This is a genomic window from Paenibacillus sp. ALE3, from assembly GCF_054113405.1.
The window spans coordinates 2025621-2140963 of record NZ_CM134214.1; the positions used below are offsets into that span (position 1 = coordinate 2025621).

116 protein-coding genes, 3 pseudogenes and 2 riboswitches (2 of these 121 cut by a window edge) are annotated in these 115343 nt (G+C 43.2%); of the genes and pseudogenes, 91 read left to right on the forward strand and 28 right to left on the reverse strand.

What is annotated here, in order from left to right; genetic code table 11:
* Positions 1-93, forward strand: partial view of an STM4012 family radical SAM protein gene (locus ACXHJ2_RS09075; RefSeq protein ID WP_165082436.1) — the final stretch only. It extends 1335 nt beyond the left edge of the window; the window shows 93 of its 1428 coding nt (coding positions 1336-1428); its start codon lies beyond the left edge, outside the window; its stop codon occupies positions 91-93.
* Positions 90-959: an STM4011 family radical SAM protein gene (locus ACXHJ2_RS09080; protein WP_165082438.1), complete on the forward strand. Its 870-nt coding sequence runs from the start codon at positions 90-92 to the stop codon at positions 957-959. The genes ACXHJ2_RS09075 and ACXHJ2_RS09080 overlap by 4 nt, the downstream gene beginning before the upstream one ends.
* Positions 960-1055: 96 nt before the next feature.
* Here the strand turns inward: ACXHJ2_RS09080 and ACXHJ2_RS09085 are convergent, their stop codons facing one another.
* From ACXHJ2_RS09085 to ACXHJ2_RS09100, 4 genes are all read right to left on the reverse strand, one after another.
* Positions 1056-1334: a YxcD family protein gene (locus tag ACXHJ2_RS09085; RefSeq protein WP_013371563.1), complete on the reverse strand. Its 279-nt coding sequence runs from the start codon at positions 1332-1334 to the stop codon at positions 1056-1058.
* A 3-nt stretch (positions 1335-1337) separates the two neighbouring features.
* Entirely contained in the window at positions 1338-1793 is a 456-nt protein-coding gene (locus ACXHJ2_RS09090) for a hypothetical protein (RefSeq protein WP_013371562.1), read from the reverse strand.
* A gap of 159 nt (positions 1794-1952) precedes the next feature.
* Positions 1953-2519 carry a PadR family transcriptional regulator gene (locus ACXHJ2_RS09095; protein ID WP_013371561.1) on the reverse strand — a complete coding sequence of 189 codons (567 nt, stop codon included), beginning with the start codon at positions 2517-2519 and terminating at the stop codon, positions 1953-1955.
* 251 nt (positions 2520-2770) lie between these two features.
* Positions 2771-3334, reverse strand: a complete 564-nt coding sequence (locus ACXHJ2_RS09100) for a beta-class carbonic anhydrase (protein WP_013371560.1) — start codon at positions 3332-3334, stop codon at positions 2771-2773.
* A 173-nt stretch (positions 3335-3507) separates the two neighbouring features.
* Here ACXHJ2_RS09100 and ACXHJ2_RS09105 point away from each other — a divergent pair, with 173 nt between their 5' ends.
* From ACXHJ2_RS09105 to ACXHJ2_RS09125, 5 genes are all read left to right on the forward strand, one after another.
* Positions 3508-5025: a carboxypeptidase M32 gene (locus tag ACXHJ2_RS09105; protein ID WP_165082440.1), complete on the forward strand. Its 1518-nt coding sequence runs from the start codon at positions 3508-3510 to the stop codon at positions 5023-5025.
* 140 nt (positions 5026-5165) lie between these two features.
* Positions 5166-6254 carry an ABC transporter substrate-binding protein gene (locus ACXHJ2_RS09110; RefSeq protein ID WP_165082442.1) on the forward strand — a complete coding sequence of 363 codons (1089 nt, stop codon included), beginning with the start codon at positions 5166-5168 and terminating at the stop codon, positions 6252-6254.
* On the forward strand, positions 6251-7063 hold the full coding sequence (locus tag ACXHJ2_RS09115) for an ABC transporter ATP-binding protein (protein ID WP_165082444.1): 813 nt from the start codon (positions 6251-6253) through the stop codon (positions 7061-7063). Before ACXHJ2_RS09110 ends, ACXHJ2_RS09115 begins: the two co-directional genes overlap by 4 nt.
* Positions 7064-7071: 8 nt before the next feature.
* Positions 7072-7905, forward strand: coding sequence for an ABC transporter permease (locus ACXHJ2_RS09120; protein WP_137078719.1), 834 nt, complete (start codon positions 7072-7074; stop codon positions 7903-7905).
* 117 nt (positions 7906-8022) lie between these two features.
* Complete coding sequence (locus ACXHJ2_RS09125; RefSeq protein WP_013371555.1) at positions 8023-8979, forward strand: aromatic acid exporter family protein; 957 nt, start codon at positions 8023-8025, stop codon at positions 8977-8979.
* Between the two features lie 21 nt (positions 8980-9000).
* Here the strand turns inward: ACXHJ2_RS09125 and ACXHJ2_RS09130 are convergent, their stop codons facing one another.
* Complete coding sequence (locus tag ACXHJ2_RS09130; RefSeq protein ID WP_165082446.1) at positions 9001-10317, reverse strand: amino acid permease; 1317 nt, start codon at positions 10315-10317, stop codon at positions 9001-9003.
* 115 nt (positions 10318-10432) lie between these two features.
* Here ACXHJ2_RS09130 and ACXHJ2_RS09135 point away from each other — a divergent pair, with 115 nt between their 5' ends.
* The 16 genes from ACXHJ2_RS09135 (at position 10433) to glnA (ending at position 30676) form a co-directional block, all read left to right on the forward strand.
* The gene (locus ACXHJ2_RS09135) at positions 10433-11329 is read left to right on the forward strand and encodes a LysR family transcriptional regulator (RefSeq protein WP_025675099.1); all 897 of its coding nucleotides are present in this window, start codon (positions 10433-10435) and stop codon (positions 11327-11329) included.
* 126 nt (positions 11330-11455) lie between these two features.
* Positions 11456-12013 carry an outer spore coat protein CotE gene (locus ACXHJ2_RS09140; RefSeq protein ID WP_013371552.1) on the forward strand — a complete coding sequence of 186 codons (558 nt, stop codon included), beginning with the start codon at positions 11456-11458 and terminating at the stop codon, positions 12011-12013.
* A gap of 125 nt (positions 12014-12138) precedes the next feature.
* Complete coding sequence (locus ACXHJ2_RS09145) at positions 12139-13374, forward strand: putative amidoligase domain-containing protein (protein ID WP_165082448.1); 1236 nt, start codon at positions 12139-12141, stop codon at positions 13372-13374.
* Between the two features lie 110 nt (positions 13375-13484).
* Entirely contained in the window at positions 13485-16304 is a 2820-nt protein-coding gene (gene mutS, locus ACXHJ2_RS09150) for a DNA mismatch repair protein MutS (protein ID WP_025675104.1), read from the forward strand.
* A gap of 70 nt (positions 16305-16374) precedes the next feature.
* Positions 16375-18516 (forward strand): DNA mismatch repair endonuclease MutL, encoded by a 2142-nt coding sequence (gene mutL / locus ACXHJ2_RS09155; RefSeq protein WP_165082450.1) that lies wholly within the window; start codon positions 16375-16377, stop codon positions 18514-18516.
* A 12-nt stretch (positions 18517-18528) separates the two neighbouring features.
* Positions 18529-19380 carry a class I SAM-dependent methyltransferase gene (locus ACXHJ2_RS09160; RefSeq protein WP_058829675.1) on the forward strand — a complete coding sequence of 284 codons (852 nt, stop codon included), beginning with the start codon at positions 18529-18531 and terminating at the stop codon, positions 19378-19380.
* Positions 19364-20344, forward strand: coding sequence for a tRNA (adenosine(37)-N6)-dimethylallyltransferase MiaA (miaA, locus tag ACXHJ2_RS09165; RefSeq protein ID WP_165082451.1), 981 nt, complete (start codon positions 19364-19366; stop codon positions 20342-20344). Before ACXHJ2_RS09160 ends, miaA begins: the two co-directional genes overlap by 17 nt.
* 20 nt (positions 20345-20364) lie before the next feature.
* The gene (gene hfq / locus ACXHJ2_RS09170) at positions 20365-20607 is read left to right on the forward strand and encodes an RNA chaperone Hfq (RefSeq protein ID WP_013371546.1); all 243 of its coding nucleotides are present in this window, start codon (positions 20365-20367) and stop codon (positions 20605-20607) included.
* Positions 20608-20797: 190 nt separating this feature from the next.
* Positions 20798-23458, forward strand: a complete 2661-nt coding sequence (locus tag ACXHJ2_RS09175; RefSeq protein ID WP_165082452.1) for a PBP1A family penicillin-binding protein — start codon at positions 20798-20800, stop codon at positions 23456-23458.
* 165 nt (positions 23459-23623) lie between these two features.
* Positions 23624-24181, forward strand: a complete 558-nt coding sequence (locus tag ACXHJ2_RS09180) for a DUF402 domain-containing protein (protein ID WP_013371544.1) — start codon at positions 23624-23626, stop codon at positions 24179-24181.
* Complete coding sequence (locus ACXHJ2_RS09185; protein ID WP_165082453.1) at positions 24178-24873, forward strand: YdcF family protein; 696 nt, start codon at positions 24178-24180, stop codon at positions 24871-24873. The genes ACXHJ2_RS09180 and ACXHJ2_RS09185 overlap by 4 nt, the downstream gene beginning before the upstream one ends.
* A 114-nt stretch (positions 24874-24987) precedes the next feature.
* Positions 24988-25971: an AAA family ATPase gene (locus ACXHJ2_RS09190; protein WP_040103543.1), complete on the forward strand. Its 984-nt coding sequence runs from the start codon at positions 24988-24990 to the stop codon at positions 25969-25971.
* A 112-nt stretch (positions 25972-26083) separates the two neighbouring features.
* Positions 26084-27370 carry a GTPase HflX gene (gene hflX, locus ACXHJ2_RS09195; RefSeq protein WP_058829670.1) on the forward strand — a complete coding sequence of 429 codons (1287 nt, stop codon included), beginning with the start codon at positions 26084-26086 and terminating at the stop codon, positions 27368-27370.
* Between the two features lie 111 nt (positions 27371-27481).
* Complete coding sequence (locus ACXHJ2_RS09200) at positions 27482-28735, forward strand: methionine gamma-lyase family protein (protein ID WP_165080760.1); 1254 nt, start codon at positions 27482-27484, stop codon at positions 28733-28735.
* 83 nt (positions 28736-28818) lie between these two features.
* Positions 28819-29232: a MerR family transcriptional regulator gene (locus tag ACXHJ2_RS09205; RefSeq protein WP_007430683.1), complete on the forward strand. Its 414-nt coding sequence runs from the start codon at positions 28819-28821 to the stop codon at positions 29230-29232.
* Between the two features lie 115 nt (positions 29233-29347).
* Positions 29348-30676 carry a type I glutamate--ammonia ligase gene (gene glnA, locus ACXHJ2_RS09210; RefSeq protein ID WP_013371539.1) on the forward strand — a complete coding sequence of 443 codons (1329 nt, stop codon included), beginning with the start codon at positions 29348-29350 and terminating at the stop codon, positions 30674-30676.
* Between the two features lie 419 nt (positions 30677-31095).
* Here the strand turns inward: glnA and ACXHJ2_RS09215 are convergent, their stop codons facing one another.
* Both ACXHJ2_RS09215 and ACXHJ2_RS09220 read right to left on the reverse strand, forming a co-directional pair.
* Positions 31096-31317 (reverse strand): DUF6199 family natural product biosynthesis protein, encoded by a 222-nt coding sequence (locus ACXHJ2_RS09215; RefSeq protein ID WP_064964227.1) that lies wholly within the window; start codon positions 31315-31317, stop codon positions 31096-31098.
* A gap of 235 nt (positions 31318-31552) precedes the next feature.
* Positions 31553-31744, reverse strand: a complete 192-nt coding sequence (locus ACXHJ2_RS09220; RefSeq protein WP_238791024.1) for a hypothetical protein — start codon at positions 31742-31744, stop codon at positions 31553-31555.
* A gap of 1244 nt (positions 31745-32988) precedes the next feature.
* Here ACXHJ2_RS09220 and ACXHJ2_RS09225 point away from each other — a divergent pair.
* From ACXHJ2_RS09225 to ACXHJ2_RS09235, 3 genes are all read left to right on the forward strand, one after another.
* On the forward strand, positions 32989-33906 hold the full coding sequence (locus tag ACXHJ2_RS09225; RefSeq protein ID WP_165080759.1) for a prenyltransferase/squalene oxidase repeat-containing protein: 918 nt from the start codon (positions 32989-32991) through the stop codon (positions 33904-33906).
* A 273-nt stretch (positions 33907-34179) separates the two neighbouring features.
* Positions 34180-34443: a hypothetical protein gene (locus tag ACXHJ2_RS09230; RefSeq protein WP_013371533.1), complete on the forward strand. Its 264-nt coding sequence runs from the start codon at positions 34180-34182 to the stop codon at positions 34441-34443.
* Positions 34444-34712: 269 nt separating this feature from the next.
* Entirely contained in the window at positions 34713-35531 is an 819-nt protein-coding gene (locus tag ACXHJ2_RS09235) for an alpha/beta fold hydrolase (protein ID WP_165080757.1), read from the forward strand.
* 1185 nt (positions 35532-36716) lie between these two features.
* Here ACXHJ2_RS09235 and abc-f read toward each other — a convergent pair.
* Positions 36717-38204: a ribosomal protection-like ABC-F family protein gene (gene abc-f / locus ACXHJ2_RS09240; protein ID WP_165080755.1), complete on the reverse strand. Its 1488-nt coding sequence runs from the start codon at positions 38202-38204 to the stop codon at positions 36717-36719.
* Positions 38205-38670: 466 nt separating this feature from the next.
* On the opposite strand from abc-f, the gene ACXHJ2_RS09245 reads away from it, so the two are divergent.
* Complete coding sequence (locus ACXHJ2_RS09245; RefSeq protein ID WP_165080753.1) at positions 38671-39075, forward strand: hypothetical protein; 405 nt, start codon at positions 38671-38673, stop codon at positions 39073-39075.
* Positions 39047-39601, forward strand: a complete 555-nt coding sequence (locus tag ACXHJ2_RS09250) for a hypothetical protein (RefSeq protein ID WP_165080751.1) — start codon at positions 39047-39049, stop codon at positions 39599-39601. The genes ACXHJ2_RS09245 and ACXHJ2_RS09250 overlap by 29 nt, the downstream gene beginning before the upstream one ends.
* On the opposite strand, the gene ACXHJ2_RS09255 is transcribed toward ACXHJ2_RS09250, so the two are convergent.
* Both ACXHJ2_RS09255 and ACXHJ2_RS09260 read right to left on the reverse strand, forming a co-directional pair.
* Positions 39515-39970: an AraC family transcriptional regulator gene (locus ACXHJ2_RS09255; protein WP_081317847.1), complete on the reverse strand. Its 456-nt coding sequence runs from the start codon at positions 39968-39970 to the stop codon at positions 39515-39517. The two genes, ACXHJ2_RS09250 and ACXHJ2_RS09255, sit on opposite strands and share 87 nt — an antisense overlap.
* A 187-nt stretch (positions 39971-40157) precedes the next feature.
* The gene (locus tag ACXHJ2_RS09260; protein WP_165080749.1) at positions 40158-40796 is read right to left on the reverse strand and encodes a hypothetical protein; all 639 of its coding nucleotides are present in this window, start codon (positions 40794-40796) and stop codon (positions 40158-40160) included.
* Positions 40797-41247: 451 nt separating this feature from the next.
* Between ACXHJ2_RS09260 and ACXHJ2_RS09265 the strand changes: the two genes are divergently transcribed.
* From ACXHJ2_RS09265 to ACXHJ2_RS09285, 5 genes are all read left to right on the forward strand, one after another.
* The gene (locus ACXHJ2_RS09265; protein ID WP_013371526.1) at positions 41248-41469 is read left to right on the forward strand and encodes a hypothetical protein; all 222 of its coding nucleotides are present in this window, start codon (positions 41248-41250) and stop codon (positions 41467-41469) included.
* A complete protein-coding gene (locus ACXHJ2_RS09270) occupies positions 41444-41947 on the forward strand; it encodes a phage holin family protein (RefSeq protein ID WP_058829661.1) in 504 nt (167 codons plus the stop codon). The genes ACXHJ2_RS09265 and ACXHJ2_RS09270 overlap by 26 nt, the downstream gene beginning before the upstream one ends.
* Before the next feature lie 67 nt (positions 41948-42014).
* Positions 42015-42206, forward strand: a complete 192-nt coding sequence (locus ACXHJ2_RS09275; protein WP_231124654.1) for a GH25 family lysozyme — start codon at positions 42015-42017, stop codon at positions 42204-42206.
* Positions 42133-42339: a stalk domain-containing protein gene (locus tag ACXHJ2_RS09280; RefSeq protein ID WP_058829660.1), complete on the forward strand. Its 207-nt coding sequence runs from the start codon at positions 42133-42135 to the stop codon at positions 42337-42339. Before ACXHJ2_RS09275 ends, ACXHJ2_RS09280 begins: the two co-directional genes overlap by 74 nt.
* Positions 42340-42375: 36 nt before the next feature.
* Complete coding sequence (locus tag ACXHJ2_RS09285) at positions 42376-42930, forward strand: phage holin, LLH family (protein ID WP_058829659.1); 555 nt, start codon at positions 42376-42378, stop codon at positions 42928-42930.
* 104 nt (positions 42931-43034) lie between these two features.
* Here the strand turns inward: ACXHJ2_RS09285 and ACXHJ2_RS09290 are convergent, their stop codons facing one another.
* Positions 43035-44114 carry a hypothetical protein gene (locus tag ACXHJ2_RS09290; RefSeq protein WP_165080590.1) on the reverse strand — a complete coding sequence of 360 codons (1080 nt, stop codon included), beginning with the start codon at positions 44112-44114 and terminating at the stop codon, positions 43035-43037.
* A gap of 106 nt (positions 44115-44220) precedes the next feature.
* Positions 44221-45036, reverse strand: a complete 816-nt coding sequence (locus ACXHJ2_RS09295) for a hypothetical protein (protein WP_231124646.1) — start codon at positions 45034-45036, stop codon at positions 44221-44223.
* A gap of 283 nt (positions 45037-45319) precedes the next feature.
* Here ACXHJ2_RS09295 and ACXHJ2_RS09300 point away from each other — a divergent pair, with 283 nt between their 5' ends.
* From ACXHJ2_RS09300 to ACXHJ2_RS09310, 3 genes are all read left to right on the forward strand, one after another.
* Positions 45320-46735 carry a helix-turn-helix domain-containing protein gene (locus ACXHJ2_RS09300; RefSeq protein ID WP_165080747.1) on the forward strand — a complete coding sequence of 472 codons (1416 nt, stop codon included), beginning with the start codon at positions 45320-45322 and terminating at the stop codon, positions 46733-46735.
* Between the two features lie 151 nt (positions 46736-46886).
* Positions 46887-47075, forward strand: a complete 189-nt coding sequence (locus ACXHJ2_RS09305) for a hypothetical protein (RefSeq protein WP_058829656.1) — start codon at positions 46887-46889, stop codon at positions 47073-47075.
* A gap of 87 nt (positions 47076-47162) precedes the next feature.
* The gene (locus ACXHJ2_RS09310; protein WP_043885989.1) at positions 47163-47585 is read left to right on the forward strand and encodes a hypothetical protein; all 423 of its coding nucleotides are present in this window, start codon (positions 47163-47165) and stop codon (positions 47583-47585) included.
* Positions 47586-47762: 177 nt separating this feature from the next.
* On the opposite strand, the pseudogene ACXHJ2_RS09315 reads toward ACXHJ2_RS09310, so the two are convergent.
* Positions 47763-48017: pseudogene (locus ACXHJ2_RS09315) on the reverse strand (hypothetical protein); the annotation flags it as partial.
* A 741-nt stretch (positions 48018-48758) separates the two neighbouring features.
* On the opposite strand from ACXHJ2_RS09315, the pseudogene ACXHJ2_RS09320 reads away from it, so the two are divergent.
* Together ACXHJ2_RS09320 and ACXHJ2_RS09325 are read left to right on the forward strand one after the other, a co-directional pair.
* Positions 48759-49013, forward strand: a pseudogene (locus ACXHJ2_RS09320) (NucA/NucB deoxyribonuclease domain-containing protein); the annotation flags it as partial.
* A 170-nt stretch (positions 49014-49183) separates the two neighbouring features.
* Positions 49184-49993 (forward strand): discoidin domain-containing protein, encoded by an 810-nt coding sequence (locus ACXHJ2_RS09325; RefSeq protein ID WP_165080745.1) that lies wholly within the window; start codon positions 49184-49186, stop codon positions 49991-49993.
* A 57-nt stretch (positions 49994-50050) separates the two neighbouring features.
* On the opposite strand, the gene ACXHJ2_RS09330 is transcribed toward ACXHJ2_RS09325, so the two are convergent.
* Positions 50051-50371 (reverse strand): hypothetical protein, encoded by a 321-nt coding sequence (locus tag ACXHJ2_RS09330; protein ID WP_058829655.1) that lies wholly within the window; start codon positions 50369-50371, stop codon positions 50051-50053.
* A gap of 778 nt (positions 50372-51149) precedes the next feature.
* On the opposite strand from ACXHJ2_RS09330, the pseudogene ACXHJ2_RS09335 reads away from it, so the two are divergent.
* From ACXHJ2_RS09335 to ACXHJ2_RS09345, 3 genes and pseudogenes are all read left to right on the forward strand, one after another.
* Positions 51150-51402, forward strand: a pseudogene (locus tag ACXHJ2_RS09335) (YolD-like family protein).
* 146 nt (positions 51403-51548) lie between these two features.
* Entirely contained in the window at positions 51549-52694 is a 1146-nt protein-coding gene (locus ACXHJ2_RS09340; protein ID WP_058829654.1) for a hypothetical protein, read from the forward strand.
* A 14-nt stretch (positions 52695-52708) separates the two neighbouring features.
* Entirely contained in the window at positions 52709-53095 is a 387-nt protein-coding gene (locus tag ACXHJ2_RS09345; protein WP_058829653.1) for a hypothetical protein, read from the forward strand.
* 349 nt (positions 53096-53444) lie between these two features.
* Here the strand turns inward: ACXHJ2_RS09345 and ACXHJ2_RS09350 are convergent, their stop codons facing one another.
* Together ACXHJ2_RS09350 and ACXHJ2_RS09355 are read right to left on the reverse strand one after the other, a co-directional pair.
* Positions 53445-53759 (reverse strand): DMT family transporter, encoded by a 315-nt coding sequence (locus ACXHJ2_RS09350; RefSeq protein WP_040103566.1) that lies wholly within the window; start codon positions 53757-53759, stop codon positions 53445-53447.
* On the reverse strand, positions 53756-54094 hold the full coding sequence (locus ACXHJ2_RS09355; RefSeq protein ID WP_040103567.1) for a DMT family transporter: 339 nt from the start codon (positions 54092-54094) through the stop codon (positions 53756-53758). Before ACXHJ2_RS09355 ends, ACXHJ2_RS09350 begins: the two co-directional genes overlap by 4 nt.
* A gap of 86 nt (positions 54095-54180) precedes the next feature.
* Positions 54181-54281, reverse strand: a riboswitch (guanidine-I (ykkC/yxkD leader).
* A 223-nt stretch (positions 54282-54504) separates the two neighbouring features.
* On the opposite strand from ACXHJ2_RS09355, the gene ACXHJ2_RS09360 reads away from it, so the two are divergent.
* On the forward strand, positions 54505-54597 hold the full coding sequence (locus ACXHJ2_RS09360) for a YjcZ family sporulation protein (RefSeq protein ID WP_225683653.1): 93 nt from the start codon (positions 54505-54507) through the stop codon (positions 54595-54597).
* A 385-nt stretch (positions 54598-54982) separates the two neighbouring features.
* Positions 54983-55090, forward strand: coding sequence for a hypothetical protein (locus ACXHJ2_RS09365; protein WP_016821960.1), 108 nt, complete (start codon positions 54983-54985; stop codon positions 55088-55090).
* A gap of 204 nt (positions 55091-55294) precedes the next feature.
* Here ACXHJ2_RS09365 and ACXHJ2_RS09370 read toward each other — a convergent pair whose 3' ends face one another.
* Positions 55295-56758 carry an FAD-binding protein gene (locus tag ACXHJ2_RS09370; protein ID WP_155617172.1) on the reverse strand — a complete coding sequence of 488 codons (1464 nt, stop codon included), beginning with the start codon at positions 56756-56758 and terminating at the stop codon, positions 55295-55297.
* 604 nt (positions 56759-57362) lie between these two features.
* On the opposite strand from ACXHJ2_RS09370, the gene ACXHJ2_RS09375 reads away from it, so the two are divergent.
* From ACXHJ2_RS09375 to ACXHJ2_RS09395, 5 genes are all read left to right on the forward strand, one after another.
* Positions 57363-58244, forward strand: a complete 882-nt coding sequence (locus ACXHJ2_RS09375) for a glycosyltransferase family 2 protein (protein WP_165080743.1) — start codon at positions 57363-57365, stop codon at positions 58242-58244.
* 193 nt (positions 58245-58437) lie between these two features.
* Entirely contained in the window at positions 58438-58539 is a 102-nt protein-coding gene (locus ACXHJ2_RS09380) for a sporulation protein YjcZ (RefSeq protein WP_165080741.1), read from the forward strand.
* 351 nt (positions 58540-58890) lie between these two features.
* The gene (locus tag ACXHJ2_RS09385; RefSeq protein WP_165080739.1) at positions 58891-60309 is read left to right on the forward strand and encodes a helix-turn-helix transcriptional regulator; all 1419 of its coding nucleotides are present in this window, start codon (positions 58891-58893) and stop codon (positions 60307-60309) included.
* Positions 60310-60571: 262 nt separating this feature from the next.
* Positions 60572-60787, forward strand: coding sequence for a hypothetical protein (locus tag ACXHJ2_RS09390; protein WP_225683649.1), 216 nt, complete (start codon positions 60572-60574; stop codon positions 60785-60787).
* Positions 60788-61133: 346 nt separating this feature from the next.
* The gene (locus tag ACXHJ2_RS09395) at positions 61134-61514 is read left to right on the forward strand and encodes a hypothetical protein (RefSeq protein WP_165080737.1); all 381 of its coding nucleotides are present in this window, start codon (positions 61134-61136) and stop codon (positions 61512-61514) included.
* A 478-nt stretch (positions 61515-61992) separates the two neighbouring features.
* Here the strand turns inward: ACXHJ2_RS09395 and ACXHJ2_RS09400 are convergent, their stop codons facing one another.
* Positions 61993-62877, reverse strand: coding sequence for an SDR family NAD(P)-dependent oxidoreductase (locus tag ACXHJ2_RS09400; RefSeq protein WP_165080735.1), 885 nt, complete (start codon positions 62875-62877; stop codon positions 61993-61995).
* Between the two features lie 156 nt (positions 62878-63033).
* On the opposite strand from ACXHJ2_RS09400, the gene ACXHJ2_RS09405 reads away from it, so the two are divergent.
* Positions 63034-63489 carry a MarR family winged helix-turn-helix transcriptional regulator gene (locus ACXHJ2_RS09405; protein WP_165080733.1) on the forward strand — a complete coding sequence of 152 codons (456 nt, stop codon included), beginning with the start codon at positions 63034-63036 and terminating at the stop codon, positions 63487-63489.
* Between the two features lie 489 nt (positions 63490-63978).
* The gene (locus ACXHJ2_RS09410) at positions 63979-64455 is read left to right on the forward strand and encodes a hypothetical protein (RefSeq protein WP_238791023.1); all 477 of its coding nucleotides are present in this window, start codon (positions 63979-63981) and stop codon (positions 64453-64455) included.
* A gap of 154 nt (positions 64456-64609) precedes the next feature.
* Here the strand turns inward: ACXHJ2_RS09410 and ACXHJ2_RS09415 are convergent, their stop codons facing one another.
* Positions 64610-65098 (reverse strand): PLAT/LH2 domain-containing protein, encoded by a 489-nt coding sequence (locus ACXHJ2_RS09415; protein WP_165080732.1) that lies wholly within the window; start codon positions 65096-65098, stop codon positions 64610-64612.
* Positions 65099-65340: 242 nt separating this feature from the next.
* Here ACXHJ2_RS09415 and ACXHJ2_RS09420 point away from each other — a divergent pair, with 242 nt between their 5' ends.
* Positions 65341-65838 (forward strand): hypothetical protein, encoded by a 498-nt coding sequence (locus ACXHJ2_RS09420; RefSeq protein WP_058829646.1) that lies wholly within the window; start codon positions 65341-65343, stop codon positions 65836-65838.
* A gap of 95 nt (positions 65839-65933) precedes the next feature.
* Here the strand turns inward: ACXHJ2_RS09420 and ACXHJ2_RS09425 are convergent, their stop codons facing one another.
* From ACXHJ2_RS09425 to lexA, 3 genes are all read right to left on the reverse strand, one after another.
* Positions 65934-66074 (reverse strand): hypothetical protein, encoded by a 141-nt coding sequence (locus ACXHJ2_RS09425; RefSeq protein ID WP_013371496.1) that lies wholly within the window; start codon positions 66072-66074, stop codon positions 65934-65936.
* Positions 66075-66115: 41 nt separating this feature from the next.
* Positions 66116-66280, reverse strand: coding sequence for a hypothetical protein (locus ACXHJ2_RS09430; protein WP_016821950.1), 165 nt, complete (start codon positions 66278-66280; stop codon positions 66116-66118).
* 419 nt (positions 66281-66699) lie between these two features.
* Positions 66700-67326, reverse strand: coding sequence for a transcriptional repressor LexA (gene lexA, locus ACXHJ2_RS09435; protein ID WP_013310545.1), 627 nt, complete (start codon positions 67324-67326; stop codon positions 66700-66702).
* A gap of 189 nt (positions 67327-67515) precedes the next feature.
* Here lexA and ACXHJ2_RS09440 point away from each other — a divergent pair, with 189 nt between their 5' ends.
* The 4 genes from ACXHJ2_RS09440 to ACXHJ2_RS09455 all read left to right on the forward strand — a co-directional run bounded on the left by ACXHJ2_RS09440 (position 67516) and on the right by ACXHJ2_RS09455 (position 69776).
* A complete protein-coding gene (locus tag ACXHJ2_RS09440; RefSeq protein ID WP_013371494.1) occupies positions 67516-67884 on the forward strand; it encodes a LysM peptidoglycan-binding domain-containing protein in 369 nt (122 codons plus the stop codon).
* Positions 67885-67992: 108 nt separating this feature from the next.
* Complete coding sequence (locus ACXHJ2_RS09445) at positions 67993-68199, forward strand: DUF896 domain-containing protein (RefSeq protein WP_016821948.1); 207 nt, start codon at positions 67993-67995, stop codon at positions 68197-68199.
* Positions 68200-68314: 115 nt separating this feature from the next.
* Positions 68315-68824, forward strand: coding sequence for a hypothetical protein (locus ACXHJ2_RS09450; protein ID WP_013371492.1), 510 nt, complete (start codon positions 68315-68317; stop codon positions 68822-68824).
* Positions 68825-68981: 157 nt separating this feature from the next.
* Complete coding sequence (locus tag ACXHJ2_RS09455) at positions 68982-69776, forward strand: HAD family hydrolase (protein ID WP_172800014.1); 795 nt, start codon at positions 68982-68984, stop codon at positions 69774-69776.
* A gap of 99 nt (positions 69777-69875) precedes the next feature.
* On the opposite strand, the gene ACXHJ2_RS09460 is transcribed toward ACXHJ2_RS09455, so the two are convergent.
* Positions 69876-70418, reverse strand: coding sequence for a 1,2-dihydroxy-3-keto-5-methylthiopentene dioxygenase (locus ACXHJ2_RS09460; RefSeq protein WP_013371490.1), 543 nt, complete (start codon positions 70416-70418; stop codon positions 69876-69878).
* A gap of 281 nt (positions 70419-70699) precedes the next feature.
* Between ACXHJ2_RS09460 and metH the strand changes: the two genes are divergently transcribed.
* From metH to ACXHJ2_RS09595, 27 genes are all read left to right on the forward strand, one after another.
* On the forward strand, positions 70700-74140 hold the full coding sequence (gene metH / locus ACXHJ2_RS09465) for a methionine synthase (protein WP_040103577.1): 3441 nt from the start codon (positions 70700-70702) through the stop codon (positions 74138-74140).
* A 79-nt stretch (positions 74141-74219) separates the two neighbouring features.
* Positions 74220-75152, forward strand: a complete 933-nt coding sequence (gene rnz / locus ACXHJ2_RS09470; RefSeq protein WP_040103578.1) for a ribonuclease Z — start codon at positions 74220-74222, stop codon at positions 75150-75152.
* 485 nt (positions 75153-75637) lie between these two features.
* Positions 75638-76465, forward strand: coding sequence for a TIGR01457 family HAD-type hydrolase (locus tag ACXHJ2_RS09475; RefSeq protein WP_058712056.1), 828 nt, complete (start codon positions 75638-75640; stop codon positions 76463-76465).
* Between the two features lie 67 nt (positions 76466-76532).
* A complete protein-coding gene (locus ACXHJ2_RS09480) occupies positions 76533-77351 on the forward strand; it encodes an Fpg/Nei family DNA glycosylase (RefSeq protein ID WP_058829644.1) in 819 nt (272 codons plus the stop codon).
* Complete coding sequence (locus ACXHJ2_RS09485; protein WP_172800008.1) at positions 77341-78189, forward strand: deoxyribonuclease IV; 849 nt, start codon at positions 77341-77343, stop codon at positions 78187-78189. The genes ACXHJ2_RS09480 and ACXHJ2_RS09485 overlap by 11 nt, the downstream gene beginning before the upstream one ends.
* A 75-nt stretch (positions 78190-78264) precedes the next feature.
* Positions 78265-78603, forward strand: coding sequence for a cyclic-phosphate processing receiver domain-containing protein (locus ACXHJ2_RS09490; RefSeq protein ID WP_058829642.1), 339 nt, complete (start codon positions 78265-78267; stop codon positions 78601-78603).
* Entirely contained in the window at positions 78600-78914 is a 315-nt protein-coding gene (locus ACXHJ2_RS09495; protein WP_058829641.1) for a thioredoxin family protein, read from the forward strand. Before ACXHJ2_RS09490 ends, ACXHJ2_RS09495 begins: the two co-directional genes overlap by 4 nt.
* Entirely contained in the window at positions 78911-79684 is a 774-nt protein-coding gene (locus ACXHJ2_RS09500) for an ABC transporter ATP-binding protein (RefSeq protein ID WP_025675962.1), read from the forward strand. Before ACXHJ2_RS09495 ends, ACXHJ2_RS09500 begins: the two co-directional genes overlap by 4 nt.
* Positions 79685-79706: 22 nt before the next feature.
* Complete coding sequence (locus ACXHJ2_RS09505; RefSeq protein WP_090739187.1) at positions 79707-80765, forward strand: SAM-dependent methyltransferase; 1059 nt, start codon at positions 79707-79709, stop codon at positions 80763-80765.
* Between the two features lie 180 nt (positions 80766-80945).
* The gene (locus ACXHJ2_RS09510; protein ID WP_165080731.1) at positions 80946-82439 is read left to right on the forward strand and encodes a serine/threonine protein kinase; all 1494 of its coding nucleotides are present in this window, start codon (positions 80946-80948) and stop codon (positions 82437-82439) included.
* A 45-nt stretch (positions 82440-82484) separates the two neighbouring features.
* On the forward strand, positions 82485-83462 hold the full coding sequence (locus ACXHJ2_RS09515) for an SAF domain-containing protein (RefSeq protein WP_025675960.1): 978 nt from the start codon (positions 82485-82487) through the stop codon (positions 83460-83462).
* 22 nt (positions 83463-83484) lie between these two features.
* Positions 83485-84198, forward strand: coding sequence for a hypothetical protein (locus tag ACXHJ2_RS09520; protein ID WP_058829639.1), 714 nt, complete (start codon positions 83485-83487; stop codon positions 84196-84198).
* On the forward strand, positions 84195-85052 hold the full coding sequence (locus ACXHJ2_RS09525; RefSeq protein ID WP_058829638.1) for a hypothetical protein: 858 nt from the start codon (positions 84195-84197) through the stop codon (positions 85050-85052). The genes ACXHJ2_RS09520 and ACXHJ2_RS09525 overlap by 4 nt, the downstream gene beginning before the upstream one ends.
* Positions 85052-86887 carry an ATPase, T2SS/T4P/T4SS family gene (locus ACXHJ2_RS09530; RefSeq protein ID WP_058829637.1) on the forward strand — a complete coding sequence of 612 codons (1836 nt, stop codon included), beginning with the start codon at positions 85052-85054 and terminating at the stop codon, positions 86885-86887. The genes ACXHJ2_RS09525 and ACXHJ2_RS09530 overlap by 1 nt, the downstream gene beginning before the upstream one ends.
* The gene (locus tag ACXHJ2_RS09535; RefSeq protein ID WP_058829636.1) at positions 86877-88961 is read left to right on the forward strand and encodes a hypothetical protein; all 2085 of its coding nucleotides are present in this window, start codon (positions 86877-86879) and stop codon (positions 88959-88961) included. Before ACXHJ2_RS09530 ends, ACXHJ2_RS09535 begins: the two co-directional genes overlap by 11 nt.
* A gap of 49 nt (positions 88962-89010) precedes the next feature.
* Positions 89011-89490, forward strand: a complete 480-nt coding sequence (locus tag ACXHJ2_RS09540) for a hypothetical protein (RefSeq protein WP_007430644.1) — start codon at positions 89011-89013, stop codon at positions 89488-89490.
* A 40-nt stretch (positions 89491-89530) separates the two neighbouring features.
* Entirely contained in the window at positions 89531-89926 is a 396-nt protein-coding gene (locus ACXHJ2_RS09545; protein ID WP_013371472.1) for a hypothetical protein, read from the forward strand.
* A 1-nt stretch (position 89927) separates the two neighbouring features.
* Positions 89928-90482, forward strand: a complete 555-nt coding sequence (locus tag ACXHJ2_RS09550) for a hypothetical protein (RefSeq protein ID WP_090738939.1) — start codon at positions 89928-89930, stop codon at positions 90480-90482.
* Entirely contained in the window at positions 90469-91458 is a 990-nt protein-coding gene (locus tag ACXHJ2_RS09555; RefSeq protein ID WP_165080730.1) for a hypothetical protein, read from the forward strand. Before ACXHJ2_RS09550 ends, ACXHJ2_RS09555 begins: the two co-directional genes overlap by 14 nt.
* Before the next feature lie 354 nt (positions 91459-91812).
* Entirely contained in the window at positions 91813-92352 is a 540-nt protein-coding gene (locus tag ACXHJ2_RS09560) for a cupin domain-containing protein (protein WP_165080729.1), read from the forward strand.
* Positions 92353-92789: 437 nt separating this feature from the next.
* Complete coding sequence (locus ACXHJ2_RS09565) at positions 92790-94343, forward strand: ABC-F family ATP-binding cassette domain-containing protein (protein WP_165080728.1); 1554 nt, start codon at positions 92790-92792, stop codon at positions 94341-94343.
* 85 nt (positions 94344-94428) lie between these two features.
* A riboswitch (TPP riboswitch) is annotated at positions 94429-94537 on the forward strand.
* A 326-nt stretch (positions 94538-94863) separates the two neighbouring features.
* Positions 94864-95457, forward strand: coding sequence for a thiamine phosphate synthase (locus tag ACXHJ2_RS09570; RefSeq protein WP_165080727.1), 594 nt, complete (start codon positions 94864-94866; stop codon positions 95455-95457).
* 57 nt (positions 95458-95514) lie between these two features.
* Complete coding sequence (gene thiO, locus ACXHJ2_RS09575) at positions 95515-96663, forward strand: glycine oxidase ThiO (RefSeq protein WP_165080726.1); 1149 nt, start codon at positions 95515-95517, stop codon at positions 96661-96663.
* Positions 96660-96863, forward strand: a complete 204-nt coding sequence (gene thiS / locus ACXHJ2_RS09580; RefSeq protein ID WP_013371465.1) for a sulfur carrier protein ThiS — start codon at positions 96660-96662, stop codon at positions 96861-96863. The genes thiO and thiS overlap by 4 nt, the downstream gene beginning before the upstream one ends.
* Positions 96864-96865: 2 nt before the next feature.
* The gene (locus tag ACXHJ2_RS09585; protein ID WP_165080725.1) at positions 96866-97633 is read left to right on the forward strand and encodes a thiazole synthase; all 768 of its coding nucleotides are present in this window, start codon (positions 96866-96868) and stop codon (positions 97631-97633) included.
* The gene (locus ACXHJ2_RS09590; RefSeq protein ID WP_165080724.1) at positions 97630-98688 is read left to right on the forward strand and encodes a ThiF family adenylyltransferase; all 1059 of its coding nucleotides are present in this window, start codon (positions 97630-97632) and stop codon (positions 98686-98688) included. Before ACXHJ2_RS09585 ends, ACXHJ2_RS09590 begins: the two co-directional genes overlap by 4 nt.
* 154 nt (positions 98689-98842) lie before the next feature.
* Positions 98843-99535 carry a response regulator transcription factor gene (locus ACXHJ2_RS09595; protein ID WP_165080722.1) on the forward strand — a complete coding sequence of 231 codons (693 nt, stop codon included), beginning with the start codon at positions 98843-98845 and terminating at the stop codon, positions 99533-99535.
* A 68-nt stretch (positions 99536-99603) separates the two neighbouring features.
* Here the strand turns inward: ACXHJ2_RS09595 and ACXHJ2_RS09600 are convergent, their stop codons facing one another.
* Together ACXHJ2_RS09600 and ACXHJ2_RS09605 are read right to left on the reverse strand one after the other, a co-directional pair.
* Complete coding sequence (locus ACXHJ2_RS09600; RefSeq protein WP_013371461.1) at positions 99604-100104, reverse strand: C40 family peptidase; 501 nt, start codon at positions 100102-100104, stop codon at positions 99604-99606.
* Between the two features lie 281 nt (positions 100105-100385).
* Positions 100386-101027, reverse strand: a complete 642-nt coding sequence (locus tag ACXHJ2_RS09605; protein ID WP_165080720.1) for a thiamine diphosphokinase — start codon at positions 101025-101027, stop codon at positions 100386-100388.
* 146 nt (positions 101028-101173) lie between these two features.
* Between ACXHJ2_RS09605 and ACXHJ2_RS09610 the strand changes: the two genes are divergently transcribed.
* The gene (locus tag ACXHJ2_RS09610) at positions 101174-101638 is read left to right on the forward strand and encodes a low molecular weight protein-tyrosine-phosphatase (protein ID WP_165080718.1); all 465 of its coding nucleotides are present in this window, start codon (positions 101174-101176) and stop codon (positions 101636-101638) included.
* Between the two features lie 141 nt (positions 101639-101779).
* On the opposite strand, the gene ACXHJ2_RS09615 is transcribed toward ACXHJ2_RS09610, so the two are convergent.
* On the reverse strand, positions 101780-102514 hold the full coding sequence (locus tag ACXHJ2_RS09615) for an alpha/beta hydrolase (RefSeq protein WP_016821912.1): 735 nt from the start codon (positions 102512-102514) through the stop codon (positions 101780-101782).
* A gap of 255 nt (positions 102515-102769) precedes the next feature.
* Here ACXHJ2_RS09615 and pdhA point away from each other — a divergent pair, with 255 nt between their 5' ends.
* The 8 genes from pdhA to ACXHJ2_RS09655 all read left to right on the forward strand — a co-directional run bounded on the left by pdhA (position 102770) and on the right by ACXHJ2_RS09655 (position 114159).
* Positions 102770-103837, forward strand: coding sequence for a pyruvate dehydrogenase (acetyl-transferring) E1 component subunit alpha (gene pdhA / locus ACXHJ2_RS09620; RefSeq protein WP_013371457.1), 1068 nt, complete (start codon positions 102770-102772; stop codon positions 103835-103837).
* A 100-nt stretch (positions 103838-103937) separates the two neighbouring features.
* Positions 103938-104918 (forward strand): alpha-ketoacid dehydrogenase subunit beta, encoded by a 981-nt coding sequence (locus ACXHJ2_RS09625; RefSeq protein WP_165080716.1) that lies wholly within the window; start codon positions 103938-103940, stop codon positions 104916-104918.
* A 34-nt stretch (positions 104919-104952) separates the two neighbouring features.
* Positions 104953-106566, forward strand: a complete 1614-nt coding sequence (locus tag ACXHJ2_RS09630; RefSeq protein ID WP_165080714.1) for a 2-oxo acid dehydrogenase subunit E2 — start codon at positions 104953-104955, stop codon at positions 106564-106566.
* A gap of 3 nt (positions 106567-106569) precedes the next feature.
* The gene (gene lpdA / locus ACXHJ2_RS09635; RefSeq protein WP_013371454.1) at positions 106570-107991 is read left to right on the forward strand and encodes a dihydrolipoyl dehydrogenase; all 1422 of its coding nucleotides are present in this window, start codon (positions 106570-106572) and stop codon (positions 107989-107991) included.
* 249 nt (positions 107992-108240) lie between these two features.
* Entirely contained in the window at positions 108241-109035 is a 795-nt protein-coding gene (gene thyA / locus ACXHJ2_RS09640) for a thymidylate synthase (RefSeq protein WP_013371453.1), read from the forward strand.
* A gap of 17 nt (positions 109036-109052) precedes the next feature.
* Entirely contained in the window at positions 109053-109541 is a 489-nt protein-coding gene (locus ACXHJ2_RS09645) for a dihydrofolate reductase (RefSeq protein WP_165080712.1), read from the forward strand.
* Positions 109542-109778: 237 nt separating this feature from the next.
* A complete protein-coding gene (locus ACXHJ2_RS09650) occupies positions 109779-111266 on the forward strand; it encodes a glutamate synthase subunit beta (protein WP_165080710.1) in 1488 nt (495 codons plus the stop codon).
* A 541-nt stretch (positions 111267-111807) separates the two neighbouring features.
* Positions 111808-114159, forward strand: coding sequence for a type IA DNA topoisomerase (locus ACXHJ2_RS09655; protein WP_165080708.1), 2352 nt, complete (start codon positions 111808-111810; stop codon positions 114157-114159).
* A gap of 65 nt (positions 114160-114224) precedes the next feature.
* On the opposite strand, the gene ACXHJ2_RS09660 is transcribed toward ACXHJ2_RS09655, so the two are convergent.
* Positions 114225-114989 (reverse strand): HAD family hydrolase, encoded by a 765-nt coding sequence (locus ACXHJ2_RS09660; RefSeq protein WP_013371449.1) that lies wholly within the window; start codon positions 114987-114989, stop codon positions 114225-114227.
* Positions 114990-115055: 66 nt separating this feature from the next.
* Positions 115056-115343: the end of an ArsR family transcriptional regulator gene (locus ACXHJ2_RS09665; protein ID WP_165080706.1), read on the reverse strand. 630 nt of this gene lie beyond the right edge of the window; the window shows 288 of its 918 coding nt (coding positions 631-918); its start codon lies beyond the right edge, outside the window; the stop codon is at positions 115056-115058.

Here is a 115343-nt window from a genome sequence, read left to right on the forward strand (position 1 = left end):
ACGGAGGAAGGAATGGCCTATTCCGATGCGATTGGAGACTGGATGATCTCCACATCAGTACGCGAGCGTATGGAAGGATATGTAGGCGCATGAGATCGACCTTATATTATCGTGGTTCGTTGACCTCGTGCAACTATGCTTGCCCTTACTGCCCATTCAGTAAAAACGTCGATAGTCGGGAAACGTTGAACAAGGATCGGGCGCAGTTGGAGCGTTTTGCTGATTGGGTACGGGAGCAGGGTGCTTTGGGGCACCAGCTCTCCATTTTTTTTAATCCGTACGGAGAAGCCTTGATTCATTCCTGGTATCGTAAGGCTATGATTGAGTTTTCTCATATGGCGCATGTGGAAAAAGTGGCGGTACAGACGAATCTATCGGCTAAGCTGGATTGGACAAAAGAACTAAATCCAAATACGGCTGCGCTGTGGGCTACTTATCATCCTGGAGAAACCAAAGAGCAAGCTTTTATATCGCAGGCGATGAAGCTATATGAACTTGGCATTTCCTGTAGTGTCGGTACAGTTGGATTGAGACAGGCGTTCCCGGCTATTCGTTCCTTGCGGGCGCAACTTCCAAAAGAAGTTTATATGTGGATCAACGCCTACAAGGACCGACCACATTATTATACGGATGCCGAGGTTACCGAATTAACTGAGATAGATCCCTATTTTCAATGGAATTTAAAGGATTATAGCAGCCAGGGGAGAGCATGTCGCGCGGGAGCAGATGTATTCTACGTCCAAGGTGACGGGCGAGTAAAACACTGCTATCAGGATCGACGTGTGATTGGGCACCTGTACAGAGACGGTCTGGAGGGGCTGAGCGCCCAGCGTCCGTGCCGGATGAAAGAATGTGGCTGTTATATCGGTTATATCCATATGGAAGAGCAGCCATTTCGGGAAATGTATGGTAGTGGTTTGCTTGAAAGGGTGCCGCGTACAACCATGACGATCTATTAGAGAGAAAAGAGCAGAAAAAGAACCGCCCTTGCCACCAGGCAAAGAGCGGTTCTTTTGTTTTGAAACAAGTTTGTACGACGGTCCTATGCAATTTAATTAAGTTTGGACAATAGCGGTAATTTCTTCATCCAGATCCAATCTGACCTGCTCGCGATAGGCACGAATATTGTATTCGGAATGAAGATATCTCAGAATGGCTTCAATCATATTGGCTTCCACCAGATATTGACTGCGTCCCTGGACATGAACTTCGGCTGTATAGCCTGTATCCTCTTCCCAGCTTAGCTCCACAACCACATCGGTCGGTCGTACGCCCTTGCGTTCAGCCATATGCAGGCAAATGGCATTGACAATCTCATCCATGCTTAAAATCATAACTTAGTAACGTCCTCCACGAGAATCATCGGGTCTACGGCGATTTTTGATAGCTCGGTAGATCCCTACACCAACCATAATCAGGACATAAATAGCTAGAACGTTAACGGCCAGGCCAAGTAAGCTGCCCAATGCACCCATGTTGCCGAACAATCCGCCGAAAAGCATACCTGCCAAGCCGCCCAGCATCATACCTTTGAGGAACCCGCCACCGCCACCGAGGAACCCACCGGTTCTGCTTGTGTTGCCCGTAGCCGCACTAGATTTAGTTCCGCTATCAGACTTATTGATGCCGCTGCTGTCATTCGCCTTGCTTGGTGTAGATTGGTATGATTTTGGTCCGGATTTAAATCCGCCACCACGCCTTGCATCAGCTGTAGATGGTGCGATCATAGCAATGAGTAGGGTGAAAGCCATCATCAGCATCATCATATTTTTCAAAGTGAATGTCTTTTTCATGTAAATATAATCCCCCTAGTAATTTGTGTTATAGGTCAAACAACCGCTTACCCGTAATACGATATAGTATGGAAAAGGGTTTCAAAGAATTTTAAATTTTAAAAAATTAAACGATAACGTACATAAATCCCATGCATGGATTGATAAAAGCATTTTGCTTTAGGGTTTAAGTAAAAACGGATTAGTGTCCGCTCTGACATCACCGGCAAGCAGCATGCGCAGCACCATTTGGCACCATTCCAGGCCTGCTTTGGCATTCATAAGCCCTTTTTGTACTAGAATATAGTCACCGAAATTCTTACTGCCAAAGTGTAAATTTTCTGCGGGAATGTCGTTCAGTATATCCTCTAGATGACGGATTTTCTGAATAAAATAACGTTTGCGTTCCTCTAGCATACGATTGGCGCTAGTTTTGTCCGTCAACCAGAGACAGAATAGTCGAAGGCTTAATTCATCCCGTGTAACCGGAGCAGCTAACGTTTCCTGAGACCATTGCTGAAGCATATGGATTCCCTTGTCCGTAATGGTATACATCTTTTTATCAGGCTTGTCGGACTGCTGAATCCATCGGGAGGCTAGCAGTTCCTTGCTCTCCATACGGGCCAGTAGCGGATAGATCTGGCTGTGCTTGGCCTGCCAAAAAGGCTGAATACGCAGCATCAGATCATAGCCGGAGGATTCCTCTCTGGCGAGAAGTCCCAACAGACCATACGATAGTAAATTCATATATCTTATCTCCTTCATCCATCAAAGTAACGGTTGTAACAGCTCTGCGGCAGGTAATCTGCGGCTCCATAAAAAGTGTACACTGAAACTGTATGGTTTGACAACTTTCACACCAGTCGTTCACAGGTTAGCCAAAATTGGCTGGGGTCATTCGGTATGTATATGTGCTTTTTTTCATAGAAACAGGGTAGTTTAAGCACGTATATACGCGCCTGAACTACCCTGATAACTTTTGAGGATAAGGATTCTGTTTACTGGTTATTCCCGTCAACAACAAGGGTTAACGCGCCTGTATCCGGATGTATTACCATACCATGAACGGGCGTATTGGGAGGGAGAAGGGGGTGGTTTTTAATAAGCTTCACTGTAGTCTGTACCCCTTCTTCAATGTTGTCAAAACCCTTCAACCATTTATTTAACTTAATACCTGAATTTTCTAATGTACTTAGCACTTCTTGCGAAATTCCACGTTCCAGCATCTCATTAACCATATGATCAGCATTCAATGCAGCCATACCGCATTCATAATGACCTACAACGAGTACTTCGTCTGCTCCCAGCTCATATAGAGCGACTAGCACACTGCGCATTACACTTCCAAAAGGCTGTGAAATAATGGCACCCGCATTTTTAATAATTTTGACATCCCCGTTACGCAGGTTCATGGCTTTGGGGAGCAATTCCGTTAGCCGCGTATCCATACAGGTTATGATGACCATTTTTTTGTTAGGGAACTTGCCCGTTCTATAGGCCTCGTATTCTTTGTTTTCTACGAAAACACGATTGTACTCTAAAATTTCTTGGATGTGATCCACGATAGTTCCCTCCAGATTCTAATAAAGTGCAATATGTACTGCCCAACGTTGATCCAGGTATTAGGAGTTGGTCGTACATGTTGTGTGTTGATTATACTTTTTAATATAAGTATCATCAAGTATAGGTAGTTGTAAAGTTTTAACCATTTTAAGTTAAAGAGGTGACCCTAATTATGGAGCAACAGACGTTGGATCAATGGACGGCTTTAAAGGAAATCTCACACAAAATCAGCAGTTATGGCGAAGCAGTCGGCTTGCTGCACTGGGATTTACGGACAGGAGCTCCACGCAAGGGAGTTGACATTCGGTCCGAGACGTTGGGGATGCTGTCCACGGAAATGTTCAAGCTGATGATCTCAGATGAAATGGGGCAGTTGCTGCAATTTTTTGCCGCAAAAGACAAGCTGGAGCAACTGGAGGACAATGATCGCAGATTGGTAGAGGAATGTCGCAAAAATTATGACTTGAATCGTTCAGTCCCAGCAGACCGCTACCGGGAGTATAGCATTTTAGCGGCTCAGGCAGAAAGCAAGTGGGAGGAAGCAAAGGAACATAGCGACTTTGCCGGATTCGAACCGTACTTGTCTAAAATCGTAGACATGAAGCGTGAGTTTATCGGCTACTGGGGTGTTAAGGATACAGAGTACGACACACTTTTGGATCAATATGAGCCAGGGATGACGGTTGAAAAGCTGGATGCTGTCTTTGATCGACTCAAAAAGCGCCTTGTACCCCTTCTGTCTAAAATTCAGACTTCACCCAACCAGCCGGATAAGAGCTTTTTAGACGGTGTATTTGATGTGAAGCAGCAGGAAAAGTTCAGTCTGTTCATTTTAGGGCAGATGGGTTATGACTTTGATGCAGGTCGTTTGGATGAGAGTGTGCATCCTTTTGCGACAGGATTAAATCCAGGTGATGTGCGTATAACAACACACTATTTGCAAGATGATGTAACCAGTGCTATTTTCAGCTCACTGCATGAAGGAGGCCATGCACTGTACGAACAAAACATTGCTCCTGAGCTGGCAGGATCACTACTGTCCGGAGGAACCTCTATGGGGATTCATGAATCCCAGTCCCGCTTGTGGGAAAATAAAATCGGACGCAGTCGTGCTTTCTGGGATCGGTATTACGATGATCTGCAAAAGCATTTTCCTGATCGTTTGGCGAAGGTCACGGCAGAGCAATTTTACCGGGCAGTCAACCGCGTGGAAAATTCATTGATTCGTATTGAAGCGGATGAGCTGACATATAATTTACATATCATTGTCCGCTATGAAATTGAGAAAATGCTGTTTAATGAAAAGCTGGATGTAAAGCGTCTCCCCGAAGTGTGGAATGCAAAATATAAAGAATACCTGGGGCTTCTACCCCCGAACGACGGGCTGGGCGTACTTCAAGACGTTCACTGGTCCGGTGGTGATTTTGGCTATTTTGCTTCTTACTCACTTGGCAATATGTATGCAGCCCAAATTTTGGCGACTCTGCGTAAGGAGCTGCCGAACCTGGATGAGCTGATTGCTGCTGGTGAGCTGGAGCCGATCAAGCAATGGCTGACTGAACGGATTTACCGTTACGGCAAGAGCCGGACGCCGTCTGAGTTGATTGTAGCCATTACGGGTGAGGATCTGAATCCTGATTATCTCGCCGACTATCTGGAAGATAAATATACATCCATATACAAGCTCTGATTTAGAGTTCTTATACAATCGCACACAAAAACCTCGCATTCATAGGCAAATTCGGGGTTTTTGTATGCAGTTAACCATTATAACGTCAGCCGCATAACAATATATGAAGTCAACCATGTAAAGGTGGGGAGGGAACAAGGATGAAATACGGCGCCCGTTTTAAAGCAGTGGTGGCTGCGGCACTACTCGGATTACTGTTGCTCAGTGGGTGTGCCCCCAAGGGGGGGCAGACGATTGAGATCAGACTTGGCGAGGTAGCCCGTACGGTCTTTTATGCGCCGCAGTATGTAGCCTTGAGCCAGGGGATGTTTGCTCAGGAGGGACTGGATGTCCAACTGGCTACGATCCCTGGCGGAGACAAGGCGATGACGGCGTTGTTGTCCAATCAGGCAGATATCGCGCTGATCGGCGCGGAAACATCTATTTATGTGTATCAGCAAGGAGCAGAGGACCCTATCATTAATTTCGCTCAGCTGACACAGAAGGACGGAACCTTTTTGTTTGCTCGGCAAACGCAGGATAGCTTTGACTGGGAAAAGCTGAAACAACAAAGTTTTTTGGGACAACGCAAGGGCGGAATGCCACAAATGTCACTTGAATTTACGCTTCGCAAACACGGCATTGATCCTCATAAGGATCTGAAGCTGATTCAAAATATTGATTTTGCCAATGTCGCCTCTGCTTTTGGTTCGGGTACAGGGGATTATGTGCAGTTGTTTGAGCCACAGGCATCTATTTTTGAAAAGGAAGGTCGAGGTCGGGTAGTTGCCTCTATCGGCGTAGAGAGTGGCGAGTTGCCGTATACGGTATATATGGCGAAGCAAAGCTATCTAAATACCAATAGCGAAGCCGCTCAGAAATTTACAAATGCCATATATCGGGCACAGCAGTGGATTGCTGCGCATTCACCTGAACAGATCGCCGAAGCTATTACACCTTATTTTAAGGATACAGAATTAGCTGTTTTGACGAGTAGTATCAAGCGCTATAAGGAACAGGGTACCTATGCAATGAACCCGATGATTGAGGAAAATGAATGGAATAATTTACAGGATGTCATGGCTTCGGCAGGTGAGCTGAAAAGCCCGGTTGCACTAGATAAGCTGGTAAACCCAAGTTTTGCAAAACAGGCGATCTCCTCCAACTCTATCGGGAATACTGAAACAGATGTGAAAAAGAGCACAACCGAAGCTACGGATACAGCTGTGGATGCAGGAGGTTCACCATGACGGAGGAACAGAGTGGTCTCACTGCGGATGTGACGATCCCGATGGTGAGAATGGAGCAAGTGACCCATGTATACGTAACAGATCGGGAAGCTTCATTAGCGGTTGAGAATATCGATTTTTCCGTAAATACAGGGGAATTTGTCAGTTTAGTCGGTCCAAGCGGCTGCGGCAAAACGACGATCCTGTCTATGATCGCCGGGCTGCTGCGTCCAGCGGCAGGTCAAGTTATGTTGCAAGGTCAGCCGGTAAGTGGCCCGAGTCCTGAGGTCGGTTACATGTTGCAGCAGGATTATCTTTTCCCGTGGCGGACGATCATGGATAACGCATTGTTAGGTCTGGAACTAAGCAACAGAGTAGATGAAGCTGCGCGTGAGCGGACGCGATTATTGCTGGAAGGTATGGGTTTGGGAGGAAAGGAGCATTTGCATCCATCCCAGTTGTCTGGAGGAATGCGCCAGCGTGTGGCGCTGGTACGGACGCTGGCGACGAATCCGGGATTGCTGCTGCTGGATGAGCCGTTCTCCGCGCTGGATTATCAAACTAAGCTGCAGCTGGAGGACCTCGTTGTGCAAACCTTGCGCGAGCGAGAGAAAACGGCGATTTTAGTCACGCATGATTTGGCCGAGGCGATTGCAGTCAGTGACCGGGTTTTAGTGATGGGGCGAAATCCTGGTCATATCCGACGTACTTTCGAGATTCCGGTTTCCATCCGGGAAGCTCAGCCTTTTTATGCACGCGAGCAGCCGGGCTTTAATGAGCTTTTTCATGAGATATGGGGGGAACTGGAGGCTTCGGGAGCAAAGGAGTGAGTTAATGTATGAAGAACGAAGCTGATCAGCTTGAGCAACGTTGGATTCAAGGACTGCATCAGACGTATTTGCGTAACAGGCGTTTGCAAAAGTGGTTAGTAACAGGTGTGCAGACAGCTATTTTGCTGCTTTTATTTGTATTGTGGGAAATTGCAGGTCGTTTGAAGTGGATTGATGTACTGTTGTTTAGCTACCCTAGCAAAATTTTCACTCAGATTGGCAAGGATGCGGTCAACGGTGAATTATGGGGGCATGTAGGTGTCACTGTTGGAGAAACGATGGCAGGTTTTTTGCTCGGCACACTGCTCGGTACACTGCTGGCGGTACTTATTTGGTGGTCGCCGTTTTTGTCGAGGGTGCTTGACCCGTATATGGTTGTGTTTAACAGTATGCCGAAGGTAGCGCTGGGTCCGATTTTTATCGTCATGTTTGGGGCGGGTTTTACCGCGATTCTGATGACGACCCTCTCCATTACGGTTATCATTACGACCCTTGTGGTGTACAACAGCTTTCAGGAAGTTGATTCGAATTTGATCAAAGTGGTTCGCACGTTTGGAGGTTCGCGCCGGGATACATTTCAAAAGGTAATTTTGCCTGCATCCTTTCCCGCAATTGTCTCTACGCTGAAAGTGAATGTCGGCATGGCATGGGTTGGCGTGATTGTTGGTGAATTTTTGGTGGCTAAAAACGGCTTGGGTTATTTGATTATTTATGGTTTTCAGGTATTCAATTTCACGCTGGTCATGTCCAGTTTGTTGATCATTGCTGTCGTAGCTACATTGATGTATCAGGCAGTCGTGTATGTGGAGCACCGCTTGCTTTCAGGTCGCCCTCATCGGTAATTATTAAATTTCTGAATATTTGTGTAAAACGTGAAAATAAAGTACCATGAAAATGAAATACTTAATATTTATGAAAATGAGAAAACAGATTTCATCTAGAGGGGACAGAATTTTTTCATGGGCTTTCGTACGATTAAAACGGCTATTGCCGCATTAATGGCCGTACTTATTGCGGAGGGAGTAGGCATTCACGGAGCCACCTCGGCAGGGCTTTTAGCAATTTTGGGGGTGGATGTCACACGCAAGAGAAGTCTCCGCACCATTTCGGCGAGATTTTTTGCATCCGTCGTGGGACTTCTTTTTGCTTGTGTTTTGTTTGTGGTATTCGGATTCCATGATTGGGTGCTTGCATTATATATTTTAACGGCGTTTCCGGTCATTGTACGGGTGGGCTTTAAGGAAGGCATTGTCACGGGTTCGGTCGTGGTTTTCCGAGTATTCAGCGGCGGTGTGATTGATATGGAGGTACTGCTGACCCAGCTGGCTCTGCTGGTGATTGGGCTGGGTTCTGCGATGGTTGTCAATCTAGCTTATATGCCGCGTTCTGATAATACAATGCAACAAATCCGGCAGGAGGTGGATCGGACATTTTCTGTTATATTCAGAAATATGGCCAACACGCTGCGTAGTCCGGCATACATATGGGATGGCAAGGAAGTTATTGAAGCGGACAGCGTGATCACCAAAGGGGTCACTGAGGCGGGTCGTTCATTGGAAAATCAAATGCTTCGTCCCCAAGAAGGCTGGAATGTGTATTTTTATATGCGCAAAGAACAGCTGGATTCGATTCAAAACATGATGCAGTTGATCGCACAAATGTATCAACACATGCCGCAGGCCAAGCTTCTGGCCGAGCTGTTCGACCAGCTTAGCAACGACGTTTTGGCTGGACATTATACAGGACAGACCGAGAAGCTGCTGGAGCAGGTTCGTGAAGAATTTAAAGCCATGGAGCTTCCCGCAACTCGGGAGGAATTTGAGATTCGTTCGGCATTATTGCAGCTTACACATGAGCTTCACCAGTATTTGAAAATCGCTAAAAAGGACAAGGCCCCTACTCCGGTGAAAAATTAGAGTAAGGACCTTGAGCGGCTACTATCTATGACGGACAGTAGCCTTTTCTTGTTCAGTAACGGTAGAATTCGGATGAGTGAAAGTCCGTTTATGCCGAATTCGATCTGTGATCCATAAGACAACGGTGATCAGGCAAGGGTAAAGCATGGCCCACCCGACAAAGGGGAAAACAACTGCCGTGGAGATGAAGGAAATCCAACTAATGGAAACTCCCCAACGACTCCCGCATAGGAGCTTGATTCCTGCTGCACAACCCCCTAGATAGGTCAGAATGAAGGTAGCGTTCGGCAATTGGATCAGGTTGGTGAGTGAAACAGCACCGCTACTGTACAACACCATAATGATCACGAAGCAGACGCTAAGAAAAGCAATGCCCCCGATAGGAGTATGGAAGCGTTGGGATAACACGCCCATCCAGCGAAAGGCCTGTCCTTGTCGAGATAAAGCATAAGCGACTCGTGAAGCGGCACCCACGTAAGCAATAATAGTAGCGGTGCAAATAAAGATCCCCGTCAAGCCCGCAATGATCGCACCCCATGGCCCAATAGCCCGACTAATCACCCATATGAGCGAAGCATCCGAACCCCCTGCAAGGTAACTTTGTGTGCCTACCGTAGCAAGCGCAGTAAGAAAATAAAGCAAACCTACAATGACGGCTGCAATGGTCACACCTCTAACGGCAGATCGCTCGGGATTGGTAAATTCCTCTGACATATGGGACACAGCCTCCCAGCCGATAAAGCACCAGAACAGAATCGCAGCTGCTTGGCCGACAGAAAGCCAGCCATGTGGAACAAACGGCGTGAAGTGAACAGTTTTCATCTGAGGGAGTGCTGCGGCAATAGCGAATATCAGGACGGCAACGATGGCTATAACGACGGCAATCTGAATACGTCCGGCAACCTTCATACCAATCCAGTTGATGACCAGGCCCACCGCCAGCATGGCAGCGGCCAACATTATGCGGCTTTCCTCTCCCCAGCCCATAGCTGCGGTCATATAGCCGGCTCCGGTAAGTGCGGCAACAGGGGCCCCAATTGGAACCGACATGAGAAAAAACCACCCGATATAAGCACCAGCACGTGGGGAAAAGGCCAACGTCACAAAATGCGATACCCCTCCCGCATTTGGGAATTTCGCGGATAGAAGTCCCATGGAAAGCGCCATTGGCAGAATGAGCAGGGTCATGAATCCCCATGCCAGCAACGATGCTGGACCCGCCATTTGGGCGGCAAGACCAGGCACAATCAATACCCCCGAACCCAATACAGCTCCGATATAGAGCGCAATGGCCTGTGGAAGACCAATAGTGGATTGAAGCTTATTTTCATTCGTCATGCAGAAAAGCCTTCTTTCTCTTGTTATTTTCTCCAGCTTATCAGATAATCAATCTATCGGAAAAACGGAATATTACGATTGCTTGCATCGGAAAAATCGATTGAAGGAGCGGATTATGGAATCGCGGCATTTGTTTACCTTTATAAATGTGGTGGAGGCAGGCAGTTTTACGCGAGCAGCGCGTATACTGGATTATGCACAGTCAAGTATTACTGCTCAAATTCAAACACTGGAGACGGAATTGGGTACGCCGCTGTTTGATCGCATTGGCAAGAAAATTATGCTGACCGATGCCGGACGACGTCTGCTGCCCTATGCGCAGGAAATTTCCAAGATGCATGCTATGGCCAAGGATGCGCTTCGTTCAGAAACAGAATTAGCAGGAACGCTAAAAATAGGAGCACCAGAGTCTCTGGCTGCTTTTCGTTTGCCGAGTCTGATCCGTGAGTACAGGGAGCGGTACCCAAAGGTTAAAATTGTACTTAAACCCGGCGAATGCTGGGAATTACGTGATTTGATCCGTTCCGGTGAATTGGATTTGGCTTTTTTGCTTCAACCTGAGACGGAGGATAGGGAACTGAATATCACCACGCTTATACATGAGCCGATGGCGCTGGTTGCGCCACTGAAGCATTCACTGGTTGCCTATACACAGGTAGAGCCTGCCGACTTGAAGGACGAAACCATTTTGCATACGGAGGCTGGATGTACGTACCGAATCCTTTTTGAGCAGTATTTGAACAAACACGGTATTTTTGCAGACCCTAGTCTGGAATTTTGGAGCATAGAAGCCATCAAGCAATGCGTCATGGCTGGACTGGGTATTGCGCTGCTTCCGCTGGTTACGGTACAAAATGAGCTGCGAGAAGGGAAAATGGCACGTCTAGCCTGGGATGACAGTGAACAGCAGGTGGCTACTCAGGTCGCTTATCACACGAAAAAGTGGAAATCGCCAGCTCTCAGCGAATTTTTACAGATCGTTGAGCAGCATGTAACACATTGGCGTGCATGAGTTCAAGCCATGGCGGCATATGCTTATACAAATAATATTTTTTCCTTTTCGCCTATTCACTCAACATTCGCCCACAACCTGCATACATATGTATGGAATGATTGATTGTATGGAGGAGGTTCAAGAATGGCATTAAGTCATAAAAATCGTAGAGAGATTATTACCAAAGCGATCTGTGGTAAAGGTCGCAGATTCTCTACCGTAACCCATACCGTAACTCCGCCGAATAATCCGACCAGTATTTTGGGGGCATGGATTATTAACCACCAGTATGAAGCTGTGGCGGCTGGAGACGGCATTGAGGTCATCGGGACGTATGATATCAATATTTGGTACTCATACGATAAAAACTCGCAGACCGATGTGGCTAAGGAAACGGTGTCGTACGTAGAAAATGTGCCGCTCTCGTATCTTGATCCGAAGCACCGGGCGTCTACAGTGGAAGTATCCGCCGAAGCTACACAGGAGCCAAGTTGCGTCGAGGCCAGTGTGTCTTCTGGAGGTGGCAGCGTAATGATCCGGGTCGAGCGGGAATTTGCGGTGGAGCTGGTGGCGGAAACGAAGATTGTTGTAGAAGTATTCCCGTATGGCAGCAGTGACGATTTTGACAAGGACTTTGATTTTGGAGCGGAAGAGGGGGACTATGAGGAGCTCGACCCCGACCTCATTGACGACGAGCTCTGACAGGAGTGACCAAAAAGAGGGCCACTTTACTCTTTGCGCCGGCTGATATTGCGCAGGGGGCAAAGGCCCTCCTTTTTTGTCGTTTGGATTGTTTAAGTCCGTACGTAGATCGGTAAGGGGGAGTTATGATGCGGCAACCGGGACAGGCGCTCAGACGTTTCAGACAGATGACGGACGATGAAAAAATGCGCAGATTGGAGCGCTCAGGTATTTCGGTTCGTTGGCTGGATGAGAGTACAGCAGATTTTGCGATCGGCTACGCGGTGCAAATCCATCAACTACGGGTGCTGGAAATCCGTAGACGTGCCCTCGAAAGTTCTACTAAGGTTAGTGCATATGATCGGTCTGAACTAGATTATCAATCACCGCTCTATGTCCGGATGGAGCGGCTGGCTGTACGTGCGTTGTACACTCTCGGTTTGGACAGTGGTGAGGTTGTGCTGAGGCCGCTTGGAGAACGTAATTGTCAGGTTCGCCATGTCTTGGCACAGCCATGGCTGAACGATAGACGTTTGGCCACGCTATATGAAGCTGCTGCTCGTGAAGAGGATGCTCCGGGAGAGGAACTTTCAGCGGAACGGGGCAGAGCGCGACTATTAATCGGAATGGATCCCGAATTTGTGCTGGTTCGTATGCCAGAGGGGAGGGTTGTTCCGGCCTCTCGATATTTGGGCCGATTAGGCGTAGCCGGCTGCGATGCCGTTACCCGCCGAGGACGAACGCTATACCCAGTCGCTGAGCTTCGTCCTGCACCAAGTGAAGATCCGGCCCGTCTGCTGAGGCACCTGCGCCAAGCTTTTGCGATAGCAGCTCGGCAGATAGATGACCATACGCTCATCTGGCAGGCGGGCGGAATGCCGCAACCGGGTTTTCCCTTGGGCGGACATCTGCATTTCAGCGGGGTTCCGCTAAATGGTGCCCTACTCAGGGCACTAGATAACTATTTGGCGTTGCCTCTGGCGCTGCTGGAAGACAAGCGCTCGGCTCGGCGCAGACCGCATTATGGCAATTTGGGCGATTTTCGCCGTCAGTCTTACGGAGGCTTTGAATATCGAACACTGCCCAGTTTTCTAATCTCGCCACAGCTGGCGAAAGGTGTGATTGGGATGGCGTTTCTGATTGCTTCCCAATACTCACGTTTGCAGCGTAGGCCGCTGGGAGAAGAAGAGGCTCACAGAGCTTTTTATGAAGGGAATCAGGTTGTACTTAGAGAGTATATGGAGCCACTTATTTTAGATATGATTTCATTAGAGATCTTTTCTCAATATGAAGCTTATATAGCGCCACTGCTGGATAGCCTTCGCAAGGGAAAACAATGGGATGAAACACGGGATTTGCGCCCGTACTGGAAGCTTTCGTAAAATCAAGTGTCAACACCCGAGAGGGTTTCATGTTATCGACTGTCATTTTTGATATAATGAAAGGTAAATATGAGTTTAAACGGAACAAAGTGTGGGGGTTAGGAAACGGTATGTCTAAATATACACCGATGATCGAGCAATATTTATCTATAAAAGAGCAGGCTAAAGACGCATTTTTGTTTTTCCGCCTGGGCGATTTTTACGAGATGTTTTTTGATGATGCGATTCTTGCATCCAAGGAGCTGGAAATTACACTGACTGGTCGTGAGGGTGGCGTCGCGGAGAAAATTCCGATGTGCGGCGTGCCTTATCATTCAGCAGAAAATTACATACAACGCCTTATTGAGAAGGGTTATAAGGTGGCCATCTGTGAACAAATGGAGGAAGCCTCAGCTACCAAGGGAATGGTACGGCGGGATATTGTCCGTGTTGTGACCCCGGGTACGGTCATGGAGGGCAAGGTGCTGGGTGATAAATCCAACAATTACATGGTATGTGTCACAGAGACGGACGGGATGCTGGCGCTGGCGGCATGCGACTTGTCGACAGGTGAACTCTATGTGACTTCCGTACCTGATTCGAAAGAATGGCTATTAGATGAAATTAACATTTATGAGCCGTCCGAAATGTTGGGGGATGGTCATTTGCTTGATTTTGTGACCTCCCGTATGTCCCCTGTTGGAAGGCGGGTTGTGTATACGGCGTGGGACAAATCCAAGGATGATCTGGTACGGGATCAATTTGGTGAAGCCACGTGGGCAAGGCTTACGGAGGAACGCAGACGGTGCGTATCGCGCCTGATTTCCTATTTAAATGAAACGCAAAAAAGATCGTTAGGTCAACTGACCCAAATCTCGGTCTATGAGCCTAATCATTTTATGATTCTGGATCCATTTACCCGCCGGAATCTGGAACTGGTGGAGACGGTGCGTGAGCGCTCCAAGAAAGGCTCGTTGCTGTGGTTGCTGGATCGGACAGAGACATCCATGGGCGCACGTTTGTTACGTCGTTGGATCGACAAGCCGCTGTTGAGTAGCAATATAATTGAGGAACGGTTAGAAGCGGTAGACAAGCTATACCACCAGTTTATTTTCCGCGAGGATGTACGTGCTCAGCTTAAAGAGATTTACGACCTGGAGCGTTTGGTAGGACGGATCGCTTTTGGTAGTGCTAATGCACGAGATTTGATCGCCCTCAAGCTGTCTCTGGCCCAAATTCCGTCTTTACGCGAGCTGTGCGCTGAATCTCCGTCGAATACGCTGAGACGGATTGCACAAACATTGGACAGCTGTGCAGACCTGTGTACGCTGATTGAGGAAGCAGTGGCTGATGAACCCCCGATTTCCGTAAGAGATGGAGGGCTTATAAAGGAAGGCTATCATCAGCGTCTAGACGAACTGCGTGAGGCGAGTGTGAACGGTAAGCGTTGGATTGCTGAGCTGGAGGCCAAAGAACGAGTAGCAACCGGCATTCGGTCACTCAAAATCGGATACAACAAAGTGTTTGGTTATTACATCGAGGTGACCAAATCCAATTTGGCATCATTACCGGAAGGTCGATATGAACGCAAACAGACATTGGCGAATGCAGAACGGTATATCACACCGGAATTGAAGGAAAAGGAATCGCTGATTTTGGAAGCTGAGGATAAGATGGTGGATCTGGAGTACACGCTTTTCTCAGAGCTACGCAGTAAACTGAACGCTGAAATTCCCCGTCTGCAAAAGCTGGCAGAGCAAGTTGCTGAAATTGACGTGTATCAGTCGCTGGCAACGGTTAGCGCGGAACGTGGATTCGTGAAGCCTGAGCTGACAACAGGATATGATTTTGTAGTGGAACAGGGACGGCACCCCGTTGTGGAAGCCGTCATGAAAGATGGCGGCTTTATCGCCAACAACACAGTGTTGGAAGAATCCGATGCGCATATTCTACTCATCACCGGTCCGAATATGGCTGGGAAAAGTACGTATATGCGTCAGGTTGCACTCATTGCGATTATGGCTCAAATTGGCTGCTTTGTCCCGGCTGCACGTGCTAAAGTGCCGATGCTGGATCGCATTTTCACACGGATCGGCGCAGCGGATGATCTCATTGGTGGACAGAGTACGTTTATGGTCGAAATGGCAGATATTCAAGTCATGACGGACAAGGCAACTCCACGAAGTCTGATTATAATTGATGAACTGGGACGAGGAACGTCCACCAGCGAAGGGATGGCAATTGCACAAGCGGTCATCGAATTTGTGCATGATACGATTGGCTGTAAGGCGCTGGTATCTACGCACTTCCATGAGCTGGCCCATTTGGAGCAAGGTCTATCTTCGCTGCGAAATTATTCCATGGCCGTGCAGGAAAGCGGCGATAAGGTGAATTTTCTACGCAAGCTCATACCGGGCGCGGCTAGTAGTAGCTATGGTATTTATTGTGCCCGACTTGCAGGTTTGCCTAATAACATTATTGAGCGAGCAAATGGTCTACTGTATGGTTTTGAACAGGCGGCAGCTCAAGTAACGGCAGGCACCGAGACAGCAAGAGTAGCGAAGGAAGGGACTGATCTTCGTACAGTGCCAGGGACAGAAGAGATTTCTCCAATGTCCGCAAAATATGCGGACCAGACATTGCAAGCAAACGGAGAAACTGCACCACCAGTCCAGTCTGGATCACAGCAAGCTACCCTGGTAAAAGAAGATACACTACAGAATGTGGAAGATTCAGGTGAGTTGGAGCATGCAGCTTCTGACGTGGTACAGCTGTCCATTTTCGGAGAGCAGGACCTTGCTCCCTCCAAGCCACACTCAGAGACGGTAGAAGCTAATCCGATCGTGCGCCAAATTTTGCGGAAGGTGAAAAATGCTGATGTCATGAATATGACACCCTTACAGGCGATGCAACTGTTAAATGAATTAAAGAACAAGGCCAATGGTCTGTAATTAAGAATATTAGATATTATTATTTTGTTTATTTTTCATCACACTTTGAAGTCAGGAGGAGGTTAAAAGGATGTCTAAAATTCGAGTGCTAGATGAGCATATTGCGAATCAGATTGCTGCCGGTGAGGTCGTGGAACGTCCAGCCTCCGTCGTGAAGGAGCTGGTGGAAAATGCGATTGATGCGGGCGGTACACGAGTGGACGTATGGGTAGAAGAGGGCGGCCTGCAAAGTATTCGGGTGACGGATAATGGCAGTGGGATAGAGCCTGAGGACGTGGAAACGGCATTTTATCGACATGCGACAAGCAAAATCGGACATGGCCGAGACTTGTTCCAGATCACAAGTCTCGGCTTCCGGGGAGAGGCATTGCCAAGTATAGCGGCTGTCTCAAAAGTAGAGCTACTCACAGCAGCAGGAGATGACGGCCGTGCCCGTAAATTGGTGATTGAGGGCGGTAAACTGATGCTTCACGAGGATGCTGCTGGAAGGCAGGGGACGGATTTTACCGTACGCGATCTGTTTTATAATACACCTGCACGGCTAAAATATATGAAAACGATCCAGACGGAATTGGGACACATTTCGGATGTATTGTACCGAATGGCGCTTTCGCACCCAGAAGTGGCCTTTACATTGCGGCATAATGGTAATACATTGTTGCAAACGCTGGGCAATGGTGATTTGCTCCAAGTGATTGCTGCTATTTACGGAACTTCTGCGGCGAAATCAATGTTGATGGTGGAAGGAGAGAGCCTTGATTACCGAATTAGCGGCTATGTCAGTCGCCCAGAGTGGACCAGATCGAATCGAAATGCAATCTCGACAGTAGTGAATGGACGATTTGTGCGGAGCTATGGGCTCAATCAGGCACTGCTCAAGGCGTATCATACTTTGTTGCCGATTAATCGTTATCCGCTGGCTGTGATCCAACTGGACATGCATCCTTCTTTGGTGGATGTTAATGTCCATCCAGCCAAGCTGGAGGTGAGGTTCAGCAAAGAAGCTGAACTGTTTCAGCTGGTTGAAGATTCGGTAAAAGCTGTTTTAGGGCAGCAAGTGCTGATTCCAAAGGCAGTCAAACGCGAAATTGGCGGCAAGGATAGCGGCTCATTTGTGCAGGAGCAGTTTCATTTCTCGAAAGGAAATAGTGCAAAAGTAGATACTTCTGCAGATAATATAAGCAGTAATGAAAGTAATGAAAGTAATGAAAGTAATGAAAGTAATGAAAGTAATGAAGAGAGTAAGAAGTTTAGCCATGAACATGAGCAACTTCCGAATAGGGGGAGCCATTCCGTCATTGGACAGGCCAACACTCTCGCTCGTCAAAGTATCAGTGATGATGAGCTGGATGCAGATTTTGTGGAAGAAAACAACGAGGGTGATGTTAGAGGAGGCGTGTCGCTTCCTGATGGGACGACTACTCGGATATCCACAGGAGATCATGCCGAAACAGATGTCTCTTCCTCGTACAGCGAAGGGATACAGGAAACGGCTGCTTCTGCTACTTACCGTCCTGCTGTTTCACCAATTGCAGACAACACTACTAAATTCACGGATCAGAAGCCGCGCCAGGAGCATCTAAATACAGAGCAATTGACAGCGTTGTCGGGGGCAGCCCCTGAGGTGCCTACTTTTCCTGAGCTGAATTTAATCGGTCAGCACCATGGGACCTATCTGATTGCGCAGAATGACCAGGGCTTGTATTTAATTGATCAGCATGCCGCCCATGAGCGGGTCAATTACGAATTTTATTACGAAAAATTTGGCAACCCTGAATCAGTATCACAGGAGTTGTTACTGCCAATTACATTGGAATTTACGCCTTCCGAGACGGAAAAATTGAAAACGAGGTTGCACTGGTTTGAACAGGCGGGGGTGTATTTGGAGCATTTTGGCGGGCAAACCTTCCGTGTCAGCTCATATCCGTACTGGCTCCCCAAAGGAGAAGAAGCGGATGTCATTGAGGAAATGGCCGGATGGGTACTGGAGGAAAAAGCCATTGATCTTGCTAAACTGCGGGAAGCAGCCTCAATCATGTGCTCCTGCCGGGCTTCGATTAAAGCAAATCAGAAGCTGACTGACCGACAGGCTGCCGTGCTGCTAGAGCGTTTGGCAGCCTGCAAACAACCCTATACCTGCCCGCATGGGCGCCCCATCGTTGTTTCCTTTTCCACATATGATCTGGAGAAGCTGTTTAAAAGAGTAATGTAAGGGAGTATAAATATGTTGCAGGATTGGGAAAACCGTGAAGAAGAAAAGCAGATGATGCTTCGTGATAAGCAAGCTGAATTACTGGTCACGACAGGAGATTCTCCCTCGGACGAGGTTGTGGAGCGCGCGAAGTTGCTTGCAGCCGAGCTTGGGGTGCTGTACGCTCCACGTCGCGGCATATCAGTAGCTAAGCTAATCGCTGTTCACAGAGTCCGTCAGGCTCTGGTGCTGGTGCAGGGCGGGGTGAGGCTTATTGGCCCGGAACAATCACCGATGATTTTTCATCCAAGCATGGGATTCATTCGAGCTAAAAGGGTATTAAAGGGCGAGGCTGATCCGATGTTGACGGCTGCCCGACTTGCCCCGGGTGATACCGTGCTCGATTGCACGGCAGGGCTCGGTACGGATTCTCTTCTATTCTCGATTGGAACGGGAAGCTCTGGACAAGTTACAGCTGTGGAGAGTTCCTTCCCTGTCTATGCATTAATCAAGGATGGGATGAGGCATTACCGTTCCGGTAACGCTGCAGTGGATAAAGCCTTTTCAGACATTGACGTTCGTTATGGTCATCATCTGGACTATTTGCGTAGCTTGCCGAATCGAAGTGTAGATATTATTTATTTTGACCCGATGTTCCGTGATCCGTTGCTTGATTCCAGTGCAATCGGTCCATTGAGAGGATTGGCTAATCCAGATGCGTTGAATGAAGAAAGTATTGCTCATGCGAAAAGGGTTGCACGAAAAACAATCGTAATGAAAGAAAAAAGGGGTAGCGGAGAGTTTGCCCGCCTCGGCTTCCGTGTGGAGCAACGGGGCACAACGAAAACAGTGTACGGAGTGATTGATATTGACAGTGGCATCTAAGCCTAAACTACTTGTTCTTGTTGGCCCGACTGCGGTTGGCAAGACGAAACTAAGCATCGAAATGGCTCGACAATTTGAAGCAGAAATTATTTCCGGGGATTCCATGCAGGTATACCGTCATATGGACATTGGAACTGCCAAAATTTCCGAACAGGAAATGAAAGGAATCAAGCACCATTTAATCGATATTCATGAGCCTGAATACCCATATTCAGTAGCCCAATTTCAGGAAGACTGTCGTCGTCTCATACCTGATATTCAATCTAGGGGAAAGCTACCTTTCATCGTAGGCGGAACGGGTTTGTATGTAGAATCGGTTTGCTATGAATACCAGTTTTCTGAGGTAGGGGCTGATGAAGCTTTTCGCCAGGAACAGCTTGACTATGCCGATCAGTTTGGGGCCGAAGCGCTTCATGCGCGACTAAAGGCAGTTGATCCCGAAAGTGCACTTCGTCTGCATCCTAATGATCGTCGTCGAGTCGTGAGAGCGCTGGAAATTTACCATGTTAGCGGAACAACACTTAGCTCTCAACTTGCCAGTCAAAAAAAGGAATCTCCCTACCAACTCTGCATCGTAGGTTTGACAATGGATAGGCAAATGCTATATAAACGTATTGAAGACCGAATTGACGGGATGCTCGATCAAGGGCTTGTTGCTGAGGTAACCTCCTTAATGGAACGGGGAGTGCGAAGCGATGCCATCTCCATGCAAGGTCTAGGCTATAAAGAGATATCCTCCTACCTGCGGGGAGAGGTGTCTTTGGAGGAGGCGGTGACTTGGCTAAAACGGGATACGCGTCATTTTGCGAAGCGACAGCTCTCGTGGTTTCGCCATATGAAGGATATCCAGTGGGTAGATGTCACTGATTTCGAAAATTTTTCTGCTCATGTAGCCCGAATACACGAAATTATAGCAGGAAAGTTCCGGACAGACCTTGAATATACTTCAAAACAATCCAAATGATTATTGGGGGTACGGCTAAAATGAACAAGTCTATTAATATCCAAGATACGTTTCTGAACCAATTGCGCAAGGATTCTATACCTGTAACGGTATACCTCATCAATGGATTCCAGGTGCGAGGAACGATTAAAGCATTTGACAATTTTACAATTGTTATCGATTCGGATGGAAAGCAACAGCTGATCTACAAGCATGCCATCTCCACCTTTACACCGCAACGCAACGTATCGCTTGTACAACAAGATAACGCTAGCGATAACTGATTACGGCTGGGCGGACGCCCGGGTAATGAAACTTTTCAGGCGTCCGTCTCGTCTAACTGTATAGGAATGTGACCGGGAGCAACCTGATCAGGGTTGTTCTTTTCATTCCGTTTACTTTCATGCTGCCGACAGCTAGCTCTAAGCTTAGGCTCGGTGACATAATGATTATTCGCGAAAGGGAGTCAGGGGAATGCCAAACGATTCATTGTCCAGATCCGGCAATCGCAATAGAAACACATCTAAAGAGAAGCCGAAGGGCAAGAAAAAGAAAATAACAGGTAAGCGAGTTGGGTGGACGCTTTTTATTACAGCAGCATTAGCCATATTTTGCGCACTTGGTGGTTATTTATTTGTCATGGTTAATGGCGAAAAAATCTACAAAGCCAACAAGGACAAAATTACAGTGAACGAGACATCAAAGGTTTATGACCGCAACGGTGTGCTCATGGGTGAGCTGTCTGTGCAAAAAAGTGACCCAGTGAAAAGTGAAGAAATTCCACCGTTGCTCAAAAAAGCTTTTATCGCAACTGAGGATAAGCGTTTTATGGAGCATCAAGGAGTTGATATTTGGTCTATCGGTCGGGCGGCAGTGAAGGATATCGTTGCTCGTTCTGCGGTGGAGGGCGGCAGTACGCTGACTCAGCAGTTGGCCAAAAACTTGTTTTTGACACGTGACAAAACCTTTTTCCGTAAAGCGACAGAGGTATCCATCGCAATGGCGCTAGAGCGGAATTTGACTAAAGATGAAATTATTACGCTATACCTGAATCGGATTTGGTTTGGACGCTCGTATTCCGGTATTAAAGCAGCCTCGGAAGGCTATTTTGGGCAATCGAACTTAAAAGAACTAAAATTGTGGCAGATTGCTACTCTGGCAGCTATTCCAAAAGGGCCTTCCAAGTATAACCCGATCAGTAACCCGGAAAACTCAAAGGCCCGACGTGCTGTGGTTCTCCAGCTGATGTTTGAGCAGGGAATGATTGGCAAGCAGGAAATGGAAGAGGCCAAGGCTATAAATTACGATTACAAACAACCGGAAAAAGTGCAAAAGTATCAAAATTTTATGGAATATGTCATGGATGAGGCAGAGGATGCCTTGCCAGGAGTCAGCGGCAATGATCTGATTATTGGCGGTTATAAAATTCATACGACAATGGATGCTCAGGCTCAAAATGCGCTGGACCAAGCGATGGCAGATGATGATATGTTCGAAAAGAGTCCAGACGATCAGCCTGTTCAAGCCTCTATGGTTATTATTAACAACCAAACAGGTGGTATTGCCGCGATGGCACCCGGACGGGATTATAAAAAGGGAACCTTCAATCGTGCGACACAGAGCCGCAGACAGCCAGGATCGGCCTTTAAGCCGATTGTAGCCTATGCGCCAGCTCTTGAATCCGGTAAATTTACGATAGATACTCCTTTGAGTAACGAACGGCAGAGCTTTAACGGATACAGTCCGAAAAACTTGCATGGTTACTCTTCGACCATCAGCATGATTGATGCCATTACGAAGTCTGAAAATATACCACCTGTATGGTTGTTGAACCAAATCGGTGTGGAAAAAGGGGTTCAATTCGCCGAGAGCGTAGGCATACCGATGGACAAAAATGATCACTCGCTTGCTATCGCATTAGGGGGATTAAGCAAAGGAACAAATACCCTCGAAATGGCGCAGGCCTATAGCGCTTTTGCCAATAAGGGACAATTCCAAAAAGCTTACTCCATTAAACAAATTAATAATAGTGATGATCAAGTGGTTTATACTCATAATGAGGAATCCAAATCTGTTATGAGTGAGAAAACGGCTTATGAAATGACAAAAATGATGCAAAATGTGGTCAATAGCGGTACAGGTCGCAAAGCACGTATTGACTGGCCTGTAGCTGGTAAAACGGGTACGACCCAAAGTGGAATCAGCGGCAACAGTGGTAACCGGGACATTTGGTTTGTCGGTTATACGCCGGAATATACCGGAGCTGTATGGATGGGGTATGACAAGCCGGACAGTAAGCATATGTTGAGAAACTACAGTGGGCAGTCGGCTGCCTTTTTCGGAAGGGTCATGGGTGAAGCTCTCAAGGGGCATCCGGTAACGCAATTTAGCGAGCCGAAGGGATATGAACCACCGGTTGAAGAGAAGCCAGAAGAGCCGGTTCAGGCCACCGCTCCTAGCGGACTGAGCGGGTCTTATAGTCAGGATACCCAAATTGTATCGTTGTCTTGGAATGCGGCAGAGGGAGACAATGTACAATACCGTGTTTATCGTAAAGAGTCTTCCGAAGGAAGCTTCCGGACGATTATGGAGGCGATGAGAGGCACGAGTGGTGAAGATACGTCTCCTGTAGCTGGAAAAACGTATCAATACTATGTCGTAGCTTATGGAGCGGATGGTAAAGAATCCGCAGCTTCCAATACGATTAGTGTTGAAATTCCGGCAGAGACTACTCCGATAGATCCGCAGCCAGGAAACGATCCTAATCAGGATGGAATCGTACCGGATAATGGCGAGAATATAGACGGTCAGAACGGCACAGACCAGGGGAATACGATTCCTGGAGGTACTGATAACGGTACTGGTACTGACCAAGTTCCAACGTCTCCTGGAGGTAACAATGGAAATGGTACTGGAGGCACAGGCAACAGTAACGACAATTTTGGGAACGGAAACGATACAAATACGGGGAATGGTCAGACGACTACACCGGATTCAGGTATAACTGATGAAAATACTATGACCAATCCAGAAAATACAGATGCATCTACCACAGGTGCTATTATGGATGGAAGTCAGGAAGGCACATCCAACGGTCATTCAAACTCCAATCGTGGACGTCACAACCGGGATTAGCAAATATGTTTTATGTAAGATGATAGTGGCTTCAAATCAAAGGTATTTTCGGACTGTTTTGACAGTCTGAAAATACCTTTTTTGCTGTAATACAGGGGTTATTTTTGAGTGTACAGTTTAAATATGGTAAGCTGGTTTTACCAATGTTGGAGAGGAACATCATTTATGAAGCGCAAATTCGGAGACCGGGCCAACTGGCGCAGAATCACCAATCGCAAGTTTGCTTGCCGGTATGTAGAAAGTGATGCGTTTACAGGATATGTGACCCTGTATACTATTTTGAGTCTCAAGGAGCCATTATGGAAAAGTTATGGTGGTCATACGTTTTGCATAGCCGATAAAGGTTATTCCTGGTTACAATATTATCCCAAAGGTAAGCATTATGTGGTGACTGCTATGTTTGACAATCGAGAGCAAATCGTTGAATGGTACATTGACACCTGCCGAAATCAAGGAGTAACCGATCAAGGAGTTCCTTGGTTTGATGATTTGTATTTGGATGTGGTCGTGCTTAAAAACGGTGAAATCTTTCTGGTGGATGAGGATGAACTGGAGGAGGCGCTACAACGGGGACATATTTCTACGCAAGAAGCAGAATTGGCTAACCGAACGGCGGCTGACTTGTTACATCAGATCGATGCTCATATGTTCCCCTATTTTAAAATGTCGCTGAAACACCGGGCTGAATGGTTTCACAACGGTGATTTTAAGAGAGAACGGTGAAATTTTTGCAGTGGATTAAAAGCACTGGGCCCCAACGCCATGAGCCAAAAAGCAGGCAAAGTCGCAATGGGAAAATATTTATGGTATCGAAGCGTTTCATACTTGGTTTGATGATTTTTATTTTGGTCGGATTCGTATGGGCAGGTATCCGAGTATGGAATATGAATACAGCTGCCTCTACCAATCCACTCCAGCATGCACAAATTGGTATCGTACTAGGTGCCTCTATGTGGGGAGCTGAGCCCAGTCCTGGTTTAAAAGAAAGGTTAGAAGAAGCCTTGCGGTTATATCGCAACGGGACGGTGCAGCGGCTAATTGTAAGTGGAGGACTGGATCAACCTGATTTTCCGTACACGGAGGCCGAGGGGATGCAACACTACTTGGTAGATAGGGGAGTCCCTGTACAGCATATTCTATTAGAAAACCAGGCGACCAGTACTTACGAAAATCTGCTCTACAGCCAGCGTATCATGAAGGAATATGACTGGAACTCCACCGTAATCATCACACATAGCTATCATGGACCTCGGGCGATGGAGATTGCTCAATTTTTGAATTTTGATCATCCTCAGATGGCTCTGACCGAATCCAAAGTGCTAGATATGCCAATCCATCAATCAAGAGAAGTGTTGGCTTACGCTAAATGGACGCTGCAACGGTGGTGGATCAGTGCTCAAACTTGGATTGCCTGAATTGAGGGAAGGCTTAGTGCACGTTCTCGTTGCTTTTATGCTAATAAGGACATGCTGGACCGAATACATTAATAGGGTAAGCTGTGCCTGAAGAAATGTTGAGGTGATGGATGCATGAACGGACGGGGAATCGCCGCGGGCAAGCGGTCGGAGGAGAGACCTTCCAGACAAATCAATGTCGTGCTGCGTAGCCCGGAGCCGATCGCTTCGGTGACTGTGGACGAGACGGAATCAGTGGCTTCGACCAAGTCGCAGGCGCTACCGCAGTATCTCAGTCTTTATCAGGAAATTCAGAAAGAACTCGATCATCTCGTCGGCTTGGATAACATCAAAGAGCTGGTATTTGAGGTATATGCCTTTTTACAAATCGCCCACATGCGCACTGATGCAGGTCTGTTGAGCAACGCACACGTATATCACATGATTTTCAAAGGAAATCCAGGTACGGGGAAAACGACAGTAGCCCGCATTATCGCTAAAATGCTGCAAAAAATGGGGGTGCTGAGTAAGGGCCATCTGATTGAGGTGGAGAGGGCTGATTTGGTAGGTGAGTATATCGGCCACACCGCACAAAAAACGCGGGACCTGGTAAAGAAATCTCTTGGCGGCGTGCTGTTCATTGATGAGGCTTACAGTTTAGCACGCGGAGGGGAAAAGGATTTTGGAAAAGAAGCGATTGATACCCTGGTAAAGGCCATGGAAGACCAAAAAAATCAATTTATTTTGATCCTCGCAGGGTATTCGGGAGAAATGGACTTTTTTTTACGGACAAATCCTGGTCTTCCTTCTCGTTTTCCAATCCAGTTGGATTTTCCTGACTACACTGTGGATCAGCTCATTCAAATTTCGGAATTGATGGCTAAGGAAAGGGATTATATTCTCATGCCTCAGTCTATACTCAAAATGAAAGAGCATTTGCTAAATGAGCGAAATGACAGTCTCCATGCATTTAGTAATGCACGTTATGTTCGTAATGTGATTGAAAAAGCGATTCGACACCAAGCTGTCAGGCTGCTTAATCAGTACAGGAGCGGGCAACCCGGTAAGCAGGAGTTGATGACGTTGCGACCAGAGGATTTGAAAATGGACAAAAGATAGGCGATAATAGGAATCTGAATCATATCGAATTGTATGACATCGAACGAGGGCCGGCCTGACATCAGGTCGGTTTCTGTTCGAGAGTTGACATGAAAATAAAGGAGCAAACAATATGGCGAACTCCACTCATGATACACAAACCGAAATGCAGGATAAGGCGGTACTGGTCAGTTTAATTACGGATGAAGTCAAACGATCTGGCATCAATACGGAATATTCGCTGGAAGAACTGGTGAAGCTGGCTGAAACAGCGGGAGTTGAAGTCCTGAGCGTCCTCACACAAAATAGGGAATCCAAAGACTCGAAATGGTTTATTGGCAAAGGAAAAGTAGATGAATTGCGTGCAGTTGCTGAAGAATTGGGAGCGAATACAGCTATTTTTGATCAGGAGCTCTCGGGAGCTCAAGTACGAAATCTGGAAGAGAGCCTGGATCTCAAAATAATTGACCGAACACAGTTAATTCTGGACATATTTGCTCAGCGTGCAAAAACACGGGAAGGTATTATCCAGGTTGAACTGGCGCAGTTGTCATACTTACTGCCTCGACTGTCTGGACACGGTAAAAACCTTTCACGGCTCGGTGGCGGAATCGGAACACGTGGTCCTGGTGAAAGCAAGCTCGAGACGGACCGTCGTCACATTCGTGACCGAATTAGTGATCTGAAACGCCAACTTGAGGAAGTGACGCGTCATCGGTATTTACACAGGGAGCGCAGACAAAAGGCTGGCATCGTTCAGGTGGCACTTGTTGGCTATACGAATGCCGGGAAATCAACACTGTTGAAGCAACTGACAGCTGCCGATGTATATATTGAGAACCAACTGTTTGCAACGCTCGATCCTACCTCCAGAACAATGGAATTGCCGAGTGGCAAAGAAGTTATTCTCACAGATACAGTAGGATTTATTCAAAATCTGCCTCATGATTTGGTAGCCTCTTTCCGGGCCACTTTGGAAGAGGCCAATGAGGCCCATCTCATTTTACATGTCGTGGACGCCTCTTCAGACATGCGTGACGAACAAATGAAAGTTGTAGAGTCAATTCTGCAACAGCTTGGGGCTGCGGACAAGCCTCAGATTGTATTGTTTAACAAAAAAGATGCTTGCACCCCTGTACAATTGGAAATGCTTCCTTCCGGGGAAGGCTATTTGAAAATCAGTGCATTTGATGAAGCGGATTTGCTACGCATTCGCGAACTGGTTCAGGAGCATCTGAGCGGTGACACACTGAGATTCCGTATTCCTGCGGAACGTGGGGATTTAACATCTGTGCTTTATCGAATTGGAGATGTACTGCTGACAGAGTATGATGGCAATGATGTCATTTATGAGGTAGAAATTCAAAGAGGCGAATACGAAAAGTATGGTCATGCTCTCAGTGAGTTCACAGAAAGTTAACATCTAATGATGTTTTTGGGTCCATAAGATGATAATGCTCATCGTTCGAATTGAATAACAATATAACATGATTAGCCTAAGGCTGCGGAAGAGAGAGGGTCAAGAAGGTAAATGGTAGTTTTTAGTCCGGAAATTCAGCAAATTCAGGAATTAGTAGAACTTAAAATACAAGAACGTATCCAGCACATAGATCATATTGTGGATGCAAATCAGTGGAAGGTCATTCAGGCCTTCCAGCGCAAGCAAGTGAGCGATTTTCATTTTGCAGGTTCAACGGGATATGCTTACAATGACCGGGGGCGTGAAGTGCTGGAAGAGGTCTATGCAGATGTGTTCGGTGCGGAGGCAGCGTTGGTGCGTCCGCATTTTGCCTCGGGAACGCATACCATCGCTACGGCTTTATTTGGTGTGCTGCGTCCAGGGGATGAGTTGTTATACATTACAGGGCGACCTTATGATACCTTACACAAAGTGATTGGTAAGCCTGGCGATGGAACAGGATCATTGCAGGACTTTGGTGTTACTTATGGAGAGACAGCGCTGACAGCAGAAGGTAAGGTGGACTGGAAAGCGGTGGAGTCCGCAATCCATGCGAACACCAAAGTGATCGGTATCCAGCGCTCACGCGGCTATGATTGGAGAGCTTCCTTTAGTGTGGCAGATATTGAAGAAATGACGGCACGAGTGAAGAAGATAAAGCCTGATGTTATTGTCTTTGTGGACAATTGTTACGGGGAATTTACTGAGAAGCTGGAACCTACCCAGGTCGGTGTCGATTTGATGGCAGGTTCGTTGATTAAAAATCCCGGTGGTGGCATTGCAGAAACGGGTGGATATATCTGCGGAAAGCATCAATATGTAGAGCTGGCATCCTACCGATTAACAGCACCCGGTATTGGGGGAGAAGTAGGAGCGATGCTAGGTACTACACGAGGCATATACCAGGGACTATTCCTTGCTCCTACATTGGTGGGGCAAGCGGTTAAAGGAAGCATATTCGCAGCTGCGGTCTTTGAGGAAATAGGTTTTGAGACTAAACCTGCCTGGCATGAAGAGCGTACGGATTTAATTCAGGCCATTTCTTTTAGCGGAGCAGAACATCTAATTGCTTTTGTACAGGGCATTCAGCGCGCAGCCGCCGTGGATAGCCATGTGGTGCCAGAGCCGTGGGATATGCCGGGTTATGAGCATCCGGTTATTATGGCAGCAGGTACGTTCATACAAGGTGGAAGTTTGGAATTATCCGCAGATGCTCCGATTCGGGAGCCTTATATTGGTTACATGCAAGGGGGCTTAACCTACTCTCATGTCAAATATGGAGTACTTATGGCTCTGCAAACGATGAAAGAACGTAAATTATTGTGAGTTTTTCTAACATATCATTGACACTTTGCATCAGCTAAATGTACAATAAGGTGAATAATAGATCACTGGAAGGTTGATGACAAATGGGCGACGAAATTCGCAGAAATATGGCCTTGTTTCCAATAGGTATTGTCATGAAGCTAACGGACTTGTCAGCACGTCAGATTCGTTATTATGAGCAGCATAATCTGATAGTTCCTGCCCGTACATCAGGTAACCAACGACTTTTTTCATTTAATGACGTAGAGCGTCTGCTCGAAATTAAGGCGTTGATCGAGAAGGGTGTAAACATTGCAGGAATTAAACAAGTCATGAATCCGGTTACCAAGGAATCGGAGGAAGCTACAGTTATTACTGCAGATACGGAAGTCAAACGCCGTGAAATGTCCGACACTCAGCTTCATCGTTTGTTGAAGCAACAACTTGTTGCAGGCAAAAGACCAGGACAGGTATCTTTGATCCAAGGCGAATTATCACGGTTTTTCAACAAAAGATAATGCTGTGGCTTACCTTTTGGCATAACTTTATTCTACTTAAAAACGATCTCATCATTTAAGTCATTTATGATACAGCCGATTTGCATATAGTCGTTACAGAAAGGGAGAGGTTAGTGTGAGTTATACCAGAGAAGATATCATTAGGATTGCGAAAGAAGAAAATGTTCGTTTTATTCGTTTGCAGTTTACGGATTTGCTGGGCACCATTAAGAACGTTGAAATTCCTGTTAGCCAGCTGGAAAAAGCATTGGATAACAAAATGATGTTTGACGGTTCTTCCATAGAAGGCTATGTACGTATCGAAGAATCTGACATGTACTTATATCCAGATTTGGACACTTGGGTTGTATTCCCATGGGTAACCTCAGATCGTGTAGCTCGTTTGATCTGCGATATTTACAAGCCAGACGGCTCTCCATTTGCAGGTGACCCGCGGGGGATCTTGAAACGTGTACTTAAGGAAGCCGAAGAAATGGGATACACTTCGATGAATGTCGGACCAGAACCTGAATTCTTCTTGTTCAAAACCGATGAAAAAGGCGATCCAACCACAGAACTGAATGACCAAGGCGGATATTTTGACCTGGCTCCAATGGATCTGGGTGAGAACTGCCGTCGTGAAATTGTTCTTAAGCTTGAAGAGATGGGCTTCGAAATTGAAGCATCCCACCATGAGGTCGCACCTGGTCAGCATGAGATTGACTTTAAATATGCAGATGCAGTTAAAGCTGCCGATCAGATTCAAACGTTCAAGCTCGTTGTTAAGACCATTGCTCGTCAGCATGGTTTGCATGCAACCTTTATGCCAAAACCTTTGTTCGGCGTGAATGGTTCGGGTATGCACTGCAACCAATCGTTGTTTAAGGACAATGAAAATGTATTTTATGATGAGACGGATGAACTCGGATTAAGCCAGACAGCTCGCCACTATATGGCAGGCATTCTTAAACATGCACGTGCAATGGCAGCGATCACGAATCCAACAGTAAATTCCTACAAACGTCTCGTACCAGGTTATGAAGCGCCTTGTTATGTTGCTTGGTCTGCAAGCAATCGGAGTCCGATGATTCGGATTCCCGCATCTCGTGGCCTGAGCACTCGCGTCGAAGTTCGGAACCCTGACCCGGCAGCGAATCCTTATCTAGCCTTGGCTGTAATGCTGAGAGCAGGTTTGGATGGTATCAAACGTCAGATGGCTTTGCCAGCCCCAATCGATCGCAACATCTACGTGATGTCCGAGGAAGAGCGAATTGAAGAAGGTATTCCAAGTCTGCCTGCAGACTTGAAAGAAGCCTTGTCTGAGCTTATTCGGAGCGAGGTGATCTCTGACGCACTGGGTGATCATGCTCTGGCTTACTTCTATGAGCTTAAGGAAATTGAATGGGATATGTATCGCACCCAAGTACATCAATGGGAACGTGATCAATATCTGACGCTTTACTAAAATGTGGAATCCCTTGGCGCTCTAAGCGTTGAGGGATTTTTTTGTTTAAGGATAATGCTTCATTTTCTTGGACTACGCAGTACTCCCCACAATTTCCCCACAAAAAATTATTGAATTAGGTTTTAAATAGTTAGAAGCGGACACGGTGTAAAGATAAATGCCTTGTGCATGTTCGATCCATGCCATGAGCAGATACATACAAATCAATGAAGGAACTTCTTCAATTCTGTATAGAGACCTATAGGGATAGCTACGGAAAATACTTTTGGTTTCATAAAGTAGACTGGGAAGAATACAAACGCCAGCAGGGCGCGAAGAAGTGTTTAGAAACAAAAAAAGAAAAGTATGAAATCTATGAAGCTAGTTATGGAACTGCTACTACATTCGCTGGTCGAGCTTTGAAGTTTAAGGAAGTGCGCTTACAGAAAGATAACCAAAAGTCCACATGCTAAGAAGAAGAACCCAAAGAGAATAGATACAGAGCCCCTAAATTTCATGTCATCAATGTAAGCGTCGCTTGGTTCTGAGTCACCTTTGATTTTCCAGGCTTCGTTTGCACGCCATCCCCAAGTGGGTTTCCGTTTACTTAAAATACCAAGCGCGAAAAAAATAATAGCAATAAGAATAAGCATAATTCCCATTTGATCACCCCCTTTAAGTAAATTATACCAAAAAATGAACGACAGATAGAAATTATTGTCTCCAAGAGCAGATAAAACAAAAATATGAGGGCTTTGCCCTCCATGTTACGGTGAATTTTAATCCGAGTAGGCAACAGCATTAAAACTTTCTATTCCTATTCGGGTAGCATTTGCTGTGCAAAATATATATAAGGTATATACCAATTCATTTGATGGTGGTAGAGGGATATTGTAATCAGAAGCATTGATGGTGACGACTTGTACAGCGTTTGGGTTTGTTTCGGAGACACTCACAGAATAAAGGGCATTCCGTTACATCTAAACCAAGCTCCGCGATGGCACCAGCAGTATTGGCTGGCAAGGGAATTGAGATCGTATTACCGTAACTTGCGTTTTGAGATGTTCGAGCATCTAACAATCTAGTCATGTTCTCATCTCCTTTTTGATAGTTTATGCAGAACATATTCATTGTTGAGGGCAGTAAGGATATATCATATTTTAGCTCATAGGGAGTAAAGAAAGAGAAAACAGCCTTATACAATGTCTGTCGAAGCATCGTTGTAATGATGCCAGATGTAGAGGTTTCTTCCTCACTGAAAATGTTGATTTCGATTTTAAAAATACTCCTACGGATGAAAGAAGAGGCGTGTACGCATTCGGACAGTGTACTTACAGTAATGCGGAAAGGGATTTTTAATTGTATATGACTGTAAAATGCCATTTGATGCTGCAAAGAGTGGATGGAGCCGAGACGGCGGATGAGTGTGGAAAAACATATAAATGAGATGTGGAGCAACAACCATTCAATAGTGGAAGGATTGATCCAGACCCACCACAGCAGCCAGATATAGAAAGGGGGTATAGAGATTTCAACAGGTGGCTAAGGGCTAGAACGATGATTTAATCGCCGTTGAAACCCTTATGCAACAAAAGGATAACGAGATAGCCAGGCTCAAGAAGTCTGTTGAAGGTCTACGGTTATCACGACAATAAAAGGTCAAAGTGTGTGCAACCTGAACATGAGCTCAGCTATTACAGCCTAAAAGAACAGAAGAGTATAAGCGATTCCGTGGAGCGTGGCCGCTCATGACCATAAGCTGATTGGATGATGGCTCACCCTTGGGTGGCATTCTGGATGTGGATAGCTCTAAAGAGTAACAGCTCATTACAAGTTCTATCTCCTCATTACAAACAATATCCGTTTTGCAATCTCTAACATTAGAGATGTGCATGAAAGGCTTGCTGCAAAGTTTTTGTATCTAAAAGCTCAACAGTATATGAGCAGAGTATAAAAAAGGTATTCATGGTATATCAGCCACAACATTCGCTGACAAAAGACGCAAGGTCAAAGAAAATTTAGCAAAAAGTCTGTCAACCGAACATTGGATTTTGTGATGATCGACTATGGTCGGGGGCGAAACCAAGAAGGAGAAATTGGACTTAGAATGCCAGAAGCAAAGGGCTTAAGCCTTTGCGGTCTTTATTATAGGTGTCAGAAGAAAATAAAGTTCTAAACTGAAAAATAAAGTAATATTCTGACGATGCCTCATTAAGCTAACGGGCAGGATAGTTTAATAACATATCGAATTTTTTAAGAGTGGAAGGGTATACGAGGTGAGGCGTTGCTTAACTGAAGTGTGAAGTAGAGGTAATCAAAAAGGAGATACCCAGATGGAAGCAAATCAAAATATTCGTTTAGCAATCGAAGAATCTATACAGTTCCTTGAATCTACTCAGCATTTGGGGATGACTCACGGCGAGTGCAGCCGTCGAAAATGGGATGGAGCTTGGTGGCATATGGCTGCTCTTTATGAAATGGGAGAGGTGAAACTAATTCCCGAGACTGCTATTACTGGAGCAAAATATTTACTCGAAACTCAGGTTTGGCCGACCTTCATCATATCCCCCGATGACCATCCAACAAGTGAAAGCGATAAGATGCAGATGGATTGCTGCCATTGTGAACTTGCCGTATACTATATGATTCTAATGGCGTATGGCTGTGATTTGGACAAGGAACTGCCTTGGATTCGTGAATGGCTCTTAAAGCATCAGTTACCTGATGGCGGGCTGAACTGCGACCCTGAAGCTTATATTCATTCAAAAAAGAGCTCTATTGTTTCAACACTTCCTCCGCTTGAAGCTATCTTATGGCATACTGACCGTGAATTTACTGAACAGGAAGCCGTTTTCTTAGATGAAGGCGCACGTTATTTAATTGAGCATCGTCTTGTATGTTCTAAACAAAATAGAAGCGTCATCGATATGGAATGGCTGAAGCCTTGTTTTCCGAGGTTTTTTGAATATGATATATTACGTGGCATGTCCTTCTTGGCAGAATGGTCCCGACGTAGGAACAAAACGCTGCCGGTCGGGTTGCTTATTGAAGGATTGGAACGATTGAACATCTTCAGGGAAACAGAAGGCTTGCGAATCGGTAGACAAGTCTTTGATCCACAAGGCCCGTGGGGTGGGCAATCCTTTCCCTTGTTAGAAGCAGTGTCTGGCATTGGTGACGTTTCGCCTTATCTAACCAGACAGTTAGATCGAGTTATCGAACGATTGGGACCGGAGTATACCTATGCATAAAGACTTCCTTTAGAAGGGAGCTCATGGTGGAAGAGGAAGGGACCAGGATGAGGAAGGTTTAGAGGGGAAAGTTGCAAATTTCAAATATGTAAAATGATTGTCTAAACACTGATTGAAGGCGTAAAACGGGAAGGATAGTTATAAATATGATAAAATAAGGGCGAATAAATTCAGAGGTGATTTAATGTTCAATCCGAAGATCTTCTTCTATTAGTTGTGTCTAAGGTCATGGCTTCAAATGCCAAAATCTAACCCGGCACAACGGGGATGAAGATGTTTACACGGGAAGAGATTCAATCCTGGGAAGATGAGAAACAGCGTAGTCTGGAGATCAATAATAAGCCCAAAGATCCAAGAAAAGAGAAGCTTAAGGATTTCCGTAAAGGAATCAAGAGTGTTCATTACAACAAAGAATGTAAAGTAGCAAGAAAAGATGATTATCGGCTGTATAGAACAAAAATGAAACGACTGATGCGTAGTGAGGAATACGAGATCCTACACAGTTACAAACGAACGAGCGGTTGGATTACATGGTAAATGGGGTAGCCCTTGAATGAACTCATCCTATTGTTGAAGTGACTAGCAGTAGGGCAGTTCATGAGGGGCTGCTTTTTTTCATTGAAGTAACGGGCAGGTTAGTTTAACTCCGAAAACAAGAATAGGGAACAAGTGTTCTTTACATATATTATATATGCGTATATAATCAAAACGAAACGGAAAGGAGATCTGGTTTGCTTGATAAAACATGTAGATTCTTCTTTAGTGTAAGAATATTATAATAATAACTCAATTTTGGAGGAGTCTGTATGCCATATTGTAAAGTCAAGAATGCCAATATATATTACGAGGAAATTGGTAAAGGCAAACCAATTATAATGATCCATGGTTTTACACCAGACCATCGGTTAATGAGTGGGTGCATGGAACCGATATTTGAAGATAATTCCAATTGGCGTCGTATCTATCTTGACCTGCCTGGAATGGGACAAACAAAGGATTACGATCAAATATGTAATTCAGATGATATGCTAGAAACAGTTATAAATTTTATTGAAACTCTTGTCCCAAACCAAGATTATCTCATAGCAGGCGAATCATACGGTGGATATATTACAAGAGGAATAATTAATAGACATAAAGATCGTATTGGTGGGGCTGCACTGATTTGTCCATTAATTATTCCTGAACACAAAAGAAGAATACTTCCCGAGCATTTTGTTGTTCATTGTGATCGCGAGTTTATGGACACCTTAAGTGAAGAGCAAATAAGCGATTTTAGCGCAAATCAAGTCGTCCTCAATGAATATAATTGGAAAAGGTATTCAGAAGAGATCGTGTCAGGTTGTAAGATCGCTGACTTTGATTTTCTTAACAAGATTCAAAGAAACTATGGATTTTCCACCAATATAGATGAATTAGTTTTCGATAAACCAACAGTATTTACTCTTGGGCGACAAGATGCAGTTGTTGGTTACATAGATGCTTTTAGAATTTTAGACAATTATCCTAGAGCAACCTTTGCCGTTCTAGATCGAGCAGGCCATAATCTTCAGATTGAACAGACTCTATTATTTGAGCCACTTATGCGTGAGTGGCTTGAAAGAGTAACAGAGTTTGGATTTTAGTTGTATATTATTGCATTGAACTAACGGGATACGTTAGTTCAATGCAATAGCGACAGTCAAGGACCCTATTTCCTCGTCTTAGTTGTCGCTGTTTCAATTTCTAAGGTCAGTCTAATACTTTGGCTTCTTCTGACATTAGGAACTATGATTTTTTATCCTGAAATTTGTTACTTTATTCATAGTGTTGAGGCATCCTTTTCAATGGGGGTGTCGTTTTCCACACGGTGAGTTACGGAAATTGCCGGGGCTGTTTCGCGACTGGACCTGCATGGCAAGCGCAACGTTTTTGCGGATTATTCTAAAGTAATCATGAATTGTACAGAGGGGAATGTGCTTAATGAAAATAGGATATGAGCGATGGACGGTGATTTAAAGAAAGCTCTGGATGAGCTTGAAGCCTTACGTGGTACAGTTTCAGGGTCTTGTCTCTTTGAGAGTGATCTGATATAGGCTGCATCAAAACACAAGCGTAATTGCTTGTGTTTTTTTATTGTTTCTTATCCGTTGGGAGGAGGATGAGCAATATTAAGAAAGTGAGCAAAAGCAGCATTAAAGAGAGTTCTGCCCACCTAATACGAATAACGAAATTTTCTTAGCTATTTCTTCTTTGTTTAATTTTACTTTTCCGGAAGCCCATAAATAACCAGCCTCATAGATTACGTTCGCATAAATAGTATGAATAAATCTTTCTCCATATCTGTATATATAAGTTTTCTACACTCTTAAGCAAATACAAATTCAACTCGCTCAATATTTTTTCTTTCAATTGGGGGATTACCAAACTTATATTACTTTGGCGACATTGTAATCTCGGTTGCTGGTAAAAGTCACAAACAGCTAAAACAAGTTGGCTTATACTTTTTTGATCAAATTTTATTGATCCAATTGTCCGTTTTGCAATAGCATTTGAAGCGGAATTTCCCAAAATGGACAGTGAGAGTAGAGTAGAAGAAGCAAAACCCACTGTAAAATAATATAAGCTTCTTAGTCTTAGTGAGATAACTATTAAACTGTCTTCAATAAAAACATCGGCAGCCATGGACGAAAAAATAAAATCCTAGACTGCCGATGTTCGATTGAACTATCGTGTGCCTTTAGTTCAATCTTTTTCCTTTTCATAAAAGTTGTTGAACAAAGCTTTCTATCGTTGAAATCATGTCTTAATCCAATTCAATTTGTAAAATTCTAATCCCCACCGAGTTCAATCGTTTTCGTGGCGACCCGGTCATGAAATTCCCGATCATGCTCTACGAATACAATGGTGGGCGTGTATTCAAGCAGCAGATCCTCAATTTGCATCCGGGAAATCACGTCGACAAAGTTGAGCGGTTCGTCCCAAATATGCAGATGAGCCTCCTCACATAGGCTTCTCGCGATCAGAACTTTCTTCTTCTGCCCGCCGCTAAACGCCGATATATCCTTCTCAAACTGGATGCGGGCGAAATCTAGCTTACGCAACACGGCTTTAAATAAGCTTTCGTCAATTCTGTGCTCTGCTGCATAATCGGAAAGCGTACCTTGCAAATGAGAAGTATTCTGGGATACATAGGAAACGCGAAGCTGCGGATCCCGTTGAAACGTACCTGTATAGTATAGCTCCTCAGCGTTGAGCAGGTGAAGCAAGCTAGACTTACCTGAACCATTTGGACCTGAGATTGCAATCCGATCTCCTGGTTCAATCGTCAGACTAACGTTCTTGCATACTGCTCTTTCCCCGTAGTAAATCGTAACATGATCCAGTATCGCCAATTCCGATTTGGGATACACGAGCTGAGAGATCGCAAGGCTTTCTGACTGTTCGATATTTCGGAGCAGTTTCGATTTTTCCTCTAAAGCAGTGTGTTGCCGCTGTTCGATGGATTTTGAGCGTTTCATCATTTTGGCTGCCTTATGTCCGACGTACCCCTTGTCAAGTTTGGAACCGGAATTTCGTGTGCCGTTTTTCGATTTTTCGGTCTCGAAAGACCAGCTACTAGTACGTTTAGCGGAAGCTGATAAACGCTGTATGTCTTTGTACAGCTTTTCGTTTTGTGCCATTTCGAATGTATCCTGGCGAGTTTTGTTCGTCCACCAGCTGGAGAAGTTGCCTTTTTGGATTTCAATATTCGTTTTGTTGATCGACAGAATATGATCCACGCAGCGGTCGAGAAAAGCACGGTCGTGTGAAACAAGAATAAAACCACGCTTCGTTTTCAGATAATCGGCGACAAGCTTGCGTGCGTGCAAATCGAGATGATTGGTCGGCTCGTCGATGAGCAGAAATCGATTGTCTTGGATGAATAGCACAGCCAGCAGTACCTTCGTCTGTTCTCCTTGGGACAGCGATTCGAATGGTCGGTACAACACGTCTTCTGAAACCTTAAGGAGGTTCAGTTCACGCATCAGCTTCCAGTTCTCATAGCTTGGCACGATCTCTTCGACGACATCTAAAGTCAAATACTCCGGATGTTCGACGGGAAACGGAAAATAATCAAAGGCGACTGGTGTGGATATCGTACCGCTGTATTCGTACTTCCCCTGCAGCAGGTTTAAGAACGTCGTTTTACCCCGACCGTTTCGTCCTGTAAAGCCCAACTTCCAGTCTGTATCAATTTGAAAATGAACATTTTCGAATATAGGGTCATAGCTGCCTGGATAGGCAAAAGTAAGATTGGTTACCTGAATGGCGGGCATGGCAATCATCCTTTCGTTTGGAAATAAAAAAGAGCCGCAAGAAAGGTGCTTTCTTGCGGCTCTAATCCATACGAGGAAATAAGACCCCATTACAAGGGGGCCATATGACTGTCCGGAGAGGGAGCGCAAACGAAACGCAGACCTTTCTTGCAGAGACGAAATAAAACGACCCTAGCCAATTGCTGAGTCCGTTCTTTTCGTGATCTCGAAGCAAGAAAGTTCTACATGTATCCGTTCAACTCCCATCATTAAATTACATCCAGTTTATCACAATAGTAATTTAACTACAACCTGCGTTAGTTTCATTTAGGATGAAGCCTCGCGTAGGTCGACATGCTCCTTAGATTGATTACTGTTATTCAACTATCTTCTGCATATCATTGCTTCGCAACCAGCACGCCGGAAAGAAATACTTAAAGGTTTGGATATAGGATAGGAAATGCATTAGCAGCGATACGGGCCCAAGATGATTATTAGAGCCAGTAAGTTAATTGGTAATGAGATAGAGGGCGATATTATTACAGGTGCCTTATTCTGTACAGCAAAAGAGGGTAGGCGTATTTTTGGGGACTTGAATTCATTTCATGTAGATAATATGGGTGGGGGATATATTAATTCTACGGATGATATGGTTTATTTTCAAAATGAGGTTAATTTTACTGAAGCTACTGTAAGTGGGCTTAAGCTCGGAATTGAAGATTTTATTGAAAATCTCGGGGAAACAATCAGAGAGTTGAGAAACGATGTTGCTTCATTAAGAGGTGATATGTACGATGATGTAATTGTGAACGCTACATTTGATCCATCATCAAGAAATAAAGAGGGTTTTAGGGGAATACAATATGAGCGTAAATGGAAGAACATTGTTTGAAAACGCTATTGCCGTCGATGGTACAGCTTATGTACCTTTGCGCCCGATTTCAGAATCTTTGGGGACGAACCCAGCGGTGAAGGGGAAAACTATTGAAATTACAACAGGAACCCCTTCTTCATATATGGTTGTTGAAGAGCAGTCACAAGCAATGGCTTTGAAGAATAACCCATATACCAATTGGTCCAAGGAACTAATTGTAAAGCACTTTGGGACTGTGGAGGAATTGATCGAAATACTTAATAATGATATTACAAAATCTGAAAAGTCATTGACTGACATCGATAGAAGAATAGGTGCGACAGGGGACGATCAAAAACTTATTGAGCGCATTGAAAAAAGCGTCACCGTGACAAAAAGCCCTCTTAAACAGAGGGCTTTTACTTTTATGAGAGGGATTAGTATTAGACTACCTTTAATAATAGGTATCTTAACACGTTTATTGAATCGGAACGCAAATTTCGCAACGATGATTATTAATAAGTTCAATTGTATAGCGCTCCAAGATAGGTTTGGTTTCATCTAATCTGAACTTTTGGTTTTTCAACTCTAGAAATATTTCGCCCCAAGCCTTTTGAACAGCTTCTGCTGTATGATTTATCTTAAAAACAGCGTATCTTCCTCCACTAATATTGCTTAGACTTACTTCATCAGTATTAACACAGTAACCATCAGGAATAACCAAACATGCATCGTAGCGACAATTTTCCGGCTTCACAAATGCAGGATTATCTTGGGCAATGCCGAGGATAATAGACTTATTATTAAATAATTTATTCGATTCAACCCAGTATTTAAATTTCTCCATTAGTTGTGAATTTGCAATTCCATACGGACCAATCTGTCTCATGTATGCAATTCTACAAGAAGGTATTTTTTCAATTTCAGCCTTCATATTTTCTTCTCTTTCTTTTTAAAGTACATCGATGTCTGAAACCATCTTATAATGCTTTAAAATGATAAACAACTCCACTTTAAAAATAATCAAATTAGTGTCTAATACCCAAAGAGCAGACTTATGTGCCTGCTCAACGATGTGTGATATTAAACTGCTGTGTCCCGATAGCTTAAACAAGTCTTACTTATAGAGACTCGATTCCCCATTCTTTATATAAGTCGTTAAGCTCATGCGATGTCTTTGTAACAAAACTCTTAACCACATCTACCTTTAAATAAATTGGGGTTATCTGGGGTTCATTGTCCTTATTACGTAGCCATTGTAGTTTTATATCTCGGTACTGATTTACTTCAATTTGTGTTAACAATGGTTCAATACTATAGGCATTTCCTACACAGAGCTTGTTGAGAACATCTTCTGCCCATTCTTCTCTTTTGATTAAATTAAATTCTACTTGGTTTGCTTCCATATTATAGATTTTTCTTATTTCATCTTTTTCTCCTTGATACTCACGTTCAAAATTCGAATAGACTGTTTCCGTCCATCTTATGTCCGCATAGATATGGGCAAAATACCCTAGTATGTAATCTGTCCAGTTAGTCTCAACATTAAGGTTTAAATAATACTGGCATCTTTCCTTAAGTACCTCACTACTAGGGAATCTATCTTCACAAACAAAATGTGTAATACCCTTTTCGCTTCTTGTCACATCTCCCCTTACATGGACAGCATCTGGAGCAATACTCCCAATTAAGAAACTAGAAGATAGAGTACGCGAGCAAAGTTCTAAAGCTATAGCAAAATGGACCATTGGATAAGGCATTCTTTAGAACCTCCTAAGTTAAGACAGTCGAATAGTTATAATGTAGCTATACGCCAATATATTACAAAATATTGAAACTGGGCATATTTGAAAATAGCTAGTCATTTTCTTTACCTTTATATTCTATAATTCGTTGAAGAGAAATATGAATTGCTCTGAGATAACTTACTATGGTTATAAAACCGATCACTAAAATAATTATGAGTAGATCCATAGGTAACTCGCTCCTAACTCAAACAGAAGATTTGGTCATCCTCCATATTACCATAATTGGAACTTTACTTCCTGTTAGCTTAAAGATGTATAGTCACTCTACAACCTTATTTTTGCTGAGCAATATTTCTGTTTAAAATCCGCACCGTTATAGTAATAAAACCAATTTAAGATATAAGTATGAAAGCCTCTGATAAATCAGGGGCTTATTTTGCGTCTTGAGGGGGTGACGAAACCCATGGCAAAGATAAAATCCACATTGGACATACAACTGGATCTAACCAGACCTGTTGAGGATTTAACTGAGATCATTTCTGCTGTAATTGCTTCACAGCCACATAAACGTAAAGAAATACTTGAGGGGTTGGATATAGCAGTAGGAAATGCATTAGCAGAGATACAGGCCCAGGAAGAAAAGGAACAGAAAGTAGACGATGATAGCTCAGGAAAAGTTTCCTGAACGGAGAGACGGGGGAAGCAAGGTGGATAAGTGGGAGGTTTTTAAGTTCAGTACTGCTTTAGGAAGCAGCGCTGTGACGTATTTTTACGGTGGGTGGTCGGGAGTATTGGGGGTGTTACTTGCTCTGGTCATTATTGATTATGTGACTGGATTATTTACCGCTGGCGTAGAAGGTAAGAAGGGAACCGGGCCCGGTTTAAAAAGCAAGATTGGTCTTATCGGTATCGCTCGAAAGGTATTTATTTTTGCAATGGTAGCAGTATCCCATCTGATTGATGGAGTCTTAGGCGATTCGCACCTATTCCGGGATGCGGTCGCCTATTTTTATATGGCAAATGAGCTGCTTTCGATTCTGGAGAATGGCGGTAGACTCGGCGCATCTATCCCACCAGTGATCCGACAGGCAGTCGAAGTTTTGAAAAGTAAAAGTGGTAATCAGGAAGGAGAGAAAGAGGATGCAACAACGAAACAGCCGTAATGCTCAAGGAATTGACGTATCCCGTTATTAAGGAAAGATTGATTGGAAGGCAATCAAGGCAGATGGTATTTCATTTGCCTTTGTTAAAGCAAGTCAGGGACAACGTTATGTTGATCCGACATTCATTGCAAATGTAAAAGGGGCCAGGGCAGCAGGCTTGTTGTTGGGCGCCTATCATTTTTTAGGTGCATGGCTCCAGAACCTATGTACCGCTGCAGTCTTTGGCAAATGCCTTGGGCTTATCCTATCACTGGGATAACGCCCGTAAGGAAGCGCATTTAAACGGAGCCAAGCTGCAAACTGTCCAACTTGTAGAGGGTATAGCGTATGTGCAGCTCAGACCAATTGCTGATGCTTATGGGGGCGGTAGTGTCTTGGGATTCAAAAAATAAAATCGCATCGTTTAAAACGAAAGGGGAAAAGTAATCATGCAAACAATTATCGAAACTGTACAGCCTTATGTAAATACCATTGTCACAGCCACTGCGGGTGTGCTTACAGCGTTTGTTTTAGGAGGTCTGAACAAACTCAAGACTAAGGTTAACGTGTGGCTAGAAGCGCGTACAACGGCAGCACAAAGGGAAGTTATTCATAAGATAGCAGGAGAAGGCTTTGCCTTTGCTCAAACAGCATTTAAAGAAGCTGGAGGAGAACGTAAGCTTCAGGAGGCTTTGCAGTATGCTTCACTTACTCTTTCCAGCCAAGGTATCGTAGTATCCAAAGTAGAGCTAAAATCCGCGATTGAGAAGGCATATCTGGAGTATAAGGCCAAAACAAAAGCGGTACTGGCTACTGAAGCGCAGCCAAACGAGGATGCGGCACAGGCCGCAGCTAAGGAAGCTGTATCGGGGCTTGCTGCAAAGCTTAATGATTTCTTGGCACAGGCTACAGCAGAGGTATCATCCGGTCAGGTTCAGACAGCAACTGAGTCTATTCAAGAACCAACAGAATCAGTACAAGTGCCTGCTACGGAGCAAGACTAATACGGCTATAGTTACAAAGTAAACACTAAGCAGATAAAGAAATCCGGAAAGATAGCGTAAGCTTGCTTCTTTCCGGATTTTTGGCATATCGCTAATCAGAACAATTACTTGTTCAGCAGCATGAAGTTATTGATAAAACCCTCTTTCTGTATGAAGATCGGGGTTTGGGTTTTCGAAGTGAAGTCATAATAGTACACGCCACGTCCTTCGTCCTGATTTTTCAGGGAGGTGCTACCTAAATAATAAACTCCCTTGCCGTCTGAGGACATATAGACAAATTGGCGGGATAAAATAGGCAACTCTATTTTGGTGCGTTTACCTGTTGTAATATCAACCAGACTATACTCAGTAGTGCCGAAATTAGTTAACCGACTAGTTACGAGGAGCAGTTTATCATTACTGCTGGACATTGAAGATATCTTTTCTTTTTTCAGTGTGATTATAGAACGCTCTTGCTTGGTGACGCTATTGATTTCTATAACCTTGTTGTCCGGGGGGACCATAATGGTCTGTGTTCGGTCTGAAATGTCACTTTGTTTATCTCGCTCCCTCTCCGAATACTGTGAATTGTAAATTGTATTTTTTGCTGAATTATAGGCTATAGACCAAGTGATTTTATCTTGGTTTTCATCATGCATAAATTTCATGGTACGCGTTGATTTATTGTAGAAAATAGTTTTAAGTGTCCGCTCTCCTTTTTTGACCGCAACCAGAACGAGGGGGCCATCCGGAGTAGTTGGTACGATATCATTGATGGCAAACAAATTATCGGTAAGCTGTTCGGTTTTTTTTGTATTCAAGTCGTACGAAAATAATTGGTCTCCCTTATCACCAACATCGGCAGAGTAATAAATTTTGTGATCAGGCAAGGACACTACAGAAAGCGGGTATTGAGAGGTATAAGGAACATCGGCCAGTTTGGTCAATTTTTTACTGTTTAAGTCGTATGTCATAACTCGCATAACCATGCCTTGATCTGTGTTCTTCCCATTCACATACTCTGTATAAGTCATGGATAGATATTGACCTTGTTCGACTGGAGCTGACTTTTCGTCTGATTGGATTTGTTTCGATGGAATTGATTCTGATGCTGGAGTAGAAGATGGAGAGCAGGAAGATAACAGAGTTGGAACGAGCAAGGAAAGTATAAGGAGTCTAAAGAATTTGTAGCTGCTTGTTCTCAAAACGAAGCATCCTTTCTGAGATAAGTGATGAATCAAACTGAATATGATAACGAAAAGGGAAAAGGATAGGACGCGAGATCCTATCCTTTTTTTTGGTATAAAGATATTAAAAATCATAGGAATATCTTGCTGAAAATGAGACGTAAGAAGCCCAACTTAAACCTACCTTCTCTACACCCGTTTTCCAAATATCAATGACTGCATCTGGAAGACTCCCATTATCAGCTTTATAAAAATTAGCTGCGATATTATTATCGGTATTCCTTACCCGAATTTCTGTCCCAAACTTGGGATTATCAATTGCTCCTTTTGTTGCACAGTCACCTTTGCCGAGTATATTGGAATTTTCCCCATACGTGTCTGTGAAGTTTGTTCCTCTCCCTGTGCCTCGAACATAGCCACTAGATGTTCCGCTAATTTTAATTTCATTATCATGTGCTCCATATGTATAAGTCCCAGGTGATTTGCGTGTACCGCGTGGTAATGCTTGAAGTGAAACATTATTAGTAGTAATCGCATTTTCTTTTTGATCAGGCAAGATAATATCCTTGATGTAACCTTCGCCATCATAAATTACTTTTAAACCAGGCTGAGGGTCAGGGTTATCAATATGATATACCGGCAGTGACTTGGTTTCTTCTACGATCTCTTTATCCCGTTGTTTTTCTTTTTCCAGCTCAACCTGTTGTTCAGCAGTAAGTGGGGCAATAGCAGCTAGAGATTTTTGCGGTTCAGGTACCGGAGTTCCTTTTTCCAATACAACCATGTTATTGTTCTCATCATATTGGATAATGGTACCCGCTAACATTTGGTCAGGGATTTTTTCTCCTTTCTCAGCATGGGAGATTGCTGGACTGACGACTCCCCAAGAGATGAGTAACGATGCAGCTAGAAAAGCTTGTAGGAGAAATTTTACTTTCATACAAAGTACCTCCTTGAAAAATTTGTAAATACAAAACCAGCGTAAAGGAATCTACTAATATTGTCAACCTTTTTATGGCATTTATGAATATATTTAATATTTTTTAAGATGGGTATAGGCTGCGGAGAGTGTTCTTTACGTCATTTTATGCCACCGATTATGCCGAAGTTCTTTAATAAAATGCAAAAGAAATGAAGGTTATTGACAACTGTTAAATTATGGACAACAATAGAATGCAATAATATAAAAGTTTTGGAATTTCTGTATGAAAGGTGGATATGACATGAAGCATACACCTACGATTCGAGCAGAATTAGACAGATACCTACAACAAGAGGGTTTGAGCTTAGCGCAATTTGGACAACTTGCAGGCATGAATAGGGGAATAATAAGTGCTATTGTGACGGGGAATAAGTCTATGTCTGTTAACCAGCTTGACTTAATCACTGAGGCTATGGATTTACCAGAGGGTCACTTTTATGATCTATTTATAGAAAACTACATCATCGACCATCCTCCGAATATGAGGCGAATCGAGCCCTTTTTGTTTCGCTGTGCGGAGTTGGACAAGTTGGATGCAATCCGTCGAGTGGTGGGAGCCATCATGGACAATCTGCTGTATTCACCCAAGCTATTTGAAATAGCGGAAGAATTATTGTCGCAGGGACGACATGAGGCTGCATTGCTGCTCTATGAGGGGGTAGCTGAAGCGGAGAGATATCAACATTCTGAACGTTTGGCAGTCTGCCAATATCGTATATTTACGATTCAAGTTGGAGACGATCAAAGTCGTAACATCAGGGCGGCAGCGGTGTTTGAAGCTTTTGTCGAACGCCTAGATGAAATAGACCAACTTGACGCATTAAAGGATTTGGCAAACGTGTACAGGTCTTTGCGTAAATGGGACAAGGTAGACGAAATGGCAAGGCAAATGAGAGCTAAAGCGGAAATCCAGTATAGTTTAAAACACCAAGAAAAACGTGAGTTACGAGATATTGAAAAGAGAACAAGAGGTCCACTATTTGGATACATTGCCTATGCTGACCTGTTATGTGCTAGTGTTTGTGAAGCCCGGGGCGATTACCAGCAAGCTCTACAATATACATACGCCTATGCGGATTTAGAATGGGTTAAAGAGGATGACGAGGATACAAAACACTGGGTAAATTTGTTCAGTCAGTGGGCAGAAGGTAATATATATGTAAATAAGCTTCTGTCTGGAGATGTTGGCGTACTGCCAGACTATGTTGAATATATTGCAGCAACATCAAACGCTAACGAGAATGAGAAGCTCTCAAAGCTGCTGAACATTATGATAGCGGCTAATAGATATCAAATAAATGTGGATGATGTCCTCTCGCGTTTTGAAATGGACATTCATTCCTTTGCTAAATTACCGACTGTTGCTGATATGTACACTCAACAAGTAATACCAGACTATTTCGCATGGTTTGGTTTCGAGATGGCTCATTATTATTTACATCGAGGAAAGTACACTGATGGCTTTAAATTTTTGATGAATGCAGTGGTAAAGTCACATATAATAAATAATGAAACATACTTTATAAACTGTATAGGCCTATTTATGCGTTTCCAGGACCATGCGGCTCCTGCAATTCAAACGGAGTTTTCCAATCTAATTGAAAAGGTGTGGTTGAGTAATGTTAAAGAAAATAACACTGTCAATCATTTCGAGTAGTTTTTTGTTTTTTTTGGTCGTACCTGGTATTCAAATTCTTGTACAGATTGGTGGATTCTAAAAAAGGCTCTGCTAACCTCAGGTTGGCAGAGCTTTCTTTAGTGCAGGAATTACCATACATACGGCAGAATAACTATTTGAAGTGATCAGCATGAACCATATATATAAAGTGTTAAAGTCGGATATAGAGTTGTTTGCAGCTGCCTTAAATCAGGTAAGAGTATATGTTGTTCAGCCGTTGGGTGAGGATTTGATAGATATCGTGGACTACGGCGGACCGGTCGAAAAATACACACCGGAGTCGATTAAGATTAACGGATCTTACTTCTTTCGCAAGTAGTTTGAATTTAGAGTAGAAGTGAAAGAACCTACCAGATTGTAGACGGTGTCCCTTAAAGGTAGACCATATCAAAAATAGGAGGGGAAAATGATGAAGAAAAGAATATTTCTGTTCTTGATTTTATCTTTATCTATAGCCACTACGATAGGTGCAGCTTCAGCTTCACCCAGTAAAACTAGTGGAAACAACATAATTTCTCAAAGATCGGGCGGAAGCGCAACTGTAAAAGAAGCCTTTAGTGTCCCTAAAGGATGGGGTCATGTTAAACTTTGTATGAAGAATCACTCTGATCATCCAGTAAGAGTAAGTTTAACTCACAGCGGTTCAAACAAACTATATATTGAAGCATTAGTAATCGCTCCTCATGATACAGTGACTTGGAAATCTACTGACCAAGGTTTTAGCGACGGTTTGCGTTCTGGAGACTACATACTTCAGTGGAGAGGCAGCGATTATAAAGTTGACGGAGAAACATGGGGAGTAGCTGATTCACAGCCTGGAAACCTCTAAATTCCCTAGGAATACAACTTGTCTTCTAGGAAGGTTAACTATGTGTTTGTTCAAGTCAGCAAGTGAATTAATCCCCTTAATTGGTCGGGAGAGCTTTTTTCGTTGATCAATTTGAATTTAGAGTAGATGTGAAAAAGGACTCTGGTGGTATGTAACCAGTATGGAGTCCTTTGTTGTTTATTTAGTTGAATACTTACTTATTTCAAACGTAAGGACTTTGTTGAAGATTACGTAGTTTTTACGGTTGCTGAATGGGCCTTTGTTGTTATTATGTTTATCGATCGCAAAGAATGAAGGGCCTCTACCTGCATCTTTAGCATCATACCAAGCAATGAAAGCAGTCAGTTCTTTTTTACTCAGGTCGAATTCCTTATCAAATCCATTATCCATTGTTACAGTCAAAATAGCGTGGTCACCAGTTGGTTGTGATGGTTCGGTTGGTTCAGTTGGCTCCGTAGGTTCAGACGGATTAGGCTCAGGAATTGGTGTTGGATTTGGCGTCGGTGTTGGTTCAGTTGTCGGTTTAGGATCTGGCGTTGGAGAAGGTTCGGGTGCTGTTACTATGTCTTTACTGTTAAAAAAGTCGATTTCCCTGATGTTAATTGTTTCTTTTGATAACCCCATAAAAGAGACGAATCTAACATTTTGTTGTAACCTAGATACTTTGGCATCGCTTTTAAGTTTAAAAGAATCGATATTTTTGATTTCTCCTAAATCAATTACAATCATTTTACCAGCAGGCATTGAGTAACTTGTTTCTTCATTATTATCTGTAACCATGGAATAAAAATGGTAATAAGTAAGGCGAAGCACGAAATTAGATTAAGCTTTCTTTTCATGAATAAATCTCCTTTTGTTTTATTTGCTTAGTAAGCATACAAATAATAAAGAGGGATGTATAAACATTTATGTATATATATTCAAAATAAAGTTTGATAATAGATTTTAATTCATACTCTCTCAAGTTAACCATAACTGAAGGGCCTTTTTTTGTTTTGCGACAAGCTATGCGATACTCCGACATGACTCTTCAATTAGTATAGAGAAAGTTTAAATACTATGGAGGTGTCGTATGATAAAGGGATTGCAAGAGGATTAATCGTATTTTTACTAGCTGCTATTTTTTCCGTTCAAGGCGTTTAGGCTGAACCGACAGCAATCAACCAACAAGCAGCAGCCGGACATTCTGCTGTATGTACGATTGACAGAGATAGAGCCGAAGAAAACAGAAAGAGGAGTCACTTAAGGGCTATCCAACTAAAAAAGGATATGACCTTGATGAATGGCCAATGGCAATGTGTGCAGAAGGTGGCGCAGGTGCTGATATAAGAATACATAACCCCTAGTGATAACCGGAGAGCAGGTAGTTGGGTAAGTCATCAGTTAGATAAGTATGCTGATGGCACAAAGGTAAGGTATGTGAAATAAAAACAAGGACTCAACCAGTATAGAAGCTGGTATGAGTCTTTTTTAATGTCCAATAAAAAATAAATATGCAAAAATATAGAACATATTTATAGATAAGCAAGTTTATGTTTAGACACATTTCCTCAATTAAATTATTCTTAGTTCTATTAAAAATATTGGAGGATTATTTAATGAAGAAAGCATGTATAACAGTTTTATTTTTAGTTCTTTTATCTCTTCCCTTGTCGAATGTTTTTGCAGCTGAAGCAGAGTATTCAGAAAATCTAGTTCCACATATGACAACTAACATTTTTCCATCTGGAGTAGCAAGTGCTAGTAATGAATATTCATACGCATATGAGGCGTTTAACAAAGAATTTGCTACTATTGCTAGTGCGTGGACATCAAGTACAGCTTCTGCTTGGCTAAGATATGACTTTCCTAAAGCCGAAGTTATTGAGCAATATGTGATATATCCACAGACAACGGCAACTGACCGTGCCCCTAAAGATTGGACTTTCGAAGGCTCAAATGATGGGGTTACTTGGAATGTGCTAGACACTCAGTCAAATATCACTGGATGGGTAGATAGCACTCCTAAAAAATTCACTTTCTCTAACCCTAATTCGTACAAAGATTATAGAATTAATATTACAGGCAATAATGGAAGTCAGTATCTAGCTCTTAGCGAATTAGAGATGATGTCTAAAGTATCGAGTTCCACTCCTAATCCAGGAACAGAGGACCCGGACCAAACTTCAAACGGGGATCGTGCTATTCTAGTAGTCACCATGACAACTGGCTTGGAGAAGGAATTTGATTTGAGTATGAAAGATGTCAATGACTTTATTGCGTGGTATGAGGCTAAACAAGCAGGTTCTGGATCGGCTTCGTACGCCATTAATAAGCACGATAACAATAAAGGCCCGTTCAGTAGCCGTAAGGACTACATGCTGTATGATCGTATCCTAACATTTGAAGTAAGTGAATATTCTAAATAAATTTAAAAGCTCTGCTAACCTTAATTGGTCGGTAGAGCTTTTAGCTGTTCACGCCACTTATAGTGTATCAAGGTATTCTTTCTGGAATTTGATAAAATCTTGCACACTATCGTGATAGGTAAATCTACCGCCATTTTTATCAATAATCCAGTTGATCTTCTCGTCATTTAACAAGACTCCATACATGCAGTGATGAAGCAGTTCAATTTGCTTTTCATCCCTAATTCGGATCAAGTGTTTTTCTTGTTCGTCAATGAGGTACCATTTCGTTTCTGCTTCATCCACATCCGCATCCACATACAGTATTGATACCGACAAGGGGAATGGCCAGTCAAACCAATGTTCTCGCTTGTCTTCTCCATAACCTTCAAATGCCATGGTTATTTCCTCCTACTTGGATAATTTCCTGATTAGTTTAAATGTATAAACGTGCTGTGATTGTACGCTTTATTGATAACTGTTTTTTGGGAACTCGCAGCTATTCTTAGCCTTTGGCATCTTGGCACCAATGCGGTGAATGACTTGCCGTTTGAGGTTGGCACGAACTGCGATGCTTCTGTTTAGACTAGGGTAATAGGGGGGACGAACTTTATTGTAAATCCCTCATTTGCTCAATTTGTAAAGGCAATGCTAGTTCAAGAGAGAATTTTCGGTAGCCCCTTTTGGCAATGGACGACGTAGGCTTTTAGGAATACACACGTTAAAATTACTGCTGTTCTTGATTTATCCTACTGGCTCAGGAATATCGCCCCCATAATCTTTCCATGGCTTCACGTGCGCCATCGTAAACTTCTGCAAAAGTTTAGTGTAACTTTGGCAACGTCTATTCCGTAATTGTTGCATAAAAGTTGTGTCCTGCTTTCGTCGTTCATTGTTTTGATCTGTATAGTATACAGAAACGCCGGGTAACAAAGAAGTTGAATGCTTTGTTACCTGATATCGAACGCTACCACCAATACTCTACATTATTCTGCTGGTCGAAGACGGATACGCTCTATATTGTAATCATAGAGGGCTGGGATGGTGCCAAAAGAACATTACATTTCTCGTTTGGAAATAGCCATTATACGGTATTAAACCTCCAATGATCTGAAGTTTATTTTTCTGTACTCAGAATATAATTTGTCCATAACACATCAGGAGGCTGCATACTGTCATGTCAATAAGACTCGAAGGTAATGGATTAGGGGAAAGCAGCCGCATCATACCGGAACATAAGGAAGCGTATCTAAAACTCATGAACGACAGTTAACGGCGCGGGAAGCCAGAATTGGATGATCAGAAAGTGCAGCTAATCAAGCAAGCGCTAATAAATTCCTACAACTCACGTACGGCTGCCACACGGTGAAGATGATTTTAGCTGGGTTAAGTTGGAGGATATTATTTCTGCAGTACATAAAAGGCCCTAGGTAACCGGGGCTTTTTTTACGCCCTTTAGCACGTTGAAAATATGTTTACTATTTAATATTTTTCGTATATATTAATATTTGGAAATTAGTTTTTTCTCAATTTTTTCCTACAAAACTAGATTGAATTAACAGAGGAGATTATTTCAATGAGCATTTCATTAAGAATAGAACGCAAATCCGGTGGTGAACCAATCGAGTTTGTAAAAGGTGAGATCATTGGCTTTACTTATAATAATAATAGTTCCATAAAACTTTCAGCTAAGTCTCCGAACTTGGCTCATTCGCTACATATTCAAAGCAAAATTCCGCTTCATTCGCTTCCTTCAGTTATAGACAATGCGGATAATTCCAACATGCTGTATACATGGGCAATCACAGAATATAAACCTGATACTGAGGATTACTATCGCAAATGTAATATCCAAATCGTTAGAAATGAAAATACAATCCGAGATATTACGTTTACACACGCTTATGTAGATAAGTATCAAGAACAGATTGATACTAGCAAAGAGATCCTTGAGTTTGAACTTGTTTTAAAACAAAAAGAAGATCAATTGGGAAAAATTCAGTACAGTCCTCAGGTAGAACCTAAGGAAACAAGAGAACAGGATGAGCCTGATGCCTCGAAAAAAGTATTGGAAGGTGCATACAGTAAGAATATGTTAGTGTATGCAGGAAATAATACTTTTCCGTTTGAAAATCCGATGGTAGAACTAGAAAAGACTTGGGTGCGAGGCGTAGAGAAGGTAAAGAATTCAACAGATACTGTAATACATTATCCTGATCGTAAAGCATTTGCATTAGTAGCTGTTCCTATAGCTCGAAAGAAGTACGGGGACATCACAGCCAATTTACTTCAACATTCCCTAGATTACAAACCAGGGAATTTACACTTTAACGAGTGGTCATATGAGGCGCAACAAATTAAAAAATCTAAAGAACATAATATGTATGTAATTGAAAAAGAAGTACAAAAAGCAAACGACAAAAAAGTTAAAATTTTTTCAAGTTATGGGTCTATTGCAATTGAAAGTGACAAAGATTTATATAACGCTTTTCACAAAATGAAATACAAAATAGATGGAACATATGTAAAAGGACAATGGGAAATTACTACAATATATTATGATAAATATAATTTTGAATATAATTTTAAACAAATGTTTACTGGGGACAACAAACTCGGTTGGGCTGCGGCCAATCTAACAAATTTAATGGAATCATGGGGAACACTCAATGAGTATACATCTTATGTTACAGTAACTGATACAAAAAAAGCTTGGAAGTGAGGTGTGAAGTGCAGATGAAACGCAGACACATCTACATCTTGATCTCTCTACTAGTTATAACTACTACTATAATTTTTTTGGCAAATTCTGGAGAAGACACGATGAGGAAGTACCCTTATGGAAAAGATACGCTAGAGTTTTTTGGAGATGGGACTTTTCAGATTTACAGGGGGGGAGGAGCGGGTGAGCCTCCAATACTATACACTCATCAAATTGAAGCCCCAAATACAGTGATTGATAACGTTCTGTCATATAAGATAAAAAAAAATATCGTATACGTGGTTGGTGAAAATAGCTTCATTAAATTGGATTCAAGTACCAACACGTACGAGCAAAAGAAACGGATTTCTGACTTTACTTCCAAAGATAGAGAGATATTCAATAAATTAATGGAAAAGTAGAGGATACCATAAGCAAATATGGTAGCAAGGGAGTTCTAGCTTGTTCACAAGTCCTATATGCACACAAGAAGAACTTTATCAAAAGTATATACAAGCCAAAATGTTGACTCTTAATATTAGAGATTTACCTAATATATTTTGTCGACTTCATAATTTTGATCAATTGCGTTTTAAAGATGACACTGAGGTTGGTTTCTGCAATTTCAGTTCTAAACTCTCGTAGAATTTTATTTCAACGGCAGCCTTGGAAGAGGAAATATAATCCTAGACTGCCGTAGCTTTATTAAAATTAACATTCATCGTTAGCTTGCTCAGGAAACGAACTTTAGAGCTGCATCAATATATATTTTTAACTAGCTAGTTTCAGCCCCACAGCAGAGCTAAGGACCAACCCTATACACAAAATGCGCATTAAACCGCGGGGCTCACTATAAAGGATCATGCCGAGGATAGCGCCTCCAGAAGCGCCAATTCCAGTCCATACAGCGTAAGCTGTCCCCATCGGGAGTGTTTGCATTGCCAACGATAAAAATATAAAACTTAGGCCAAAACCAGTAATCAAAAGAGTCAGCGATTTCCAACTGCGGGTTTGATTGAACCTGTTTATAAGCAGAACCCCGATCATTTCAAAAATGCCCGCTAAGATCAAATACACCCAATTCATAGTCCACTCACCTCCTCTTTCTTCTTACTAAGCATTTTTAGTCCAATCACTCCAATAAGTAGCAGCCCGATTAAAGCTACTTTCGAAACACTTATGTCTGCGCCAAACAATAGAATTTCAGCTACTACAGTTCCAGCTGTCCCTAGCCCGACAAATACAGCGTATACAGTTCCAACCGCTAATGAACGAGCCGCCTTGATCATCAAATAAAAGCTGATGTAAATTGCGATTAATGTACCACTCCATTCCCAAAAACTATCCGCATGCTTTAACCCACTGACCCAAGCAACCTCGAATATAGCGGCCACAATGACTGAAAACCACGTTTTGTTCATAACACGCTCCTCCTTAAACTTCTTATTAAAAATTGGGCAAAAAAGAAAAAGATAAAAGCCCGGAAAATAAACCGCACAATGCGGTTATCTCCCAGGCTTTTATCCCTCCGTGTCACAGCCACTTGGCTGTGCGTTTTCTCTTGGACCAGACCAATCTTGCGATTGCGGAACCCTAGAAAACGTTTTTATTCAGTTATTGGCTAAAATCATACTAACACGCGATGTAACATGAGTCAATTTACAACTCCACCACTAACCTGCCAGTTACTTTAACGCCGATGCTTAGTCTACAACTGCATCTTCACTGGATTCGCCTGGTTGGGTGTATTTTCCATTTAACTGAATGCCCGGTCACGGAGTCGTAGCTATACATATATTAAGGTGAAAACAATTAAAGGAGGGCTAAAGCTATGAGTGGATGTGCAGGTGTGTGGACTTCTACAGCGGCAATTTTGGTGCTTTATATCCTTTTGGTTATCATCCTTAAATCGTGTTGGGTTTAATTTTGTGAAGAAAATTGTATAGTGCCCCATCAACAAGTTCAATACCCTTATTTCTTTGGTAATCTGCCCGAAATCAGATTAGATAACAAGCTCTGCCGACCGATTAAGGTTAGTAGAGCTTGTTTTATTTGAGCATTTTCTTGATTAGCTTTAATAACTCAGAAGCGCTATGATCCACTTTCATGCGTCAATGGTATTTTGATCAATGGTGCCTGCTCTAACGGAAAGGTAGTATCCAATGTTAATGAAAACGGGAATAAGAGTGGATATATTCAAAATAAAGGGAAAAATGTTTCTGTGGTGTTATTTAATTACCAGCATGCCCTATCACAGAATGTATTCTTACATATATTAAAATGACGACAGATAAAGGAGGTTAAAAGGCATGGGTGCATATGAAGGTAATGGCGGCGGCGGTGTATGGACTTCTACAGCGGCGATTTTAGTGCTCTTTATTCTCTTAGTTATCATCACTAAATCACTTTGGGTTTAATTTGTGAAAAGAACTGTTGGATAATATCACTTCACTCATGGAATGTAAAAGAAGGTTGATTCCAATAAGCGCATAAGCTATTTGGCAATAGCCACAGCATTCGCTGTTCTTTTGGTGGGTGCTTGCTGAATTTCTGCCATAATAGTTTTGCGCTTATTGGGTTTCGTCGGAAAGGGGAACGTTCTCATTGAAGGGTTTATTAGCCTATACCGAATGCTTTTTTTCAAGATCTTCTATAATTTCTAACGCAACAAAATATCCAAAAAATAATGTTAAAATATCCTCATATCGCTTTCCTGATCCTCTTGCGCTACTTAATATTATGTTTTGACTTTCTTGGATTTCTCTTTTATGAAGTGATAGAGAAACCATAGATGAATCAGGAGCGATCAGATCCACCATTAGAGTTGACAACTTTTTCTGAAACTCTTCAATTGGAAAGTCATTATTTTCTTTTGAGTACAGTTGCATAGGTTCAGGTGTATCTTTAAATGTAATCGGGTATTGAGTATTGAAGACACCTTCATTAGCTATTTTGTCAGCAATTAATTTACCGAAAACGATACCCGCTGCAAATGCTTGCCCAGGGATTCTTCCCATACCTAGATCACCATTAAATTGAGCTTCTCCAGTAGCAAAAACACGATTCAAGTTTATAACTTCAGCAGTAGCATTGATTTCGATTCCTCCTGAAGAATAGTGCATTGTTGGTGTGATTTTGATTTTTTTATTTTTAACCACCTTAGTGCTAAACCCATATTTTTTAAATCTTTCATTCAATATATTTTCATCAGCATGGCTCATATCCAAGTACATATCCTTTTTTTGCTTGATGCAATCTAGTTCAAAATGTAAAATCTCGTCAATCATTTCGTGGTAATCATCTCGAGCAATAGCATCACAAATATACTCATCTTTTAATAGTTGAATTCCTTTCTCATCTACTATTTTCCCTTGACTTAAAGATACAACTCCGCCCAATAAAATTTGTCTTCCATTATATATTGACCAAGGATGAGACATTACAGTAGACATTCCCTTTAATCTTGCACCTATTTTTTTAGCTAGGATAAGCGTTTCTCCAGTCGAACCCGGTGAATTATCATTGTAATTAAATTGTCCCGCATATCCTCCTGTAGCTAATACCAAATAATTAGTATATATCCTGATAAATTGATCTAATTGAATGTCATAAAATAATGCGATAATTCCATCATCAGACTTTTCCAAATCAATCAAAATTTTATTACACAGCGGTTGTTCAATATGTTGTAACAGACAATTAATTAATTTTTTTCCTCCCTGTGATTTAATCAAACATTCAGGCATGATACCAAAGGATGTTTTCTCATAAGAGATTCCTAATTCCTCGAAAAAATTTATAACTATGTTGGAGTTTCTATATAGCGTTTCAATAACCGATCGATCTGCTCCACATTTATTAATCGTAAGATTAATAATATTGTTAATATCATTCTCCGATGGAACACGTGTATTTGCGGCTGCAAGAAAGGAGTTGCTTTGTTTGGGCGCATTCTTTTTTGTTGTAATGGTATACTTGATATTGTTTTTCGATAAATAATAAGCGACAGCAAGCCCCGAGATACCCGTACCGACAATCAAAATTGGAGTGTAGTGTTCTACGGATGTTACATTTCGTTCCATCATTCAATCTCCCTTTTTAAGATGCAGATATGATCTTCGGCTTAATCTCACAGTCCGTTTTCCACTTAGATATTGATATACAGTAGTATATGCAGCCGTGATATCTGACAAATATCGTTACGTTAAATTAATTACAGGCACATTTGCAAAAAGGAGAGGCAAAAAAGAGTTGTTATACCCATTTTTAAGAAAATATTACTGATATTATAATAGGTTTATTACCGATGAAGAATGGAATCTAAGTAATATATTTTTCCTAATTGTACAAATTTATTACTTATTTTGTCAATGTTATCTTAGAAGTAATTAAGTCGACTTTGAAGCAGGAATATTCAAACCATTCAATCTTTGATGGCACTAGCGAATCTTTTTTTGTTAATTAATTATACGGAGGTGTCTTTTTGATAAGAAGATTGGCTTTCTAGGAGTGGAGAGCTTCTAAATTTTCAAAAGGGCATATTATATTACCGGGAAGCCGCTTCGAAATATATTTCAGAACATATCTTAGAACATAAGAATATAGAAGGAACAGCTATCAAAAATAGGGGAGCTGCTTTGTGATTTTATTATTGCTTCTATTTTTAAAATATGAAAGGGAGGGAATATTGTGCCACGAGCTTCGGTCATACTGCCAGTTTACAATAATGCGGCTTTTGTCTTGGAAGCAATACACAGTATTTTAACTCAAACTTATTCAGATTTTGAATTAATTGTTATTGATGATGGTTCGACAGATGGATCTACCTTTCTTATTTCGCAAATATCAGACCCTAGAGTGATAAAAATCTTCCATAGTACCAATCGAGGGTTAATCGCTTCTTTAAACGAAGGATTAAAAAAGGCCAATGGTGAATATATCGTTCGTATGGATAGCGATGATATTTCTACACCAGATCGACTAGCTGTACAAATCGCATTTATGGATCAAAATCCATTGGTTGATGTATGCGGTGCTGCTTTTACTTCATCTAGTGGAGGATCAATTAAGGTAAATCCGGCCAGTCATGACGAAATTAAAACATGGTTGCTATTTCACTGTTGTATCTGCCATCCTGCTGTAATCATGCGCAATAGCATGATCCGTCGGCTTGGCATTCAATATGATAGTAATTATCTCCATGCCGAAGACTACGAGCTGTGGAACCGACTAGCTTTCCAGGTACAAATGGCAAACCTCCCCATAAACGTATTGTATTATCGTCAACACAATGGACAAGTGTCCAATCAGCACAAAGCTATACAAGATGCTACTGCTCGGAGAATTCGTCAAAGACAGTTTAGTAAGTTGGGCTTGGAATTATCAGATGAAGAGAACCAGATTATGCTGGACATTCTTGAGTTTAAAGTTAATCCCTACAATTATGATAGTTACACCAGAGCATTAGGTTTTGCCAACTGGGTGCTAGACCAAAACAGTAAGCATTTAGTTTATAACCAAGAAATGTTAAATATAGCGTTTTCGAGGTGTATATCCCATATTCCTTATTGACAGAGAGATAAGCAAGTGATCCTGTTGGACCGATGATACTCTAATGGCACAAGCTTGTAATGTTTTTACAAAAAGGTGATTAGGCTCTGCCGGTTTAGCTGGTTGAGCCTTTGTTTTGTTTAATCTGTATGCCCTGTCACAAAACGTATCTATACATATATTAGAAGTACAACAATTAAAGGATGTTAAAACCATGGGTGCATGTGAAGGTGGCTACGGTGTGTGGACTTCTACAGCGGCAATTTTGGTGCTTTTTATCCTCTTGATTATAATTACTAAAGCATTTTGGATTTAATTTTGTGAAAAATTATAATGTAACACACTTCACTTTTTTTAAGATGGTTAAAAGTTGAACCCAATGGCGCATAGGTTATTTGGCAGTAACCATAGTATTCTCTTGCTTTTGGTTAACTAAGTTTTAACGCCTACTTAGGAAACCCTGCCATAATAGGTTGTTGCGCTTATTGGGTTCTACTGTCAGTGATCAGCATAAACCTTACTTACCGAAGTTTTTTTATTTCATTTTATGTTAAAAATGAAATCTCACATTATTCGAATAATATATTGACATATGGTCAATTTTAGAGAAAAATAGATAACAATAATATAAAAATTTTGGAATTTTTATGTGAAGGGTGGATATGACATGAAGCATACACCTACGATTCGGGCGGAATTAGATAGATACCTAAAACAAGAGGGTCTGAACCTAACGCAATTCGGGCATATCGCAGGCATTAATAGGGGAATAGTAAGTGGCATTGTAACAGGAAATAGTTCTATGTCTGTTAACCAAATTGATAGAATCACTGAGGCTATGGGTTTACCAGAAGGCTATTTTTACGACTTATATGTAGAAAACTATATTATCGACATTCCCCCTAATATGAGGCGAATCGAACCATTTTTGTATCGCTGTGCAGAGTTGGACAAGTTGGATGCGATCCGTCGAGTGGTGGGAGCTATCATGGACAATCTACTCTACTCACCCAAGCTATTTGACATTGCAGAAGAATTGTTAGCGCAGGGACGATATGATGCTGCATTATTGCTCTATGAAAGTGTAGCAGAAGTGGAAAAATATCAACATTCTGAACGCTTGGCCATCTGTCAATATCGTATTTTCACGATTCAGATTGATGACGATCAAAGCCGCAATCTTAGGGCAGCCATACTTTTCGAGCCTTATGTCGAGCGCCTAGATGAAATAGAACAACTTGATGCATTGAAGGACTTAGCTAATGTGTACAGGTCTTTGCGTAAATGGGATAAGGTTGAGGAAATGGCGATAAAAATGAGAGCTAAAGCGGAAATCCAATACACTTTGAAACATCAACAGAAGAAACTAAAGGATGACGAGTCTAAAAATAGTTTAAGTCGCCCCATGTTTGTATATATTACCTATGCTGACCTGTTGTGTGCAAGTGTCTGTGATGCCCAAGGCGATTATCAACAAGCTCTACAATATACATATGCCTATGCAGACTTGGAGTGGGTTAGAGAGACTGATGATGATACCCTATATTGGGTAGAAATGTATCAAGACTGGGCACGATGCAATATTTACGTTAATAAACTCCTATCTGGAGATACAAGTGTGCTTGCAGATTATGTTGAATACATAGCTGAAACAGCACATACTGTGGAGGATGAAAAACTCTCAAAGTTGTTGAACGTTATGATAGCGGCTAACCGATATAATTTGAATGTAGATGATGTACTATCACGATTTAAGATAGACATTGATGCCTTTACCCAACTTCCGCTATCTACTGATATGTACACCCAACAAGTGGTACCTGACTATATTGCATGGTTTTGTTACGAAGTGGCCTACTATTATTTAAACAGGGGGAAGTACAATGATGGTTTTAAACAATTATTATGTGCTATGGTAAAAGCACATATACTAAACAATGAAACATACTTTATAAACTGTACGGGTCTCTTTGCACATTTCCAAGCATACGCGTCTCCAGAGGCCAGAGAAGAGTATTTTAAACTATCAGAAAAGGTGTGGTTAGACAATGTTGAAAAAAATGACACTGTTAATCGTTGCAAGTAGCTTTTTGTTTTTTCCCGTCCTGACGCAACATATTCAGATCCTTGTACAGGTTGGAGGTTCTTAAATGCAAAGGCTCTACTAACCTTATGGTTGGTAGAGCTTTTTAGTTAAAGGAATTGTTACACATGCCCCGAATGAGTCACTGAGTGTTCAGTTTTAAAGCATACATATAAATATTTTGATGGCACAAAGTTATGACAAATTATATCTTCCCATGAAATGAGGTTTTTTAATGATTTTTGATCTAAGAGGGTCTGAATCTATGACACCGCAGGTGGGCATCTTTTATTCAATGGTGGAGGGTAATTACAACCGATTAAAATCCATCGTTCAAGATATGAAGCAAAGCGAGTTAGATTATAAAGGGCCAGATCATAAGTATAACAGCACTTCCCAGTTGATTAGGCATTTGTCATATGTAGACTTGAAATGGGTTTACAGAATTAAAGGAGAAGATATTCCTGAATATCTTGAGTAAACTATGGTCCTATGGTTGATAAACATAATAATATTACGCAAAGTAGGGATATTCACTTAAGGATCTCTTAGCGGATTATAACTTTGTGATTAATTTATTGGAATCTGGCACATATCTGATCATAGCCGGTATCACCAAGCAAATATAAATCAACTTCGGAAATGGTATAGCCAACAACAATAATTTCTCTATTGAGAGTAACTCCAATCGTTGATTAACGGTCTCTATTTGTTTCGTAAGCAGCCGGAGAGTTTTTTTATCTACAACAATTTTTTCCTTACTTCGACACACTTAGAATAGTAGATTTATTATGTAATCATACCAATATTCTGAGAGGGGATACTCAATGAAGAAGTTCAAACCGATGTTTCTAGTCATGATTGCTGCTTTTTTAATGTTTGCTACAAGCGTTTCAGCTTCCAGCTACGTAACCACAACTAAGTGGAGAAACGAAACCTACGCCCAAAGTGACATTATTCATACAAATGGTGGAAAAGTTAGATTACGTGGTGGTTATACTGGTCCAGGTAAAGCTACAATAATGTTTATGTACTCTGTTGACGGCACATCTAGGTATAGCCCAATAGGTACATATAGTTTTAATACTTTTATGAGTGGGAGATCATTTACTGATTATGTCGACGTACCTAGCGGGGGGGATTTCTACGTAGTTATTACTGGTGATGAAACTGCAGAAGCATACGGGAGAATAGACGACAAAAAATAAATTACTGTAGAGGAATATAATATTTTGTATGAAATGACAAGAGTGACACAAGGCATATCGCAATTACAGTGAGCTTGGGTCGTGACCCAAAGGATCGTGTTACGTCGCCTGAAGTGTAAATAGATACTATATGGAACTCTGAGCCTCAGATTAAACTGAGGCTTATTTTTTATGTACTAAAAAAGATAACTCTTGTAAGGAAGAAGGTCAGGAAACTTTTTCTTCTTTTTTGATTGTGTTAGAAAGGAAATGAATACTTGGTGTATGACAATGGCTAAAAAACTGGCTAGCAGTAGGGAGACCAAAGATCGAACCAGATCGACAGACAAAAGGTTATTTGTTCCCGTTCGATATTATGCTGAGTAAGGGGAGTCACCAACCCGGCCCAATGCGAACGCTGACCAATTTACGAACTTATCAGAGTCACCGATAACGTGTGGGCTATCAACGTTATATTGCCGTCTTATTCCTTCATCAATCAGTTCTTATGAAGGAATCCCTTCTGTTCCAGCAAATCCTCTGTGGCCTTCCACAGTTTTTGCTGCATCTTGGGATCTTCTCCGGGTGAGACCGGTTCAATAGATTTCCCGGTTCCGACGTTAAAGTATCCACCCGTTTTTTTATGATATTCCGGCTCTACAATCAATCGGGTGATGATATCTGCTCCTCTTCGCGGATCTCCAAGACGAAGAAACTTCAACAATCGTTCTAATAGAGGGGCAAACCAAAGTTCTCGTCCCAATCCGGTAACATTGAATCCTGGATTTAGTGCATTTACACTGATTCCCGTATACGACCATCGTCTTGCCAGTTCAGCAGTGAACATAATATTCAATAATTTGGTTTTTCCATAAATGGGCGATGAGCCACGAGCGGTAAAGGCAGTTGTATCCGTTAAATCTTCGGGGAGCTTCAAAACTCCATGACGGCGTGAAGCTTCGGAGGCAACATTGACAACTCTAGCCTTGTCTACGTTCTGCAGACACGGTTTTAGTGTATGTGTTAACAGCCATGGCGATAAATAATTTATGGCAATCATTTCAGGAAACCCCTCGGAAGTGATACGTTGCACAAAAGCATGGATACCCGCATTGTTTAACAGCACATCAATTTTAGGGTATGCGGCGGCTATTTCACACCCGATCCGTTTAACATCCTTTAGTACTGATAAATTTCCATAAAAAAAGTCAACCTTCGCTGATGGGCTAAACACCTCAATCTGTTTTCTTGTAGCTTCAGCACGTTCCTTACTCCTGGCAGTCAAAACAAGGTCAAAACAGCCGCGTCTTCCCAATTCAATTGCGACTAGCTGTCCAAGACCACTGGTGGCACCTGTTATGACAATAGTAGCATTTTTAGGCATCGTCATTTCTCCTTCATGTGTTACAATTTTATTGGAGTTCCAATCCGGCGATTTAACGCCTTTGATTTACATATGTCCACTATAATAATTTGGTTGATATATGTCAATCAAATTCGATTTATTATGGGTTTTTGATCGAGAGAAAGGTGATTGAGGATGAAATATAATGAAGTCAAAAATGGACCAAGGGAAAAATTGGAGATTGAGTTGGGCGAGCAGCTTAACGCACTTATCAGTGCTTCACACGCCTTGAATGTCAGAGCTGCTGCGAAATTTGACTCCTCCTTACAACCTGCGGCCTTCCACATTGTTCGTTGGCTGTATTCTTATGGACCAACTAATGCCGCCACTTTAGCAGAATCAACTGCGATGGATCGAAGTTCAGTAAGTCGTCTTGTCAAACAGCTCCAGTCTTTGGGGTATTTGCACAGAGAGGCCTCCCAAAGTGATGGACGGGGAATTGTATTATCTCTTACCGAGCATGGACAACAACAATTAATTGATGCGCTAAAGGAAAAGGAGTCCGTTTTTTATGAACGAATTTTGGACTGGAAAGATACAGAGCTTCATGATTTCATCCAAATGCTCAGGCAATTTAATGGACTCAATTGACACGGAACGCAACCTTAAGAAGTGTCCCGAATGTAAATACTTGCAAACAATATCGTCACTTTCCAAAGAATGTATTGAGCTAATGGAGAACGTTAGCTCAATATGACTGTAAAAATGTATGTAGCAAAAAAAGCCAAATATATTGTCTGTTTCATTAAACTGTTTTACCAGTTAACTTAATGGTATTGCACAGAACCAATTTAAGATACGAGCCAGTGGGACGCTTATTTTAACTTCAGATAACAAGAAGAAAATATTATCATGAGCGGCTTGGACAGTCTGCGGAAGAGAGTTGGGAAGATTACAACGAAGCCAATTAAGATTATCGGGTCTTATTCTTTTGTAAGCAGTATGAATATAGAGTAGAAGTGGACAATGGAATCTACCCGAATGTGTATTTTTTATGTCAGACAAAGCTCCCCTTACTTTGACAATCAATAAGCCGTATGTTTATGGATGAAGATAAATAGGAAGGAAAGGATGAAAATAATGAGTATGAAATTAGGAAGGAAAACTACTTTCTCCACAATTGCTCTCTTATTTTCAGTTTTGTCCCCGCTATCAGCTTCGGCAGATGTAGTAAGTGTTACCCATGACACCTATACAAACTCTTTTAATCAAGAATTGGTTTCATCTCAATTAGTAATTTTTAAAGATGACACAGCATATACAGATGTAGCTATTGTCGGGAAAAGAGTGAAATTTTCGATTAGTGGTTTAGAAAACCCGTTTAACGCTAATTATTATAATCGATTAGTCTGGACTAGTACTGATGAAGAACCAAATATAAAAAATATACTGACAGTAAAAGTTGCGCCAAAAACAGGGTCGCTTTACAGTTCCAGCAACTATGAAAACCTATCACTGATAAAACAAAAAATCAACTCTGACTCACCAGTATATGGATGGATTCAATTAGAATCCAAAGAGTGGGCTAAAGCAGGATCAGCTATAATCAAATATTAGAAAATTCCTAATGTGTAGTGTAAGTGAATATTCTAAATAAGCGAAATCCCCACCCGACCAGCTAAGGTAGTGGGGATTTTTCAAAATAAAAAAAGACTCCATCAAAAATTTACAGAGTCTTTTAGAGAAATTGTAATTGTTGAAAGTGATGTTCTTAAGAAGGGAAAAGTGTTTCGAAATCTGGAGAACCGCCATCGCCAAGCCAACGGTTAGGGCCTGCAAATGAAAAAGTTTTCCCGTTTCCAGTAATTTTTATATTAGCGATTTTCAAACCTGGTTTATGTCCAGATCCATCAGTTCTGATCGTAATTTTTCTGATGTCACCAAGGTTGCTGGTGCTAATTCTTGTTGTATCCGAATCTTCTTGTTCAAAACTTCCATTGAGTGTAGCGGTAGCATAATCTCCATTTGAACCATACAAAGTAATAGAGATATTAGAATCAGTTCCAGCATCTTTAAGTTTGGCTGTATTTACAGTAACAACATATTCAACATTAGCAAAAGGTGTAACTGACTCTATACTTCTATTAGAGTCTTGTAATGAGCTATAAGTGTCAGTTGTGACCTGATCTGCAAAAGAAGGTGCTGCGAAAGCTGCAGATGAGATAAGAAGTGCTGATGCTAGCAAAGATACTTTGTTCATTAAAATGTTACCACCTTTCTAGTATTTGTATTTAATGTTATACATGTGTAATGGGTTTGTACATAGTTCGTTGGTTGTGAAGAATATTGCTTTACTTGTCTTTGTTTGTTGGATTTTATCTGTATATGTCGGATATTCTTATTTTTAATTAATTTCAGAATGATATGTTCATAAAAAGTTCACTTACATGAAAATTTTGTTGCAGCTAAAATAATCACATCAAAAATGAAAGGTTGAATTTAATGCCAACAACTAAAAAGGAAAGCTTTTACTTTGGGGTTATTATGTGTTTTGGAATGGTCATTATTATGACCTTCTATAATCTTTTGATTAACGGATTGATTGGAAAAATTAGCTTGATTACCATTGCTGTTGAATTTCTAATTGGATTTATTATAGCGCTCGTATTAGATCTATATATCGTGGGTCCTATAGCCAAAAAAGTTGCTTTGAGTCTACCTTTTGATAAATCCAAAAAAATATTTTTAGTTATCACGATTTCAACATGTATGGTGTTCGGAATGGCCTGTTCTATGTCTTTCTACGGTTTATTAACTTCAATTCTTAGCCATGCTATTAGCGATCATTCATTATTTGAAGCATATTTAGAAATTTTTATAAAGAACTTTGTTGTGGCCTATCCATTACAATTATTGGTTATGGGTCCAGCTGTTCGAGCCTTGTTTATAAAATTTATAAAGAAAAGCGGGCAAGCAGGACCAAAGCTGATACAAGTTTGAAGAAGCTATAACTGGCGGGATTGGTAGTTTGGTGTTTGATTTAACACAAAAAAAAGCAGGAAGAATTCTTCCTGCTTTTTGCTTGAAAATAATTATTAACGTCTGCGTTGTCCATCATTCACGCTAAACAGATTGACAGCCAGTGCGTTACCTCTTGCACGCGCAGTGGCTCTTTGGTTGGAACGGATGTTTAATCTTCTTCTTCTCAATTCACGGTTGCTGTGTCTTCTGCTCATAATATCACCTCCCTTCAAAGAAATGAAGGTACGGTTAAATCTTAATGATGTTTATGCTTACGCTTGGAAATTTTGATATTTAATGCGTTAGTTGCGAGTGCATTTCCGCTTCCTGTTTTAGCAGCTGCGGCTTGAAAGACTTTAACGACCAGATATCTGTTTTTCCCGATGCGATGCTTATACGTTTTAACTCTATTTCTGATCATCTGCATAACTCCTTTGCTTTAGGTCTGCTATATACATATGTCAATTGTGCTAGTAATGTATCAGCATAAATCTACTAAAGACAAAAAGAAGCTAGTACCTATGTTCCTAAATGTTTAACAAAAAAAGCTCATACTAGCCTGCGTTCGCCTTCCCAACTTTACGTTATAGGGGAAGGCTACAGTAGGTTCACATGAGTCAAATTTCCATTTGTTTAGCTAATAAAAGTAAATAGTTCAAGATCAGAGGGGAACTATTTCGGATAATGGGGGGATATAATAGTAGAGACAATATAGGTTGCTGAAAAGGAAAGAATAGTTGTGAAACACACATAGTAAACATAATAATAATATAAAACCGGCTCGCCTAGGCGGCCGGTTTTATATTCGTGGTAGTATAACGGGGAAGAAAGCACGATAAATCAGTGGAAGTCCCGGAAGAGTCCAACAACCTTGCCCAATATGCTGACGTGTGTCAGGCGAAGCGGTTCAAAGGCTGGATTTTCAGGTTGAAGCCGGATATGATCTTTTTCTTTGTAAAAGGTTTTAACTGTAGCCTCGTCTTCATCTGTCATAGCTACTACAATGTCTCCGTTATCAGCGGTCTGCTGCTGACGTACGATTACATAGTCTCCGTTAGCAATACCAGCTTCAATCATGCTTTCGCCTACAACAGATAACATGAATATTTTATCCTCACCAACAAAGTGTTGGGGAAGAGGAAAGTAATCTTCAATATTTTCTGTCGCCGTAATAGGAAGACCAGCGGTTACTTTGCCGACGACGGGAACACGACTAATGGAGTAATTAATCAAGTTGCTGTTATCCGATTCGTCTTGACCAAGTAATTCAATAGCCCGTGGTTTCGTAGGATCGCGGCGAATGAGTCCTTTTTTCTCCAAACGATCCAAATGACCGTGAACCGTAGAACTGGAGGCCAATCCGACTGCCTCGCCTATTTCGCGTACAGAAGGGGGGTATCCCTTTAGACGCACTTCATTGCGGATAAATTCAAGAATGGCCTGCTGGCGGCTCGAAATCTTAGACATACCGTATCAACCCCATTTAGTAACGTTTGGGAAAATTATAGCATAGAACCTCCGTTCGTACAAACATAAGTTCTAAATAATCCCTAAAAATATTTACGAACTTTTGTTCTGTTTTCTATTGAACAAAACAAACGTTCGTGTTATATTGTGAAAAACATAAGAACAAACGTTTGGAGGACGCGGCCAATTATGAAATATAGCACTTATCAAAGTATTTTCCCGATGAACTTAGAGAATTTACAGGAGACCCGAAAAGAGGGTAAGGTGCGTTTGTTACAGGTTATTACCAATACTCTTTTACTCAAGCTTCTTATTCTAGTAATTATCGTTTGGGTTGCAGGGGCAGGTGTACTTACGGTTTTCGCAGCACCTTCAGTTTCTAATAAAGAGGTGATTAAGCTGACCGTACAACCTGGAGATACGTTATGGAAGATTGCCGTGAATCATAAACCGGAACGAATGGATACACGGGTATATATTGAAGGAATTATGCGTATTAACGCTTTGGAGGATCGGGGAGTGCAGGCAGGTCAGGTGCTTAAGCTTCCACACTTCTGATCTATAAGACTATAGAGCTTGTCAAGGAGCGCAATGCGGGAGCCTTGACAAGCTCTTTTCTACATGTCAAAGTGTATTATATCTTTGCTTTTATGGAGGGGACACAATTTGGATATAGACAGCTTGGTACAGCGCATTAATGAATTAGCGCGCAAAGCAAAAGCCGAAGGATTGACAGAAGAGGAAACCACAGAGCGCGCCAACCTTCGGGAAATTTATTTAGGCAACATTCGCCGTAATTTTCGGCAGCAGCTTGAAACCATTGAATTTGTGGACGATGATACGTCGAAGGGAAATGGCGGGCTGAAGCATTAATGTCGCTAAAGCCTGCATCATTTGCCTTTGTTTTAGGTATCTTTCCTGGTATCTATATAGATCAGCTTTAAGGCAGTTGCTTTAATGTAATATTTATTGGGAAGGGAATTGAGAGATGGCCCGATCATTTGAAAGAAAAGTACGTAAAAACACAGCGCATTTAAATAAAACGCGCAAGAAACAAGGCATTCAAACCATTAACGGCGCAGGTTCAGCAATGGACATTTTCCGTGGCCGTAATATTACTGTGCCAATCATGCTGGCTGGTCTTGCTGTATTGTACATGCTTATGAGTTACTTTTTGACTAAGACCGGCATGCGGGGAATGGACTGGCTGGTATTTGGCTTGTACTTGATGCTGGCTGTAATCTTCTTCATTCGCCGTCCTTATTTAAAAGTGGGAAAAGATACCCTCTATATGTTAAAAGGTGGCAGAGAACGGCCGATGACGGCAGGGGACATGAAAGCCATCAAAATTGAAAAGGGTTACGTTACCGTTGAAAGAAAAGGGAAGGGCGGTAATTTTATTTTTACAAAATCACTGGGACGCTACGATACGGATGCCATCGCAGAGCGTCTTGAAAAGTTTGCACTATCCAATCAGATACAGGTAGATAAGAAATAACCGATTTAGCCTGTAGCTCTGTAAGTAAGGCCGTATGATGTTATTTTTTCATATAACATGGTGCGGCCACTTGCTTAATATGGGCACACATAACGATCTGATTCGTGACCAAACAGACAATCTTACATATACAGTGGAAAGAGAGTGGATAATTCATATGACGATTCAGGCGATAATGTTTGATCTTGATGATACCCTTCTGTGGGATGAACGTAGTGTAGAAGAGGCATTTGATGCAGCGTGTCAAACAGGCTCCCGAGAAACAGGCGCTGATCCGAAAACGCTGGAAGAAGCCGTACGCAAGGAAGCGCGCGCTTTGTATGAGTCCTATGAAACCTTTAGTTTTACTCAAATGATTGGCATTAATCCGTTTGAAGGACTGTGGGCGAATTTTACAGCAGGTGAGCAACCTGAATTCCGCCAATTGGAACAGTTGGCTCCTGCTTATCGTAAGGAATCATGGCGCAGAGGGCTTCAGCAACTGGGGATAGATAATGAGGAGTTGGCGGAAAAGCTAGCTGCCCAATTTGCTTCGGAAAGACGTGCACGTGCACATGTATATGAAGAAACGTTTGAGATTCTGGAACAATTGAAGGGGCAATACAAGCTGTTATTGCTGACAAATGGTTCCCCTGATCTACAACAGGAGAAGCTGGATGGAGTTCCTCAATTGGCTCCTTTTTTTGATCATGTTGTTATTTCAGGTTCTTTTGGTCGGGGCAAGCCTGATCCTTCTATATTCCAGCATGCTTTGGGCCTTCTAGGAATTGAACCTGGACAAGCTTTAATGGTAGGAGATAAGCTGACGACTGATATTCAAGGGGCTTTGGCAGCTGGTGTACATTCGGTGTGGGTGAATCGGAACGCTAAAACCAATACTACAGAAATCAAGCCGAAGTTCCAAATCAAGCATTTGTCTGAGTTGCATGGAATTATTCAATCTTTAAAGTGAGAAATCTACAGTTTTCTAAAACAAGTATCAAGAAAACTCCCTTCGCTCGATATGCTACAGAGCGGAGGGAGTTTTCCTTATTGACACCATAGATCTTAATTATGCTGTAGTGAATGTTGGATCTTCGAACGGTTCGGCAATCCAGCCATTTTCTTCGATGAACAAGCGGACTGCGACGATCTTTTGATTTTCCATTAAAGTGAAGAAGTGAGGTGTATTTTCAGGTACGGAAATAACGTCACCTGGTGAAAGCTCTACATTAAAATAGCCGATCTCTTCAGAGCCTTTAATGATGAAAATGCCTTTACCAGCAACAATGGCACGGATCTCATCCTCGGTATGGGTGTGAATTTGCTCGAACTTGGCCAGCAGCTCGTCCAGTTTCGGCGTTGCTTCAGATAAGGTGATAACGTCCCATATTTTATATCCGCGACGTGCGGCTAAATCCTTGATTTCAGGTTCAAATGTTTTAAGAACAGCGGCTTTTTGATCATCTGTCAGAGTAAAGTTTTCTTGCAGCTCCCTTGGCAGCTTGGAAGCATCCCAGTGTTCATACAATACTTGGTGGCTCTCCAAAAATTCACGTACTTGTTCTTCACCACTAATTCGCTCATTCGTATTGCGTATAAAAATTTCTGCCATATATAAATCCCTCTTTTCCACTTGGATTAATGTTGTATAAAGAATACCATGTCTTATCCAGTTGCACAATACAGGCTGAAACATTTATATGGGAACGACTATAGCTAAACGATACAGTTTAAAGACGTTCGTCTATAACGATGCATACTACAAAAATAGATCAGCTAAGTCGTTTATGAAGAAGAATAGCCTGCATAAAACGTATGTTTTTACTTCAATCTATCTAAATGATACGGTTTCTGCTAAACTAGGATTTAACGTTTTGCGGGGGTGAAGAAATTTTGGATAAAGTTAGCTTGCAGGATGCGTTACAACGAAGAATACTCCTTCTTGATGGGGCTATGGGTACTATGATTCAGCAGGAAGACCTTTCTCCCGCTGATTTTGGTGGAGAAGAGTTGGAAGGCTGCAACGAGATGTTGGTCTTAACGAGACCGGATGTCATTCAAGGGATTCATGAAGCATACTTGGAGGCCGGGGCAGACCTGATTGAAACGAATACATTTGGAGCAACATCCGTCGTTTTGGCGGATTACGATATACCAGAACGTGCCCGTGAAATTAATCTGGTGGCGGCCAAACTGGCACGTAACGCGGTGGATAAATACAGCACTGCGGACAAGCCTCGTTTTGTTGTAGGAGCTATGGGTCCAACCACGAAAACCTTGTCTGTCACAGGCGGTGTTACATTTGTAGAGCTGATTGAAAGCTATCAGGAGCAGGCTTTGGCGCTTATTGAAGGCGGGGTGGATGTTCTTCTGTTGGAGACCTCACAGGATACGCTTAACGTTAAGGCAGGCAGCATTGGAATTCGTCAGGCTTTTGAGCAGACAGGGATTGAGCTTCCGTTAATGATTTCTGGCACGATTGAACCGATGGGAACAACGTTGGCCGGACAAAATATCGAATCCTTCTGCATATCACTCGAACATTTAAACCCAATCTCGATTGGACTGAATTGTGCTACAGGTCCAGAGTTTATGCGTGATCATATTCGTTCTTTGTCTGAAATGTCCTCTGCAGCTATTAGTTGTTATCCAAATGCGGGCTTGCCCGATGAAAATGGTCAATACCATGAATCGCCGGATTCATTAGCTCGTAAAATGGCTGCTTTCGCTGAAAAAGGCTGGTTGAATATTGCAGGAGGCTGTTGCGGTACTACACCAGAGCATATAAGAGTAATGAGTGAAAGTATGGCGCAGTTTGAGCCTCGCCAGCTCGTAGGTCATCATCCTCCTGCCGTATCAGGCATTGAACCAGTATATATTGAACAGGATAATCGTCCGTATATGGTTGGTGAGCGAACAAATGTTCTGGGTTCCCGGAAATTCAAGCGTTTGATCGTAGAAGGCAAATATGAAGAGGCGTCTGAAATTGCCCGCGCTCAGGTAAAAAGCGGAGCACATGTCATTGATATTTGTGTGCAAGATCCGGACCGGGATGAAATGATTGATATGGAAGCGTTCTTGAAACTGGTTGTAAACAAGGTGAAAGTACCATTGGTGATTGATACCACGGATATTAAAGTTATCGATAAAGCACTTCAATATTCGCAAGGTAAGGCAATTATTAACTCCATTAATTTGGAGGATGGTGAAGAAAAATTTGAGAAAATGGCTCCTATTATTCATAAATACGGCGCTGCTGTTGTTGTCGGAACGATTGATGAACGTGGACAGGCAATTGCGCGTGAGGATAAGCTTGAGGTAGCTAAACGTTCTTATGATCTGTTGGTGAACCGTTACGGTCTGGCAGCGGAGGATATCATTTTTGATACGCTCGTATTCCCAGTAGGAACAGGGGATGAACAATATATCGGTTCGGCTAAGGAAACGATTGAGGGCATACGTATCATTAAAGAAGCCCTTCCTGGGGTTCATACCATATTGGGCATCAGTAACGTATCCTTTGGTTTACCGGAAGCGGGTCGTGAAGTGCTCAATTCTGTCTATTTGTATGAATGCACCAAAGCGGGACTGGATTATGCAATTGTAAATACAGAGAAGCTTGAACGCTATGCATCTATCCCCGAGCATGAACGGAAATTGGCGGAAGATCTGATCTATAATACAAATGACGATACTTTATCTGCATTTGTAGCAGCTTTTCGTAACAAGAAAGTGGAGAAAAAAGAGAAGATATCAAACCTTTCGCTCGAAGAACGGCTGGCTTCCTATGTAGTGGAGGGAAGTAAGGAGGGACTGATCCCGGATCTGGAGCAAGCTCTCGCCAAATATTCTTCTCTGGAGATTATTAACGGACCGCTAATGAAAGGGATGGAAGAAGTAGGACGTCTGTTTAACAACAACGAGCTGATTGTTGCAGAGGTTCTGCAAAGCGCTGAAGTAATGAAAGCATCCGTGGCTTATTTAGAGCCGTTCATGGAGAAGAATGAATCCTCGGTAAAAGGTAAGATTTTGTTGGCTACGGTCAAAGGTGATGTGCATGATATAGGTAAAAATCTGGTGGAGATTATTCTATCCAACAATGGTTACCATATTGTAAATCTGGGTATAAAAGTACCACCAGAACGCATCATTGAGGCTTATCGTGAAGAAAAGGCTGACATGATCGGCCTGTCCGGTCTGCTTGTTAAATCGGCACAACAAATGGTGCTAACCGCGCAGGATTTGAAAAATGCGAACATTGATATTCCAATTATGGTTGGTGGAGCTGCCTTAACGCGTAAGTTTACTAAAAATCGTATTCGTCCTGAGTATGATGGACTGGTAGCCTACGCGAAAGATGCTATGGATGGCCTGGATATTGCCAATAAGCTTATGGACCCTGAGTCCCGTAAAAAAATGGCCGAGGACATGAAGGCTGAGCAGGAGGCAGAAGCGGCAACGGTAGTGGAGGCCAAGCCGCTCCCTAAGCTAACTCGGGCTGTACGCTCTAACATTGCTCAGGATTTGCCCGTCTATATCCCACCGGATACGGATCGCCATGTACTGCGTAACTATCCACTGAACTATATTCTGCCTTATGTGAATATGCAGATGCTGATGGGACATCATCTTGGCTTAAAAGGGAATGTAGAGCAACTGCTAGCTTCGAGGGACTCGAAAGCGATTCAGTTGAAGGAAACCGTGGACAGCATTATGTTTGAAGCTGTTACAGACGGAATTATTCAGGCGAGTGCTATGTATCGGTTCTTCCCGGCTCAGTCCCAAGGAAACCAAATTCTAATCTATGATCCGTCGGATGTAAGCAAGGTACTGCACACATTTACGTTTCCACGTCAGCAGGTAGAGCCTTATCTATGTCTGGCTGATTTTTTGAAATCTGTGGAATCAGGGGTTATGGACTATGTAGGTTTCATGGTTGTTACCGCTGGTCATGGTATACAAAAGCTATCTACCCAGTGGAAAGAAAAAGGAGATTATCTGCGCTCACACGCACTTCAAGCAGTAGCGCTCGAAGTGGCAGAAGGGCTAGCAGAACGGCTTCACCATATTATCAGGGATAGCTGGGGCTTCCCGGACCCAGCCGATATGACGATGAAACAGCGGCACGGCGCTAGATATCAAGGTATACGGGTATCCTTTGGTTATCCGGCATGTCCGGATCTGGAGGATCAGGGACCGTTGTTCCAATTGTTAAAACCTGAGGACATTGGCGTTGAGCTAACAGAAGGGTTTATGATGGAACCGGAGGCTTCAGTATCAGCCATGGTGTTCAGCCACCCTCAGGCGCAGTATTTTAACGTCGAAAAGGTTTAACACCTTTATCAGATGGGATAGCAAATACCCTCCGAGCTTCGGAGGTTTTTTGCTGGTCAGCAGGAAGAAGGTAAATGTCATGGAATTATATTTTCTCGGTACAAATGCAGGGGTACCTACAATTCAGCGAAATGTAACATCCATTGCTCTTCGTTTACTGGAGGAACGAAGAAGCATGTGGTTGTTTGACTGCGGTGAAGGCACTCAACAGGAAGTATTGCGTTCGCCGCTCAAGCTGAGCAGACTTGAAAAAATATTTATCACTCATTTGCATGGGGATCATCTTTTTGGTCTGCCGGGCCTTTTGTCGAGTAGGGCATATCAGGGGGGTACGGCACCTCTGACTGTATATGGACCGCCTGGGCTTCAACAATATATTGAGCTATCTTTAGGGATCAGCCAATCTCGTATCAATTACCAACTACATATTGTGGAGCATACGGGCGGGGTCCTGTTCGATGATGGTCAATTTCGGGTGGAATCCGCTTTGCTGGATCATCGGATCGACAGTTATGGCTACCGAATTGTAGAGATGGATAAGCCCGGTAAGCTCAACCAAGAACTGTTGGAGCGATACGGGATCAAGCCTGGCCCAGTGTACGGTAAATTAAAGCGTGGAGAAAGTGTGGAAGTAGAGGGTGGAGTTATTCTGAATCCTCAGGATGTATTGGGTTCACCTAAAAAAGGGCGGATCGTCACTATTTTAGGTGACACGAGACCCTGTCCGAATACAGTAGTGCTGGCACGAGATGCAACTGTCGTCGTTCATGAAGCCACATTTCTGCATGATCTGGCGGATACGGCGTACGAGTATCATCATAGTACGGCGCTTCAGGCAGCGGAAGCTGCCAAAGCCGCAGGCGCGGGGCAGTTAATTATGACGCATTTTAGTTCTAGGTATAAAGATCAAGAGCAGCTTCAGCCTTTGCTGGAGGAAGCGCGAAGCCTATTCCCCAATTCATTGCTTGCGGAGCAGCATGTGTTGTTACCGGTACCTGATATCGGTCAATAAACGATTGGAGAGAAAGGTATGTGCTTAGGTGCCGGGGCTTGCTCCGGTGCTTTTCTTTTTCACTAGAAATTATTTTCCGGGAAAGCGCAGGATGCGACAAGAGGTGAGACGTATCAGTATGAGGATGAATGAAATTGTTCTACCACATATGGAGGTATGTCATATTTGAGTTTCTATATATCGAATTTAAAGGATTTAGTTGCTTGAGTATGCCCAGGAAATACAGGAAATTTTCTTTGAAGACGTAGCATCTTCGATGGAATTCGACGAAGAAATGATCTTATGCTATGGGGAAGCGACGGCTTTTAGCGAGGGTTGACGCTATTTTGGATGGTTTACCAGCAATTCATGGACTTCATGAGCATTTTTGACTTAAGATAGATGAGATGAGTGGAAATGACCGATTATTTAATGACCTGAGTCATTCAGGTGGTTAAATAAAAAGGATAACACCATTCATGGGGTGAATTATTATTTTCAAGGTTATGATGTATGAAATTGAAGTGGGGGAGGGGATTACGATAAAATCGTTACTAATTGATCTGGATGGAACCCTTTATCATGGTAATCGGATGATCAAGGGTGCGGATCTGTTCATTTCCCGATTACGCTCAGAGCAGATACCTTATGCATATGTCACAAACAATGCTTCACGTACACCCGAATCGGTGGCTGAGCATTTGATTGGTATGGGAATTGAAGCAGCTAGTCATGAAGTATATACTTCAGCGTTAGCAGCTGCACAATATGTTGCACAGCAAAGCCCTGGAGCTCATGTATATTGTATTGGTGAAACGGGATTACGCGAGGCACTCACGGGGGCTGGCTTGCAGCTTGTTCAGAACCATCCTGATTATGTGGTACAGGGGATAGATCGTCAATTTACATATGAAACGCTGGCAGCTGCCATGCGTTGGATTCGTGAGGGAGCCACATTTATTTTGACAAATCCGGATCTACAATTGCCTTCGCATGACGGACTTACACCAGGTGCAGGTACAATTGGAGCTGCCATTGAAGCTGCTTCACAGGTCAAACCGATCGTCATCGGCAAGCCTTCAAGCGTGCTAATGAATTATGCACTGAATCGCTTGAACATTAGAGCGGATGAAGCTCTGGTTGTGGGCGATAATATGCTTACAGATATTGCGGCAGGTGCAGCAGCAGGTTGTAAGACAGCTTTGATTCTGTCGGGCGTGACGACTCGCGCTAATATGGATGAACATATTCGTGCCGTTGGAGTGAAACCTGACCTGATGTTTGAAAATTTGGACGAACTGCAGGAATGGATGAAAGAAGAGCTGAAGTCATAAAAAAATATATGTTTTAGAAATTTGCGAGAATTAAAAGCTATGTAGCTACGAAAGGAAAGATGTTGATATGCCGGAACTTCCTGAAATGGAAAACTACAGAATCTTATTGTCAAAACAAATTTTGGACATTCCGATTACTGGAGTGACGGTTAGCCGCGAAAAGTCCATTAATACTGAAGTGGAAACCTTTAAGAAGCAATTGCTGGGTACAACCGTTGTATATTTAGAGCGTCGGGGTAAGCATTTGATTTTTCATTTAAACACGGGTAAACGACTTGTGCTTCATCTAATGTTGGGAGGACTGTTGTATCTGGGAACGGAGGAGCAACGTCCAGACCGTACGATTCAGATCGAATTGGATTTTAGCGGAGTGAAGCTTTATTTTATCGGACTGCGCTTAGGTTATCTGCACTTGCTGACGGCTAAAGAAACAGATGAAGCTTTGTCAGACCTGGGACCAGATCCGTTAGACCGTCGTATGACGTTGGAGAATTTTACAGCACGTCTAAAAGGACGACGGGGAATTTTGAAAACAACACTGGTAAATCAGCAGGTTTTTTCGGGGATTGGAAACTGCTACTCGGACGAAATTGCTTATATCGCCGGATTTACACCGGGTTCCAAGGTACAAAATATTGTACAGTCTCCAGAAAAAGTGGAAAAGCTATATCATGCTACTCAATCCGTACTTCGTGAAGCTACTGCGGAGGGCGGTTATATGGAAATGCCTCTAATGGAGGGAGACACGCTAACAGGTGGCTTTGATCATCAGTGTCGAGTATATGACCGTGAAGGAGAAGAATCTCCAAGCGGTGGGAAAATTGTAAGAGTCGAGCTGGCGGGAAAAAAAGCATTTTATTGCCCGGTGCAGCAGCATGATGCCTAAATTGCTTATCGGCTCTCACGTGAGTACGCGTGGTGGCTTTTCCAAAGCTGCTATACGTGCACGAGAGCAAGGAGGACGTTCATTTCAATATTTTCCGAAAAATCCTCGTAGTCTCAAGCTGAAGGAATGGAGTTCCATAGATGCTGCTGCTTGTAAAGCCTACTGCTCAGAGCACCAGCTTCAATCTATTGCTCATTCGCCATATCCCGTGAATCCAGCTCATGGTCGCGAACGCGGTCAGGAACTTTATGAACTGATGGTTGCTTCATTACGCAATGATCTGGATATTGCTGAAGCCTGTGGATCAAATGGGATAGTTGTTCATTTTGGACATATGCATTCGTCAGACCCGCTGGAGGGCTATCGTAATATTATTAACTGTCTGAATGATGTGCTGGAAGGCTGGCAGGGAAATGCTAAAATATTAATTGAGAATCAGGCTGGGGATCACGGTCCCATGGGAACCACGCTGGAGGAAATGGTTCAAATTCGCCAGTTGTGTCGAGATCCTGGCAGCATCGGATTTTGCCTGGATACTTGTCATGCGTATGCAGCAGGATTGTGGAACGGTGGAATGGACGAGGCTTTGCTTGAAAAAGGGGACCGTCTCGGCTATTGGCCAGCACTGTGCGGAGTTCATTTGAATGATTCCAAATACCCGTACGGCTCTAAAAAAGACAGACATGCGCGCGTGGGGCAAGGTTTCATTGGTACTGAGGGCATGCGCTGGATAACAGAACAAGAAGCTGTAAGAGGTATTCCCGTCGTATTGGAGAGTGAGGCGGGACCTGATGGGACACATCAGGAGGACATTCAAATGATTCAAAGCTGGGAGTGAATTATTTTAAATAGATAATAGTGATCTTAGAGAATGGTGTAAGCTTACTTTTTTGGGAAGAAGGAGGAGAAGTTGGTGTATTTGTTTATGGATGATTATCGACCTTGTCCTCCAGGTTTTAAACTGGCAAGGGACGCGGATGAGTGTCTGCTTCTGCTTCATGAATACCCTATATCGATCCTGTCGTTAGATTATGATTTGGGTCCAGGCCAACCGACGGGAAAGGATGTAGCTGCTGCTATTGCAAGTAAACAGTTATATCCGCGTGAAATTTACTTGCATTCCTCCAGTCCGCAGGGGCGGCGAGCCATGTATGAGCTGCTTTATGCGAATAAGCCGGAGGGAGTCACTGTGCATAACGGGCCGATTCCTGAGGTGCGTATGCAAGAGATCCTAAACGAGTCTAAGCGATGAAAGAGATCGGACAAAAAGAGGCGCGCCATGCCATATGGGAAGGATGCAAGCTGGCTTTGTTTGTATACACTCCCATGTGCGGAACATGCGCGGCTGCCCGTAGAATGTTAGAGGTAGCAGAGCATTTGCTCCCCGAAGGAGCAGTGGTGCAGAGCAACATTAACTATATTCCTGAACTGGTTCAGGAGTATCGGATTTCCAGCGTCCCCGCGCTTCTTATATATAATGGTGAAAACAAAAATCCTGAAATCATCTACAAAATGGAATCTGTAGGACACTTGCTGAGCAGGATAAGGAGCGTGATGGAATGATATCCATGAAGAACATTACATTACAGCGGGAAGAAAAACGTATCCTGGACGATGTAAGCCTAGAAATACGAGAAGGTGAACACTGGGCTATTCTGGGTCGCAATGGTTCCGGTAAAACAACATTGTTGGAAATGATGACAGGGTATATGTTTCCAAGTCGTGGTACGGTTGAAGTGCTTGGGCAAACGTATGGTCAATGTGATGTGCGAGAAGTTCGCAAGCAGATCGGATACATTAGCCAGACATTATTGGAAAAGCTGGCCCTAAAAGATCCCGTTTGGGAAGTGGTGGCTACAGGTGCGTATGCTTTTTTGCGTTTTTATCAGGAGATTCCGACGGAGGCAAAAGAAAAAGCCGTATCTCTTCTGGAGGGTATGAATTTAGGCGATCTGATTCATCACCCGTTGGGCACATTATCGCAAGGAGAACGTAAAAAGGTAATGCTGGCCCGCTCGCTGATGGCTGAACCTCGCCTACTGATAATGGACGAGCCTTGTGCCGGATTGGATTTATTTGAACGGGAAAAGATGTTGGTCGAGATTGATCGGCTTCGCAAGCGAGACTTATCAGTGGTCTATGTAACTCATCACATTGAGGAGATTGTCCCTCTTTTTACGCATGTTGCGTTGATTCGGGATGGCAAAGTCGCAGCTGCTGGATCGAAAAAAGAAGTTTTAACGAAAGAATTGATTATGCACACTTATGAAGTTCCAGTTGAGCTGGAATGGGATGGTGAACGTCCCTGGATTCGGGTGTGCACTGGAGGGTAACGTTATTTTGGAAGAACTATACATGAATACAGATGAACAGAGTGAATGCGCTTTGTCATCATCAAGATTTGTTTGTACGGCCAACCATGGTTTTGCACCCTATGCTCAAGAGGAGCTTAGAAGATTATTTGGGTCTGTAAAAAGTACAATGCTTCTACCTGGTGAAATTTTTTTAGCAACACTACCCGCGGGAGAAATTGAAACAGTGAGGACGATTACAGGCCAGCCACCAATGTTTCTTCGCCACTTGTTTCCTGTTCATTTTCAGGAGGAAGGAACGGATCTGGTTCAAGTGCAAGAGCGTCTGGTTGCATTTATCCGTAACCGCAGGGAACTGATAGATCAACGTGTTTCTTTGCAAGTACGCAAAGGAACTAATAGCAGTTGGACTGAAAGCGCAGGTGCGCTCAAGCTGGCTTTGAGTGAACAATTAAGTGATCTACCTATGGAGTTGGTGGTACAAGGTGCCGATGTTATTGTGTCCGTTTTTGCAGATACGGATACGTGGTACGCAGGCGTATCACATCCTCAGGACAACCTATCGGATTGGAGTGGAGGTGCAGTTCGTTTTCAGAAGGAAGACGGACAGATCTCTCGTGCCAAATTCAAGCTACTGGAAGCAGAAGCAACGTTCGGTATTGATTTTAGCGCTTTCCATCAGGGACTAGATATTGGGGCAGCACCGGGTGGATGGACTTCCTTTTTGCTGGAGCGTGGACTGAAAGTTACAGCGGTTGATCCGGCCAAGATGGAGCCATCGCTGATGAAGTACGCCAATCTGACGTTTTTGCGTAAAAATGCAAGTGAAGTCAAATTTAAAGAAAATTCGTTCGATCTGCTGGTTTGTGATATGAGCTGGAGCCCAAAACAGATGGCAAGGCTCGTTACTGATTTACTATATAGTTTGCGGAGTGGTGGTACGGCTATCGTAACAGTCAAGCTAATGCATAAAAAGCCCTTGGCGCTCATTCATGATGTGATTGCTTCATTTGAGGAGTCCGGCATGCAGATTCAGCGAGCTAAGCAGCTTTTCCATAACCGAGACGAGATTACCCTGTATATGATCAAGTATGGAAAATAATTCTTTACAATAGATACAGGTGTGCTATATAATAAAGCCAAATTGTTCCTTTAAAAAAATAATTGTGTTAAATCAAGGGAAAGCATCCCGCGAAAATTGTTTTCATGTCAGCATGAAGACTTCATTTTGCGGTGGCTTTCCCTTTTTTGCGTTGTCTGCTTTTAGAAGGGAGGTAAGAGAATGATGAATCAACCATCACGATTAGAGTTCGGGTCAATTGTCGGTGAGCGTTACCGAATAATTCGCACGTTAGGTTCGGGAGGCATGAGCCGCGTGTTCATGGCCGAAGATTTAAAGCTGCCGGGCAAGCATTGGGCGGTGAAGGAGTCGATTGCCGATCCAAAAATAATGAAGATTGTACGGACGGAAGCCGAAATGTTGATTTCGCTAAGCCATCCACGTTTACCGAGAATTGTTGATTTTTTTGAGTATCCTTCATCTGGTGCGGTATATCTGGTTATGGACTACATCGAAGGAATTACGCTGGAAGCATACATGAGGGGATACCAAGGCTATATACCACAGGAACAAATCATTCCACTCGCTCTGCAGGTATTGGATGTACTTGATTATTTGCATACCCGTCAATTACCAGTCATTTATCGGGACCTCAAGCCGGCGAATATTATGCTGACACCAGAAATGGAATTTAAGCTGATCGATTTTGGGATAGCGAGGAGTTATAAGTCCGAGCTGGATCAGGATACGATAAAGCTGGGCACAGTAGGCTTCGCTGCCCCAGAGCAATATGGAACAGGACAGACGGATGCTCGTTCGGACTTGTACAGTCTGGGGGCGTTACTATTGTATCTATGTACAGGTGGTAAATATAGCGAGTGGACTGCAGGAGTTGAAGGGTATATTCGTGGGGAATTGCCTCGACATTTGATTCCGATAATTCGAAAGCTGCTGCGGCATCATCCTGAGGAACGATTTCAGTCTGCTGAGGAGGTCATTGGAGAACTGAGGCGCAGTGCTGATTTTCAGTCTGCTCAACCAGGAAAATCTATGAGTAATGCTTCAATGGATTATGCTGGAACAAGGGTAGTGGCTGTGCTGGGCGTGTCTTCCGGCTCCGGTGCTACGCACACAGCAATTGCGGTGAGCCACTACTTGGCTCGAAGGACCCACTCTGTAGCCTTGGTTGAGCTACATAGTACAGCTAAGGCATTCGCCCGACTGCAAGAAGTCGTGGAAGGCATACCTGTTGGACAAGCGAGTTCAAGTCGGCGTTTTGAAGTCGATGGAGTCCATTATTGGCGGCAAACATCTCGTGCGGATGTCATTTCTTTGCTGGGCGGCTCCTACAGATTTATCGTACTGGACTTGGGGAATGGGCAGGACAATGAACGACTGGAAGAATTTCTGAGAGCTGATTACCCGCTAGTTGTTGGCTCAGGAGCCGAATGGAGAGTTCAGGATATAACGGGCTTAGCCCGATCTCTTCAGCGTCATCCGCAACACAAATGGAATTACTGCTTGCCATTGGCATCCTCGGAGGCTGTCCGCAGGTTACGAAAGGAGCTAGAACACGATAAAGTATTTGCGCTGCCGTTCCACTCAGACCCCTTCGAACAGGATGATGAAATGGATCAGGTATTGGATGAGCTTTTTCGTGGAGTCATTACAGACACCCGGAAAAAACGTTTCGGATTCCTTAAACGGCAGCACTAAATAAATAGACATGTATATATCAAAAAGAGGTAGGGGAGAAGCTGTGTGTCCAAGCTAAGAAAAAGCAGCAAACAAAAACTATCCGCAGGTTGTATTGGCGCGGGAATTGTAGGCATGATCTTTGTGAGCTACCTTATACTGAATACCCATCAAATGAGTGAGATCAGGAAACAGGCAGAGGTGGAGGCAGAGCAGAAATGGAAACTGTATGAACAAGAGCAACGGACCGCCAAAACAGGCTGGGCGGTTGTTCGTGACATTTCACCAGGCGAGCAGATTACATCTAATGATTTGAAGGGAATTAAGGTTCCTGGTTCTCAAGCCCCGTCTAATTTATTGGCAAATAAAAATGAAGTTTCCGGCACTACAGCCAAGATAGAACTAAAAAAAGGATCTGTGCTTACATCGGCTATGATTACTGCTAATGAACCGACACCTAAGGATCTACGCAACCGTGAGTTAAAAGTGGTGGTACTGCCCAGCAGCCTGAAGTCAGGGGACGAAGTAGATATCCGCATTCAATTTCCAACAGGTCAGGATTACATTCTATTATCCAAAAAGAAGATTTCCCGACTGGAAGGCCCAATCGTATGGGTTACTATGAATGAGCAGGAAATACTATCGCTTTCGAGTGCTATTGTAGATGCCTATCTGCATAAAGCATCCATCTATGCTCTGACATATGTAGATCCCCAATTTCAGCCCAAGGCAATCCCGACCTATCCGCCAAATGCGCAGGTGTTAGCGTTAATGAATAGTGATCCGAATTTAGTCCGTGTTGCTGAACAAAAACTGTCCAAGCAGCTACGAGATTCTCTAGAAAATGCGATTGGTTCATCAAACAATGTGATTTCAACACCTGTGGAAAGAGTTCTAAGTGAGGAGGTTGCAGCTCAGCATGCGGGCACAGCTATTGAAGATGCAGCAAGCGGAATTGATGATACAGGGAGTGAGGAACAGGATCACAAAGAACAAACGAAGATTCTAACGCAGGGCGGCAGCTCTGACCCGTATGCCAAATAAATGAGAGAAAAGGAACGGAAGTATGAAAACATGGATATTTGCCGGTCTTTGTGACAAAAGCGATACCTTATTATACATCAGCAGCGTATTGGCAGCTTCCGGTCAACAGGTACTGCTTGTGGACGCTACACTGCGGGGACGGTATCGGTATAGCATAGGAATGCTTGATAAACCACTACCCATTACGCAGTTTTGTGGATTCGATGTGGCAATTGGATTTACAGCATGGGAAGATCTGCATATCGATATGCTGGCTGATCAAAATGAAGAACAGACTTATGACATTGTTATTTTGGATGTAGAGCTGCCTGATTTTTGTCCAATTTCTGTTTGGAAAACGGCAGAACTGCGAGTTTGGGTCAGTGATTATAGCCACATGTTAATGCACAACGGACAGAATTGGCTTGAGCATTTGTTTGACCAAGCTGGATTCCCCAAAGATCTTGTATTTCACAAGCTATTTATACATGCAGTGGATTGTGGTGTAGAGGAAGCGTATTTGTGGGAATACATGAACCACTTTCCTGCCTTATGGCAGCAAGAGCCGTATGTACTGCCATGGGATGAGGGTCAGCTTGCTCTAAAGCTGGAAAATGAGCATAAAAAACAGCTTCTGCTAAAACCTCTATCCAGAATATATAAGAGAGAATTGTGCCGTTGCATTGGAGAATGGATGAGTTGGGAGATAAAAGAGAGTCGTCGTGCGCTAAAGCGTGCGGAAAGGAGGAGAGCATGAGCACCATTTTATTTTGGAGTCCAATTAAGGGAGCGAGTGGGAGTAGCTCTTTAGCGGCAGCAATAGCAATTACCATAGGTAATTTATATAGAGGAAGACTATTATTGACTCATTTAGGCCGTAGGCATACCGGTATTGAATCAGGATTTCCTATACAGGAGTACGCCATGGACGATCCGAGTCTACAGATTCAGGAAGGGGGCTGGGAGGCTGTTTCACGTTTAGTTCTGAGAGGGACGCTGTCTAGAGAAAATATTCGTAACTATACAATACCTGTGTTAGAACACACTCTGGATGTACTTGAGGGAACCTCCGGCTTTGGAGCTGCACCGCCGCTACTTTCCCCTGATCTTGTAAGGGTGGTAATTGATACAGCGAATCAATATTATGATTTAACGCTGATTGATGCAGGGAGTGGGGGAGGCTGGGGGGCTGTACAGCATGAAGCATGTGCACGAGCCAAACTGGCTGTTCTTTCGCTCACTCAGAATATGCGTGAGTTGGACGCTTATTTTGAATCTGTGTCTCCGTTATCCACATATTCGTCATTACCCTTATTAATTGTCCTTGGAAAATATGATGTGCATTCACAAGCGAATGAAGCGAACATACGCAGGAGGTATGGCTACAAGGGTACTTTGTATACAGTTCCTTATAGCACCGAATTTATGGACGCATGGAACCGCAGGGATGTGATTGGCCATGTGCAGCGCGAGGTGCGAAGTGGAAAAGAGCAGCAACGCAAGCTTTTTATGTCTGTAGGATGGGCGCAGAGCGTACGGCAGATTAGCAAAGCTATTCTGGAGGCGGTAGAGTCCGATCTTCGGCTCAAGGCTTTGGAGAGGGGCGCTTAATGCTGTCCGCTCATATGATCAACGGGTTAATTGTTACCTGCATTGTGTTGTTGTGCATCGTACTGATTATTGTTAAATATCGAGGGAATCTTCACTCGCAACATTCAGCTCTTCGGATAGAACCAAAGAACGAAGAAGCCACCTTCGAAACATTGATAGAATATATCAAAAATGCGCTTCATGAACTAAGTCACAGCCAGATGGCAGATGCCGGATTACATGAAGAGGAATATAGGCGGCGTATCCATCAAAGGGCGGAACTACGAAGGGCGTTAAAGGACTGTGCCAATGGCAGCAGTGGAGATAAACGTTTTGTTAAAAATCTGATGAGTGAGCTTCTGATAAACGGTTACGGTTTGAACGAGAAAATCGCCGATACAATTATGCCATTCTCCAGACCTGAGTTGTTTAGCACACAGGATCAATTCGAAATTATTTTTTACCAATATCAGCAGAAGTTTGGCGCGGATGCACTATCACGTTTACTGGATACTTATGACTTAGCCGAAATGAGGTATTCACAGCAAGGTGAAGAGGATGGAAGCTATTTCGTAACAACAGAGGATATCCGCTATATCTATGACTGTGAATACCGTCCCCTTTCCTTTATGGAGAAAGTGGATATTATTGTGCAGCGGATTTATCAAAATTATAAAGGCTTTTCTGTCATTGATGATATTCGTGACCAGAAGATCGATGGTGTAAGCGGGGGTGTCAGTGGTGTGCCGGAAGGTGGGATTCCTTCATCACCACATTGGTCTTCAGATGGATTTGTATTTGAACAAACCTCTGCGCCTACTACAAATGGATATGAGAGTGTGTGGATTTTCTACAAAGGTAAAACTATCCATCTTTCATTCCTTTCCTTCGGATCGGAACGTGAGCTTAAAAGGGTATGTCAAAATATTTACAAATACAATTATCCAGGACAGCTTTCTGAAGCGAATGGTTATAAGGTCAACGAAATGAAGGATGGATCACGGGTAGTAGTAGTGCGCCCGCCTTTCTCTGAATCATGGGCTTTCTTTGTTCGTAAGTTTGATATTCAAAGCGCTTCGCTGGAACAGTTAATTAGGGGACAAAACGCTGATTTTCCAATCCAGCTATTATCTTATCTAATGAAAGGCAGTCGGATTACTGCAATTACAGGTGCGCAGGGTTCAGGAAAAACAACATTGTTAATGGCGATGGTCAAGCATATTTACGCTTCGTATACGCTTCGCGTTCAGGAAATGGCCTTTGAGCTGCATCTACGCAACATCTACAGTCGCCGTAATATTCTTACCTTTCGAGAAACAGATCATATTTCAGGACAACAAGGTCTTGACTTGCAGAAAAAAACAGATGGAACCGTCAATATTCTAGGTGAAGTAGCGAGTGATGAAGTAGCTGCTTGGATGATTCAAATGTCGCAGGTTGCTAGTCTGTTCACTATTTTTACTCACCATGCTAAAACATTTCGCGATCTTGTATTTTCGCTTCGTAATTCACTGCTCAAAACTGGAGTATTTCAGCATGAAGGCATTGCTGAAGAACAGGTAGTGCATGTCATTAATTTTGATGTGCATCTCAAGCGTGATGCGCAAGGGCGGCGTTATATCGAACGGATCACAGAATGTGTACCGCGTAATCCAGAGCATACGGATGTAGGTCCCAATGCTTCATCGAGCTATAGCTATCGCCATGTTATGGAATATCGAAATGGAAGCTATATACCAATGAAGCCCTTGACAGCTAAAAGCGTAGAAGAAATGTGTGAGCAAATGAATGCTAAGGATGCTACAGATTTCTGCAGTTTTTTGACCCGTTATTGGGAGGAAGACTATGAGTCTTAAAGAAATTTTATTGTGGGTTTTGCTTATATCAGGTGTGGGATTTGCAGTTCTATATACAGTTTTGTATGGGTTGCATAAGCATAAGAGCTATGCAGTTCGCAGAGGTAGAATTCATTCTGTACAGGAAGCACGAAAGGGAAAAGCGGTACTTCAACGGGAACTTCAAACTTTAATGCATAAATTGTATACGCTGTGTATGAGGGTCCCTATCACATCTGGATACATCACAAGTGTACGTAAGCGACTAGCTGGTCAGCATGCATACGATGAGTATAAGCTTCGTCTGCAGACCATGAAGATGATACTGTTCAGCTGGGGTACTTTTGTTTGCAGCGGCGTTGTGCTGTTGATGATGAAACCAGGAATAGAGTTTGCTATATTGGCCGTTTTATGTGGAGTGGTAATCAACAGTCTTGTTATAGATGTGGCCACTAGCCAAATGGAAAAAAGGCTACTTTCTCAAATGATCGAATTGTTCGCCAATGTACGTCATCACTATCATCAGCACGGTATGGTAGAAGAATCCATATCTGAAGCGGCCGATTTAGCAGGAGCAGAGGCTGGAAGACATGCACGGCTCATCCATGAGGCGCTGACAGATGCTGATCCGCACGAGGCACTCGAAAGATATTATGAATCAGCTCCAAATCGGTTTTTAAAAGCCTTTGCTGGTATTTCGTATATGGTAATGGAGTTTGGTGATCGGGTTGAGGATGGTGGTTCCATTTATTTAAAGGGGCTAAGCAGTCTTGCACGTGAAATCCAGTTGGAGTTACTGCGGAGAAATAAACTGGACTACCTACTAAAAAGTTTAAACGTGATCGCACTGGCTCCCGTTTTCTTTACTACCCCAATCGAGAGATGGGCGAGATCCAGCTTTCCATCCATGGATGAGTTTTATCAGGGGAAATTGGGTTATATCACAAAATTGACCGTTTACATTGTTATCATCCTATCCTACTTTCTGTTACAGAAACTGCAACAGTCGGACGAGACAGGATATCGTGCGGGTAAAGGGCGGAGGGTGTGGGAGCAGAAGTTATATCGTCTGCCCATCATTCGTAATATGGTGGATTCTTTAATTCCCCGGCAGCATATGACATCTTATTCCCAGATAACCCGACTATTAAAGGAAAGTGGTGCGGAGGTAAAGCTTGAGTGGCTCTACATACGTAGAATTGCTCTTTTTATCTTAGGATTAGTGCTTAGTATCAGCACCATATTTATTTTACATGAAGCTGAAAAAACGCATATCCTTCACGCACCAGTACAATCGGGTCAAATGTTTGGACGTTTAAGTCCGATAGAGGAAAAGGAAGCTTTGAAGCAGAGTGAGATTGACCGCAAAATCATGCAAACGTTGTACATGAAAGCGGATAGCACATACGAGCGAGCGTACGCTGCTTTAGAACACTATGCTAATGGCACAGCTACTCCAGAGCAGCTATCCAGAAATACTCAACGAATTCTCCAAAAGCTGAAAGATTGGAATGAAGAATATATCAAATGGTGGGAAGTACTGATTAGTATAGTTGCTGGGTATGTAGCCTACCAAATGCCCATGCTTTTATTATATTTGCAACGGAAAATGCGTTATTTGGACATGAAGCATGAGGTGTATCAGTTTCAAACGGTTATTTCCATTTTACGGGTTATGGAACGAATGTCTGTCGAGGAAATATTGGAGTGGCTGAACAGATTTTCAGTTATCTTCAAAAGACCTCTGCAAAAATGTCTGCTTCATTATGAACATGGACCAGAGGCAGCTCTCGATTTGTTGAAAGAAGAAGCACCTTTGCCGGAATTTCAACGTCTGGTGGACAAGCTTTATTTATCTTTGGGGAAAATTACCATTAGAGAGGCGTTTGATGATTTGGAATCCCAGATGACCTACTATTTTGAACAAAGAAAACAGGAGTATGAAAAAATAATAGACAGCAAGGCAATCTGGGGGAGGATGATTGGTTTTGCCCCGATGTATGGTCTTATCTTTTTATATTTGGTGATTCCGCTGATCGGTATGAGCTTTGTTCAAATGGATAGCTATTATGAGCAAATACAAAAAATTCAGTAAGTAAATTCAATGATGATTAACCAATATTACAAGTTGAGGAGAGAAAGAAATGAACAATGCATCAACAGCATTAAAGGTAGCTGCTGGGATATTTTTGACCATCGCACTAATTACAATTGTAGTCATACTGTTTATCTCAGCTCAGGAAGCTACTAAAACAGCACAAAACAATTTCGCCGATATCCAGACCGAATTGTCTCAAGCCTCCTTTACAGTATACGACGGCACAACAATTAGCGGCTCCCAGGTAACCAATGCGCTGCGGAAGTTTCAGGGAAAGGACCAGTTTGGTATTCAGATTAAAACCGGCAAAAATATGGCAGGACAGTGGTATGGAAATGCTCTGAACATTAGTCCAGACAGCGAGCAGTATGGTGCTGTGAATGGCGGCAGTGATAAGACGGGAAAAATTGCGAATACACTTAATGAAAAGGAGAATGAATACGTAAATCCAAGTGGTAAATTCAAGGCTGAAATCGTTAAAGACAAATCAAACGTGGTACGTGGGTTGTTGTTTACCCAGTCTTAAGAAGTACAGCAAAGATAATAGTCATAAGGGAGATGTGAGCATGTCTGATCACGCTTCAAGTATGCTGTGGCTTGGTGTGTCAGTTATTCTATTTATAACCGCATGTGCAGCAGCAGCAAACTTGTCCAGTCAATTGGGTAGTGCACTGGAATTAAGGTCGCAGCGGGAGGAGCAATCAGAGGGGCGGATATCCAGAACTATAGAGGTGGAGACGCCGCAACGGATTAAGGGGACTCAAGTTATCCAGACCATTCGGATGAACTTGCAGGAGGGGATTTCGGTTCAAGTTGACGGTTTAGAGTACGATGTATACTCTGAACCGTTTGAGCCTGATGTATCTACCTTGGATGCTTCCTCTATATATGCCATATACCCACAGCGTAATGGGAACGGAGACATAACATCTGTACGTTTTGAGAAATTGGGGGAGGACTGAAGTGGTTCAAATAATATCCAAGCTGTTGGGGGCGCTGCTCGCTGTATTGCTTTTGTACATCGTACCCGCAGCTCAAGCTGCTGAACGGCAGGATGATATATCCGGGTTAAATACATATCATTCGACTGTACATTTTGTTGATATGGTAAGAACCAAAGGTTACATTACACCGACGATGTATAACGATTTTATGCGTGATCTGGAGCTGACAGGCAATACGTACGAAGTTGATTTGGAGCATATGCACAAAAAATATGTACCGAACTATGCAGATGCGGCGAAGCCAGACAGTTTTCTTGGTAATTATGAAGCTGTATACGATGGCTACTATAACCCGCAAATCTTACCTGTACTGTTTCCTGATAATTCGCAGCCCAAGTCGGAACAGACACGTCGGTATACCTTGATGGCCGGAGATTATTTTACAGTACGATTACATAATACGAATCGAACTCCTGCGGATTTATACAAATCCTGGATTTTGGGTGGAATAGATAACGATAAGCCGGCAGTTTCAGCTTCTTACGGGGGCATGGTTTTGAATGAAGATTACTGATTTTGCAGTTATATTTGTCCTACTCTTTTTGCCCTTTGGTGTGGTTAGTGATTTACGAGTGCAGAATCAGCGTGAAGTACAGCAGCTAGAAATGAAATATACGTCTGCTCTCCGTACCGCAGTTCAGGATGCAGGTGTTGTGCTCTCACAGAATGAACGTCAGGAACGCGAGGCCGGATATGGATCAGATAAGTTTTTTCGTGTAGATAAAGAAGAAGCACTGACCACGTTCCTGCATACTTTCTTCCTTAATATGGGCATTGATGGGGATATAGCAGCACAACGTGCGTTATTGGATTACATACCAGTCATTGTGATTCTGGACTATGATGGTTATTATACGTTCGCTTCAGCAACCTATAAAGATGCGTATGGACAAGCGGTCATAGGCCACAAGTGGAGCGAAAAAAAGCCTTATGCCTATGTTGATGCAGCAGGCAATAGTGTGGGATTCACCCTGGACAATTATCTGCACGCATATGATGCGCGAAATCAGAGATGGGTGGAGGGTTTTCAAAAGGAGCTTGAGGGTCAGACCCCCATTTCGTTACTGAACAATTCATTAACCTTTGAGCAAATGCGCCGTTCTACCATCGTTCGCACCGTTCAGGAAGATCTGGCTCGAATGATTAACGTCCATAACGAAAAAGCAGCACGGAATGGCATTTCCTATACGTTCACTCTTCCACTCATTCCACAAGAGGAATGGTATAACACGATAGATGATGTGGGTATGATTGCGTTTATCCAAGGCATTCCAGTTGGAGACAGGTATTACAATAACTACGGGTTTGGTGGTGGAAGAGTCGTCCGAAAGCGATCTATTATTGGAGGCATAGAACCGGGTACTGGCATGAAATATTTTTATAGAGATTCATATCCAGCCCCTTTTCAAGCGATTGAGCGTTTTATGGATGAAAAATCTGCGGCAGCTGCTGGGTATTTCGAATACAAATATCATAACAGCTTAAAATAATCACTCTCCGGGGTGGGTTTCGTATTATTAGGTCAACTAAAAGGTTGGCCTGCAGTGACAGCCTAGTCTTTCGATTTTATGGTCACTGCTATTTTAAAGAGTGAGTCAAATAAATGGAATTTGATACTCGACTTATCGGGGGAATTCCAACGAAGCTGACACCACTCGCAAAGTGTATGCCGTTATATGTAAATTTAAGTGCTAATATCTGTTGAAGTAAAAGACGAAACCGCTTGTGAATATTTTTGTCTTGGCATCATTTAGGCTCTTGCCTAATGTTGAAGGTTTTTTAGTCCTTTATATAGGCAACCGCATATGATAAGTAAACACTGAATCAAAAAAAGGAGAATGAGTATGTACCCAAAATCATGCCATCACTTCCCATGGCATATTCCTATGTATAACAGCTGTAATTACAGCTATCGGAGTTATAATCCTCAATACTACAATTGGTACAACAACGACAGTAATCTCAATGAAAAGATAATATTAAGAGATTATGGACAAAGTCCATTTGTAGTGAATATTGACCAGGCTGCAAATCAAAACAAAAGTTACCGTACTGCTATATGGACAGGGAAACATTTTCAAGTGACTCTGATGAGTATTAATGTTGGCGATGATATCGGTTTAGAAGCTCATCCAACAACTGATCAATTCATACGTATTGAAGAAGGTCAGGCACTTGTTCAAATGGGGGATAGGAAAGACAAATTAGATTATCAAGTGATGGCCTATGATGACTATGCAATTATGATACCTGCTGGAAAATGGCACAATGTAATTAATACAGGAAATACGCCCCTTAAGATATACGTTATCTATGCACCGCCTGAGCATCCATTTGGTACAGTTCATGAAACAAAAGAAATTGTCATGTCTGCTGAAAGATAGCCAATTATAAATTAATTTTATTTCATCCCGGTCCAGAATCCAGACCGGGATGATTACATTTTCTTCATTTTATTATTCCTCCGATACTCATGAGGACTGTCTACATAGAGTTCCTTTTTATTAATTGTTATTAGAACTTATCAATTATTTAGGCATTCATTGCTAGGGAATTGTAAGCTTCTGTATACTAGAAGCTTAGATTACCAAAGCAGCAAAAAACTCCTTACGTACCTACCGAAGAGGAGCTTAAGTGCTACTACGATTAACTGTTTTTCTTTTTTTAGGCCAATCCATCTGAAAACCTAAAAATATGCTGTTTTCAATATTCCGATAAGGGTGCCGGATGTGCTACAATAAAGCTTTGAAAGAAACGATAGCTATATGAAATAAGAACACTCGGCAATGCCGATGAGACAATAAGGAGCCAAAAACAGCTTATGAGTTTATTGACTGTAGAAAATGTATCCCACAACTTTGGGGACCGTGCATTATTTAAAAATGTTTCCTTTCGATTACTTGCGGGGGAACGTGTAGGATTGGTAGGAGCTAATGGTGTTGGTAAATCGACACTCATGAACATTCTGACTGGAAAATTGCTTAAAGATGAAGGCAAAGTGGAATGGACTCCACGTGTACGTCATGGCTATCTGGATCAGCACACCAAGCTGACGCCGGGCAAAACAGTACGTGATGTATTAAAAGACGCTTTTCTTCCTTTGTTGGAACTAGAAAAGGAAATGATGCAAATTACAGACAAAATGGGAGAGGCTTCTCCCGAAGAGTTGGAAGTCTTGCTGGAACAGATGGGAGAAATTCAAGAGCAATTGGATATGGGGGATTTTTACCTCATTGATGTGAAGGTTGAAGAAATGGCGAATGGATTAGGTCTCTCTGCCATCGGACTGGATCGGGATGTAGCAGCCCTTAGTGGTGGGCAACGGACAAAGGTGCTTCTTGCTAAGTTGCTGTTGGAAAAGCCAAATGTATTGCTGCTGGATGAGCCTACCAACTATTTGGATGTGGAGCATATTGAATGGCTTACGCGATATTTGAAGGATTATCCCTATGCTTTTATCCTCATCTCACATGATACTGAATTTATGAACCAAGTCGTTAATGTAATCTACCATCTTGAATTTGCTAAGATGACCCGCTATTCAGCTAACTATGAAAAGTTTCTTGAAATGGCGGATCTGAACAAAGCACAGCATATTGATGCATATGAGAAGCAGCAGGAATATATTAAGAAACAGGAAGATTTTATTCAGCGCAATAAAGCGCGCGCATCTACATCAGGCCGTGCAAAAAGCCGTGAAAAGCAGCTTGATCGGATCGAACGTATTGATAAGCCTGAAGAAGCTGCAAAGCCAACCTTTCAGTTCAAAGAAGCCCGTGCGAGCGGGAAAACGGTTTTTGAGGGTATTGATTTTGAAATTGGCTACACTCATGCTCTTTTGCCTAAAATGTCCATGACGATCGAACGTGGCGAAAAGATCGCAATTGTTGGCTGCAATGGTGTTGGTAAGTCTACGTTGCTCAAAACCATTCTTGGGAAAATACCTCCAATCAGCGGAAAAACCTATCAAGGGGATTTCTTGCAGCCTGCTTATTTTGAACAGGAAGTAAAGGCGGAGAAAATTACACCGATTGACGATGTATGGAATGAATTTCCGCATTTGAATCAGCATGAAGTACGAGCGCATTTGGCGCGCTGTGGTTTAAAGAATGAGCATATCACCCGGCCTTTGTCTGCGCTTAGTGGTGGAGAACAGGCTAAAGTCCGCCTTTGTAAACTGTTAATGCGTGAGAGCAACTGGGTACTGTTTGATGAGCCTACCAACCACTTGGATGTCAAAGCAAAGGATGAACTCAAACGCGCTTTGAAGGAATACAAAGGGACCGTATTGCTTGTATCCCACGAACCGGACTTTTACGAGGATTGGGTAACCAAAACGTGGAATGTAGAAGAGTGGTCTAGTAAAGTTAACTGAAATCCAGTTCTGACAGATTTAACACAAGGTGGGGTTTGCAGAATTAGGAAAATATGCTAAGCTATCTTTAGCTGATACAATAAAATAGTCACACTAGGGGAGCCGCCCATGCGGCTGAGACGGAATAAATGGATTTCGGACCCTTTGTACCTGATCTGGGTTATGCCAGCGTAGGGAAGTGAGTTCCGTACAAACAAGGTAGCAGCTCTTTACTTTTGTTTGCGCGGGGAACGATATACGTCTACGGATATAATGTCCGTTTGATTTCGAACGTTCGTCAAACCACTTCCTTTGGAAGTGGTTTTTTGCATTTCAATCATCTTCATTTGTTCGAGCTTCCGTAGACGATTTTACATACGATCTCCTTTCATTATTGCTGGCACATGTGGCTGCTCCGTATGATATTACCTAATATGGGGCTGTAACTATATAGGTTCAGCTTATCCGATTATTTTATAACACTAGTTCAATTTTTTAGTCCAAGAGAGGTGAAAATGAGATCGAATTACACGTAATTACGATGGAAAGTGTCTCCTGCGTGAATGTACCCCAAGTGGCTGCTGCTATTTGTCCTTGTATTCATTATGTACACGCACGTTTGAAACAGAAGGGTGCCTCTGCTTTGCTTTCTTTGACTCGTAGCATGATCGAGCAGGGAGTTCCTTTGCAGCAAATTGTAGTAAATGACCGTGTGGACATAGCTATGCTTACCTTTGTAGGAGCTGTCCAGCTACCAGCTAATGGGTTATCTGTGGTGGATGCAAAAAGTCTAATTCCGAAGGGTACACGATGTGGAGTGTCTGTACATTCCTTGGAGGAGGCGCAGACTGCTGAGCAGGCGGGAGCAGACTATGTACTATTTGGCCATGTATATAAGACCCATTGTAAGAGCGGTCTTGTACCGCGGGGTATAGCACAGCTTGAACGCATTTGCAGATTGTCGGACATTCCGGTGATAGCGCTGGGAGGCATACAACCCCATCATGTTCCAGAGCTTTATCATGCTGGAGCAAGCGGAATTGCGGTGATGTCTGGTATATGGGAAGCAAAGTCACCCGTTGCAGCAGCGATGGAATATAGGCGAATGGTAGATCTTGTAGTTCACGACCTGTAGCAAGAAAACGAGACGAAGGGAAAGCAGAATGCTTACTGGAGAGGAGACACGGAACATATGTCAAAGACACATACAGAGAAAAAAGCGATAGGACACGCTGAATGCTTGGTCATAGGCGGAGGTGTGATCGGCAGTTCCATTGCTTATCATGTAGCTAAGGAGGGACGTAGTACGATCATGCTGGAACGATGGATCCCTGGTGAGGGAGCATCAGGAGCAGCGGTGGGAATGCTGGCAGCGGAAAGTGAAGAGTTTGCAGACCTTGAGCTGGCACGATTTGCCCGTACAAGTCGAGATGCATTCCCTGACCTTGTCTGTGATTTGGAACGTTTATCGGGTATTTCAGTGGACTTTCGTACAGGAGGATTTGTGACCCCATTTCGTTCGGAAGCAGAGGGCCAAAAACGCTGGAATGCTGCGAATATGCGAGAGGATGATCGTGCCATTTGGTGGGATGCCAAGGAGTTGGCCCGACGGATTCCGGGCTTGGCAGATCAAGTAATTGGGGCTATCTACCGATCAAAGGAGACACAAGTGTCTCCTGTCCAGCTTTGCCGTGCTTATGCAGGGGCAGCTGCGGTGCTGGGAGCAACAATATGGTCTGGAACTCAAGCTGAGGAACTGGTCATACAGGATGGTCGAGTTTGCGGTGTGCGAACGGATAGTGGATTTTTTTCCTGTGATCAGGTCGTGATTGCCGCAGGCTTGGACAGCTTGAAATTGCTAGAACAAATTGGGTTTGATTATCCACTATACCCGGTCAAGGGCGAAGCGGTAGCAGTCTCCTTGAAGGATCATCCTTTGGATTATACCATTTATGCTGACGATATTTACCTCGTGCCTAAACAGAATAACGAGCTTTGGATTGGTGCCACGAGTCTTCCGCATCAATATGACAAAGAGGTGACCGTAGGAGGCTTAAAGGGGTTGTTAGCACGTGCATCTGCCTGGTTACCGCGTGTACAGGAAGCTTCTTTTGTACGTGCATGGGCAGGCTTGCGTCCGCAGGCAGCTGCGGAGCGACCTTTCATTGGACCTGTTCCTGGAGTAGAGGGCGTCTATGCTGCAGTCGGGCATTATCGCAACGGTGTCCTGCTTAGTGATGCGACTGGGCGAGCGATGTCAGCTATGCTTAAAGGGGCAGGTGCAGCTGGACTTGGAATAAGTAAATTTTCTTCTGAACTTCTCAAGGAGGAAAGCTTATGAAGCTGACCATTAACGGACAGAGTATGACCATTTCCAATCGAATTACTCGTGTGGATCAATTGCTGCATGAACTTGATTTAAAGGTGAAAACCGTAGTAGTAGAGCTGAATCGGCATATATTGACCCGTGAAGATCATCATGAAACGGTACTTAAGGATGGAGATTGCCTAGAAATCGTACATTTTGTAGGAGGCGGTTGATCATGTTAACCATTGGAAAAGCATCTTTTACCTCAAGGCTGTTGCTAGGAACGGGGAAATTTTCGGATCTGGATATCCAATCCCAAGCCGTAGAGGCTGCTGAGACGGAAATATTAACGTTCGCTGTGCGCAGACTGAATTTGGAGGAACGGGATAAGCAGCATTTTCTCGATACACTGGATTTGAGCCGGTATACACTTCTTCCCAACACAGCGGGGGCAACAACAGCAGAGGAGGCAATCCGTATTGCCAAGTTGGCAAAAGCCTCCGGCTTGTGCGATATGATTAAGGTAGAAGTTATTGGGGATAGCAAGACGCTGTTGCCTGATCCTTTTGAAACATTGAAAGCTAGTGAAAAGTTGCTAGAGGAAGGCTTTGTCGTGCTACCCTACATATCGGATGATGTGATACTAGCGAAGAGGTTGCAAGAGCTTGGAGTACATGCCGTAATGCCTGGAGCGTCGCCGATTGGTACAGGACATGGTTTGCTCAATCCGTTTTCGTTAGAGTTGATTATCGAGCAAGCGGAAGTTCCGGTCATTGTCGATGCTGGTATTCGCTCACCTGGTGACGCAGCAATGGCAATGCAGTTGGGAGCAGATGGTGTTCTGCTGAATACAGCTGTCTCAGGAGCGAAGGATCCTTTGAAAATGGCTGAGGCCATGAAGCTGGCTGTACGTGCAGGCAGATATGGATTTGAGGCGGGGATGATTCCTGTAAAACGTTATGCTTCAGCAAGCAGTCCGATAGAAGGCATGGTTCAGGGATGAGAATTACTAAAAAATCTGCTGCTGAACCACCACAAAGTGACCGTTATTCCAGACAGGAAAGGTTTGCACCCTTTGGGCCTGCAGGCCAACGCCGGCTTGCTTCCTCTCACGTACTAATCATAGGTGTTGGAGCGCTGGGCACAGGTATTGCAGAAACGTTAGTTCGTGGAGGCGTAGGTACGGTAAGCCTGGTAGACCGGGATTATGTGGAATGGAGCAATTTGCAGCGCCAGCAGCTTTTTCAGGAAAGTGATGCTGTGCAAAGGTGTCCCAAAGCAGTAGCTGCCCAGCGAAGATTAAAGGATATTAATTCGGAAACAATTGTACATGCACATGTCTTGGATGTTGGGATAGAAGAGCTGGAAGAGTTGATCCAGGGGGTAGATCTCATGATGGATGCAACCGATAATTTCGATACCCGGCTTCTTATGAACGACATGGCACTCAAGCATCGCATTCCTTGGATTTATGGAGGATGTGTGGGTAGCTACGGTGTAACTTACACTATTTTACCGGGTCAGACACCTTGTCTACACTGTCTGATGGGAACTGTACCGCTTGGAGGGGAGACCTGTGATACGGCCGGGATTATTCCGCAGGCAGTACAAATGGTCACCGCTAACCAGACTACGGAAGCTTTCAAGCTTCTTGGTGGATATCCCGAGAACTTGAGAGGAAAGTTGCTTTCGTTTGATTTGTGGAAAAATGAGTATGTAGCAATAGCAGTGGATCGTCTTAAAAAAGCGAATTGTCCTTCTTGCGGTAGCCAACCGACGTATCCCTATTTATCAGCCTCTTATCGGCAGAAAACAGATGTTTTGTGCGGTAGGGATACCGTTCAAATAAGACCTGCCAACCGAACACATCTGAATCTCGCAGAGATAGCAAATAGATTTACAGCATTGGGTGAGGGGAACGTAGAGTGGAATTCGTATCTGGTTTCCTTTAGTGTGGGCGAGCATCGCTTAGTTGTTTTTGCAGATGGCAGAGCGCTGATCCATGGGACAAAGGACGTGGCAAAAGCAAGAAGTCTATATCATCGCTATTTGGGCTGAAAACCATAAACCATAAAGCATAAAGCAGAAAACCATTCTTTGAGAATGATTTTCTGCTTTTTTGTTACACTAACACAAATATGTTTTAATGGCTTATAACAAACTTGTTCGTATCCAATATGTAATGCGATGTCCAAACCAGGTGGGTGAAAAGATGAGCCCGTTAATTGTACTTGTGGATGAAAATGAAGCGCCCGCTGTATTCGTTCATCCATTGGAGCAGGCAGGTTATCAGGTGGTTCATGTTCGTAATACGTCGGATGTAAGCCCTTATATAGCTCAAAATTCTGTGAGTTTGCTACTCCTGAACATTAAAGATGAACAGGCGGGCACTCAAGGCTTGATTCGCAATTTGCAGCAGAACCATCCTCATGTGCCGATACTTGCAATGATTTCTTCGGATGAGGAGGGATATATGGTTTCCTGCTTTGAAGAAGGGGCACATGATGTAATGGTAGTGCCTTTTTATCCTAGAGTTCTTCTGGCTAGAGTGGCTAATTTATTACGAATTTTTGGTATTGAACGTGATGTGAAAAGGGCAATCGAAGTGGGGGATTTACATATAGACACTGCAAGCAGAATGGTGAGCAGAGGGGAACGCGAACTGGAATTAACTCCGAAAGAATTTGATCTTTTGCTACATCTGGCGATACATCTTAACCAAGTTTGCAGCAGGCAGCAAATTTTAAGGGATGTTTGGAAACATGATTATATCGCTGATACGAATGTAGTAGATGTGTACATCAGGCATTTAAGGGTTAAAGTAGATAGAGGGCAAAAGTTTAAAATGATTCGAACGGAACGAGGCATTGGCTATTCACTCAGAACGCCAACTGAAGCAAAATAGCATAAAGTTTAAATAAAAAAAAGCCGAGACTTTTCGTCCCGGCTTACCAATCTTAAATGAGTTTTACATTACAGCACGCGACGTGCTTTAATGTACGTTCTTTTCCAGTTTCCGGAGTTCAAATCAGAGATGGTCACCCCAGGTCCACCGTAAGTGTGTAGGATTTTACCCCCGCCCATATATACTGCTACGTGAGTAATATTGCGTCCTGTGGCACGGCTACCGCTTGAAAAGAACACTAAGTCACCTTTTTTCAAATTGGCCTTGGATACGGCATGTCCGACTTTAGACTGCTGAACAGAAGTACGCGGCAAATCGACTCCGTATTTCTTGAATATGTGCTTCATGAAAGAAGAACAGTCAAAATTGCGTGTGGTGCTTGTGGAAGCTCCAAATTTATAAGGAGTACCCATATATTTTTTGCCGTAGTTAATTACTTTTTGACCTACAGTAGTAGTAGCAGTAGCAGCTTGTGCTGTATTTGTTCCCTCAATGGCAAAAGTACCAAAGCCAATAGTGGCAGCGACCCCTGCGATAATTACCTTTTTTATGATTTTATGCATATTCATGTTGTAAGTACCTCCAAAAATTGATTTGTGCAATATTTTGCTGAGTTGCTAACTAACTGACAGCGTTGAGTATAACAGGTTTGAAGCCGCCTAATAGTTGGAAAACTACTCTCAAATGCTTGAGTGACAAGGCTTAAGTCGTAATTATTAAAAAACGATTAAAAACTACAATTTGTAAAAAATAAATTAATTCTAGTACCTGTAAAAAACCGAAAAACCCTTGTTATTCAAGGGTTTTGAGTGTGTGAACAACTTTTTAAATAGTTACAACAATGTCATAATTAATCCTTGCTTTGAATAACGAGTAGTAGACCGCTTTTGATAGAAATAGTACCTTTTGTAGCCGTTAGCTTATTGCTGACACCCCGTGATTGTCCCATTTTGAGGGTGGCATTATGAAGGGGATACATAAATCCTTCCAGTTGTATACCTGTTACTTCGGCAGTCATAGGAATCAGGGATGTATATGTATAGCCCATGGGCTGGATCTCGAGCGTTGATCCAGTAAGCTCGATATAATTATGTGCGTCCATGATAGCGCAACTAATATGATGCTGCATGGCCCGTACTAATATTTGAACATTGGCTAATGTGTGGTCCATCCGAGTACCAGTCACACCGAGCATGAGTACATGATCTGCTTGTTCGTCGATAGCGATTTCTAAAGCGAGCTCTGTATCTGTTAGGTCCTTAAGTACTGGATCACACGCAAGCATACGTTGGCTTGCTGATTTTACCCTTTCTTGTTCTTCTGAAGTAATCGAATCAAAATCTCCTACAGAGACATGAGGCGAAATACCGTGTTCTATCAGGAAAAGGGCCCCTTTATCTGCACCTATAATAAAATCATCGGGTTGTATTTGTTGTAAATCTTCTTCATTAAGACGACCGCCTGAAAATACAATGGCTCGTTTTTTCGTCATATCCAACATCCTTTCTTTCTGCATACAGTCCCATATATACGATCATTTTAAGTATACCGCGTTAAATATGGCTTGCACAATTTTGGAGGACTTGGCTACAATGGAACAGAAAAAAGAAGTGTGACGTGAAGAGGAAGGGGAACGAAATGATTAACGTCTTGTTTGTGTGTTTGGGCAATATTTGCCGCTCTCCCATGGGGGAGGCAATACTGAGACATAAAGCAAAGGAACGGGGATTAGACGCAGAAATCCGGGTGGACTCGGCTGGAACGGGCGACTGGCACATTGGAAATCCTCCGCATGAGGGAACGCTAAAGCAGCTTAAACTGCACGGAATCAGCGAACAAGGCATACAGGCACGGCAAATAACGGATCGTGATTTTGACGCGTTTGATTATATCGTGTGCATGGACGACTCTAATGAACGAAATATGCGTAAGCTTACAGGTGGAGCAGATGCTGATATTCTAAAATTCATGGATTTGCTTCCTCAAGAAAAGTTAAGAGAAGTACCCGACCCATATTTTACCGGGAATTTTGAAGAGACCTATCGATTATTGGACGCAGGATGCGAGGCCTTGCTGGACAAGATCATAGAAGAAAAGCTATAATGTGAACGACAGATGACGGCAATCATTGCCGTTTTTCGTTATATATTTTTGAAAGCGCAACCAAGCTATAAAAAAGAGGAAGGAGCCTTATGACCTCCTAGGTCAATGCTCATTCCTCATCATTGTATGGGATGTTTTTACTCAGGCACGATCCAGAAAATACATTAGCGCGTCAGGCAACTCGTTTTGCCAAAAGCCCCATAAATGTTTGCCATCCTTTTCACGGTAAGAAACTTCGGCGTTCCGCTCGCGCAGTAAATCTGCGCATTGACGGTTCAGCTCTACAAAGTTGTAAATGCCGGTATCACTCTCAAAAGCATCTTCCTGAAGGCCAACTGTCATCCATACATTTAGGTGCGACAGTTCTTTCTCACGGGCAATAATTTCTTGCGAAGCTTCATAGTAGGCACCTGAGAGGCTGATAATGCGATTAAACAGCTCAGGATACAATAGCGCCAAATGAAGAGACACACTGCCTCCCAGTGAATCCCCAGCAAGAATGCGGGAAGCTGCATCTTTTCTTATAGGATACTTTTGTTCTACATAGGGAATAATCTCTTCTGCAAAACAGGCAGTGTATGCTTCAAAACGATTGCCGAAGGGAGCGTACTCCTGAGTTCTGATTTTAGTGTTCACTTCCACGCCTACAATAATGAAGGGTTCCACGCCTTCATCCAGTATGAGACGGTTGGCGTGTGTTGCAATGCGTCCAAAGTTGAAGAATTCCTCTCCATCCTGACAGTAGACGACCGGGTAGCTCAATATTTCATTATAGCCGGGCGGCAAATAAATCCGAAGAATTCGGGTTTCGCCAAGTAAGCGGCTGTCTACTTCGTCTTTAAGGATGGTTCGTTTTAAATACCGAGAATCCGTCATTTTTCGTCACCTTTCTTGGGTATTATTTTGCATTCGGGATCACAATAAGTTAAGATTACCCTGATTGCAATAGATGTTTAAAATTTCAATCATGTACTAAGCTGTTATAGTGAAAAACACACCCTGTTACATACACAAAAATGTGGTAAACTCAAAAAAAATAACTAAATCTTTGACGCGAGCGATATAACAGGTGTATAATAATCCTATAACAGCGGAACTTGATATTCAAATTTTTTTGTTGAGGTGAAGAAAATGAGCAAGGTTCCTTATGAAGTTTACACAGAGGAAGTTGAGGCTCTGTCCGTGCTTTCTCCGGATGGTGAAATTATCAATAAAGATAAATTGCCTAAACTTACAGATGATCAATTGAAAGAAATTATGTATCGTATGGTATTTACACGTACTTGGGATGACCGTGCTGTTAACTTGGGCCGTCAAGGACGTCTCGGCTTCTACGCTCCGGTATCCGGACAAGAAGCAACAATGGTTGGTAGTGAATTTGCGCTCCAAAAAGAAGACTTTATTGCACCAGGCTACCGAGATATTCCGCAACTCGTTTGGCATGGCCTGCCATTATATCAAGCTTTCTTGTATTCCCGTGGTCATCAACACGGTGGTCAAATTCCGGACGGCGTTAACGTATTGATGCCGCAAATCATCATTGGCGCGCAAATTCTGCACGCTATGGGAATTGCAATGGGCTACAAACTGAAAAAACAAAAACAAGTCGTCATTACATATACAGGTGACGGTGGTTCTTCAGAAGGTGACTTCTACGAAGGTCTGAACTATGCTGGTGTGTACAAATTGCCAGTTATTTTCTTTGTGCAAAACAATGGTTACGCGATCACAACTCCATTCTCGAAACAAACCGCTGCCCTTTCGATCGCTCATAAAGCAGTAGCTGCTGGTATTAAAGGCGTGAAAATTGACGGTATGGACGTGCTTGCAGTTATTAAAGCTGTTCAAGAAGCTGCAGAGCGTGGACGTAATGGCGAAGGTGCAACATTGATTGAAGCCGTTACTTACCGTTTCCGTCCGCATTCCCTTTCTGATGATGCGACGAAATATCGTTCTAAAGAAGAAGAAGGCGAATGGAATGCAAAAGATCCAATTGCCCGCTTTGCGAAATACCTTGAGAAAAAAGGTCTTTGGACTGAAGAAGATACAGCTCGCGTAAAAGAAGAAGCTAAGGCAAAAGTGAACGAAGAGATCAAAAAGGCTGAGAAAACAGAAAAAATGACAATTCCTGGCCTGATCGATAGCATGTTCGAAACTACGCCTAAGCACTTGGAAGAACAAAAAGCTGATTTTAAATAATTGAACTTGAAAGAGACCGGGCGGCAACCCGATCCGGTCTGCTTTTCGATTGACCTGAACTGAAACTGATCTGTCAATGTTTAAGGAGGAAATGAAGCAAATGGCACAAATGAACATGAAAGAAGCGATTCGTGACGCACTGCGCGTAGAGTTGAAACGCGACCCTAACGTCCTGCTTTTCGGTGAAGACGTAGGTCATGTAGGTGGCGTATTCCGCGCTACAGAAGGTCTGCAAAAAGAATTTGGCGAAGAACGTGTATTCGATACTCCGCTGGCGGAATCCGCAATCGGGGGTCTTGCTGTCGGTCTGGGTATCCAAGGTTTCCGCCCTGTAGCTGAAATCCAGTTCGTAGGCTTTATCTTTGAAGCACTCGATCAAATGGCAATTCAAGCATCCCGTATGCGTTACCGTTCCGGCGGACGTTACAATTCTCCAATCGTATTCCGTACACCTTTTGGTGGCGGTGTTAAGGCAGCCGAGCTGCATACAGATTCCTTGGAAGGTCTTTTGACTCAAACACCAGGTATTAAGGTTGTTGTTCCTTCCAACCCTTACGATGCAAAAGGTCTTATGATCGCGTCTATTCGCGATAACGATCCAGTATTTTTCATGGAGCATTTGAACCTGTACCATGCATTCCGTGCTGAAGTTCCTGAGAATGATTACACAGTTGAACTGGGCAAGGCAAATGTAGTTCGTGAAGGTTCCGATGTGACGATCATTACTTACGGTATGATGGTACACACTTCGGTTAAGGCTGCTGATGAGCTGGAAAAAACAAAGGGTATTAAAGTGGAAATCATTGATTTGCGTACAATCAGCCCGATTGACATTGATACCATTGTTGCCTCTGTTCAAAAAACCAATCGTGCTATCGTTGTTCAAGAAGCGCAAAAGAGTGCCGGTGTTGCTGCTGAAGTTATTGCACAAATTAACGAAAAAGCAATCCTGCATCTGGAAGCACCAGTTCTGCGTGTAGCAGGTCCGGATACCGTTTATCCATTTGCTCAAATTGAAGATACTTGGTTGCCGACGCCAACACGTATCATTGATGCGGTTAATAAAGTATTGGAATTTTAATTAAAGCACACCGTAAATTTGGGAGGTTTTAAACGTGGCAAAATTTGAATATAAATTCCCGGAGCTGGGTGAAGGTCTTCACGAAGGCGAAATCATCAAGATGCACATCAAGCCCGGCGACAAAGTAACTGATGATGATATCATCATGGAAGTACAAAACGACAAGGCTGTAGTTGAAGTTCCATGTCCGGTTAATGGTACGGTTCAAGAAGTATTTGCCAAAGACGGAGACGTCTTCAACGTAGGTCAAGTTGTGGCTGTCATCGACGCAGAAGGTGAACTTCCTGAACAAGAAGATGCACCAGAAGCGCCAGCTGCTAGCCCTGAGCCAAGTGCTGCTGCACAAGGCGGAGCTGCAGGAGCAGCTAGATTTGAATATAAATTCCCAGAGCTGGGTGAAGGTCTTCACGAAGGCGAAATCATCAAGATGCACATCAAGCCCGGCGACAAAGTAACTGATGATGATATCATCATGGAAGTACAAAACGACAAGGCTGTAGTTGAAGTTCCATGTCCGGTTAATGGTACGGTTCAAGAAGTATTTGCCAAAGACGGAGACATCTTTAACGTAGGTCAAGTTGTGGCTGTCATCGCTGCTGAAGGTGAACTTCCTGAGCAAGAAGAAGCACCAGCTGCTGTTAAACAAGAAGAGGATGCTGCCAAAGGTGGAGCGAACACGCAACCAGGTGCAACACCTGCTGCTTCGAACAAAGACGTACTGGCTACACCTAGCGTTCGCAAATTTGCACGTGAGCAAGGTGTTAACATCGCTCAAGTGAGTGGCTCCGGCAAAAACGGTAAAATCACTAAAGAAGATGTAGAAGCTTTCAAAAATGGTGGAGGCCAAGCGGCTGCACCAGTAGCAAAAGAAGCTGCAAAAGCGCAAGAGCCAGCTAAAAAAGAAGCGAAAGCAGCAGCACCATCCGCACCAGCTGCAGATCCGCGTGCTGAGGAAGAACGCGTACCATTTAAAGGTATCCGTAAAGCAATTTCCAATGCTATGGTTAAGTCGGCTTACACGGCTCCACACGTTACAATTATGGACGAAGTGGATGTAACTGAGCTGGTTGCTTTCCGTACTCGTATCAAACCAATTGCAGAGAAGAAAGGCACAAAAGTAACTTACCTGCCATTCATCGTAAAAGCTTTGGTTGCCGCTTCCCGTCAATTCCCGGCTCTGAATGCCTCGATCGACGAAGAAGCTAACGAAATTGTCTACAAAAAATACTACAACATCGGTATCGCTACAGATACAGACAACGGCTTGATCGTTCCTGTTATCAAAGATGCTGATCGTAAGAGTATCTGGATGATTGCTGATTCCATTCGTGACCTGGCTGTACGCGGTCGTGATGGTAAATTGGCTGCCAATGAAATGAGAGGAAGCACGATTTCCATCACGAACATTGGTTCCGCAGGCGGTATGTTCTTTACTCCAATCATCAACTTCCCTGAGGTTGCAATTTTGGGTACTGGCCGCATCAGCGAAAAAGCAGTCGTGAAAAACGGTGAAATTGTTGCCGCTCCAGTAATGGCTCTTTCCCTGAGCTTTGACCACCGTATTATTGACGGTGCAACTGCTCAAAACTTCATGAACTATATTAAACAGCTGCTCGCTAACCCTGAGCTGCTTGTAATGGAGGTGTAATCAATGGTAGTAGGAGACGCTTCTCTGGATATTGACACATTGGTTATCGGTGCGGGTCCTGGCGGCTATGTAGCTGCCATCCGTGCCGCACAATTGGGACAAAGCGTATTGATCGTTGACAAATCTGAGCTGGGCGGTGTCTGCTTGAACCGTGGATGTATTCCATCCAAAGCTTTGATCTCTGCAGCTCATCAATACGAAGCAGCTAAACATGGCGAAACTTTCGGTATTACGGCTGAAAATGTAAAAGTAGATTTTGCAAAAACACAAGAATTCAAAAACGGTGTTGTTAAGAAAATGACTGGCGGCGTAAGCGGCTTGCTCAAAGGCAACAAAGTCGAAGTTTTCAACGGTGAGTGCATGTTCATCAACGAAAACGAAGCGCGTGTATTCAACGAACATGAATCACCACGTTACCGTTTTAAAAATGCAATTATCGCAACAGGCTCCCGTCCTATCGAATTGAAGCCATTCCCGTTTGGCGGACGCATTCTGTCTTCTACTGAAGCATTGAACCTGCCTGAAATTCCGAAAAGCCTGATCGTTATCGGTGGTGGATATATTGGTGCAGAGCTTGGACAAATGTATTCCAAATTCGGTTCCAAAGTAACGATTATTGAAGGTATGGATACTGTTCTTCCTGGCTTCGATAAAGATATGACTTCCATCGTTTCGAAAAGCATGAAGAAAACAGGTATCGAAATCTTCACTGGCGCTAAAGCGGAAAGTGCAGAACAAACTGATAAAGATGTAACAGTGAAATTCTCTGTTAATGGTGAAAGCAAAGAAGTAACTGCTGAGTACCTGCTTGTAACTGTTGGACGTCGTCCAAATACAGACGGTGAACTGGGTCTGGATTTGATCGGTGTAGAACTGGATGAACGCGGAATGGTGAAAGTTGACCACCAAGGACGCACAAGCATCCCTCACATCTTCGCAATCGGCGATATTGTTCCTGGTCTTGCTCTGGCTCACAAAGCTTCTTACGAAGGTAAAGTAGCTGCTGAAGTAATTGCTGGCCAACCATCTGTTGTAGACTATAAATGTATTCCGGCTGTTGTGTTCACAGATCCAGAATGCTCTAGCGTAGGCTACACAGAGACACAAGCTAAAGAAAAAGGCTATAATGTCAAAGTTGGCAAGTTCTCTTATGGAGCAAACGGTCGTGCCGTTTCCCTGAACGCTGCTGAAGGCTTTGTAAAAATCGTAGCTGACGCAGATACAGGTCTGGTACTGGGTACGCAAATCGTAGGTCTGGAAGCTTCCAACCTGATTGCTGAGCTGGGTCTGGCGATTGAAATGGGTGCTACACTCGAAGATATCTCCTTGACTATCCATGCTCACCCTACACTGGGCGAACTTGTGATGGAAGCTGCAGAAGTCGTAATGGGTCATCCGATCCACGCATTGGCGCCACGTCGCTAATTCCTTTTCATTATCTTGTTTTTGGTTTTCATACATGAAAAAAGAGGCAAGGAGCGCTATATCTGCGCTCTTTGTCTCTTTTTTTCAAACTTTAAGATTATTGGACTATCATGAAAATTCACACAGCACATGGTCAAAAAAGTACCCTACATGATAAACTAAATATAGATTAATGGGGTAGATCGAGAATTTTAAAAATTAAAAATTGACGATGCTGTATTTTATTCATGCTCAAAGGAGAGAAACAACGTGCGCAACTACTTGGAATTGTTGGAGGATATTTTAGAGAACGGAGTGAAAAAAGAGGATCGGACAGGGACGGGAACATTATCTGTGTTCGGAAGGCAACTTCGTTTTGATCTGGCCAAGGGCTTCCCGTTGGTGACCACTAAAAGAGTACATTTGAAATCCGTTATACATGAACTGTTATGGTTTTTGCGAGGGGATACCAATATTGCTTATCTCAAGGAGAACGGAGTTAGCATTTGGGATGAATGGGCAGACGAGCAGGGGAATCTGGGACCTGTGTATGGATCGCAATGGCGCGCATGGGAAACACCGGACGGACAACATATTGATCAAATTGCGAATGTCATTGAGGCTATCAAAAACAATCCGGATTCACGTCGACATATCGTGAGTGCTTGGAATGTAGCTGAAATTGAATCGATGAAGTTGCCACCATGTCATTTTGTATTCCAGTTCTACGTAGCTGGAGGAAAGTTATCCTGTATGCTGACGATGCGTTCAGTGGATACATTCCTTGGACTGCCGTTCAACATCGCTAGTTATGCATTGCTGACGCATATGGTTGCACAGCAGTGCGGTTTGGAGCCTGGAGAGTTTATTTGGTCAGGCGGCGATGTGCATATTTATTCAAACCATATACAACAAGTGCATACGCAGTTGGAGCGTGATCCTTATCCCTTACCACAGTTAAAAATCCTGCGCAAGCCGGAATCCATTTTTGATTACACTTACGAGGATTTTGTTTTTGAGAATTACGAGCATCACCCAGGGATCAAGGCGCCTGTCGCCATCTGATTAGAGGAGGTGGAAAGATGAGCATTTCGATGATATGGGCTATGGCACAAAATGGTGTGATTGGCCGGGATAACAGTCTTCCTTGGCGCCTTCCCAGAGACATGTCCTTCTTCAAAGAGCAGACGATTAATAAAACGGTACTCATGGGACGCAAAACGTGGGAATCCTTTGGCGGGAAAAGCCTACCAAACCGTCGCAACGTCGTTTTGACTCGAGATGAGCGCTATCAGGCGGAAGGTGCGGAAGTAATCCATACGCTGGAAGAAGGGCTCCAACTTGCCCAGAAAGAAGAGCTAATGGTCATTGGCGGAGCGGAGATTTATTCACTGTTTTGGCCACATGCTGATCGGCTGATTGTGACTCGAATTGAGGAGACCTTTGAAGGTGATACGACGTTTCCTGAGCTGGATTGGAGCGGCTGGACTATAGTCAGTGAGACGCCAGGTATCAAGGACGACAAAAACCTGTATGACTACCGTTTTGTTGTTTACGAGAGTACAGAATAACAATAGATAAACTCGACCTAGCTCATTTGAAAAATTAATAAACCATATAAAAAATCCTTTTGGCTGTAGATGCAGAAAGTTGCATAAGTTTTCATTACTTTTACGCTGTATTGTGATACAATAAATCAAATTCAACGAGAACAGACCCTTTCATAACACAAACAGACAAGTTCGAATTTGATTAGAATTCTGAATGGATGATCGGGGTTCATAAGCGAAGAGATGGGGGAACGTAACATGTCTACACCAACTGGATTTATGGAATACACACGACAACTTCCTACAGACCGGGACCCGGCAGAGCGTATAAAGGATTGGGAAGAATTCCATAAGCATATGTCTGAAGAAGAGCTGCGTACCCAAGGGGCGCGTTGTATGGACTGCGGAACTCCTTATTGTCATACGGGGATGGATCTCATGGGAGCAACTTTAGGCTGCCCGGTTCATAATCTTATTCCGGAATGGAACAATCTCGTATATCGTGGTTTGTGGAAGGAAGCGTTAGATCGGCTGCACAAAACGAATAACTTCCCCGAATTTACGGGCCGTGTCTGTCCTGCGCCATGTGAAGGCTCATGTACTGTTGGCCTTATCGGGCAGTCTGTTACCATTAAGACAATTGAGGAAGCGATTATCGAAAAAGGTTTTGAGGAAGGCTGGGTTGTTCCTAACCCGCCGGAAAAACGTACAGGCAAACGAGTGGCTATTGTTGGCTCGGGTCCTGCGGGATTGGCTGCGGCAGCACAGCTTAACAAAGCAGGGCACAGCGTGACTGTATATGAGCGTGCAGATCGTGTAGGTGGGTTGCTGATGTACGGAATCCCATCCATGAAGCTGGATAAGAAGGTTGTACAGCGTCGTGTAGACTTGCTGGAGGCTGAAGGTATTCAATTCATCACGAATACGGAAATTGGCAAGGATATCCCTACTGAACAGTTGGTTGCCGACTATGATGCGGTTGTGCTATGCGGTGGATCTACAAAGCCGAGAGAATTCAATATTGAAGGCAGTGATTTGAATGGCGTCCATTATGCTATGAATTATTTGAATGGCACCATCAAAAGTTATCTGGATTCTAACCTTGAAGATGGCAACTATTTGTCTTCCAAAGGTAAGGACGTTATTGTTATCGGTGGTGGTGATACAGGTTCGGACTGTGTAGCTACTTCTTTGCGGCATGGTTGCCGGAGTGTCACTCAATTTGGCACACACACCAAAGCTCCACTGGAACGTGATCCGATTGCCAATCCTTGGCCGCAGTTTCCGAATGTGTACTCTCTCGATTATGCACAGGAAGAAGCGAAAGCGTTGTTCGGGGAAGACCCGCGTGAGTTCTCCATCATGACAACCAAATTTGTAGGTGATGAGAATGGCAATCTGAAAGAACTGCACACCATTCAAATCCAACGTATTGTTGATGAAACTGGACGTAAAATCTATCAACCGATTCCAGGTACGGAACGTGTATTCCCAGCACAAATTGCACTGATTGCAATTGGGTTTGATGGGCCTGAGCAAACGATTGTGAAGGAAATCGGTTTGGAAACGGACCGTCGCTCCAACGTTAAGGCACGTTATGGGAAATATGTGACGAATGTGGATAAGGTGTTTGCTGCGGGTGACATGCGCCGCGGACAAAGTCTGGTTGTGTGGGCTATTAATGAAGGTCGAGAAGCAGCACGTGAAGTTGATAAATACCTCATGGGTACTACTGTTTTGGTGTAATTATAAATTTAATGTTACGAATCAAGTAAAGGCTCCATCTTAGGATGGGGCTTTATTTGTGTTTCAAGCATTGTCGCTAGTTGTTGAATCCAATTTTCTAGGGGGTGTACAAAAGTGTGTAAACTTAATGTCATATAAAATGACTTTGAATTGAGTTTTTAATCATTCAACTGTTATCTATAGTGATCATAACATAAATAAGGAGGATGTGTGTAGCCTTTTTAAAGAAAATACTTTTATTTTACAAAACAATTAGCTGAAAACTTAAATATATGTAATATAAATTAACATAAATATGACCCGTGTTTATTGATGGTGTAGTTTCAACATAGAGTAAAATCATGACCTGAGAGAACCGTGCTATCTATGGTATAATAGACGTATATTGTTGAAGCGCTAGACGAAATAAATTTACAAAGGAGCTTTCGCCATGGAGAAGGCTCCTTTTGCATGAGGCCGGGATACCTGTTTTCATTTGTGTTCCATGTATTTTATGGTTTATGGAGGAGGAACAGAAGGCCGTCAGGAAGGAATGGAATGAATGAAGACGTTGATTATTGCTGAGAAACCAGATATGGGACGGACGATTGCTGCTGTAATGGAGCCGCGTGCTAAAAATAACCGTACTTATTTGGAAGGGGAGAAATACATTGTAACGTGGGCGATCGGTCATTTGTTGGGCCTGGCTGAGCCGGATGCTTACGATACTAAGTACAAACGATGGAGTATTCAAGATCTTCCGATTATCCCTGAGCAGTTCAAAATTGTACCCAATCCGAAAACAAAAGATCAGCTAAAAATAATTGGTGAGCTGGCCAAGCGCTGCAATGCCATCGTGAATGCTTGTGATGCTGGGCGTGAAGGACAGTATATTTTTGCGTTAATTCAGCAGCAGCTAAAGCTCCGACAGCCGGTTAAGCGTTTGTGGATTTCGGACTTGACGGCGGAAAGTATTGCGACAGGCTTTGAACGATTACGAGATGCCTCGGAGTTTGAATTCCTGACTCAAGCTGCGCGGGCACGAAGTGAAGCGGACTGGCTGATTGGCATGAACGCTTCCAGAGCGTTCACAACACGTCATAACACCCTGCTGTCGGTAGGACGGGTACAGACTCCCGTGCTGGCACTAATTCATGATAGAGAAAAGGAAATTGAAGCATTTCAGTCTCAAACCTTCTATGACGTGTGGGCTGAGTTTAAGCAAGATCAGATTAAGTACAAAGGGGCATGGCAGGGAGATCGGCTGACGAAACCGGAAGAAGCTGAGGGGATTGCTGCGGCGGTACGCGGAAAAGAGGGGAAGATTACCAAATATGATACGAAGCAGACAAAGGAGTATCCTTTTAAATTGTACGATTTGACGTTGCTTCAACGAGAGGCGAATGCCAAGTACGGTTATTCGGCCAAAAAAACGCTGGATGTGGCACAAGCGCTTTATGAGCGTCACAAGGTCATTTCCTATCCGCGTACCAACTCTAACTATGTGACAGAGCAGAATATAGACGGCATGCATAAGGCATTACGGATGCTCGGGACAGGCCCTTATGCTGATCTGGTTCAACAAGCAAACCCTAATTTGGTCCATAAACAGAATAAATCGGTCTGCAATCCGTCTCGTGTTGAGGATCACCATGCTATCTTGCCGACGTTAAAAAGACCGGGGACGCTAAGCAAGGAGGAACAAAATGTATACGACCTGGTTATTCGTAGGTTTCTGTCGCATTTTTTCCCGCCGGCTGAATATAAAATGCATACCGTAATGACGCAGGTGGACAAGCATTTGTTTAAAACCAATATTAAGGAGCTTCTGTCCTTAGGATGGAAAGTGGTTTTGAGCAAGGCTGACCAGGATAAAGGTAAAAAGAGCAAAACATCAAAAAAAGAAGATGAAGAGGAAACGGACGAGTGGACAGACAAGAAGTTTGAAATTGATGCAGGGCGTCTGGTGGATTGTGTTCGCGCCGAGATGAAAGAAAAGGCGACTCAGCCCCCTAAAAGCTACACGGAGGGCACATTGCTTAAAGCGATGGAAAGCGCCGGCAAGCAGATGGAGAATGAGGAATTACGCGAGGTTATGAAGGACGCTGGCTTAGGTACACCTGCGACACGAGCTGCCACAATTGAACGATTGAAGAAAGTCGGCTACATTGAAATGAAGGGCAAAAAGATTCTTATTACAGATAAGGGAAAGATGGCTATTGACCTGATCCGTCATGCCGGGGTAGATCTATTAGCCTCACCGGAAATGACAGGTCAATGGGAACGCCGTCTTCATCAAATTTCCAAGGGTGAGGCAGCTCAGGAGAAGTTTATGGATAACGTTAAAAGATTCACGTTGTCCATCATTGATAAGGTAAGGCAGCAGCCACCTGCTCCCGCAAATGCCTTTGGCGAGGAGGCAAGGAGTAATCGCTCGGGAGGCAAGGGGAACGCCCGCAGTATAGGCGCGAGTGGACGTGCCACCGCCAAAGGAATGGACCGCACACCATCAGGAGGCGGTAGTAGTGCAGGAAGTGCTGCGCTAAAGCAAGCAGCACCACCAACAAGACGCAGTTCAGCTACAAAAGCAGCGCGGAGCTCATCTGATGGACAGTCAGATGCTTCAGTGAGCCAAAGGCAGGCGTTAGGCAGCTGCCCGTGCTCCAATTGCGGTGGAAGCATTATTGAAGGTCGTAAAGGGTATGGATGTAGCCACTTTAAGCAGGGCTGTGGCTTTGTCATTTGGAAGGAATATGCTGGCAAGCAGATTACCGAAACGATGCTCAAGTCCCTGCTCGCGAAGGGGCAGACGCAATTGTTGTCTTTTAAACGGAAGGACGGATCGACCGTCAAAGCGCGGATAGTTCTGGATGTACCAGGAACAGGACAACTTAGCGTTCGTGAGGAATCCTGAAATAGGGTCGTCTATCATAGTAGAATGTGAAGGTTGAATGACTTTTTAAACACGAAAAAAGGACCCTATCCGAGGGTCCTTTTTTGTTGATGCAATTGTATGCTTTCGTGGATCACCCGTGGCACTTCTGTTAGCTTTTGTATTGTATACATTACAGAGTTCACGTTTTTTTGCAATTCAACCATATTGTAAATCCATTCTTTAGGCTGCTTAAGATACACAGCGTGAATACCTGCCGCAAGGGCTGGAGATACGTCGGTGCGTAAAGAATTCCCAATCATCCAGGTGATGCCTCGGTCCAGCCGATTTATTTGGATGATTTCTTCCAGTGCTTCGACATTTTTATGCTGGCGAATATAGATACGGTCATCAAAGTAAGTAGCCAGCTTCATTTGCTCAATCTTTCTTTCTTGAATGACCTGCTCACCGCCCGTATAAAGGTGAAGGGAATGCCCTGCTTTTTGGAGTGAATTTAACGTTTCGGCCATACCTGGATACGGTTCAATTTCCTGCTCGTACACACTTCGGCCAAGCGAGCGAAGCTCCTGCTCTTCCCGAGAATCCGTACGGCGTCCGAATTGTTCAGAGAAAAACTGGTACGTATCTATTAGGGATTGTGGAAAATGCTCGCTGGCAAAACCCACCTGATGAACCCCAGCCACATCAATTTCAATTTGTTTTTCACGGATTGTATTTCTCGTTAGGTTATGAGCTGCAAACCATTCCTGAAGCAAATCGAAAAAGTGGTTGAGAATAAGGTCGAAATACTTGTTGCAGTGGACCAAAGTGTCATCAAGATCAAATAAAATGTGCTGTTTCGGATACGACATGATGCATACTCCTTCCAAGCCAAAGCTTTAACGGTGTTCAGTTTATAACTAAAGTTGCGATTCAAATTACAATCCAATATAGGATTCCAAAAATACCTGCAAATCAGCCGCACCGTCGGGACGGATGCTGAATTTTTCCTTGTGATAGCGTCCAATGTGTATGCGGAGCAAACCAGCCACACGCAAAATCATCATATCAGACATTAGTGTATCTTCCAATCGGCTCAAATCATGACGCATGTCTTCAAGAGACTTAGGACCTTGAGCTACATAACGCAAAATGCGCAGCCGTTGTGGATCATTGACTGCACGAGTGAGTCGTAGTAGAAGCGTGGGCGGTTCTTCCTCACTCTC

What these genes read in the sequence shown, in the direction of transcription:
- ACXHJ2_RS09080 (WP_165082438.1), top strand. Translation starts at nt 90, where the DNA reads ATGAGATCGACCTTATATTATCGTGGTTCGTTGACCTCGTGCAACTAT.
- ACXHJ2_RS09085 (WP_013371563.1), bottom strand. Translation starts at nt 1,334, where the DNA reads ATGATTTTAAGCATGGATGAGATTGTCAATGCCATTTGCCTGCATATG.
- ACXHJ2_RS09090 (WP_013371562.1), bottom strand. Translation starts at nt 1,793, where the DNA reads ATGAAAAAGACATTCACTTTGAAAAATATGATGATGCTGATGATGGCT.
- ACXHJ2_RS09095 (WP_013371561.1), bottom strand. Translation starts at nt 2,519, where the DNA reads ATGAATTTACTATCGTATGGTCTGTTGGGACTTCTCGCCAGAGAGGAA.
- ACXHJ2_RS09105 (WP_165082440.1), top strand. Translation starts at nt 3,508, where the DNA reads ATGGAGCAACAGACGTTGGATCAATGGACGGCTTTAAAGGAAATCTCA.
- ACXHJ2_RS09110 (WP_165082442.1), top strand. Translation starts at nt 5,166, where the DNA reads ATGAAATACGGCGCCCGTTTTAAAGCAGTGGTGGCTGCGGCACTACTC.
- ACXHJ2_RS09115 (WP_165082444.1), top strand. Translation starts at nt 6,251, where the DNA reads ATGACGGAGGAACAGAGTGGTCTCACTGCGGATGTGACGATCCCGATG.
- ACXHJ2_RS09120 (WP_137078719.1), top strand. Translation starts at nt 7,072, where the DNA reads ATGAAGAACGAAGCTGATCAGCTTGAGCAACGTTGGATTCAAGGACTG.
- ACXHJ2_RS09125 (WP_013371555.1), top strand. Translation starts at nt 8,023, where the DNA reads ATGGGCTTTCGTACGATTAAAACGGCTATTGCCGCATTAATGGCCGTA.
- ACXHJ2_RS09130 (WP_165082446.1), bottom strand. Translation starts at nt 10,317, where the DNA reads ATGACGAATGAAAATAAGCTTCAATCCACTATTGGTCTTCCACAGGCC.
- ACXHJ2_RS09135 (WP_025675099.1), top strand. Translation starts at nt 10,433, where the DNA reads ATGGAATCGCGGCATTTGTTTACCTTTATAAATGTGGTGGAGGCAGGC.
- ACXHJ2_RS09140 (WP_013371552.1), top strand. Translation starts at nt 11,456, where the DNA reads ATGGCATTAAGTCATAAAAATCGTAGAGAGATTATTACCAAAGCGATC.
- ACXHJ2_RS09145 (WP_165082448.1), top strand. Translation starts at nt 12,139, where the DNA reads ATGATGCGGCAACCGGGACAGGCGCTCAGACGTTTCAGACAGATGACG.
- mutS (WP_025675104.1), top strand. Translation starts at nt 13,485, where the DNA reads ATGTCTAAATATACACCGATGATCGAGCAATATTTATCTATAAAAGAG.
- mutL (WP_165082450.1), top strand. Translation starts at nt 16,375, where the DNA reads ATGTCTAAAATTCGAGTGCTAGATGAGCATATTGCGAATCAGATTGCT.
- ACXHJ2_RS09160 (WP_058829675.1), top strand. Translation starts at nt 18,529, where the DNA reads ATGTTGCAGGATTGGGAAAACCGTGAAGAAGAAAAGCAGATGATGCTT.
- hfq (WP_013371546.1), top strand. Translation starts at nt 20,365, where the DNA reads ATGAACAAGTCTATTAATATCCAAGATACGTTTCTGAACCAATTGCGC.
- ACXHJ2_RS09175 (WP_165082452.1), top strand. Translation starts at nt 20,798, where the DNA reads ATGCCAAACGATTCATTGTCCAGATCCGGCAATCGCAATAGAAACACA.
- ACXHJ2_RS09180 (WP_013371544.1), top strand. Translation starts at nt 23,624, where the DNA reads ATGAAGCGCAAATTCGGAGACCGGGCCAACTGGCGCAGAATCACCAAT.
- ACXHJ2_RS09190 (WP_040103543.1), top strand. Translation starts at nt 24,988, where the DNA reads ATGAACGGACGGGGAATCGCCGCGGGCAAGCGGTCGGAGGAGAGACCT.
- hflX (WP_058829670.1), top strand. Translation starts at nt 26,084, where the DNA reads ATGGCGAACTCCACTCATGATACACAAACCGAAATGCAGGATAAGGCG.
- ACXHJ2_RS09200 (WP_165080760.1), top strand. Translation starts at nt 27,482, where the DNA reads ATGGTAGTTTTTAGTCCGGAAATTCAGCAAATTCAGGAATTAGTAGAA.
- ACXHJ2_RS09205 (WP_007430683.1), top strand. Translation starts at nt 28,819, where the DNA reads ATGGGCGACGAAATTCGCAGAAATATGGCCTTGTTTCCAATAGGTATT.
- ACXHJ2_RS09215 (WP_064964227.1), bottom strand. Translation starts at nt 31,317, where the DNA reads ATGGGAATTATGCTTATTCTTATTGCTATTATTTTTTTCGCGCTTGGT.
- ACXHJ2_RS09220 (WP_238791024.1), bottom strand. Translation starts at nt 31,744, where the DNA reads ATGACTAGATTGTTAGATGCTCGAACATCTCAAAACGCAAGTTACGGT.
- ACXHJ2_RS09225 (WP_165080759.1), top strand. Translation starts at nt 32,989, where the DNA reads ATGGAAGCAAATCAAAATATTCGTTTAGCAATCGAAGAATCTATACAG.
- ACXHJ2_RS09230 (WP_013371533.1), top strand. Translation starts at nt 34,180, where the DNA reads ATGTTTACACGGGAAGAGATTCAATCCTGGGAAGATGAGAAACAGCGT.
- ACXHJ2_RS09235 (WP_165080757.1), top strand. Translation starts at nt 34,713, where the DNA reads ATGCCATATTGTAAAGTCAAGAATGCCAATATATATTACGAGGAAATT.
- abc-f (WP_165080755.1), bottom strand. Translation starts at nt 38,204, where the DNA reads ATGCCCGCCATTCAGGTAACCAATCTTACTTTTGCCTATCCAGGCAGC.
- ACXHJ2_RS09245 (WP_165080753.1), top strand. Translation starts at nt 38,671, where the DNA reads ATGATTATTAGAGCCAGTAAGTTAATTGGTAATGAGATAGAGGGCGAT.
- ACXHJ2_RS09250 (WP_165080751.1), top strand. Translation starts at nt 39,047, where the DNA reads ATGAGCGTAAATGGAAGAACATTGTTTGAAAACGCTATTGCCGTCGAT.
- ACXHJ2_RS09255 (WP_081317847.1), bottom strand. Translation starts at nt 39,970, where the DNA reads ATGAAGGCTGAAATTGAAAAAATACCTTCTTGTAGAATTGCATACATG.
- ACXHJ2_RS09260 (WP_165080749.1), bottom strand. Translation starts at nt 40,796, where the DNA reads ATGCCTTATCCAATGGTCCATTTTGCTATAGCTTTAGAACTTTGCTCG.
- ACXHJ2_RS09265 (WP_013371526.1), top strand. Translation starts at nt 41,248, where the DNA reads ATGGCAAAGATAAAATCCACATTGGACATACAACTGGATCTAACCAGA.
- ACXHJ2_RS09270 (WP_058829661.1), top strand. Translation starts at nt 41,444, where the DNA reads ATGATAGCTCAGGAAAAGTTTCCTGAACGGAGAGACGGGGGAAGCAAG.
- ACXHJ2_RS09285 (WP_058829659.1), top strand. Translation starts at nt 42,376, where the DNA reads ATGCAAACAATTATCGAAACTGTACAGCCTTATGTAAATACCATTGTC.
- ACXHJ2_RS09295 (WP_231124646.1), bottom strand. Translation starts at nt 45,036, where the DNA reads ATGAAAGTAAAATTTCTCCTACAAGCTTTTCTAGCTGCATCGTTACTC.
- ACXHJ2_RS09300 (WP_165080747.1), top strand. Translation starts at nt 45,320, where the DNA reads ATGAAGCATACACCTACGATTCGAGCAGAATTAGACAGATACCTACAA.
- ACXHJ2_RS09305 (WP_058829656.1), top strand. Translation starts at nt 46,887, where the DNA reads ATGAACCATATATATAAAGTGTTAAAGTCGGATATAGAGTTGTTTGCA.
- ACXHJ2_RS09310 (WP_043885989.1), top strand. Translation starts at nt 47,163, where the DNA reads ATGATGAAGAAAAGAATATTTCTGTTCTTGATTTTATCTTTATCTATA.
- ACXHJ2_RS09325 (WP_165080745.1), top strand. Translation starts at nt 49,184, where the DNA reads ATGAAGAAAGCATGTATAACAGTTTTATTTTTAGTTCTTTTATCTCTT.
- ACXHJ2_RS09330 (WP_058829655.1), bottom strand. Translation starts at nt 50,371, where the DNA reads ATGGCATTTGAAGGTTATGGAGAAGACAAGCGAGAACATTGGTTTGAC.
- ACXHJ2_RS09340 (WP_058829654.1), top strand. Translation starts at nt 51,549, where the DNA reads ATGAGCATTTCATTAAGAATAGAACGCAAATCCGGTGGTGAACCAATC.
- ACXHJ2_RS09345 (WP_058829653.1), top strand. Translation starts at nt 52,709, where the DNA reads ATGAAACGCAGACACATCTACATCTTGATCTCTCTACTAGTTATAACT.
- ACXHJ2_RS09350 (WP_040103566.1), bottom strand. Translation starts at nt 53,759, where the DNA reads ATGAATTGGGTGTATTTGATCTTAGCGGGCATTTTTGAAATGATCGGG.
- ACXHJ2_RS09355 (WP_040103567.1), bottom strand. Translation starts at nt 54,094, where the DNA reads ATGAACAAAACGTGGTTTTCAGTCATTGTGGCCGCTATATTCGAGGTT.
- ACXHJ2_RS09360 (WP_225683653.1), top strand. Translation starts at nt 54,505, where the DNA reads ATGAGTGGATGTGCAGGTGTGTGGACTTCTACAGCGGCAATTTTGGTG.
- ACXHJ2_RS09365 (WP_016821960.1), top strand. Translation starts at nt 54,983, where the DNA reads ATGGGTGCATATGAAGGTAATGGCGGCGGCGGTGTATGGACTTCTACA.
- ACXHJ2_RS09370 (WP_155617172.1), bottom strand. Translation starts at nt 56,758, where the DNA reads ATGATGGAACGAAATGTAACATCCGTAGAACACTACACTCCAATTTTG.
- ACXHJ2_RS09380 (WP_165080741.1), top strand. Translation starts at nt 58,438, where the DNA reads ATGGGTGCATGTGAAGGTGGCTACGGTGTGTGGACTTCTACAGCGGCA.
- ACXHJ2_RS09385 (WP_165080739.1), top strand. Translation starts at nt 58,891, where the DNA reads ATGAAGCATACACCTACGATTCGGGCGGAATTAGATAGATACCTAAAA.
- ACXHJ2_RS09390 (WP_225683649.1), top strand. Translation starts at nt 60,572, where the DNA reads ATGACACCGCAGGTGGGCATCTTTTATTCAATGGTGGAGGGTAATTAC.
- ACXHJ2_RS09395 (WP_165080737.1), top strand. Translation starts at nt 61,134, where the DNA reads ATGAAGAAGTTCAAACCGATGTTTCTAGTCATGATTGCTGCTTTTTTA.
- ACXHJ2_RS09400 (WP_165080735.1), bottom strand. Translation starts at nt 62,877, where the DNA reads ATGCCTAAAAATGCTACTATTGTCATAACAGGTGCCACCAGTGGTCTT.
- ACXHJ2_RS09405 (WP_165080733.1), top strand. Translation starts at nt 63,034, where the DNA reads ATGAAATATAATGAAGTCAAAAATGGACCAAGGGAAAAATTGGAGATT.
- ACXHJ2_RS09410 (WP_238791023.1), top strand. Translation starts at nt 63,979, where the DNA reads ATGAGTATGAAATTAGGAAGGAAAACTACTTTCTCCACAATTGCTCTC.
- ACXHJ2_RS09415 (WP_165080732.1), bottom strand. Translation starts at nt 65,098, where the DNA reads ATGAACAAAGTATCTTTGCTAGCATCAGCACTTCTTATCTCATCTGCA.
- ACXHJ2_RS09420 (WP_058829646.1), top strand. Translation starts at nt 65,341, where the DNA reads ATGCCAACAACTAAAAAGGAAAGCTTTTACTTTGGGGTTATTATGTGT.
- ACXHJ2_RS09425 (WP_013371496.1), bottom strand. Translation starts at nt 66,074, where the DNA reads ATGAGCAGAAGACACAGCAACCGTGAATTGAGAAGAAGAAGATTAAAC.
- ACXHJ2_RS09430 (WP_016821950.1), bottom strand. Translation starts at nt 66,280, where the DNA reads ATGATCAGAAATAGAGTTAAAACGTATAAGCATCGCATCGGGAAAAAC.
- lexA (WP_013310545.1), bottom strand. Translation starts at nt 67,326, where the DNA reads ATGTCTAAGATTTCGAGCCGCCAGCAGGCCATTCTTGAATTTATCCGC.
- ACXHJ2_RS09440 (WP_013371494.1), top strand. Translation starts at nt 67,516, where the DNA reads ATGAAATATAGCACTTATCAAAGTATTTTCCCGATGAACTTAGAGAAT.
- ACXHJ2_RS09450 (WP_013371492.1), top strand. Translation starts at nt 68,315, where the DNA reads ATGGCCCGATCATTTGAAAGAAAAGTACGTAAAAACACAGCGCATTTA.
- ACXHJ2_RS09455 (WP_172800014.1), top strand. Translation starts at nt 68,982, where the DNA reads ATGACGATTCAGGCGATAATGTTTGATCTTGATGATACCCTTCTGTGG.
- ACXHJ2_RS09460 (WP_013371490.1), bottom strand. Translation starts at nt 70,418, where the DNA reads ATGGCAGAAATTTTTATACGCAATACGAATGAGCGAATTAGTGGTGAA.
- rnz (WP_040103578.1), top strand. Translation starts at nt 74,220, where the DNA reads ATGGAATTATATTTTCTCGGTACAAATGCAGGGGTACCTACAATTCAG.
- ACXHJ2_RS09475 (WP_058712056.1), top strand. Translation starts at nt 75,638, where the DNA reads ATGATGTATGAAATTGAAGTGGGGGAGGGGATTACGATAAAATCGTTA.
- ACXHJ2_RS09480 (WP_058829644.1), top strand. Translation starts at nt 76,533, where the DNA reads ATGCCGGAACTTCCTGAAATGGAAAACTACAGAATCTTATTGTCAAAA.
- ACXHJ2_RS09485 (WP_172800008.1), top strand. Translation starts at nt 77,341, where the DNA reads ATGATGCCTAAATTGCTTATCGGCTCTCACGTGAGTACGCGTGGTGGC.
- ACXHJ2_RS09495 (WP_058829641.1), top strand. Translation starts at nt 78,600, where the DNA reads ATGAAAGAGATCGGACAAAAAGAGGCGCGCCATGCCATATGGGAAGGA.
- ACXHJ2_RS09500 (WP_025675962.1), top strand. Translation starts at nt 78,911, where the DNA reads ATGATATCCATGAAGAACATTACATTACAGCGGGAAGAAAAACGTATC.
- ACXHJ2_RS09505 (WP_090739187.1), top strand. Translation starts at nt 79,707, where the DNA reads ATGAATACAGATGAACAGAGTGAATGCGCTTTGTCATCATCAAGATTT.
- ACXHJ2_RS09510 (WP_165080731.1), top strand. Translation starts at nt 80,946, where the DNA reads ATGATGAATCAACCATCACGATTAGAGTTCGGGTCAATTGTCGGTGAG.
- ACXHJ2_RS09520 (WP_058829639.1), top strand. Translation starts at nt 83,485, where the DNA reads ATGAAAACATGGATATTTGCCGGTCTTTGTGACAAAAGCGATACCTTA.
- ACXHJ2_RS09525 (WP_058829638.1), top strand. Translation starts at nt 84,195, where the DNA reads ATGAGCACCATTTTATTTTGGAGTCCAATTAAGGGAGCGAGTGGGAGT.
- ACXHJ2_RS09530 (WP_058829637.1), top strand. Translation starts at nt 85,052, where the DNA reads ATGCTGTCCGCTCATATGATCAACGGGTTAATTGTTACCTGCATTGTG.
- ACXHJ2_RS09535 (WP_058829636.1), top strand. Translation starts at nt 86,877, where the DNA reads ATGAGTCTTAAAGAAATTTTATTGTGGGTTTTGCTTATATCAGGTGTG.
- ACXHJ2_RS09540 (WP_007430644.1), top strand. Translation starts at nt 89,011, where the DNA reads ATGAACAATGCATCAACAGCATTAAAGGTAGCTGCTGGGATATTTTTG.
- ACXHJ2_RS09545 (WP_013371472.1), top strand. Translation starts at nt 89,531, where the DNA reads ATGTCTGATCACGCTTCAAGTATGCTGTGGCTTGGTGTGTCAGTTATT.
- ACXHJ2_RS09555 (WP_165080730.1), top strand. Translation starts at nt 90,469, where the DNA reads ATGAAGATTACTGATTTTGCAGTTATATTTGTCCTACTCTTTTTGCCC.
- ACXHJ2_RS09560 (WP_165080729.1), top strand. Translation starts at nt 91,813, where the DNA reads ATGTACCCAAAATCATGCCATCACTTCCCATGGCATATTCCTATGTAT.
- ACXHJ2_RS09565 (WP_165080728.1), top strand. Translation starts at nt 92,790, where the DNA reads ATGAGTTTATTGACTGTAGAAAATGTATCCCACAACTTTGGGGACCGT.
- ACXHJ2_RS09570 (WP_165080727.1), top strand. Translation starts at nt 94,864, where the DNA reads ATGGAAAGTGTCTCCTGCGTGAATGTACCCCAAGTGGCTGCTGCTATT.
- thiO (WP_165080726.1), top strand. Translation starts at nt 95,515, where the DNA reads ATGTCAAAGACACATACAGAGAAAAAAGCGATAGGACACGCTGAATGC.
- thiS (WP_013371465.1), top strand. Translation starts at nt 96,660, where the DNA reads ATGAAGCTGACCATTAACGGACAGAGTATGACCATTTCCAATCGAATT.
- ACXHJ2_RS09585 (WP_165080725.1), top strand. Translation starts at nt 96,866, where the DNA reads ATGTTAACCATTGGAAAAGCATCTTTTACCTCAAGGCTGTTGCTAGGA.
- ACXHJ2_RS09590 (WP_165080724.1), top strand. Translation starts at nt 97,630, where the DNA reads ATGAGAATTACTAAAAAATCTGCTGCTGAACCACCACAAAGTGACCGT.
- ACXHJ2_RS09595 (WP_165080722.1), top strand. Translation starts at nt 98,843, where the DNA reads ATGAGCCCGTTAATTGTACTTGTGGATGAAAATGAAGCGCCCGCTGTA.
- ACXHJ2_RS09600 (WP_013371461.1), bottom strand. Translation starts at nt 100,104, where the DNA reads ATGAATATGCATAAAATCATAAAAAAGGTAATTATCGCAGGGGTCGCT.
- ACXHJ2_RS09605 (WP_165080720.1), bottom strand. Translation starts at nt 101,027, where the DNA reads ATGACGAAAAAACGAGCCATTGTATTTTCAGGCGGTCGTCTTAATGAA.
- ACXHJ2_RS09610 (WP_165080718.1), top strand. Translation starts at nt 101,174, where the DNA reads ATGATTAACGTCTTGTTTGTGTGTTTGGGCAATATTTGCCGCTCTCCC.
- ACXHJ2_RS09615 (WP_016821912.1), bottom strand. Translation starts at nt 102,514, where the DNA reads ATGACGGATTCTCGGTATTTAAAACGAACCATCCTTAAAGACGAAGTA.
- pdhA (WP_013371457.1), top strand. Translation starts at nt 102,770, where the DNA reads ATGAGCAAGGTTCCTTATGAAGTTTACACAGAGGAAGTTGAGGCTCTG.
- ACXHJ2_RS09625 (WP_165080716.1), top strand. Translation starts at nt 103,938, where the DNA reads ATGGCACAAATGAACATGAAAGAAGCGATTCGTGACGCACTGCGCGTA.
- lpdA (WP_013371454.1), top strand. Translation starts at nt 106,570, where the DNA reads ATGGTAGTAGGAGACGCTTCTCTGGATATTGACACATTGGTTATCGGT.
- ACXHJ2_RS09645 (WP_165080712.1), top strand. Translation starts at nt 109,053, where the DNA reads ATGAGCATTTCGATGATATGGGCTATGGCACAAAATGGTGTGATTGGC.
- ACXHJ2_RS09650 (WP_165080710.1), top strand. Translation starts at nt 109,779, where the DNA reads ATGTCTACACCAACTGGATTTATGGAATACACACGACAACTTCCTACA.
- ACXHJ2_RS09655 (WP_165080708.1), top strand. Translation starts at nt 111,808, where the DNA reads ATGAAGACGTTGATTATTGCTGAGAAACCAGATATGGGACGGACGATT.
- ACXHJ2_RS09660 (WP_013371449.1), bottom strand. Translation starts at nt 114,989, where the DNA reads ATGTCGTATCCGAAACAGCACATTTTATTTGATCTTGATGACACTTTG.